This window comes from Flagellimonas abyssi (assembly GCF_019457905.1).
GTDB classification, from domain to species: Bacteria; Bacteroidota; Bacteroidia; order Flavobacteriales; family Flavobacteriaceae; genus Flagellimonas; species Flagellimonas abyssi.
The window spans coordinates 1-115,343 of record NZ_JAHZSV010000007.1 but is presented as its reverse complement, the minus strand read 5'-3'; the positions used below and the strand labels follow the sequence as shown (position 1 = coordinate 115,343).

The 115,343-nt window shown below is 42.8% G+C and carries 92 protein-coding genes and 1 tRNA gene (1 of these 93 running past the window's edge); 58 read left to right on the top strand and 35 right to left on the bottom strand.

What is annotated here, in order from left to right; genetic code table 11:
* From asnS to rplM, 8 genes are all read right to left on the bottom strand, one after another.
* On the bottom strand, nucleotides 1–629 hold the start of the coding sequence (gene asnS, locus K1F36_RS06925) for an asparagine--tRNA ligase (RefSeq protein WP_220113164.1). It extends 805 nt beyond the left edge of the window; only the first 629 of its 1,434 coding nucleotides appear in the window; it begins with the start codon at nucleotides 627–629; its stop codon lies beyond the left edge, outside the window.
* A 90-nt stretch (nucleotides 630–719) separates the two neighbouring features.
* The gene (locus K1F36_RS06920; protein WP_220113163.1) at nucleotides 720–3,119 is read right to left on the bottom strand and encodes an efflux RND transporter permease subunit; all 2,400 of its coding nucleotides are present in this window, start codon (nucleotides 3,117–3,119) and stop codon (nucleotides 720–722) included.
* A gap of 75 nt (nucleotides 3,120–3,194) precedes the next feature.
* Nucleotides 3,195–3,749, bottom strand: coding sequence for a ribosome recycling factor (gene frr, locus K1F36_RS06915; protein ID WP_220113162.1), 555 nt, complete (start codon nucleotides 3,747–3,749; stop codon nucleotides 3,195–3,197).
* 42 nt (nucleotides 3,750–3,791) lie between these two features.
* The gene (pyrH, locus tag K1F36_RS06910) at nucleotides 3,792–4,499 is read right to left on the bottom strand and encodes a UMP kinase (protein ID WP_207034683.1); all 708 of its coding nucleotides are present in this window, start codon (nucleotides 4,497–4,499) and stop codon (nucleotides 3,792–3,794) included.
* A 131-nt stretch (nucleotides 4,500–4,630) separates the two neighbouring features.
* Nucleotides 4,631–5,455 (bottom strand): translation elongation factor Ts, encoded by an 825-nt coding sequence (gene tsf / locus K1F36_RS06905; RefSeq protein WP_220113161.1) that lies wholly within the window; start codon nucleotides 5,453–5,455, stop codon nucleotides 4,631–4,633.
* A gap of 80 nt (nucleotides 5,456–5,535) precedes the next feature.
* Nucleotides 5,536–6,591, bottom strand: a complete 1,056-nt coding sequence (rpsB, locus tag K1F36_RS06900; protein WP_220113160.1) for a 30S ribosomal protein S2 — start codon at nucleotides 6,589–6,591, stop codon at nucleotides 5,536–5,538.
* 225 nt (nucleotides 6,592–6,816) lie between these two features.
* Nucleotides 6,817–7,203 carry a 30S ribosomal protein S9 gene (gene rpsI, locus K1F36_RS06895; protein WP_220113159.1) on the bottom strand — a complete coding sequence of 129 codons (387 nt, stop codon included), beginning with the start codon at nucleotides 7,201–7,203 and terminating at the stop codon, nucleotides 6,817–6,819.
* Nucleotides 7,203–7,658, bottom strand: a complete 456-nt coding sequence (gene rplM / locus K1F36_RS06890; protein ID WP_207034691.1) for a 50S ribosomal protein L13 — start codon at nucleotides 7,656–7,658, stop codon at nucleotides 7,203–7,205. Before rplM ends, rpsI begins: the two co-directional genes overlap by 1 nt.
* A 246-nt stretch (nucleotides 7,659–7,904) precedes the next feature.
* Here rplM and K1F36_RS06885 point away from each other — a divergent pair, with 246 nt between their 5' ends.
* On the top strand, nucleotides 7,905–10,556 hold the full coding sequence (locus K1F36_RS06885) for a DUF5916 domain-containing protein (protein WP_220113158.1): 2,652 nt from the start codon (nucleotides 7,905–7,907) through the stop codon (nucleotides 10,554–10,556).
* Nucleotides 10,557–10,601: 45 nt separating this feature from the next.
* Here K1F36_RS06885 and K1F36_RS06880 read toward each other — a convergent pair whose 3' ends face one another.
* The 5 genes from K1F36_RS06880 to hppD all read right to left on the bottom strand — a co-directional run bounded on the left by K1F36_RS06880 (nucleotide 10,602) and on the right by hppD (nucleotide 16,872).
* The gene (locus K1F36_RS06880; protein WP_220113157.1) at nucleotides 10,602–11,702 is read right to left on the bottom strand and encodes a pyridoxal phosphate-dependent aminotransferase; all 1,101 of its coding nucleotides are present in this window, start codon (nucleotides 11,700–11,702) and stop codon (nucleotides 10,602–10,604) included.
* 421 nt (nucleotides 11,703–12,123) lie between these two features.
* On the bottom strand, nucleotides 12,124–12,993 hold the full coding sequence (locus K1F36_RS06875) for a flavin reductase family protein (protein WP_220113156.1): 870 nt from the start codon (nucleotides 12,991–12,993) through the stop codon (nucleotides 12,124–12,126).
* A gap of 121 nt (nucleotides 12,994–13,114) precedes the next feature.
* Nucleotides 13,115–14,335, bottom strand: a complete 1,221-nt coding sequence (gene fahA / locus K1F36_RS06870; protein WP_220113155.1) for a fumarylacetoacetase — start codon at nucleotides 14,333–14,335, stop codon at nucleotides 13,115–13,117.
* Nucleotides 14,336–14,490: 155 nt separating this feature from the next.
* Nucleotides 14,491–15,648: a homogentisate 1,2-dioxygenase gene (locus tag K1F36_RS06865; protein WP_220113154.1), complete on the bottom strand. Its 1,158-nt coding sequence runs from the start codon at nucleotides 15,646–15,648 to the stop codon at nucleotides 14,491–14,493.
* 81 nt (nucleotides 15,649–15,729) lie between these two features.
* Nucleotides 15,730–16,872 (bottom strand): 4-hydroxyphenylpyruvate dioxygenase, encoded by a 1,143-nt coding sequence (gene hppD, locus K1F36_RS06860; RefSeq protein ID WP_417943849.1) that lies wholly within the window; start codon nucleotides 16,870–16,872, stop codon nucleotides 15,730–15,732.
* 167 nt (nucleotides 16,873–17,039) lie between these two features.
* On the opposite strand from hppD, the gene K1F36_RS06855 reads away from it, so the two are divergent.
* Nucleotides 17,040–17,486: a MarR family winged helix-turn-helix transcriptional regulator gene (locus K1F36_RS06855; protein ID WP_220113153.1), complete on the top strand. Its 447-nt coding sequence runs from the start codon at nucleotides 17,040–17,042 to the stop codon at nucleotides 17,484–17,486.
* Here K1F36_RS06855 and K1F36_RS06850 read toward each other — a convergent pair.
* The gene (locus tag K1F36_RS06850; protein ID WP_220113152.1) at nucleotides 17,483–18,220 is read right to left on the bottom strand and encodes a sulfite exporter TauE/SafE family protein; all 738 of its coding nucleotides are present in this window, start codon (nucleotides 18,218–18,220) and stop codon (nucleotides 17,483–17,485) included. The two genes, K1F36_RS06855 and K1F36_RS06850, sit on opposite strands and share 4 nt — an antisense overlap.
* 180 nt (nucleotides 18,221–18,400) lie before the next feature.
* On the opposite strand from K1F36_RS06850, the gene K1F36_RS06845 reads away from it, so the two are divergent.
* Entirely contained in the window at nucleotides 18,401–18,964 is a 564-nt protein-coding gene (locus tag K1F36_RS06845; protein ID WP_220113151.1) for a hypothetical protein, read from the top strand.
* Nucleotides 18,965–19,019: 55 nt separating this feature from the next.
* On the opposite strand, the gene K1F36_RS06840 is transcribed toward K1F36_RS06845, so the two are convergent.
* From K1F36_RS06840 to K1F36_RS06810, 7 genes are all read right to left on the bottom strand, one after another.
* On the bottom strand, nucleotides 19,020–19,634 hold the full coding sequence (locus tag K1F36_RS06840) for an SET domain-containing protein (protein ID WP_220113150.1): 615 nt from the start codon (nucleotides 19,632–19,634) through the stop codon (nucleotides 19,020–19,022).
* Between the two features lie 121 nt (nucleotides 19,635–19,755).
* Nucleotides 19,756–20,007, bottom strand: a complete 252-nt coding sequence (locus K1F36_RS06835; RefSeq protein WP_220113149.1) for a thioredoxin family protein — start codon at nucleotides 20,005–20,007, stop codon at nucleotides 19,756–19,758.
* Nucleotides 20,008–20,031: 24 nt separating this feature from the next.
* Nucleotides 20,032–20,850, bottom strand: coding sequence for an NIPSNAP family protein (locus K1F36_RS06830; RefSeq protein ID WP_220113148.1), 819 nt, complete (start codon nucleotides 20,848–20,850; stop codon nucleotides 20,032–20,034).
* 89 nt (nucleotides 20,851–20,939) lie between these two features.
* The gene (locus tag K1F36_RS06825; RefSeq protein WP_220113147.1) at nucleotides 20,940–22,124 is read right to left on the bottom strand and encodes an MFS transporter; all 1,185 of its coding nucleotides are present in this window, start codon (nucleotides 22,122–22,124) and stop codon (nucleotides 20,940–20,942) included.
* A 97-nt stretch (nucleotides 22,125–22,221) separates the two neighbouring features.
* A complete protein-coding gene (locus tag K1F36_RS06820) occupies nucleotides 22,222–22,782 on the bottom strand; it encodes a hypothetical protein (RefSeq protein ID WP_220113146.1) in 561 nt (186 codons plus the stop codon).
* Nucleotides 22,783–23,186: 404 nt separating this feature from the next.
* The gene (gene polA, locus K1F36_RS06815; RefSeq protein ID WP_220113145.1) at nucleotides 23,187–26,021 is read right to left on the bottom strand and encodes a DNA polymerase I; all 2,835 of its coding nucleotides are present in this window, start codon (nucleotides 26,019–26,021) and stop codon (nucleotides 23,187–23,189) included.
* Between the two features lie 199 nt (nucleotides 26,022–26,220).
* Complete coding sequence (locus K1F36_RS06810; RefSeq protein ID WP_220113144.1) at nucleotides 26,221–27,222, bottom strand: isoaspartyl peptidase/L-asparaginase family protein; 1,002 nt, start codon at nucleotides 27,220–27,222, stop codon at nucleotides 26,221–26,223.
* Between the two features lie 40 nt (nucleotides 27,223–27,262).
* Between K1F36_RS06810 and K1F36_RS06805 the strand changes: the two genes are divergently transcribed.
* Nucleotides 27,263–27,982 (top strand): copper homeostasis protein CutC, encoded by a 720-nt coding sequence (locus tag K1F36_RS06805; RefSeq protein WP_220113143.1) that lies wholly within the window; start codon nucleotides 27,263–27,265, stop codon nucleotides 27,980–27,982.
* A 54-nt stretch (nucleotides 27,983–28,036) separates the two neighbouring features.
* Nucleotides 28,037–29,269, top strand: coding sequence for a metallophosphoesterase (locus K1F36_RS06800; RefSeq protein ID WP_220113142.1), 1,233 nt, complete (start codon nucleotides 28,037–28,039; stop codon nucleotides 29,267–29,269).
* An 8-nt stretch (nucleotides 29,270–29,277) separates the two neighbouring features.
* Here the strand turns inward: K1F36_RS06800 and K1F36_RS06795 are convergent, their stop codons facing one another.
* Entirely contained in the window at nucleotides 29,278–30,582 is a 1,305-nt protein-coding gene (locus K1F36_RS06795) for a 3-keto-alpha-glucoside-1,2-lyase-like domain-containing protein (protein ID WP_220113141.1), read from the bottom strand.
* A 181-nt stretch (nucleotides 30,583–30,763) separates the two neighbouring features.
* On the opposite strand from K1F36_RS06795, the gene K1F36_RS06790 reads away from it, so the two are divergent.
* Together K1F36_RS06790 and K1F36_RS06785 are read left to right on the top strand one after the other, a co-directional pair.
* Nucleotides 30,764–31,996 carry a DUF1080 domain-containing protein gene (locus K1F36_RS06790; RefSeq protein WP_220113140.1) on the top strand — a complete coding sequence of 411 codons (1,233 nt, stop codon included), beginning with the start codon at nucleotides 30,764–30,766 and terminating at the stop codon, nucleotides 31,994–31,996.
* Nucleotides 31,997–32,107: 111 nt separating this feature from the next.
* Nucleotides 32,108–32,407: a thioredoxin family protein gene (locus K1F36_RS06785; protein WP_100817192.1), complete on the top strand. Its 300-nt coding sequence runs from the start codon at nucleotides 32,108–32,110 to the stop codon at nucleotides 32,405–32,407.
* Between the two features lie 32 nt (nucleotides 32,408–32,439).
* Here K1F36_RS06785 and K1F36_RS06780 read toward each other — a convergent pair whose 3' ends face one another.
* Nucleotides 32,440–35,778, bottom strand: a complete 3,339-nt coding sequence (locus tag K1F36_RS06780; protein ID WP_220113139.1) for a glycosyltransferase family 117 protein — start codon at nucleotides 35,776–35,778, stop codon at nucleotides 32,440–32,442.
* A gap of 194 nt (nucleotides 35,779–35,972) precedes the next feature.
* On the opposite strand from K1F36_RS06780, the gene K1F36_RS06775 reads away from it, so the two are divergent.
* A tRNA-Gln gene (locus K1F36_RS06775) sits at nucleotides 35,973–36,044 on the top strand.
* 57 nt (nucleotides 36,045–36,101) lie between these two features.
* Here the strand turns inward: K1F36_RS06775 and K1F36_RS06770 are convergent.
* Complete coding sequence (locus K1F36_RS06770; protein WP_220113138.1) at nucleotides 36,102–36,704, bottom strand: YkgJ family cysteine cluster protein; 603 nt, start codon at nucleotides 36,702–36,704, stop codon at nucleotides 36,102–36,104.
* Nucleotides 36,705–36,861: 157 nt separating this feature from the next.
* Here K1F36_RS06770 and K1F36_RS06765 point away from each other — a divergent pair, with 157 nt between their 5' ends.
* Nucleotides 36,862–37,701, top strand: a complete 840-nt coding sequence (locus tag K1F36_RS06765) for a YwqG family protein (protein WP_220113137.1) — start codon at nucleotides 36,862–36,864, stop codon at nucleotides 37,699–37,701.
* A gap of 78 nt (nucleotides 37,702–37,779) precedes the next feature.
* Here the strand turns inward: K1F36_RS06765 and K1F36_RS06760 are convergent, their stop codons facing one another.
* Complete coding sequence (locus K1F36_RS06760; protein ID WP_220113136.1) at nucleotides 37,780–41,148, bottom strand: PA14 domain-containing protein; 3,369 nt, start codon at nucleotides 41,146–41,148, stop codon at nucleotides 37,780–37,782.
* Between the two features lie 375 nt (nucleotides 41,149–41,523).
* Between K1F36_RS06760 and rimP the strand changes: the two genes are divergently transcribed.
* From rimP to infB, 3 genes are read left to right on the top strand one after another with little or no spacing between them, the layout of a single operon-like run.
* Entirely contained in the window at nucleotides 41,524–41,985 is a 462-nt protein-coding gene (rimP, locus tag K1F36_RS06755; RefSeq protein WP_207034742.1) for a ribosome assembly cofactor RimP, read from the top strand.
* Nucleotides 41,986–41,997: 12 nt separating this feature from the next.
* Nucleotides 41,998–43,230: a transcription termination factor NusA gene (gene nusA / locus K1F36_RS06750; RefSeq protein ID WP_176619732.1), complete on the top strand. Its 1,233-nt coding sequence runs from the start codon at nucleotides 41,998–42,000 to the stop codon at nucleotides 43,228–43,230.
* A gap of 41 nt (nucleotides 43,231–43,271) precedes the next feature.
* Nucleotides 43,272–46,031, top strand: a complete 2,760-nt coding sequence (infB, locus tag K1F36_RS06745; protein ID WP_220113135.1) for a translation initiation factor IF-2 — start codon at nucleotides 43,272–43,274, stop codon at nucleotides 46,029–46,031.
* Nucleotides 46,032–46,082: 51 nt separating this feature from the next.
* Here the strand turns inward: infB and K1F36_RS06740 are convergent, their stop codons facing one another.
* Nucleotides 46,083–46,454, bottom strand: coding sequence for an SPOR domain-containing protein (locus K1F36_RS06740; RefSeq protein WP_220113134.1), 372 nt, complete (start codon nucleotides 46,452–46,454; stop codon nucleotides 46,083–46,085).
* 235 nt (nucleotides 46,455–46,689) lie between these two features.
* Between K1F36_RS06740 and K1F36_RS06735 the strand changes: the two genes are divergently transcribed.
* From K1F36_RS06735 to K1F36_RS06695, 9 genes are all read left to right on the top strand, one after another.
* Entirely contained in the window at nucleotides 46,690–48,048 is a 1,359-nt protein-coding gene (locus K1F36_RS06735) for a c-type cytochrome (protein WP_220113133.1), read from the top strand.
* Between the two features lie 32 nt (nucleotides 48,049–48,080).
* A complete protein-coding gene (locus K1F36_RS06730) occupies nucleotides 48,081–51,215 on the top strand; it encodes a TAT-variant-translocated molybdopterin oxidoreductase (RefSeq protein WP_220113132.1) in 3,135 nt (1,044 codons plus the stop codon).
* Between the two features lie 30 nt (nucleotides 51,216–51,245).
* Nucleotides 51,246–52,997, top strand: coding sequence for an NrfD/PsrC family molybdoenzyme membrane anchor subunit (gene nrfD / locus K1F36_RS06725; protein ID WP_220113131.1), 1,752 nt, complete (start codon nucleotides 51,246–51,248; stop codon nucleotides 52,995–52,997).
* A 2-nt stretch (nucleotides 52,998–52,999) separates the two neighbouring features.
* Complete coding sequence (locus K1F36_RS06720; protein WP_207034750.1) at nucleotides 53,000–53,527, top strand: DUF3341 domain-containing protein; 528 nt, start codon at nucleotides 53,000–53,002, stop codon at nucleotides 53,525–53,527.
* 4 nt (nucleotides 53,528–53,531) lie between these two features.
* A complete protein-coding gene (locus K1F36_RS06715; RefSeq protein ID WP_220113130.1) occupies nucleotides 53,532–54,101 on the top strand; it encodes a c-type cytochrome in 570 nt (189 codons plus the stop codon).
* 17 nt (nucleotides 54,102–54,118) lie between these two features.
* The gene (locus tag K1F36_RS06710; RefSeq protein ID WP_220113129.1) at nucleotides 54,119–55,453 is read left to right on the top strand and encodes a quinol:cytochrome C oxidoreductase; all 1,335 of its coding nucleotides are present in this window, start codon (nucleotides 54,119–54,121) and stop codon (nucleotides 55,451–55,453) included.
* Between the two features lie 33 nt (nucleotides 55,454–55,486).
* Nucleotides 55,487–56,608: a cytochrome c oxidase subunit II gene (locus K1F36_RS06705; RefSeq protein ID WP_220113128.1), complete on the top strand. Its 1,122-nt coding sequence runs from the start codon at nucleotides 55,487–55,489 to the stop codon at nucleotides 56,606–56,608.
* A gap of 38 nt (nucleotides 56,609–56,646) precedes the next feature.
* Nucleotides 56,647–58,470: a cytochrome c oxidase subunit I gene (locus tag K1F36_RS06700; RefSeq protein ID WP_108246301.1), complete on the top strand. Its 1,824-nt coding sequence runs from the start codon at nucleotides 56,647–56,649 to the stop codon at nucleotides 58,468–58,470.
* Nucleotides 58,471–58,592: 122 nt separating this feature from the next.
* Nucleotides 58,593–59,417 carry a GIN domain-containing protein gene (locus K1F36_RS06695; RefSeq protein ID WP_220113127.1) on the top strand — a complete coding sequence of 275 codons (825 nt, stop codon included), beginning with the start codon at nucleotides 58,593–58,595 and terminating at the stop codon, nucleotides 59,415–59,417.
* A 3-nt stretch (nucleotides 59,418–59,420) separates the two neighbouring features.
* Here the strand turns inward: K1F36_RS06695 and K1F36_RS06690 are convergent, their stop codons facing one another.
* The gene (locus K1F36_RS06690) at nucleotides 59,421–61,673 is read right to left on the bottom strand and encodes an acyl-CoA dehydrogenase family protein (RefSeq protein WP_220113126.1); all 2,253 of its coding nucleotides are present in this window, start codon (nucleotides 61,671–61,673) and stop codon (nucleotides 59,421–59,423) included.
* A 129-nt stretch (nucleotides 61,674–61,802) separates the two neighbouring features.
* On the opposite strand from K1F36_RS06690, the gene ruvB reads away from it, so the two are divergent.
* Nucleotides 61,803–62,825, top strand: coding sequence for a Holliday junction branch migration DNA helicase RuvB (gene ruvB / locus K1F36_RS06685; protein WP_176619720.1), 1,023 nt, complete (start codon nucleotides 61,803–61,805; stop codon nucleotides 62,823–62,825).
* A 148-nt stretch (nucleotides 62,826–62,973) separates the two neighbouring features.
* A complete protein-coding gene (locus K1F36_RS06680; protein WP_258538966.1) occupies nucleotides 62,974–64,041 on the top strand; it encodes a c-type cytochrome in 1,068 nt (355 codons plus the stop codon).
* 43 nt (nucleotides 64,042–64,084) lie between these two features.
* On the opposite strand, the gene K1F36_RS06675 is transcribed toward K1F36_RS06680, so the two are convergent.
* Nucleotides 64,085–64,681, bottom strand: a complete 597-nt coding sequence (locus K1F36_RS06675) for a TetR/AcrR family transcriptional regulator (RefSeq protein ID WP_220113125.1) — start codon at nucleotides 64,679–64,681, stop codon at nucleotides 64,085–64,087.
* A gap of 73 nt (nucleotides 64,682–64,754) precedes the next feature.
* Here K1F36_RS06675 and K1F36_RS06670 point away from each other — a divergent pair, with 73 nt between their 5' ends.
* From K1F36_RS06670 to tsaB, 26 genes are all read left to right on the top strand, one after another.
* A complete protein-coding gene (locus K1F36_RS06670) occupies nucleotides 64,755–65,198 on the top strand; it encodes a cupin domain-containing protein (protein ID WP_220113124.1) in 444 nt (147 codons plus the stop codon).
* 81 nt (nucleotides 65,199–65,279) lie between these two features.
* Nucleotides 65,280–66,176: a tRNA epoxyqueuosine(34) reductase QueG gene (gene queG, locus K1F36_RS06665; protein ID WP_417943836.1), complete on the top strand. Its 897-nt coding sequence runs from the start codon at nucleotides 65,280–65,282 to the stop codon at nucleotides 66,174–66,176.
* A 123-nt stretch (nucleotides 66,177–66,299) separates the two neighbouring features.
* A complete protein-coding gene (locus tag K1F36_RS06660; RefSeq protein ID WP_258538965.1) occupies nucleotides 66,300–67,577 on the top strand; it encodes an MFS transporter in 1,278 nt (425 codons plus the stop codon).
* A gap of 124 nt (nucleotides 67,578–67,701) precedes the next feature.
* Nucleotides 67,702–69,999 carry an NADP-dependent malic enzyme gene (locus K1F36_RS06655; RefSeq protein ID WP_220113122.1) on the top strand — a complete coding sequence of 766 codons (2,298 nt, stop codon included), beginning with the start codon at nucleotides 67,702–67,704 and terminating at the stop codon, nucleotides 69,997–69,999.
* A gap of 20 nt (nucleotides 70,000–70,019) precedes the next feature.
* The gene (gene ruvA / locus K1F36_RS06650; protein WP_220113121.1) at nucleotides 70,020–70,601 is read left to right on the top strand and encodes a Holliday junction branch migration protein RuvA; all 582 of its coding nucleotides are present in this window, start codon (nucleotides 70,020–70,022) and stop codon (nucleotides 70,599–70,601) included.
* A 5-nt stretch (nucleotides 70,602–70,606) separates the two neighbouring features.
* On the top strand, nucleotides 70,607–77,710 hold the full coding sequence (gene sov / locus K1F36_RS06645; RefSeq protein WP_220113120.1) for a T9SS outer membrane translocon Sov/SprA: 7,104 nt from the start codon (nucleotides 70,607–70,609) through the stop codon (nucleotides 77,708–77,710).
* A 105-nt stretch (nucleotides 77,711–77,815) separates the two neighbouring features.
* Nucleotides 77,816–78,196, top strand: coding sequence for a glycine cleavage system protein GcvH (gcvH, locus tag K1F36_RS06640; RefSeq protein WP_220113119.1), 381 nt, complete (start codon nucleotides 77,816–77,818; stop codon nucleotides 78,194–78,196).
* Between the two features lie 49 nt (nucleotides 78,197–78,245).
* Nucleotides 78,246–78,596: a VanZ family protein gene (locus K1F36_RS06635; protein ID WP_220113118.1), complete on the top strand. Its 351-nt coding sequence runs from the start codon at nucleotides 78,246–78,248 to the stop codon at nucleotides 78,594–78,596.
* Between the two features lie 63 nt (nucleotides 78,597–78,659).
* Nucleotides 78,660–79,364, top strand: coding sequence for an energy transducer TonB (locus K1F36_RS06630; RefSeq protein ID WP_220113117.1), 705 nt, complete (start codon nucleotides 78,660–78,662; stop codon nucleotides 79,362–79,364).
* 155 nt (nucleotides 79,365–79,519) lie between these two features.
* A complete protein-coding gene (cyoE, locus tag K1F36_RS06625) occupies nucleotides 79,520–80,422 on the top strand; it encodes a heme o synthase (protein ID WP_220113116.1) in 903 nt (300 codons plus the stop codon).
* A 2-nt stretch (nucleotides 80,423–80,424) separates the two neighbouring features.
* Entirely contained in the window at nucleotides 80,425–81,006 is a 582-nt protein-coding gene (locus K1F36_RS06620) for a cytochrome c oxidase subunit 3 (RefSeq protein WP_176619714.1), read from the top strand.
* 92 nt (nucleotides 81,007–81,098) lie between these two features.
* On the top strand, nucleotides 81,099–82,073 hold the full coding sequence (locus K1F36_RS06615; protein WP_220113115.1) for a cytochrome c oxidase subunit 3: 975 nt from the start codon (nucleotides 81,099–81,101) through the stop codon (nucleotides 82,071–82,073).
* 16 nt (nucleotides 82,074–82,089) lie between these two features.
* Nucleotides 82,090–82,473 carry a cytochrome C oxidase subunit IV family protein gene (locus tag K1F36_RS06610; RefSeq protein ID WP_220113114.1) on the top strand — a complete coding sequence of 128 codons (384 nt, stop codon included), beginning with the start codon at nucleotides 82,090–82,092 and terminating at the stop codon, nucleotides 82,471–82,473.
* Nucleotides 82,474–82,547: 74 nt separating this feature from the next.
* Nucleotides 82,548–83,180, top strand: coding sequence for a hypothetical protein (locus K1F36_RS06605; RefSeq protein ID WP_220113113.1), 633 nt, complete (start codon nucleotides 82,548–82,550; stop codon nucleotides 83,178–83,180).
* Nucleotides 83,161–83,904: an SCO family protein gene (locus tag K1F36_RS06600; RefSeq protein WP_220113112.1), complete on the top strand. Its 744-nt coding sequence runs from the start codon at nucleotides 83,161–83,163 to the stop codon at nucleotides 83,902–83,904. Before K1F36_RS06605 ends, K1F36_RS06600 begins: the two co-directional genes overlap by 20 nt.
* Nucleotides 83,901–84,437: a DUF420 domain-containing protein gene (locus K1F36_RS06595; protein ID WP_220113111.1), complete on the top strand. Its 537-nt coding sequence runs from the start codon at nucleotides 83,901–83,903 to the stop codon at nucleotides 84,435–84,437. Before K1F36_RS06600 ends, K1F36_RS06595 begins: the two co-directional genes overlap by 4 nt.
* A 6-nt stretch (nucleotides 84,438–84,443) precedes the next feature.
* Complete coding sequence (locus K1F36_RS06590) at nucleotides 84,444–84,656, top strand: hypothetical protein (protein ID WP_220113110.1); 213 nt, start codon at nucleotides 84,444–84,446, stop codon at nucleotides 84,654–84,656.
* A gap of 106 nt (nucleotides 84,657–84,762) precedes the next feature.
* Complete coding sequence (locus tag K1F36_RS06585; RefSeq protein ID WP_220113109.1) at nucleotides 84,763–86,007, top strand: ABC transporter permease; 1,245 nt, start codon at nucleotides 84,763–84,765, stop codon at nucleotides 86,005–86,007.
* Nucleotides 86,008–86,019: 12 nt separating this feature from the next.
* Nucleotides 86,020–87,276 carry an ABC transporter permease gene (locus K1F36_RS06580; protein ID WP_220113108.1) on the top strand — a complete coding sequence of 419 codons (1,257 nt, stop codon included), beginning with the start codon at nucleotides 86,020–86,022 and terminating at the stop codon, nucleotides 87,274–87,276.
* Nucleotides 87,277–87,312: 36 nt separating this feature from the next.
* The gene (locus tag K1F36_RS06575; RefSeq protein WP_220113107.1) at nucleotides 87,313–88,413 is read left to right on the top strand and encodes an efflux RND transporter periplasmic adaptor subunit; all 1,101 of its coding nucleotides are present in this window, start codon (nucleotides 87,313–87,315) and stop codon (nucleotides 88,411–88,413) included.
* Nucleotides 88,414–88,521: 108 nt separating this feature from the next.
* A complete protein-coding gene (locus K1F36_RS06570) occupies nucleotides 88,522–89,223 on the top strand; it encodes an ABC transporter ATP-binding protein (protein WP_220113106.1) in 702 nt (233 codons plus the stop codon).
* On the top strand, nucleotides 89,216–90,445 hold the full coding sequence (locus K1F36_RS06565) for an ABC transporter permease (protein WP_220113105.1): 1,230 nt from the start codon (nucleotides 89,216–89,218) through the stop codon (nucleotides 90,443–90,445). Before K1F36_RS06570 ends, K1F36_RS06565 begins: the two co-directional genes overlap by 8 nt.
* 59 nt (nucleotides 90,446–90,504) lie before the next feature.
* A complete protein-coding gene (locus K1F36_RS06560) occupies nucleotides 90,505–91,704 on the top strand; it encodes an ABC transporter permease (RefSeq protein WP_258538964.1) in 1,200 nt (399 codons plus the stop codon).
* Between the two features lie 38 nt (nucleotides 91,705–91,742).
* Entirely contained in the window at nucleotides 91,743–92,861 is a 1,119-nt protein-coding gene (locus K1F36_RS06555) for an efflux RND transporter periplasmic adaptor subunit (protein WP_220113103.1), read from the top strand.
* Nucleotides 92,862–92,903: 42 nt separating this feature from the next.
* Nucleotides 92,904–94,253, top strand: a complete 1,350-nt coding sequence (locus K1F36_RS06550; RefSeq protein WP_220113102.1) for a TolC family protein — start codon at nucleotides 92,904–92,906, stop codon at nucleotides 94,251–94,253.
* Between the two features lie 16 nt (nucleotides 94,254–94,269).
* Nucleotides 94,270–94,950 (top strand): tRNA (adenosine(37)-N6)-threonylcarbamoyltransferase complex dimerization subunit type 1 TsaB, encoded by a 681-nt coding sequence (gene tsaB, locus K1F36_RS06545; protein ID WP_220113101.1) that lies wholly within the window; start codon nucleotides 94,270–94,272, stop codon nucleotides 94,948–94,950.
* Here the strand turns inward: tsaB and K1F36_RS06540 are convergent.
* The 4 genes from K1F36_RS06540 to K1F36_RS06525 all read right to left on the bottom strand — a co-directional run bounded on the left by K1F36_RS06540 (nucleotide 94,947) and on the right by K1F36_RS06525 (nucleotide 99,199).
* Complete coding sequence (locus tag K1F36_RS06540) at nucleotides 94,947–95,774, bottom strand: mechanosensitive ion channel family protein (protein ID WP_220113100.1); 828 nt, start codon at nucleotides 95,772–95,774, stop codon at nucleotides 94,947–94,949. The two genes, tsaB and K1F36_RS06540, sit on opposite strands and share 4 nt — an antisense overlap.
* 90 nt (nucleotides 95,775–95,864) lie before the next feature.
* Nucleotides 95,865–97,964, bottom strand: coding sequence for a thioredoxin domain-containing protein (locus K1F36_RS06535; protein WP_220113099.1), 2,100 nt, complete (start codon nucleotides 97,962–97,964; stop codon nucleotides 95,865–95,867).
* A gap of 67 nt (nucleotides 97,965–98,031) precedes the next feature.
* Entirely contained in the window at nucleotides 98,032–98,232 is a 201-nt protein-coding gene (locus K1F36_RS06530; RefSeq protein ID WP_108246270.1) for a dodecin family protein, read from the bottom strand.
* A 70-nt stretch (nucleotides 98,233–98,302) separates the two neighbouring features.
* Nucleotides 98,303–99,199, bottom strand: coding sequence for a NifU family protein (locus K1F36_RS06525; RefSeq protein ID WP_220113098.1), 897 nt, complete (start codon nucleotides 99,197–99,199; stop codon nucleotides 98,303–98,305).
* A gap of 124 nt (nucleotides 99,200–99,323) precedes the next feature.
* Here K1F36_RS06525 and K1F36_RS06520 point away from each other — a divergent pair, with 124 nt between their 5' ends.
* Entirely contained in the window at nucleotides 99,324–100,319 is a 996-nt protein-coding gene (locus K1F36_RS06520) for a PorP/SprF family type IX secretion system membrane protein (protein ID WP_220113097.1), read from the top strand.
* A gap of 52 nt (nucleotides 100,320–100,371) precedes the next feature.
* On the opposite strand, the gene K1F36_RS06515 is transcribed toward K1F36_RS06520, so the two are convergent.
* Complete coding sequence (locus tag K1F36_RS06515) at nucleotides 100,372–101,547, bottom strand: VWA domain-containing protein (protein WP_220113096.1); 1,176 nt, start codon at nucleotides 101,545–101,547, stop codon at nucleotides 100,372–100,374.
* A 197-nt stretch (nucleotides 101,548–101,744) separates the two neighbouring features.
* Here K1F36_RS06515 and K1F36_RS06510 point away from each other — a divergent pair, with 197 nt between their 5' ends.
* The 7 genes from K1F36_RS06510 to K1F36_RS06480 all read left to right on the top strand — a co-directional run bounded on the left by K1F36_RS06510 (nucleotide 101,745) and on the right by K1F36_RS06480 (nucleotide 111,259).
* A complete protein-coding gene (locus K1F36_RS06510) occupies nucleotides 101,745–103,958 on the top strand; it encodes a tetratricopeptide repeat-containing sensor histidine kinase (RefSeq protein ID WP_220113095.1) in 2,214 nt (737 codons plus the stop codon).
* Nucleotides 103,958–104,689: a LytR/AlgR family response regulator transcription factor gene (locus K1F36_RS06505; RefSeq protein WP_220113278.1), complete on the top strand. Its 732-nt coding sequence runs from the start codon at nucleotides 103,958–103,960 to the stop codon at nucleotides 104,687–104,689. Before K1F36_RS06510 ends, K1F36_RS06505 begins: the two co-directional genes overlap by 1 nt.
* Before the next feature lie 53 nt (nucleotides 104,690–104,742).
* A complete protein-coding gene (locus tag K1F36_RS06500) occupies nucleotides 104,743–105,258 on the top strand; it encodes a gamma carbonic anhydrase family protein (protein ID WP_220113094.1) in 516 nt (171 codons plus the stop codon).
* Between the two features lie 63 nt (nucleotides 105,259–105,321).
* A complete protein-coding gene (fabD, locus tag K1F36_RS06495) occupies nucleotides 105,322–106,206 on the top strand; it encodes an ACP S-malonyltransferase (protein ID WP_220113093.1) in 885 nt (294 codons plus the stop codon).
* A gap of 143 nt (nucleotides 106,207–106,349) precedes the next feature.
* The gene (locus K1F36_RS06490) at nucleotides 106,350–108,317 is read left to right on the top strand and encodes a T9SS type B sorting domain-containing protein (RefSeq protein WP_220113092.1); all 1,968 of its coding nucleotides are present in this window, start codon (nucleotides 106,350–106,352) and stop codon (nucleotides 108,315–108,317) included.
* Between the two features lies 1 nt (nucleotide 108,318).
* Complete coding sequence (locus K1F36_RS06485; RefSeq protein WP_220113091.1) at nucleotides 108,319–109,311, top strand: PorP/SprF family type IX secretion system membrane protein; 993 nt, start codon at nucleotides 108,319–108,321, stop codon at nucleotides 109,309–109,311.
* Nucleotide 109,312: 1 nt separating this feature from the next.
* Entirely contained in the window at nucleotides 109,313–111,259 is a 1,947-nt protein-coding gene (locus tag K1F36_RS06480) for an OmpA family protein (RefSeq protein ID WP_220113090.1), read from the top strand.
* Here the strand turns inward: K1F36_RS06480 and K1F36_RS06475 are convergent, their stop codons facing one another.
* A complete protein-coding gene (locus K1F36_RS06475) occupies nucleotides 111,260–112,504 on the bottom strand; it encodes an NRAMP family divalent metal transporter (protein WP_220113089.1) in 1,245 nt (414 codons plus the stop codon).
* Between the two features lie 78 nt (nucleotides 112,505–112,582).
* Nucleotides 112,583–114,958: a S9 family peptidase gene (locus K1F36_RS06470; RefSeq protein WP_220113088.1), complete on the bottom strand. Its 2,376-nt coding sequence runs from the start codon at nucleotides 114,956–114,958 to the stop codon at nucleotides 112,583–112,585.
* A gap of 209 nt (nucleotides 114,959–115,167) precedes the next feature.
* Here K1F36_RS06470 and K1F36_RS06465 point away from each other — a divergent pair.
* A partial coding sequence (locus K1F36_RS06465; protein WP_220113277.1) for an FAD-binding protein occupies nucleotides 115,168–115,343 on the top strand: 176 nt, incomplete at its 3' end.

Below are 115,343 nucleotides of genomic sequence, written 5' to 3'. Positions count from 1 at the left end.
TCGGCTTCCAATTGTCCCGATACGGTAAGGTTGGTCTCTTTTCCAAAAAAGTCCTCGGAGTAATCTACCTCACCGGATTCGTTCAATGGTGGTTTTTTGGCATCCAAGGTGGATACACGGAACATTTCACCAGCGCCTTCTGCATCCGAACCGGTAATGATAGGGGCATGCATATAGTAGAATCCATTTTGCTGAAAGTAGCTGTGAACAGCAAATGAAAGTACTGACCTCACACGCATTACGGCAGAAAAGGTATTGGTCCTTACCCGAAGATGAGCCTTCTCCCTTAAAAACTCCAACGAGTGTTTTTTGGGTTGGATAGGATAGGTCTCCGGGTCTGCCGTTCCGTGAACGAATATATCGGTTACTTGGATTTCTACACTCTGCCCACGGCCTTGACTTTCTTCCAAAGCCCCTGTTACTTTTAGGGCGGCCCCGGTCGAAATCTTTTTGAGCAATGCTTCGTCCAGATTTTCAAAATCGACTACACATTGGATATTATGTATGGTGGAACCATCGTTAAGGGCGATAAATCGGTTACTTCTAAATGTTTTTACCCATCCATTTACTTCAACGGAATCTCCTACGGGTTGCTTTTCTAGCAATTCTTTTATGGAATAAGACATCATTCTAAAACTATGGTGATTTAGTTGGTAAAGATAGGTTTTTGATAAAAAATGATGGCAATGGATTGGCCTAATTTATGTCTATTGTAAACACTATTTTTCCTTGGGGTTGTCCTCGTCCTGGGGCAATATGTCGATTTGAGGTTTTTTGAGCACTTGCTTGTTGGCAATGCTTCGTTCCAAAGACAATAACAAGGAAGGTAGCAGAATCAAATTGGAAAGCATGGCGAAGAGCAAGGTGGCCGATACCAGTCCTCCCAACGCTTTGGTGCCCCCAAAACTTGAGATGATAAATACAGAAAACCCAAAGAACAGCACAATGGAGGTGTAGAACATGCTCACTCCCGTCTCACGCAAGGCCGCATACACCGACCGTTTGATGTGCCAACGATTTGCGGTGAGTTCCTGCCGGTATTTTGCCAAAAAGTGGATCGTATCGTCAACGGATATCCCAAAAGCGATACTGAACACCAAGATGGTAGATGGTTTTATGGGTACTCCCAAATAACCCATGAGGCCGGCTGTTATGACCAGTGGCAATAGGTTGGGCACCAAGGATATGATCACCATTCTAAAAGACCGGAACAGGTAGGCCATAAAAAGGGAAATCAAGCCTATGGCCAGTGCAAGTGACAATAATAGGTTTTTTACCAGATATTTAGTCCCTTTTAGGAACAATAAAGCTTTACCCGTCATAAAAACGTTGTACCTCTCGTCTGGGAATTCCTTTGTGATGGCTTGTTGCACATCTTTTTCGATTTCCTCCATACGATCGATTTTTACATCGCGCATATAGGTGGTCAAACGGGCAGTTTGCCCTGTGCTGTCCACAAAGCTTTGCAAAAGGTCGGCCCCACCTGTAGATGACTTTTGAACAGCACTCATGATGAAGGTGTTCTCTTGGCTGGTAGGAAGTTGGTAGTATTTTGGAATACCGTTGTAGTATGCCTGCTTGGAATATTTTACCAGGTCAACTATAGAGATTGGTCTTGATAGTTCCGGTATTTCGTCTATAACGGTTCCCAAACGGTCCATGCGTTTTAAGGTCGCTGGCTTCACCACTCCATTTTTTCGTTTGGTATCCACTACAATTTCCATGGGCATGATGCCGTCAAACTCTGCTTCAAAAAATTGGATGTCCTTGTAGAAATGGCTGTTCTTGGGCAAATCCTCAATCCTACTTCCGGTGATGCGCATCTGGTAAATACCAATAATACTCAAGACTAAAACAGCAACGGTGGTGATATAAACTGCAATTCGATGGTTTCTAACAATGTTTTCCATCCAGTTCACAAAAAGGTCCATCCACTTTTTGTTCAGGTGCTTTAGGTGCTTGGTCTTGGGAAGCGACATAAAGCTGTATACGATTGGGATGATTAAAAGGGAAAGGATAAAAATCCCGATAATGTTGATCGAAGCAACAATACCAAATTCTTTGAGTAGATCGCTATCCAAAATAATGAAGGTGGCAAAACCTGATGCCGTGGTAATGTTTGTCATCAATGTGGCATTGCCAATTTTGGAAATCACCCGCTGAAGGGATAGTGCTTGATTACCATGTTTTTTGACTTCTTGCTGATATTTATTGATCAAGAAAATACAATTGGGAATACCGATTACAATGATCAAAGGGGGGATCAATGCCGTTAAGATGGTTATTTCATACCTTAAAAGGCCAAGTATTCCAAAGGCCCACATCACCCCGATAATGACCACGCACATGGAGATAAAGGTTGCCCTGAAACTCCTAAAGAAAAAGAAAAATATAAGGGATGTGACCAAAAGTGCACCTACGATGAACAGTCCGATCTCATCAATAATGGATTTGGTGTTCCAAGTACGGATATAGGGCATCCCGGAAATACGAACATCCATTTGGGTCTCTTGTTCAAAGTCTTCCACGAGTTCGGCAAGATCATTCAAGATAAACTCGTTCCTTACCGCAGTGTTCATAATGTCCTTGTCCAGATAAACTACCGTCTGTATAGTTCCGCTTTCAGGATTGTACACTAAGTTATCGTAAAATGGAAGTTCTTTGAACAGGTGGTTGGTAAGGGAGTCGATTTCCTGCTTGGTCTTTGGAGCATGGGAAATCAAAGGTTCCATGGAGAAGGTCTGGGTCTCATTATCTTTAATGAGTTCCTTTAAGTTCTCTAGGGAAATCACATAATCAACTTCTGGAAATGCATCAAGCTGTTTGCTCAATGTATTCCAACGGTTAAAGTTTTTTGGTGTGAATAGGGCGGAATCCCTAATGGCAAGAACAATAGCATTGCCTTCTTCACCAAAGATTTTGGTAAAAGCGTTGTATTGAATACTAGCTGGATGGTCGTCTGGCAGAATATTGGCTTCTGTATTGGAAAACTGCATGTTTTTCCATTGCATGGCCAAAAAAACGGTAATGCCGATAACCGTCAAAAGAATCAGGATTCTATTGCGGAGTATAATGCTAGCGACCTTGGGCCAAAATCCTTTAGTGAGCTTTGCTACCATTTGGGTTTTGTTGGCCGCAAAGGTAGAAAATGATATGCTGTGTTCCTAGGAAAGTAGCTGGTCAAAATCCAAGTTTTATACCTTCATGATCTCCGCTTCTTTGGCGGTGAGGATAGCGTCGACCCTGTCGATGTATTTGTTGGTTAGTTCCTGGACATCTACTTCGGCATTTCTCAAAAGGTCTTCGGAAATATCCAACTCTTTCAATTCTTTATTTGCCTCTTGTCTAGCGCTTCGTATACTTACTTTGGCATCCTCGGCCTCTCCTTTTGCCTGCTTTGCCAATTGTATCCTTCGCTCTTCCGTTAATGGTGGAACGTTAATGATTATGGTTTCCCCGTTGTTCATTGGGTTGAACCCCAAATTAGCATTCATGATGGCGGTCTCTATTTCACCCAACAGGTTTTTTTCCCATGGTTGAACCGATAGGGTACGTGCATCGGGAGTATTGATGTTGGATACTTGGGAAAGTGGTGTCTGCGAACCATAATAGTCTACCATTACCGTAGAAAGCATTATTGGGCTTGCTTTACCGGCCCTAATCTTGGTCAATGCCTTTTGCAAGTGTTCAATACTTGCTTCCATACTTTCTTTTGTGCTATCAAGAATAAATTTTACATCTTCGTCCATAACTTTCAAATTTATTAAATTGAAACCAAAGTTTATGTCAACTTATACGTTGACCACTGTTCCTATATTTTCTCCGGATACTATTTTCATTAAGTTGCCTTGAGTGTTCATGTCGAACACTACAATGGGCAGTTCGTTTTCCTGGCTTAGTGTAAATGCTGTGGTGTCCATAACCTTGAGTCCTTTGGAAAGCACTTCGTTGAAGGAAATGGAGTCAAACTTTGTTGCGTTCTTATCTTTTTCCGGGTCGGAGGTGTAAATGCCATCCACACGGGTTCCCTTTAAAATGACATCTGCCTTAATTTCGATGGCCCTTAAAACAGCGGCTGAGTCCGTGGTGAAGTAGGGGTTTCCGGTTCCGCCACCAAAAATGACGACCCTGCCTTTTTCTAGGTGACGAATAGCTCTTCTTCTAATAAAAGGTTCGGCCACCTCATTGATCTTGATGGCTGATTGTAATCTGGTCTGAACTCCCTTGAGTTCCAATGCGCTTTGTAGGGCCAGACCGTTGATCACCGTTGCCAGCATACCCATATGATCGCCCTGAACGCGGTCCATTCCTTGGCTTGCGCCGGCGAGACCCCTGAAAATATTACCACCACCTATAACTATGGCGACTTCAACGCCCTTTTCGATTACAGCTTGTATTTCTTCGGCATATTCGTCCAATCGCTTGGCGTCTATACCGTATTGTTGTTCGCCCATAAGGGCTTCCCCACTTAGTTTTAATAAAATTCTTTTGTAATGCATTGAGAGTTTCTTGAAGTCCGGACAAAAATAATCAAAAATATTTATGGCAAATGAAGAATTGTGGGTTAGATCTGGGCATAAAAAAACCGCTTCGAAAGGGAAGCGGTTTTTTATATTATTCTGTTGGCGAATTAGCCTAGTGCAACTCTTGTGAAACCTGTAACTTCCAAACTGGAATCCACAGATTTAACGTATTCTGCTACACTTTGCTTGCTGTCTTTAATGAAAGCTTGGTTCACCAAAGTGTTGTCTTTAAAGAAACGGTTCAATTTACCTTTTGCGATGTTGTCCAACATAGCTTCTGGTTTTCCTTCTTGACGTAATTGATCTTTAGCGATTTCAATTTCCTTGTCAATGATGGATTGATCTACACCTTCCTCGTTAAGGGCAACTGGATTCATTGCGGCAGCTTGCATGGCTACGTCCTTTGCAGCTTCAGCAGCACCATCAACATTGGCGGACAAACCTACCAATGTAGCAATTTTGTTTCCAGCGTGAATGTAGGAACCTACAAATGGGGCGCTCAATTTGTCAAAGCTTCCGATTTCTATTTTCTCACCGATTACACCAGTTTGCTCTGTCAATTTATCGGAAACTGTCATTCCCTCAAAAGAAGCAGCTAGGAAATCGTCTTTACTGTCAAAACCAAGTGCCAAATCTGCCAAATCGTTTGCAAGTTTTACAAAGCTATCGTTTTTGGCAACGAAGTCGGTCTCACAGTTAAGGGAGATTACTACTCCTTGTGTATTGTCATCGTTCACTTTTGCGATGGCAGCACCTTCGGAAGATTCTCTGTCAGCTCTTTTAGCAGCAACTTTTTGACCTTGTTTTCTTAGGATTTCAATTGCTTGGTCAAAATCACCATCTGCTTCGACCAAAGCTTTTTTACAATCCATCATACCAGCTCCAGTAGCCTTTCTTAAATTATTTACCTCTGCGGCAGTAATCTTTGCCATTTTTCTTTTCTTTTAAAATTTTATGTAAAGTAAAACACTAAAAAAGTGTTTTTGTTTAGGACAATGTTAAATCAATGGGTTTATTCAACTCCACCTTTTACGCTGTCTTGCCATTCTTTAAGTTCGTCCCACTCACCATCGGCAGCCATTTTTGCTTGTTTTGGCCAAGATGTTGGGTCTAGGTGAGCCAAAGTTGAGCTAGCTTCCGTCAAAGTTTCTTTGATGTCGTCAGCGTCAGCTTTTGCCAATTCAGCATAAGTTGTGATTCCGCTTTCTACCAAAGCCTCGGCAGCTTTAGGTCCTATGCCTTCAATTTTGGTAAGGTCGTCTGCTTTAACTTCTTTTTTAGGAGCGGCTTCAGCTTTTTTGGCTGATTTTTCTTCAGAAGATTTTTTCTCTTTTTTAGGAGCATCCTCTTCTTTGTCCTTACCACTGCCTTTTTCGCTCTTGCGCTCTTCCAATCCTTCGGCTACTGCACTAGTTACGGATTCCAAGATAGCTTCGATGGATTTACCTGCATCGTCGTTGGATGGAATTGCGTAATCAACATCACGAGGGTCGGAGTTGGTATCTACCATTGCAAAAATCGGGATGTTCAATTTTTGTGCCTCTTTTACCGCAATGTGCTCACGCATGGTATCCACGATAAAAAGTGCACCTGGCAAACGGGTCATGTCAGCAATCGAACCCAAGTTTTTGTCCAACTTCGCACGAAGACGATCAACTTGCAATCTTTCCTTTTTAGAAAGGGTGTTGAAAGTACCGTCCTTCTTCATGCGGTCGATAGAAGCCATTTTTTTAACGGCTTTACGAATGGTTACAAAGTTGGTCAACATACCACCTGGCCATCTTTCTGTGATGTAAGGCATGTTTACTTTGGATACTTTGTCCGCAACAATGTCTTTTGCTTGTTTTTTTGTGGCTACGAAAAGGATTTTTCTTCCTGATGCAGCGATTTTCTTAAGGGCCTCGTTGGCTTCCTCAAGTTTTGCAACCGTTTTGTAAAGGTTGATTACGTGGATCCCGTTACGCTCCATGTAGATGTAGGGCGCCATGTTCGGGTTCCACTTTCTAGTAAGGTGTCCAAAATGCACACCTGCTTCCAGTAAGTCTTTTACTTCAATTTTACTTGCCATTTTTTGTACTTAGTTTACGTTCCGTTGTAAGTAGCAATGTGCAGGTGGTCACAAATTTTGTTCGCCCTGCCCATTTAGATGCTAAACCAGTTTCCAAAAAGTCGATAATTTTATCCCTTTTGGAACAACGACAACTTTGGTTAAAAATTTAACCCTGAAATTTGGATGTTTTCAGGGTTTTCAATGAACTTATCTATAATTGAGTGTCGAAACACCCAATGTATATTAACGTTTGGAGAATTGGAATTTCTTACGGGCTTTCTTCTGACCGAATTTCTTTCTTTCCACCATTCTTGGATCCCTTGTCAACAAACCTTCTGGTTTAAGGATTCCCCTGTTTTCGATATCAATTTCGCACATTGCCCTGGACAAGGCCAAACGTACGGCTTCTGCTTGACCAGTGATACCGCCACCGTAAACATTTACTTTTACGTCGTAGTTTCCTTCGGTCTCGGTTAAAGTAAAAGGTTGTTTTACTTTATATTGCAATGTACCTGTGGTAAAATAATCGTTAAGATCTCTTTTGTTTACTGTAATGTTTCCAGAACCTTCGGAAACGTAAACTCTGGCCACAGCTGTTTTTCTTCTGCCTATCTTATGAACCACTTCCATTATTTGTAGTCGTTTAAGTTTATTGCTTTTGGTTTTTGCGCTTCTTGTCCGTGCTCTGCACCGGCATATACCTTAAGGTTTCTGAAAAGTTCAGCTCCAAGCTTGTTCTTTGGAAGCATTCCTTTTACAGAGTTCTCAATGATGCGCTCAGGATGCTTTTCCAATACTTCCTTCGCAGAAGCGGAACGTTGTCCACCTGGATAACCTGTGTATCTTTGATATTCCTTATCGTCCCACTTGTTTCCGGTCATGTCGATTTTCTCGGCATTGATGACAATTACATTGTCCCCACAATCAACATGAGGGGTAAAGTTGGTCTTATATTTCCCTCTAAGTATCTTGGCTACTTTAGACGCCAATCTTCCTAAGGTCTGTCCTTCAGCATCAACCAATAACCATTGCTTGTCAACAGTAGATTTATTGGCGGAAATAGTTTTATAACTTAATGTATCCACTTCTCGAATATTATTGATTTAAATAACCTATCCCGATTAACGGGCTGCAAATGTACAATTATTAGATTGAATTACAAACGGTTGATTGGGAATATTTTTTCACTTTTTTCAAATTCAATATTAAAGCATAAAAATCGGCCAAAAGATAGATCGGTAAAATGTTAAAAAGAGTTAAAAATAGTTTGAACTGTAACTCTACACAATTTCCTAGGTCTTTATCGTGTCAATCAATCAAAAAACGAACACGTGAGAAACGCAGCTCTGGTTTTCCTGACCCTATTCCTCATTTTTTCCGCACAAGCACAAGATTCCACCGAAGTCATCATCAAAAAGAAGTATACTACCCAATCTTTGGGCGAGTATGTGGCGCCCACTATTAATGGTATATTGGAAGACGAGGCGTGGAACCTAGTTGAATGGGGCGGGGACTATGTTGAGTGGCAGCCCGATGAGAATACACCTCCATCACATCAAACCCAATTCAAAATACTTTACGATAGCAAGAACTTATATATAGGTGTGCGGTGTTTTGATGACGAGCCTGATAAAATTGTGAAGCGTTTATCCCGAAGGGACGGATTTGATGGGGACTGGGTGGAGTTCAATATTGATAGCTATTTTGATAAACGTACCGCTTTCTCCTTTACCATTACGGCTGCAGGTGTGAAAGGAGATGAGTTTATATCAAACAATGGAAATAATTGGGACGAAAGTTGGAACCCTATTTGGTATGCCAAAACCAATGTTGATGATAAGGGATGGACGGCTGAGCTGCGCATCCCTTTGAGTCAGTTAAAATTTGGAAATGCAGAAGAGCAAGTTTGGGGACTCCAGTCCACACGTCGTTTTTTTAGAAGTGAGGAACGTTCGCTCTGGCAACGTAAACCTGTAGATCAGCCCGGTTGGGTGAGCGAGTTTGGAGAGCTGCATGGGTTAAAGAACATTGAACCTCAAAAGCAGTTGGAAATTCAGCCTTATACCGTCGCCAAAACCGAAACCTACGAAGCCGAGGAAGGAAATCCGTTCCGGGACGGTAGCGAGAGCAATATCACCGCTGGACTCGATGCTAAAATAGGAATCACCAATGACCTTACCTTGGATTTGACTGTAAACCCAGATTTTGGTCAGGTAGATGCAGACCCCTCCGCCATTGCGCTGGATGGTTTTCAGATATTTTTTCAAGAACGTCGTCCCTTTTTTGTGGAGAACAAGAATATTTTTGATTTTAGTGTCTCCCAATCCGAAGCGGGCAACACTTTTGGGTCGGACAATATTTTCTATTCCCGTAGGATAGGCAGAAGTCCGCAGGGATATCCAGACACCGCAGATGGCGAGTTCGTGGACCAACCCGACAATACCCCGATCATTGGTGCAGCCAAGTTTAGTGGAAAAACCAAAGATGGATGGGCCATAGGCGTTCTCGAAAGTGTGACCGCCCAACGGACCGCTACTATAATAAATGATGAAGGCGGGACTCGAAAAGAAATGGTAGAGCCCTTGACCAATTATTTTGTGGGAAGGTTGCAAAAGGATTTCAACGAGAGAAACTCCTATATCGGGGGCATTTTTACAGCGACCAACCGCGAACAAATCCCCGAACAGCTTAATTTTCTGCATGATGCCGCGTACACGGGCGGACTGGATTTTAAACATCAATGGGCCAATCGGGACTGGTATGTTGGTGGCAATATTACCATGAGCCATGTTCGAGGTAGTGAGGAAGCCATTACCAATACCCAACAATCCATTACGCACTTGTTCAATAGGGTGGGCGCGGACCATGTTGCCGTGGATACCACAAGGACATCGCTTACGGGTACGGGAGGAAATGTGCAAATAGGTAAGATAGGCAACGGACATTGGAAATTTGAATCCGGGGCCACATGGCGTTCCCCTGAACTGGAACTCAACGATATCGGGTTTCAGCGTCAGGCAGATGATGTGCGTCACTACACTTGGATTGGATATCAAACCCTAAAACCGGATAGTACCTTTAGGCGTGTGGGCATCAATTATAACCACTGGACAGCATGGGATTTTCAGGGGAATCACAATTATTTGCAGTTCAATACCAACAGTTGGCAAAACTGGAAAAACAACTACCAGACCAATATCGGGTTCAATTTTGCGCCGATTGAGTATTCCAACTTCGCATTACGGGGCGGTCCTAGATTGCGACAGTCTCCGTGGGTGAGCTTTTGGAATAATATCAGCACGGATTATCGAAAAAAATTACGGTTTTCTTTTTATCATAATGGGCGAAGAGCTTTGGACAACTCCATCAAGAACTATTATATGGAGGGAGGGTTTGCGTACCAACCGATAAATGCCTTGCGGGTTTCCGTATTCCCTTCTTTGGACATCAATCATGACAAACTTCAGTTCATTGATAATTTTGACGATATAAATGGTTCACCAAGATATCTGAATGGAAAAATAGATCAGCATACTTTGAGTATGTCCGTTCGGTTGAACTATACCATTAATCCCAACCTGACCATTCAGTATTGGGGGCAACCATTTATTTCCCGGGGACGCTATTCCAATTTTAAACATATTACCGACCCTGTCGCCAAGGTTTTCGAAGATAGATTTGTCCAATACACTTCGGAACAGACCAGTTTATCCGATGGCACTTATGCTATTGATGAGGATTTGGACGGGGTAGCCGATTTTAGTTTTGATAACCCCGATTTTTCCTTTGTGCAGTTTCGTTCCAACTTGGTTATTCGATGGGAGTACATCCCGGGCTCGGAAATATTCTTGGTATGGTCGCAAGACGTTTCAAGAGATGGAAATCCTACAAATGGTTTGTTGTCCAGTTTGGGCGACAATATCTTCGGACAAAAACCACAGAACATCTTCTTATTGAAGGCTACGTATCGGTTTGTATTGTAATTGTCACATCGAGCGCAGTCGAGATGTCTCATAAAGAAGTATCAATTATACTTCAATTATCTTTTTGAGTGCTGTCACCATAGCAGCATTCGCCTCTTTATTGCCTATGGTAATACGTACTTTTCCAGGGGCGCCAAATTGTGAAACAGGTCGTACCATAATACCCTGTTCCATCATTTTATCGGTGAACTCCATTTCGGGGAATGGCGGATCAATGATAAAAAAGTTGGCTTGGCTCGGCCAATATTTGATGCCGAGTTCATCAAAGGCTTTGGCTACAAAAGTTCTGCCTTCCAAAACCGTTTTTACGGTTGCCTCGATGAATTCGGTGTCGTTCAAAGCCCCAATGGCAGCCTCGATTGAAGTCAATGGTAATAAAAAAGGTTTGTGTATCAAACGTACATAATTGGCAATGGTTGTCGTGGTATACCCATATCCGATGCGTTGCCCAGCCAATCCGTAGGTTTTGGAAAAACTGTTGAGTCCAATCACATTGTGACCTTCCAATACATAGGGCAATGCGGTAACATAATCCTCAGCGTCCGCAAAATGGCGGTAGACTTCATCAAACACCACCACAATATTTTTGGGGACACGCGCCATAAAATCGTCCATTACGGATTTTGGAATGTAGGTTCCCGTAGGATTGTTGGGACTGGTCAAAAAAATGATCTTGGTCTTCTCCGTGATGGCATTCAAAATACCTTCCACATCCAAATCGTAGTTGGGAGATAGTAAAGGAACATCTACCTGATTGGCACCATACCATCTCGAAAAAACGGAGTAGGGCAAAAAGCACGGGTTAGAAAATATCACTTCGTCCCCTTCGTTGATGAAAGCCCGTAGTAGTATATCAATGACCTCAGAACCGCTATTTCCGCACAAAAATTGGTCTGCGCTCAACTGGCCATCAAAATCTTGGATCAAGGCTTCGCGTAAACGAATATCGGTCTGGTCGGGGTAGATATCGATATTGCCCAGTGCTGCTTTCATAGCAGCAACGGCCTTGGGCGATGCACCCAAAGGATTTTCGTTGGAGGATAGTTTATATATTTTTTTATCCGTCGGGGGAATGTTTTTTCCGCCTTTATAGACTTCTTTCGGCACCAAATGGGCCTTGAAAATGGATTTTATATTTTTTTTCATCTTTTGGTTTTGGTCTTTTATTTCCACCATGACAAATTATTTCTAACAGAATAGGCAGTTGCTATGGCTAAACCAATTGTTGTTATGATATAGAGAAGACAAATTGTGCTATGTGAACTTTTTTTAACGTGTTTACTTAAAATCTTTTGATACCTGCTAATAAAATATACATAGTTAATGATGATTAATGTTGTCAATACAATCGAGCTTCTATAATCTAAAAATTTAACGCTAATTCCTTTTATTTGAAATAAGTAAATATCTCTTAAGACAAGGAAATTAAGCCCTAATAAAACTGACATTACTAGAATGGTTGATAGGAAGGGGATTTTGGATTTGTCTCCTTTTTTTGTTTTATCATAGTAGTGATATAAAAAGCCAAAAAAGTAATGATACATTTTCTTCTATTTAGCCAAAAAAATCATAAACCCTCCGCAAACAACAAATACGCCATCGCCTTTTCCGTATCACCCTCTTCCAACAACTGTTTGGCCAAGGTATGCAATTCGGTTTTGGATTTATTTTGAACTCCATCAACCTCAATAACAGTTTTAATTGCTTCGGTAGTGGGCAATTGTTCCAAATTCCCCAATCGCCCTAAATTGTTTCCTGTGAGTATCTCGCTTTCACGAATCCCTTTCGGCAATGCATCTACCCCAATTCCATGAGTGCGGATGGGCTTTGGAATCTCAAACAAGGATTCTTTTATGGCTCGGATGTACCAGTTGCCTCCCATACGGCCCACCAAATCCAACTTTTCGGTGTCCAGAATATCATCGGTTAAGTACGCATCGTTGATGTGAATCATGTCCACTTGGGCAATGATCAAGTTTCCTGCTCCTGGGGTTTGGGCCAGTTCCACTACTTCCAAAACCGAACATTCAAAAGATACGGGTGCTTCGCCCACGCGTGGTGGTTTTACTTTTACGCTGGGAACTTCAGTAAAGCCCGCTTTTACAAATTCGTTGACCCCTTTGTCATAAGCAGTGCTCGAGAGCGACATCTGCTCCGCCATTTTGTGGTTCACCACATTGATGACCACTTCGGGCACTTCTACCACATTTTGATGCGTATGTTTTAAGGAATTGTCCCTGCCGCTTCGTGTTGGGGAAAACACCATCACGGGCGGATTGGAACTGAAGACGTTAAAAAAACTGTACGGGCTCAAATTTACTTTGCCCTCGGCATCCACGGTGCTTGCAAAGCAAATCGGCCTTGGAGCCACCGCAGTGGATAGAATAGTGTAAAGTTCGGGTTGAGGTATGGTGGTTGGGTCTAAGGTTTTTATCATTTAGATTGATTTTGTTTTATTGTTCCTGCGCCTCGGCAGTAATCGATATTGTTTTAAAGTGGGTGACTGAGCGGTGTCGAAGTCACCATTCAATAGTTTCGACTCCGCTCAGCTGCCAAAATTATTTAGCAGGCAACACTTTAGTGGTCACTTCGCCAAATCCGACTCTAATATCGTCTTTTTGTGCGTAACCTTTCATTGTTACCGTATCACCGTCTTCAATGAATTTGCGTTCGCTTCCATTTTTTAGTTTGACGGGTTTTGTACCGCCCCAGGACAATTCCAACATAGAACCAAAACTGTTTTCTTCCTTACCGGAAATGGTTCCGGAAGCCATCATATCCCCAATGTTGATGTTGCATCCATTTACCGTATGATGCGCCAATTGCTGGGCCATATTCCAGTACATATGTTTAAAGTTGCTCAGGCAAACGGTGGTTTCCTCACCTTTTTCTGGTTGGATGCGGACTTCTAAATTGATGTCATAATTTTTGTCGCCCTCAAATTGCAAATAAGGCAATACTTCAGGCTCTTGTTTGGGCCCTGTTAGTTTGAAGGGTTCCAAAGCCTCTAAGGTCACTACCCACGGAGAAATCGATGAGGCAAAATTCTTGGCCAGAAACGGGCCAAGCGGTACATATTCCCATTTTTGGATATCCCTGGCCGACCAATCGTTGAACAATACCAGCCCGAAGATGTAATCCTCAGCATTTTTGGTAGAGATGGATTCGCCCAATGGCGTCTCTTTTCCGCAAATGAATCCCATTTCCAATTCAAAATCCAAACGTTGCGTAGGACCAAAAACGGGAGCCTCTGCATCGTTGGGCTTTGTTTGACCTTTGGGACGATAAATGGGCTGTCCGCTCACGATAATGGAACTTGCCCTCCCGTGATAGCCGACTGGAATGTGCTTCCAATTGGGCAAGAGCGCATTTTCTGGGTCACGGAACATTTTCCCTACATTGGTGGCATGTTCCAAACTTGAATAAAAATCCGTGTAATCACCAATGGCAACGGGCATATGCATCTGGGCTTCGGATTGCTTCACAAAGAGCTCTGGCTTTCCGGCCAAGACTGACTCGCGATCCTTTAACCAATACTGAATCTTTTTGCGTACCCGTGTCGTGATTTCCTTCCCAAGGGAAATAAAATCGTTCAAGGTATCTTTTTCCAGTAGCGCCGTGTTGAAATCGAACACGTCCAATTCGGCCACGGCGGCCAAATCCAAAATATGTTCGCCTACGGCAACCCCTACCCTTGGACTTCTATCCTTGGTGGAAAAAATCCCGAAGGGAATATTGTGAATCGAAAAATCTGAGTTTTCAGGTATATCTATGATCATTGAATGGTATGTGTAATTCCTGCACTTCGGCTTTGCTCAGCATTAACTCTGGCAGTACTCTGTTTTTTTGTCATTTCGAAAGGATGTGAGAAATCTGAATTTTAGATTTCTCCATCGCTTGGCTCATTTCGAAATGACCCTCAATTCAATCAAATTTACTCCAACCACGATTTATAATACTTTCCATCATCAATTTTGAGGGCGTTCTCCGTAACCTGCAAGGGTTTGAAGGTATCGATCATCACGGCCAACTCCTCTGTGCCCTTTTTGCCTATACTCGCCTCGTACGTGCCAGGGTGTGGCCCGTGCGGAATCCCTGCTGGATGCAACGATATATAACCCGGCCCTATCCCTGTCCGGCTCATAAAATCCCCATCCACGTAGTACAATACTTCGTCCGAATCTATATTGGAATGGTTGTACGGCGCTGGAATAGATTTTGGGTGGTAATCATACAGCCTGGGGCAGAATGAACATATCACAAAAGCACCGGTCTCAAATGTTTGATGTACAGGTGGCGGTTGGTGCACGCGTCCCGTAATCGGTTCAAAATTATGGATGGAAAACCCGTAAGGGAAGTTGTAACCGTCCCAGCCTACTACATCAAAAGGATGTGTGGCATAAACGAGTTGATGCAACATGCCTTGCTTTTTGATTTTCATTAGAAACTCTCCTTTTTCATCAAAAGTTTCCAAGTCCTGAGGCAATTTGTAATCGCGCTCACAGAAAGGGGAGTGCTCCAAAAGTTGTCCGAACCAGTTCCGATACCGTTTTGGGGTATAAATTGGATGGAAGGACTCAGCGTATAAAATGCGGTTGTCCTCTGTATCAAACTCTATTTGATAGATCATCCCACGTGGAATGATGAGGTAATCCCCATACTCAAACGGAATATTGCCCAAAAAGGTTTTTAAGGTCCCCGCTCCTTTGTGGATAAAGAGCATCTCATCCGCATCGGCATTTTTATAAAAATAATCCGTCAGCGATTTTTTTGGAGCGGCCAAACCTACATGCACGTCGTTGTTCACCAAAAGGGGTTCGCGCGATTCCAAGAAATCATCTTTGGGAGCTACATCAAAACCGATGAACTTACGGCTAGTAATGTTCTTTTCCACCGCAATCTTTGGGCTCACGTCCAAGGCTTTTCCTATTTCCTTGACCTGCGTAGGCCGATGTACGTGATAGGAAAGCGAGGACATTCCATCAAATCCGATGGTACCGAAAAGCTGCTCGTAATAGAGTCCTCCACCAGGTTTTTCGAATTGGGTATGACGCTTGGGCGGAATTTTCCCGAGTTTATGATAAATAGGCATTTTTTTATCAGTTTTGAGTTTAAAGTTATGAGTTATGAGTCTGAAATTCAATAACCCATAACTCATCACTCTTAACTATGATTAATGCAATGTGCCACGAAGCTCTTGCTCACGCTCTATGGCTTCGAACAGTGCTTTAAAGTTACCTTTTCCAAACGACTGTGCACCCTTTCTTTGGATAATTTCAAAGAACATCGTTGGTCTGGGCTCTACCGGTTTGGTGAAGATTTGCAATAGGTACCCTTCGTCATCGCGGTCCACCAAGATGCCCAGTTCTTTCAACGGGGCAATATCCTCGTCAATTTCACCGACACGGTCGGAAACGGCATCGTAATAGGTTGCTGGAACCCGTAGGAATTCTACACCTCGGCTTCTAAGGTCGCGAACGGTCTGGATGATGTCATCCGTGGCAACAGCAATATGTTGAACGCCTTCATCCTCATAAAAGTCCAAATATTCTTCTACTTGGGATTTTTTCTGCCCTTCGGCAGGCTCGTTGATAGGAAATTTAATTCTTCCGTTTCCGTTGCTCATCACTTTGCTCATCAAAGCGGTGTATTCGGTAGAGATATCCTTGTCATCAAAAGAAAGGATGTTCTTGAACCCCAACACATCCTCGTAGAACTTCACCCAATGGTTCATTTTGTTCCATCCTACGTTGCCTACCATGTGATCCACAAATTTTAGACCGGTAGGCTCTGGATTGTAATCGGGTGTTTCCCATTTTTTAAACCCGGGAAGAAATGTTCCGTTGTAATCCTTGCGTTCCACAAAAATATGGATGGTCTCCCCGTAGGTATGGATTCCTGCGCGCACCACTTTTCCATTCTTATCCTCTTCAACTTTAGGCTCCATATAGGATTTGGCACCGCGTTGCATGGCATTGTTATAAGCTATGGTGGCATCATCTACCCAAAGGGCCACGACTTTTACACCATCACCATGTTTGTCGATATGTTTGCCTATTTCGGTTCCACTTTTCAGGGGAGAGGTAAGTACCAATCGAATTTTATCCTGCACCACTACGTAGCTCTCACGGTCTTGCAGACCAGTTTCCAAACCTGCCTGAGCGTACGATTGAAAACCGAAAGCCGTTTTGTAGAAATGTGCTGCTTGCTTGGAGTTGCCTACATATAGTTCGATGTAATCTGTCCCGTTTATGGGCATAAAATCTTCGGTAGTGTTTGCTCCTTGTGGAATAGTGGATGTTTCCATGGTGTCCATATTTTTTTGTTTAGTCCTTATTATTGTTGCATCAACAACAAAAATAATAATTTTGGGATACGAAAACGATTTTACCTACTCAATTTTGAGTTAAAATTTTTGATGCTCTTTGTCAATGGCACTTGTGAAAATAGGAATTCCTATTTTTGTGGCTATTCTTTTAAAAAATGCTCAGTCGTATCGATGAAATACAGGGAATGGGGTTCCATTTGGATTTGGTGCTCCGCAAGATTCAAAAGGCCTATTTGCGCAAATTTGATGAGCTTGGTGTGGACACGACCATTGAGCAATGGGTGATTCTTTATCAAATCCATCAATTGGGAGATGATGCGAGTCAACGGGACATTGTGAACGAGAACTTTCGGAACAGGGCCACGACCTCACGTGTCATTGCAGGTCTGGAGCGTAAAGGCTGGATTTCCAAGACTCGTTTTGAAGGTGATCAAAAGCGATTTAAATTAGAACTTACCCCCAAAGGACAGGAAATCTTGAATATTACTCTGCCCAGTGCCCTAGCTTTACGAAAACTTGCCGTTAAGGATGTGGACACATCGGAATTTGAAATCTTTTTAAAGGTTTTGGACAGAATCGGGGAGAATTACGAAGAAAACTAAACCCAATGGTCAAAAGCCAGCTTGGCGATGGTTACCAAGCCAATCAATAGTATTAAGATCAAGCTGATTTTTCTAAACTTTTCCTGTGGGATATACTTTAATATTCTTTTCCCCAAGTAAGTGCCTATCAATCCAATAGCGAATAAAAATGGAAGGTACATCAACTCTTGTTTACCAATATATCCATTGCCATAATAAACGAAGGTCCGTGAGAAATCGATCATAAAATCGATGAACGCCGAAGTAGCGATGAAAGCACTTTTTTCCAAATTAAAGGCGGCCATGGTAAGTCCGCGAATGGCCCCTCCAGTTCCCAAGAGGCCTGCTGAGAAGCCCGATAGTGCCCCTCCGATTATCGAGTTCTTTTTGTTGGGCAGCACAATGATTTCACTTTTAATCAAGAACAAAAGACTGAAAACCACAAGGAAAACCCCCAACACAATTTCCAGTGCATAACTGTTAGCTATTTTGGATAGAAAACCACCTATAATGACGAAGAGCACGGATGGAACCCCGATGTAAAGCAATAATTTTTTGTCCAGCCCTTTTTTGAACAGGAAAATCTTGCTGATGTTGCTGGACAAATGAAAAATGGCCGTCATTCCAAGTACGGAGTAGAAATCAAAATAAAAATTACCGATCGGTACAAAGAATACCGAAGAGCCAAAGCCCCCGATGGTCCCGATAATTTCGGCTACCAGGGCGAGCAGAAGAAAAATGTAGTCTACTTTCATTCGTTTGAAAGATAGTGTGGTTTGCTGAATGGTATTTAATTTTGTGTCATTTTAACCAAAAAAAATCTTAAAACCAGGTTTTTGTGTTAATTGAGCATATAAACTGGATAATCTATTAGACGTCAGGGTAGGAAAACTACCCCAACTTTGTACCTGTATAACTTTAGATATACAATTGCTATGAAAAAGAATAATTTTTATCCAACAATATGGTCGACAGCACCTTACACTCCGAGTGTCCTTACCGATTGGTATGGCTCGGAGAACAAAGGAGCAGAGTTGATTTTGTCCAATGAGGCCGCAACGGCTTATCATGTTTCAGAAATGACATTGAACATTACCAAGTTTTCAGCAATAGATGAACAAGGTAAAGAACATTTTATAATAGATTTTCCCGGTCAAAACCCGGTAACGTTCAAGGGTATCGGATCTGGCAACTTTATACGCTCCAAGAGCGTACTTTCCCTGCCCGAAGGTAAATACACTGCATTTCGCTTTTACATGGCGGGATGGGGCAACCAGTTTATTTACCACGATGGGGTGGAGGAAACCGCCAATTCGTTCGATCGTCTGGATTTTCGAATCGAGAACGGATTTAGGGTGGCTAAGGGCAATGCACCCGAAGTTAAATTGTGGTTTGACTTTGCTCCCTACCAGTGGAAGCGACACTTTAAACCGCTTACGGATTTGTTTATTGGGAGTAAAAGTCAAAAACCACGATTGGCCAATAGTTTTGGCAATTGATTGATTAAGCTATGAAAAGGAATGAAAAAGGCACCGTTTGGGTGCCTTTTTTATTTTAAACGGTCTGTTCCGAAATTTCTATCGGCACACCGTGGTAAAAGTTGTTGAGTATCGAGTCCATTTCTTCCCGACCCGCAACAATATTTTCGATTTTGTCCCAAAGTTCCTCTGGAAGGAGTCCGCGTAAAGGCTGTTGCTGTTTGGTAATGTTCCCAAAGACCTTTTTGATCTTGTTGTCCCAGACCTTATAGTATTTTAATAGGTCGTCGGGGTACACGATCTTTCGTCGGGTCCCTTCGTCGGCCGCCCGAAATGGCAAAGGAATGTTCAGGTAACCGTAATCATCGGTCAATTGTTCCCCTGGTTGAATGTCCCTGATGGCAATTTCAAAATCGTAGGCTGTAGTAAGGCAGTTGGAATTGAAACTATGGTTAACGTACCTTCCGTTGTCCCAACATAAAATGTAGTTGCCCTTGTTGTTTCGAAAAGTATAGGTGTCCAATATATTTTGATAGATCGGTGCCATCTGTTGTAATTCCAAGGGAGTGAATTCTCTGTCCAATTGGTCCAATACCCATGTAACGGTTCCCGCGGGAATAAACTTTGTAGCGACCACGCCGTACCCAATTTCGTTGCTGATAAAGCGCAGTTCTGTATCTGGATGAATCATTTTATATGTAATGAATTTTTGAATGAAGGTATAAAATTGTTCGATCCGTTGATTGAAAATTTACAGGGGTGCGCTACGTTTCAAATTAAATGCTAACTATATTGATTTTTAGTGAGTTGATTCATTTTTTTTTGAGTACTTCGTACACTGAAAAACTGCGGGCAAACTGATGCATTTCCTTGCCGTCCGCCTTGATGATGACCACAGGCAGCGTAAATACCATGGACTGTCCAGTAAATTCCGTTTCTTCCTCCACATCCACCACGCGAATGTTGACATCGGGAAAATTTTCCTGAACGGCTTCCAATAGTTTTGGTTTCAGTACCTTGCAGACACCACAGGTTTTACTCGTAAAATAGATAAGTTCCATCATCTATGTTGCAATGGGGTCTTATTCCTAATAATCCGAATATTCGGTGGGGTACAACAACCAGATATCCGCATGGGATACGTTGTTTTCATATTTGGATATGGCAATGAGTTCCTTCCACTCAGGAGAATCCACAAAAGCCTCCCAATTTTTATCTCTGGTGGCCATATCGGGATGGGTGGTCATATACATTAAATTGGGCATTTTGGGTCCTGAAAGTACTTCCCCATAGAACACAGCGTTGAAACCCAATCGGTCAAAAAGTTTGACTTCCCCACCTGCGTTGAACATATCCACTTTGTTGCGATAGTATTCTTCCGTGGGCGATTCATAGCTTCGCAGTTCGTAGATCCGTTCCGCGCGTGGACCGTCCAAGTTGGGAGTTTCCATCTGCGGCATATCGGAGAAAGCCTGCATTAGGATGGATTCTATATGATTATAGGGCGGATTATCGTAATTCGCATCGATGTAGGAACTTCCAGCAGCTAGGTAGGTGCTGTCCTCAAGAATTTTATTTTCCAATGCCCGAAAGTCATCCAAACTTTCAAAAGGCAATAAAACATAGGTTTTCTGCACAGTATCGGTTTCCGTGACCCTTGATTTGAATACCCCGACCTTGTCGATACCCTGTTTTTTTACGGCGGGCAAAAAGGCGTTTTTTAGATAGGCATCGGTAGCGTTGACCTGCTCTTCGGAACTGAAGTAGTAGATTTTTAGTTGATAAAACTCCCGTTCATCTTGTACGGTTTCGGGAGTCTCGGCAGTTGCTGTGGTTTCGGGCTTTGGATTGCCACAGCTTGCTATGGCCAGTACGACCAAAAGCATGGTTAGTTTGATAATTTTCATCTTAGTCCAGTTTAGTTTGATGTGATATGGTCTTTTGTTTTAAAAAAGACATTTCAAGATAGGGATTTATTTGATCACAGCGGGATTGATCATCGGCCGAAAGATGGTTTGCTTTTAAAGGCCAGCGCCATCAGACCAAGAAGCGGTCCCAACGCTAAAATCATGTACACTGAATTGGAACCTGTCCACGTTCGCATTTCATTCAGCAATTGAATACTGACAATGGTAATGGCAAAACCTACGCAGTTTACGATGGTGAGCGCTGTTCCTTTTATTTCCGTAGATGCATTTTGTGCCACCAAGGTGGAAAACAATGGTGAATCTGCAATGACCACCACCCCCCAAAAAATGAGAAAGGCCACAAAAAGTATTTCGGATTCTTGACTAAATAGGAAAGGGGAAACCAAACAGCAGAAGCACGAAAGCAATAGCGCCATAAATGCCACTTTCTTGGTCCCGATTGATTGGGCGAGATACCCGCCTAAAACACAGGCCAATCCTCCAACTCCTATGATCAGAAAGGACAGCAGCGGAATGTTGAACATGGTTTGTGGATGCAACAGGGCGTAGGTCTGCAACATGATCGGAACGAACGCCCAAAACGCGTAGAGTTCCCACATATGCCCAAAATACCCGAAGGCCGCCGAGCGGAAGCTTTTGTTCCGAAATACGGTTAAAAAAGCGGACAATTGTAATTGTTGACTTTGTTTACGGTAAGGTCCGTTGGGAACAAGCGTGACCATTAAAGTTCCGCCCAATAGGGATAGGGACGAGGTCGAAACTATAACGGCTTTCCAAGAAAAGGTATCGGTCATTTCTTTTAACAAATGTGGAAATGCAGTACCGACCACGAGCGCGCCAACCAAATATCCCAATGATTTACCGAGACCTTTTTCAAAATAGTCTGCGGCAATCTTCATGCCTACGGGATAGATGCCCGCGAGAAAAAATCCTGTAAAAAACCGAAAGGAGAGGAGACTACCTAAGCTGTTACCTTCCCAAACCACCCCCAAATTGAAAAGTGCCCCCAAAACAGCACAGGAAAAAAATACCTTGGATGGGGAAAACCTATCGGCAATGGACAAAACGGCAAAGACCAAGGTACCGACGATAAACCCAAACTGGACTGCAGAGGTCAGGTGGCCCACAGCATTGTCATTTAGCCCGAAGGTGGCCACCAAATCGCGCATAACCCCATTGCTCGCAAACCAAAGCGAAGTACAGCAAAACTGTGACAACACGATGATGGGGAGGATGTGTTTGGAGGGGTTCATTTAGAATTTTTCAAGGATGGGTATAACATACAAGATTGAAGGATGACATTTTGCAGTATTTTTGTTTGGGGAGGTTGGAGATGGTGGTTGTTTTTTATTATTTATCATTCAATGGATAAATTTTAGCCATCATTTTTTCGAATCCAATTATCACATCTTCTGCTAAGGAGACCCAATATTTGTATAAAAGCTTTTCTTTATCACTTATATTGAATGAAAGTAATTCCATATTATTAATTTCATCATCAGCTTTTTCTTTAGCAGCTCTTTCTCCACCTGCTTTTTCATTTGCAGTTCTCTTGTCCTTGTATTTTTTTTCCAGAAAGTTCTCAGTTCCATCCAAAAATGTTAAACAATCTTCAAATGATTTAGCTGAGGCATTGTGAACAAATTGATTACGTATATCAAAAAATGTTTTGATGTATTTCTTATACTCCTTGTCGAGTAATTTAGAGTCTAGCAGCAATATCAATTTTTGATTCATTGATAAAGCTTGACTTGTGTTTCCCGTTGATATTGCTGAATCTTCGAGTTTTAAAACTGTTCTCAAAAACATACTAGCCAAGTTTTCAAATCTTACCGAAGATGATAAAACCAATACTTTAATCCTAGCTTCATATTCAGAAAATCCAGTGCCTTTTGTTATTATATTTTCCATTTAAACTAAAGTTACTATTAATGATTTTATGTATGACGGCCTGCAAATAATAAAATTGGGTTTTGTTAAAAGTTTATTTGAATTCCACTTTCTTATATCCCCACCTAATAATCAAGATGAGGAGAAGATTGATAACAATATGTATCATCGGAAATAATATGATAAACCATAAACTTCTAATGCCATATTCGTCGTGACCGATAAAGGGAGGATTGCCATAAATCAAATACAAAGTATATATAATGAACAATAAAGTGTTTAACCCAAAAGATAATTTATTGTTCTTCCATTTTGATAGCATGGGAACATTGATAATCCATAGGATTCCAATGACGAGGACAATCAAAACAAAAAGGTATGCCAAAACCATCGTGTGAAAAGTAGTTTAACTTACTTCTTTTATGTCAATGCGCCTCCAACCAATTCTCACCAATACCCACTTCCACATCCAAAGGAACAGAAAGTTTGTAGGCATTTTCCATTTCGGACTTGATGAGCTTTTTCATTTCCTCCAGTTCGGGCTTGTAGCAATCGAACACCAATTCATCATGTACCTGCAACAACATTTTGGTCTTGTATTTGCCTTCGGAAAGCTTTTTATGGATGTTGATCATCGCAATCTTGATGATGTCCGCAGCACTCCCTTGAATGGGGGCGTTCACCGCGTTTCGTTCCGCAGCTCCGCGCACCACTTGGTTTCCCGCATTGATGTCCTTTAAATACCTGCGACGGCCCAACACTGTTTGCACGTAGCCATTATCACGGGCAAAATCCACAAGTTCGCTCATGTAATTGCGCAACTTCGGGTAGGTTTTGTAATAGGTGTCAATAAGTTCCTTCGCCTCCGAACGGCTCAAATCCGTTTGGTTGCTCAATCCAAAAGCAGACACCCCGTAAATGATCCCAAAGTTTACCGTTTTGGCATTGCTACGCTGTTCGCGGGTCACTTCGTCAATTGGCACGTTAAAAACCTTGGATGCAGTGGAAGCGTGAATATCCTCACCATTTTTAAAGGCAGAGATCATTGTGTCTTCTTCACTCAATGCCGCGATGATGCGCAACTCTATCTGTGAATAATCCGCAGCCAAGAGCACATAGTTTTCATCCCGTGGTATAAAGGCCTTTCGCACCTGTCTGCCACGTTCGGTTCGGATCGGTATGTTCTGAAGGTTCGGGTTGTTGCTGCTCAAACGGCCCGTAGCGGCAACGGTTTGCATATAATCGGTATGTACGCGACCTGTTTTTTCCTGAACCTCGTTCGGTAGGGCATCCACGTAGGTACTTTTTAGCTTGGCCAATCCACGGTAGTCCAACACGTTTTGGATGATCTTGTGGTCCTTGGCCAAGTAGGAGAGCACATCTTCCGAAGTGGAAAACTGGCCCGTTTTGGTCTTTTTGGGTTTGTCCACCAGCTTGAGCTTATCAAATAGGATGTCCCCTAATTGTTTAGGAGAAGCAATGTTGAATTCCTCGCCCGCTTCCTTATAAATACTTTGCTCCAGTTCCTTGATGTCCTTGTCCAACTGTTCCGAAAGGCCACCCAGATAATCCTTGTCCAGATTGATGCCTTCCAATTCCATATCCGCCAATACGCGAAGCAAAGGAATCTCAATATCAGAGAACAGCTTGTCAGTATGGGCATCTTTGAGCTCTGGCGTAAATTTTAGCCCCAATTGAAAGGTAACATCGGCATCTTCCACCGCATATTCCGTTTGCTTTTCCAAAGGAACGTCCCGCATATTGAGCTGATTTTTGCCTTTTTTGCCAATGAGTTCTGTGATGGAAATGGGGGTATAGTTGAGGTACGTTTCAGCCAATACATCCATATTATGGCGCATATCGGGGTTGATGAGGTAGTGGGCCAGCATGGTATCGAACAGTTTGCCCTTGACTTCCACACCATAGTTTTTCATCACTTTAATATCGTACTTGAGGTTTTGTCCTACCTTTTCGATGGCTTCGGATTCAAAAAACGGACGCAGTTTTTCAATCAAAGGTTTCGCATCGTTTTCATTGTCTGGGAAGGGCACATAAAACCCTTTGCCTGGCGACCAACTAAAGGCAATCCCGACCAATTCGGCTTCCAACGGATTGAGGGACGTGGTCTCCGTATCAAAACATACGGAAGGTTGTTTCATCAGCATGTCCATAAAAAGTTCCATGCCCAGACCATCTTGCACATTCTGATAAAAATGGGGCACATCACCGATGGTCATTCGGCTGTTCACATCTTTAATGGTGGCTGCAGCTTCGGATGGGTCACCGCCAAATAGGGTAAACTGACCGCTTCCCGCCACTTGTGCTTCCTTTTTTGCCGTTTGTGTACTGGTTACTTGGGTAGTTGCCTCGGCTTCTTCTGTAAATAATTTGATGAATTGGTCTTTCAGTCTACGGAATTCAAGCTCTTCAAATATTTCCTGGACTTTTTCGGCATCGGGTGGACACATTTCGTAATCCTCCGCATGGAATTGTACATCGCAATCCGTTTTGATCTCTGCCAATTTTCTGGACAATCGTCCCAACTCGGCATTCTCTTCCACCTTCTCTTTCATCTTTCCCTTGAGCTTGTCGGTATTGGCCAACAATCCTTCCATGGAATCGAACTGCTCAATAAATTTTTTGGCCGTTTTGTCGCCTACACCTGGGAGGCCTGGAATATTGTCACTGGCATCGCCCATCATCCCCAAATAATCGATTACCTGTTCGGGACGCTTAACACCGAAGCGTTTCTGTACTTCGGGGATGCCCCAGATTTCGATACCATTGCCCATTCGGGCGGGGCGGTACATAAAAATGTTTTCGCTCACCAACTGACCAAAATCCTTGTCGGGCGTGACCATAAATACCTTGTAATTTTCCTTTTCTGCCTGTTTGGCCACCGTTCCAATGAGGTCATCGGCTTCGTAGCCTTCCAATTCCACGATCGGAATTTTCATGGCCTCCAAAATTTGTTGGATGTAGGGCACGGCGATACGAATGGCATCGGGCGTTTCATCACGGTTTGCTTTATAGTCCTCGAACATTTCCACACGCTCTACGCTGCCTCCTTTATCAAAAGCAACCGCTAAATGGTCGGGCTGCTCGCGTTTGATCACATCAAAAAGGGAATTCATAAATCCCATAATGGCTGAGGTGTCCATGCCCTTGGAATTGATTCTTGGGTTTTTGATGAGGGCGTAGTAGCCACGAAAAATAAGCGCGTAGGCGTCTAGTAGGAATAGTCTTTTTTGGTCAGACATTTTATAATTTTTTTGAAGTACAAAGTTAGAAGTACGAATTTTTAAATGTACGAATTGCTGTTTAAAAGATGTGAGATTCTAGATGCGAGATTTGAGACGGTTTTTTAGAACCAAGAGCAAAGAGTCAAGAATCAAGATAATTGAGTGAAAAAGTCTTGATTCTTGTTTCCAAAAGCGCAGCGGTCTTGCGTCTGGCAATCTATTCATAAAAACTGGTCACTTCTCGGTTTTCGTGCCCGTTCTCGGAATACTCCCGATACGTAAACCCAGGGTGCACGCAGTAACCGCCCGTTTCCCCATTTTTGTTGATGGCCAAGAACCCGATTTGGAAATCTTTTCGGCCCTCATTTTTCTTCATGATGCGTTTTACACCTTCCTCACAGGCTTCTTGCGGGCTTTTTCCTTGACGCATGAGTTCCACGATCAAAAAACTGCCCACAGTACGGATGACTTCCTCACCAACTCCCGTGGCCGTGGCACCGCCCACTTCGTTATCAATGAAAAGTCCCGCGCCAATAATGGGGGAGTCCCCAACGCGCCCAGCCACTTTGTAGGCCATGCCGCTGGTGGTGCATGCTCCCGCAATGTCCCCATTGTCGTCAATGGCGAGCATACCAATGGTGTCGTGGTTTTCTATATTGATGGTGGTCTCGTATTTGGAGGTTTTCAGCCACTCTTCGTATTGTTTTCGTGTACTTTCGGTAAACAGGTCCTCCTTTTTAAAACCTTGTTCGTAGGCAAATTTTTCGGCACCCTTACCTGCTAAAATGATGTGAGGTGTTTCTTCCATCACCTTTCGGGCCACGGAAACGGGGTGCACAATGTTCTGCATGCAGACCACGGAACCGCAATTGCCATCTTTGTCCATTATGCAGGCATCCAAAGTCACGTTGCCATCACGATCGGGACGACCGCCTTTGCCCACGGTCTCATTGGTTTCGTCAGCTTCTTCGACCCTAACGCCCTGTTCCACGGCATCAAGTGCATTGCCGCCCGATTTTAAGACTTCCCAGGCCTTTTCTGTGGCGTTAAAAAAGTTCCAGGTGCAGACCACAATCGGTTTTACGGCGGTTTGTACAGGAATGGTGGAAGCTGGGGCAACTTCGGGCTTTGTGTCCGTTTTACAGGCGGCCAATGTGGAGGCGGAAACCAGTCCAGCAGCGGACAGACTGGAATTTTTGATGAATTTGCGTCGTTCCATGGGTTGGTATGTTTAATTTTAAGGGTTATAAAGATACAATATGATCGTAGAAGTGTGTGCCAATTCCTTGGAATCGGCAAGGAATGCCGAAAGGGCAGGAGCGAATCGAATTGAACTTTGTTCGGAGCTTGGTGTTGGCGGTGTCACCCCATCCGCAGGATTGATTCAATTGGTGAAAAGGGAGTTGTCGATTCCCGTTCATGTTCTAATTCGTCCTAGGGGCGGACATTTTACGTATTCCGATGCTGAATTTGAAGTGATGAAGGCCGATATCTTGGCATGTAAAGCCCTAGGGGTGCATGGTATTGTTTCGGGGATTCTGATGGATGATTTTTCGTTGGATGTTGGACGAACAAAAGTTTTGGTGGAATTGGCCAAGCCGATGCATTTTACCTTTCATCGTGCGTTTGATTGGGTGGCCGAACCTTTGGAAGCCATCCAACAGCTTGAAGCGATAGGGGTTCAGACCATTTTAACTTCTGGCGGAGAACCATGTGCAGAAAAGGGAATCAAAAGCTTGGAGTTTTGGCAACAAAAAACATCCATGACCATTATGGCAGGAGGGGGAGTATCACCAGGGAACGCATCAAAATTTAAAGATATTGGTCTGCATGCCATACATTGTTCGGGTACTTCCTTTGGAAATCTGATTGTGCTGAATGGGAAAATCAGTATGAACTCCGCCAAACATTTAGTGGAAGATGAGGTGGCCGTTTCGAATTTGGAAACACTGACCTCGATTGTTCGAGCCGTTAAATAATAGTAAAAAGCACTGCTAAAAAGCAGATTAGCCCTAATTTTGTAAAAAAATTGTATGTCCCGATTTATCATTTTGGCAATTCTTTACTTGGTGCTGGCCGTCTATGGTTTTCAAGCATTCCGTACGCTGTTCAAGAGTCCGTTGATGCATTGGGCCTACATTATACTGTTTTTGGGTGCCTTGATTTTTTTGACCATTAAGGTTATGACCTATGACGAGGGGGATGGATTTAAAGGAACTGCAGCCATTGCAGGCACCATTTTCGCTGCATTCTTTTTATTGGCACTGGTGTTGGGGTTCTTCCTTTTGTTGGAGGATATTGTACGGCTGTTGGGCTTTGGTTACAATAAAATTGTAGGTGTCTCCGATCCTGATGCAGGGTACTTTCCATCACGCAGAAAATTTATAAGTGGTATAGCGCTCGGTTTGGCGGCCTTGCCTTTTGGAGCGTTGTTGTATGGAATGTACCGTGGAAAATATAACTATCAGGTATTGAAGTATGAGCTGGAATTTGATGACTTGCCCGATGCTTTCCACAATTATCAGATTACCCAAATATCCGATGTGCACAGCGGTAGTTTTGACGATTACCAGAAAGTTGAATATGGTGTAAATCTGGTCAACGAACAGAAGAGCGACGTCATTTTCTTTACAGGTGATATCGTGAACCTAAAGTCCGATGAGCTGGAACCATGGAAAGAGGTTTTCTCCCGTCTGGATGCCAAGGATGGCGTATACTCCATTTTGGGCAACCACGATTATGGGGATTATGCCGTTTGGGATACGGAGGAAGATAAGGAAGAGAACTTGGAATATCTCAAGACCATGCAAAAGGAAATGGGTTTTGACCTGTTGCTGAACTCCAATCGGTTTTTGGAAAAGGATGGGGATAAGATTGCACTCGTAGGAGTGGAGAACTGGGGCCGCGGCGGATTTAAGAAAGCGGGCGACCTCCAAAAGGCCAAGGAAGGTATTTCTCCGGAAGATTTTAAAATATTATTAAGCCACGATCCATCACACTGGGAGGATGTGGTAATCCATGACGACTACCATTTTCATTTGACCTTGAGCGGACACACCCACGGCATGCAGTTTGGGGTGGAGATTCCAGGATGGGTGAAGTGGAGCCCCGTGAAGTGGCGCTACAAATATTGGGCGGGCATTTATAAAGAATTGGGACAGTTCATCAACGTGAACCGAGGTTTCGGATTTATTGGATACCCGGGCCGTTTTGGAATTTGGCCCGAGATATCCGTAATTACTTTGAAGAAGAAGGGATTGGCCTAAGTACAGGATTACTTCAACCAATTGAAGACATCTTGCATAAATTCTTGACATTGGTAATCGTCCACGCCTTCCCAACTGGTCATATAAAGTGAAACCATGGCTTCGCCCATGACCACTAGTTTTCCTCCTTTTTTGGTCTTTACGTAGGTAGCCGCGGGATAGGCTTTACCCAATTCATCTCCATAAACAAAAGGAGTTCCACCGATTACTTTTCTGGCTTCATGATAGGATATTTTTAATGGCTCATTGTGTATTTCCCCTTTTATAGTGTGGCCGCCCGGAAGTTTATCGGGGATGGCATCTCCATATTGGATGCCGTAGGGCGCTATGAGGTCGTTAACATTCGTGTCGCTCAAAGATGACCAATACTCACTGTCCATTATGATAAATAGACTTCCGCCCCCGTCAATAAACTTGTGGATGGCCTTGACCTCTTTTTCTGTGTACTGTTTTTTGGGAATGTGGATGTACAGAATGTCGATGTCCGACAACATCTTTGAATCTATTTCTGTTTTCGCATAATCCACTGTGGCGTTGATGGCTCTTGCTGTTTTGTAGAGTTCCTCCGTCATCATATAGACCCTACTGATTTTTTCATTCTCCAAATCCATGGATTTGGGGTCGTTCCAAAACACCTGATCATGCGCAACATCCATCAAAATATGGGTGTAATCATCCATTGTGTTCCGCTTTATGGAAATGTTTTTGAACCAGCCTTCGCTGCCTTCACCTACCCAAAGGCCAATTTTTCCGTGGCCACTGACATTGATCTGTTCTTCGACCGTAAAAGTGGGAGTGTTTGAACCATCCACATAAACATCCACTTTGGGATAATGGATTTCCAATTTTACATGGAACCAGTCATCGGGGGCAGGAGCGGGGTCGATATGGGTCTCATATTTTCCTGGGTGGTTTTCGCGCAAGGTTTTCCAATCCAAATGTGGCATGGCAATGTATTGTACCATATGCTCTTTTTTATTTGGATTCTGAAAGTTGAAGGGCCTAAAGTAAACGGCATCGAAAATGGAATTGTCTTTCCCGTTAAAGGCCACCCCAACGAAACTTGCACCGGTCTTATTCTTTCCTTTGATGTCGAGTTCAATGGTGCCGTTCTGAAAATCGGAGCCTTTCAGCCATAAAAGGCCGTCCCCGGGTTTACCGTTCAAATGAATGACCCCGTTGTCAAAATCGACCTCCCTATTGTGGACCTCCCAATTTTTAGGGTCATCAAGATTTTTGTTGGTTTGTCCTAGAACGGAAAAAGAAATGGTCAATAAGAAAATGGATAATAAACATGTTTTTAAGGATTTCATTGTGTTTGTTTTTTGATTGAAATCCAAAATTACCGCAGAACAAGGCTTGATGAGCAGGCAAAAGCCGACCAAATCGAGTTCAAAATTCGGTCATTTACCGAAAACCGAACAATTTTGGGCGAATATTAATATCTTCGAGTATGCTATGAAAAGCCCTGATAATTACCATATCGAATTGTGCATGAAATTGCTTGAAGAGAAATTTTCCTTCGGCAACGGACATGGATATACCCAGAAGGATTTGGAGCAGCTTTCCTCCTATATTGAGGAGCATACTGGGTACTACATCAGTTTGTCCACTTTAAAACGGGTGTGGAAGGGCACTTATAAAACACAGCCCCAAATCGCTACCTTGAATGCCCTTGTGGAAGTGCTTGGCTATAAAAACTGGCAGGATTTTAAGATTCAGCATCAAAAAGCCAAGCTTGAAGAAGAGAAGGGTTCAAAAAGAAGCAAATGGCCCTTTTATTTGGCAGCACCTATAGTGGCGATTATTTTGACGGTAATCGTGTTTTCTTTTGGAGAAAGTGGGGCATCAAACGTAAAAATTGAGGGTCCCGTAAGCTTTAGTGCGGACAAAACGGTTGCCAAAGGTGTTCCGAATACGTTTATTTTCGAGTATGACCTGAGCCATGTGGTAGCCGACAGTTTTTTTATCCAACAATCTTGGAATGCCTGGCGCAAGGAAAAAATCGACCCCAAAAAGGAGGTGTATGCTTCAACCTATTATGAAAGTGGTTTCCACCGAGCCAAATTGATTGCGAATGATGAGGTGGTCGCCACCCAAGCGGTCCATATTTTAAGCGATGGCTGGGAGCCACATGTATATTATTCTGAGGCCGACGACATATTTATCGATTTTAAGGGCGAGAGATTTGTTGCGGATGGAAGATTGCATCTGCCTATCGAGCTGCTTAAAAAACGAGGCTTGGATACTTCCCGCTACTTTATGTCTCGCATTTCGCATAGCGATGACTATGGGGTTTCTTCCAATAACTTTGGATTCAAAACAAAAATCAAAGTGGAAAAGGCGTTGGAATCCAACTGTCCGTGGGTAAATGTTTTATTGATTACCACCGAGCATGTATTTTCGGCTAAGCTTGTCCGCAACGGCTGTGAAACGGGGGCCAGCTATAAATTGGGTGAAATCTACAAGTCCGGGAAGGACAATAATCTCTCCAAATTGGGAACGGACCTTTATGAATGGAATGATTTGGAGATAAAGGTCGAGGGAAAGAAAGCCACCATATTGTTGAATGGGAAGGAAGCCTATTCTGAGAATTACCAAGAGGACCTTGGAAACATTGTAGGTCTTTCCTATGTATTCGAGGGAACCGGGTCCATTGATTTTGTTGAACTTACCGATGAGAAGGGAAAAGTAGTTTTCCAAGACGATTTTGAAGTTTATGAGTAATGGAATTGGGATGGCTCCCATCACAATTTAGAGTGAAGCAATGTTCAAAGCGTTGAAAGGCTGTAAAACATTCAACTTTTTTCTTATTTTTGACTGTAAACCTTAGAATACATGTCCAAATTCGGAGAACTTATAGATTTACAGGTCCCAGTTTTATTAGACTTTTATGCGGAATGGAACGAGCAGTCCACCTCTATGCATCCAGTGTTGAGCGATGTTGCCGCTGCTCTTGGCGATAAGGGAAAGGTGATAAAAATTGATGTGGACAAGAACAAGGAACTTTCACAGGCACTCCGTATCAAAGGGCTGCCCACTTTAATGATCTACAAAAAAGGTGAAATGGTCTGGCGCCAAAGCGGAGAGCAGGACGCCAATACCTTGATCGGTATCCTAAACGAATACATCCAATAAAAAAAGCGAGGTTTTTCCCCACTTTTTTTATGCTATTCTTCTTCTGGAATTATGGACTCTGGAATACTGTCGGGTGCATCGATTGGAACGGAACCTTCCATGTCCGGGTCTATCGGGGGGATTGATTCATCCATTACATCCTCCTCTTCATCCACAAATTGGGAGAATTTGTCAATGTACTCATTGAAGATAATGGTTTCCGACTCTGCCAATTCCTTGTCCCCATTTTCAATCAAAATGTCAATGTTTCTACGGTAGGCCTGCATATCGGATAGGATGTCGTCTATTTTATCGTATTGCTCATCCAAAGGAATGTTGGCGTAGTATTCCAAATGTTCTTGATAGACCTTTTTGAGCTTGCCGAAAAGCTCTCGGGCTTTTTGGGTTTCGCCCACTTTATAATAGCCATCTACAAATGGTTCAACAAAGGCATAGAAATAATAATGCTCCACGGGCATGTTTTCCATGGCAATATTGATGACGTCCTTGGCCTCATCAATCTTGTTTTCTGCAATCAAGGTTTCCATCAGGCGGGCCAAATTGCTTCTAAAAGAAAGTCCCTGTGAACGCGTTTGTGGATCGTGATAGATCTCATCGCTTCCTGCATTGCCCCATTCCCAATCCTTGACAATATCGTACATCAGATCGGTATCGATTCGGCCCATTTCAAAGGAATTTCTGTTTGGCGTTTTGATGGGGACCAATTTGTACACAAGTCCATCGAGTTGCAGGTAATCCTTCATCCAGATGTATTCTGCACTGTCAAAACTACCTCCGGAAAAATAGATGGGGCGCTTCCAATCGTTGTTGGCGATGAGGTCCAACATCAATATCCTGTTCTTGGGAAGTGCACCGGTTGGCAGGTCAATATCGATATAATCCACGATCAAGGCAGAATCCTTCTCTTTGACAAGGCCACTTTCCAATACATTTTGTTTGTTGACAGGAATCCTGATCTTATTGGTGGGGTAGTACACAATATCCAAGGTGCTTTCGGAGTAATTGCTTAAATCTGCTCCCTGATTGGTGAGTATATGCCTGAATTTAGTTTGTGGCTTATCACTATCCACCCAATTGATGAAGTCCTTAATGTCCCACCTGTTGTCGGTAATGCCTTGGTAATAGATGGCATCCCTAGTTCCGTACCTATACTTGTCATGCGTTAATTGCGATGGAATGGCATCGCTTTCGTACGCTTTTCGCTTCATCTGGTCAATGTACCAATCTGTTGCAAAAAGGCTGGTATTGACCACACGGACGTCTGTTCTATAATTCTCGATTTCTTGGGCGTACCATATTGGGAAGGTGTCATTGTCCCCGATTGTGAACAATATGGCTCCCGCATCTTCTTTCGTGGAATCTAGATAAGCTTTTGCCGTAGCTGGGGCCGTATATCGGTCAGATCTATCATGATCGTCCCAGTTTTGATAGCCCATCAGCAATGGTACCGCCAAAAGACATATAGTTGTGATTGCCGGAGCCGCTATTTTGGACGAAACCAATTTTTTAAATTCTTCAAACAGTCCGTATACACCGATACCTATCCATATACAGAATACATAGAAGGACCCTACCAAGGAGTAATCCCTTTCCCTAGGTTGAAAGATGTATGGGTTGGTATAAAACTGTATCGCAAGCCCCGTGAACATAAAGAACACGAAGAGCACCCAAAACTGTTTTGGGTTTCTGGAAACTTGGAAGACAATACCTAAAATTCCGAGCAATAGCGGTAGGAAGAAATAGGTATTTCGACCCTTGTTATTTTTCCAGTCACTGGGGAGGTTTTCTTGGCTGCCCAACCGAATACTGTCAATAAAATTGATGCCGCTGAGCCAGTTTCCGTTTTCATCGTACCTGCCCTGCATATCATTTTGTTTTCCAACGAAATTCCACATGAAATAACGCATGTACATATAGCTGAACTGGAAATCGAAAAGGTACTCTACGTTTTGCCAAAGGGTAGGGGGTTGCACCTCAATATATTCACCGAATTCCCTTAAAAAGCGGATATATTGTTCTGTATCCAGTTCTCCTTGCGAATAGGCTGTTTTGAATTGGTTTACCGCCTGTCGAAGATCGTTATTGGATATATATTCCGATTTTATCTTGAATTCCAGGGCGCCAAAATATTTCATATAGTTTTCGGCGTGTTGATCGCTCCACATTCTGGGCAAAAACCCTACGTGCTTTTCGTTGGGGCCTGGAATAGCTCCTTTGTAATGGTTTACGATAACATATTTGCCCGTTTCCAAGTCTTTTTCGTACTTCGGGCTATCATCCCTATCTTCTCCCGAAGTCGCAAAGGTGTCCGAGTAATAGGCTCCGTAAACAGGACTATCTACCCCTGGATATTGTTCCCTGTTATAGTAGGCCAGTAGCGCTCGGGCATCGGCCGGGTTGTTCTCATTGACAACGGTTTTTGCATTTGCTCTAATGGGAAGCATCAACCAAGAAGAGAATCCTAGGATAAGGAACATCAAACAAAGTACAACAATATTGGCATTGTAATAATTGTGTTTTCGGGTGTATCTCAAACCGAAATAGAAAGCGGCCACAAATAATAGCCCCATGATGATGGATCCCGAATTAAAGGGTAGCCCAATTTCGTTTATAAAGAATACCTCGCTCCAACCAAATAGTTCCAGAACGTAGGTCAAGGAGAATTTGTAGACCAAGATGAGTACCGCTACAACAATTATGTTGGCCAATAAGAAGTTTTTAACCGTGGTGGTCTTATATTTTTTGAAATAGTAGAGCAATCCTATGGAAGGAATCGCCAAGAAGCCCATGAACTGTATACCAAAGGTAAGACCTATTACAAAAGAGATGAGCATGAGCCATCGGTGACCTCTAGGGTCTCCCAAATTATCTGTCCATTTTAGGCCCAACCAGAGCAATAATGCCATCATAAAACTGGCCATGGCATACACCTCGGTCTCTACAGCGTTGAACCAAAAACTATCTGAAAATGTAAATGCAAGCGCTCCGACCAAACCACTGCCAAGTATGGCAATAGCCTTGCTATCGGTCATTTCATTCTTTTTGGCAACCAACTTTCCTGTTAAGTTGGTAATGGTCCAGAAAGTAAACAATACGGCAAAAGCACTGGATACAATGGATACAGCATTTACCATAAGAGCTATTTTCGTAGGGTCGCCAAAGGCGAACATGGCGAAGAAGGCACCAATCATTTGCAATAATGGAGCCCCGGGCGGGTGCCCTACTTGTAACTTTGCCGAAGTGGAAATGTATTCACCTGCATCCCAAAAACTTCCTGTGGGTTCAACGGTAAGGGCATATACTATAAACGCAATGGCGAAGGAAGTCCACCCAAGGATGGTATCCCATTTTTTGAAGTCTTTTGCAAACATAAGAGTTGGTTATTAACCGAATTGTGGCGAATTTAGTAAATATAGAACAGAAGCCTAGCCCTTTTTGGAAAACCTTTAACACCCATGTTCAAGAAAAATAGCGTGTATTCTTATCAAAAATATTTGTTGAAACCAAAGTTTGTTTTAAATTTGCACGCTCAAAAGCTGAATCAAATTTAGCTTTTATATGGTACTGGCCTATGGTGTAATTGGTAACACAGCTGATTTTGGTTCAGTCGTTCAAGGTTCGAGTCCTTGTAGGCCAACAAAAAGCCCCTTAAATCATCGGATTTGAGGGGCTTTTTTATTGTTATATTTTTTGTTTAAACGATTTGCTTATCCATGCTGGGCATTGGCCTGTAGGTGTAATATTGCAGTACCTCCTCCAATGCCATTATCAATGCTTTGTTGATGGGCATGATTTTGGAACCCATTTGATAATCGATTTGGTTCAGTTGCATGTAGTAATCCGTAAATACGGGGACATACATTCCCTTTGAAATTGCTTCGGAGGTGGCTTGATAATTTTCAGCCTGTTCCTCTTTGATTATTTTACAAGTGGCCAAGCGCAGATTCCCGTCCTTATCCTTGCTTGCGGCATAGCCAAAAAGCCTACAAATCAAACCTCTCTGACTATAACTGCCACAGTGGCCCTTGCTCACTATGGAGACCGGTGTCAACAAAAAACAAGTTCGATCGTGGGACGTGTTCAAAGACTCAAGGGCTTCTTCGGCCTTACCTGATAAAAATAACTGGAATGCCCATGGTAAAAATTCCAAGGGTGATGCATCAATGTTGGGATAGGTGCAACATTTTCCACAACCGGAAACACAACCAAGCTTCGATTTTTCCTGAAACTGTTGGGTTTCTTGCTCCAATTGACTGAATAACGCTTCAACCGATCGGACTTTCTGTTCTAGTGTCATTTATTGGAGGGCGAAGGTATATCTTATTTTGATCCATGGTGCAAATATTTTTTCAGAAAAAAGAGTGGTGCCTTCAAGGGTTGTGTCACTCAAAAAATAATTCCATATTTGAAACATCTACGTAGCATTTATCCCAAATCTTTTATTAACCTATTAAATGCGAAAGCGTATGAATGTATTGGAAAAAGCAAAGGCTGTGATAGATGGCTTTGACTTTAACGAAGAGCACATTGCCAAGTTCAACGAAAGTGCAGGAACTGAATTGAGTTCCGAAAGCCTAAAAAACTATCTTAAAAAATGGTTGCTGTACTATCTGATCCCAGAATTAACAGCGTATGATTCTGAAGAAGAGGTGCCATTGGGAACCACCAAACTGTACGGACTTCCTCATCTGCCGGACTCGTTGGAGTTTCCTGAGGATATGATATTTGCGGGCCAGTTCAATCTAGCCGAAATTAAGCCACACGACATTTTTAATGAGACTCCCAAAGACTCTGGTATTTATTATTTTTTCGTAGAGGTGGATGGTTTGGATTCGGAGGTGTTTTTTTATGATGGCCCTGTTGCTGATCTAAAAATAAGGGAATACCCCAATGGAGATGAATATGAACCGTCTGAAACATTAGATTTAGGGGGTAATAGTGAAGAACTTTACATGAGGTCCAGTATCATTGGATGGTGGATTGAAGCTAAAGAGAGATATGTAGGATATGATCTAGCGACCATAATTGGGGCGGATGTTTTGAAAAGGTTGGAAGGGCTTTTACAAAAAGAAGCAGGAAGCTTCACTCTATATGATCATCTTGGCAGTCTTCCAGATGAATACTTTTTCGGAAAACCAACGTATTATCAAGGAGAGGATGGGGATACCCCTGATTTTTATCCTGGCTTTTTTAGTTTTGAACCACCATGGCAGGAGGATTGTTTTATAAATCTTAGTGTTTGGCAGGACAAGGGGTCAAAAGGATATTATGGCGATATTGAAATAACCTGTTAGCATGTTGAAACATTAGGTAGCAATAAAAAACCCCGCAAAGTCAAATTTGCGGGGTTTGTTTTTTTAAATATTTTCTAATCAGTTTTTGTTCACCCGGTAAGTAATTCCCCTGTTGGTGATCACTCTTCCGTTCTTCACGGTCAATGTCGCTTGATCGGAGGCTAGGGGAGTGCAGCTTCCGGACGAATTGGAAACAAGCACACGATATATGTAACTGTCTTTTGCGGAATCCGGAGTTGTAAGGGTCAGGTTTGCGCTAGATGTTCCCGTGTATTCACTTCCGTCGGCAATAGGCACAAAATTACTTCCGCCATCGGTACTTACCTGCCATTGGTAGGTGTCCACATTGCTGGCCACAACCGAAAGGTAGCCATTGTTTCCCACAACCACGGTTTGGTCGGTTGGTTGTGTGGATACGCTAAATGGTGTTACGGTAATGGTTTGCTCCACGTCCAGGGTGTTTCCTGCCGCATCGGTAATGCGATAGGTACGTGTAATGGTTTCGGGGTCGCTTCCGCCATCACTTACATCGCTCACAAAGGTCACCGTTGGATTTGGATCACAATTGTCAGCTTCGTCGGTTATTACGGTTACATCTGGTGTTGGAATATCGGAAGCACAATTTACCGTTATTGGCGAAGGTGTACTGGAAGTTGGAGCTTCCGTTTCTACCGTTATTGTTGTTGTGGCAGCCAAATCAGGGTAAGGTGGGTCGCCTGGCATCCCCCCATACTCCACCAAATATCCTTTGGGCTGATAATCGCCGCTTGCGGCCCCCGTATTGGATAAGTCGTTCCATGAACCTGGTAGTCCTACTCCTGGAGCTGTTATATGTGCATAATCTTCATTTCCGGAATTGTTGGGTTCGCCGGAGTTCCAGAATTCATATCCAAATGCGGTTCCTCCGCCAGTGCCTCTCCAAAAGAGAGTTCCAGTTTCGGGTCCGGTTACCCAATACCAATCTCCTTCGGTCGTGGCATCACTTGCCCCTATCCATCCCGCTCCCGGTGCCTGCGAGCCCAAGAGGTCGGACTCGTCCTGAACAGAGATTGTGGCCAAATATCCCTGTAGTCCATAAAATGTTCTTAGCGCGGCCGCATCCCTGGCGGCTGTCCATGTGATTCCCTCTGCGGCCACGTATTCATAATAGTGTCCTGTCGATTCCAAATAGTTGGCCTCGTTCATTACAATGGAAAACGTCCGTGTATCCCCACCGTTTACAGTTGCGGTGGTTTGGAAAATCACACCAGCAATTGCGGCTTCAAATTCTGCCAAGGTCGCGGGTCCCTCCAAGAACAATCTTCCTTCTGAGGTGTCCCAACTAGCTGTTATGTTAGGGTGTGTTCCTGTTAAGCTCAATACATCGCCTGATACATCGTAGTTGGAAGTAATTTGAATATAAACAGCGTCCAAGGTACTACTGTCGGTATCGGTGATCTCTACGGTTTCCACCACGGGAATTGGGTCGCCTGGACAAAATGTTTGGTCTCCGGTTGCGGTTATGGATGGTGGGTCATTATCGTCAAAAGTATCGTCCCTAAAATCTAAATCCCCTCCCGAGGTAACATCACCATCAGAGTCGGGCAGCATCAAAGAGCCTCCGTTAGTGTTCAGTGGATTGTCTATGGTGCCTCCTGGGTCGGCGTATCCGGTTGTGGTGTCGATATTATTGTCCAAGCCATCATTATCGCTATCCGACCCTGAAAGTGTCAAGACTGCTTCGGTGGTGTCGGAGGTCCCATCATTGTCAGAATCCAAATCCATAAAATCAGGTGCTCCGTCCCCATCGGTATCTACGGGGGTGATTCCGCTGCTTTCGTAGGCGTCGTCTAGTCCGTTGTTATTGGCATCTATTCCCGAAGGTGCTATATAGTTTAAAGATGTTTGAGCCTCCACATTGTCCGGTATGCCATCTCCGTCACTGTCCAAATCCTGATAGTTTGGAATACCATCACCATCTGTGTCAACCGTTGTGCAATCAACCGCGCCACCGTAGCTTGCACCATGGACACGAGCTCTGGTTTGATAGGCTATTACCCTAAAGGATTGAAAATTACTTTGTGATACATTAAAAGTTATTTCGGTAATCGACCCAGAGGGAATTGCGGTGGCATCAGCTAAGTAAGTGCCATTGGAATATTGGATTTGCATATCCGAAGTGCCCGAGGCTGCCGATAAAAACACGCTAACAGTAGTCCCTATTGGAATTGGGTTGGCAAACTGAAATGATATAATGGATTGATCTTCATAGGTAGATGTGGAGTTATAGGCATATGAGGTGCCTGGGTTACCTTCCGCATTGGATGGGTCTCTAAAATATTGAACGTTGGTCGCTGTTTGCACAAAATTCCCTGAGACTCCTCCACATTCATCAACATCCAAAATACCGTCATTGTCGTCATCGACATCAGCTGTATCAGGTACACCATCACCATCAAGGTCGGCACTACTTGCGCTACATGTTGAATATAATTTGGAAAAAGGGATGTTCTGTTTTGAAATGGACGGACCTTGATATGCTACAGATAGATTTTCTCCTCCTCCATTTTCAAAGAATAGCACGGTGATATCGTGAAGTCCGGGTGATAAGGTTATGGTTCCCGAACGTTCTTGGGAGCCATGTGCGCCATCGTTGTTCACTACCTGGGCCCCGTCGATGTATAATTTGGAGCCATCATCTGAAGTCGTGTAAAATGTGTAGCTTCCCTGTGTATCTATTTGGATGAATCCCGTGTACCTAATGCTAAAGTTATCGGTATCTCCTGGGTCTTCTTGATTTTGAAGCGCATCTACATCAAAACTAGTATAAGTACCGGATCCGAGATATCCCGATATTGGGATGTTGTCCACAGTGCTTCCGGAAGGTGAACTGTCGTAAAATTCAAAGTCAACCTCACCATTACAAATGCCGGAGATTCCCTTCACAGCTGCATTATCTATAAAATATTGCTCGCTATTATTGTCGTTGTCCATTCTAACCCTAATCTCTAAGGTGGAGTTGGCAGTGCTGGAAAATCCAAACCCATATGAAGAGTTTAAAGGATCGGAATTTGAACCGGATGCATTTACAAATTGTTGCCAAGAACCTCCATCAACCCGGTATTCGCCAATCATATAATCACTTCCATTTTCCATATCATTTGGGTCATCCACCCAGGTGTCCATGCTAAAACCAATATAGTCGTATCCGGTAATGTCAATGGGGTTGACCTGCCAGGTCCGCCCTGCATCCAGATTTCTACCTCTTAACGAATTGTTTATTACCGACAACTTATTTCCTCCATTGGTAGTCCATGACGATAAAGAAGGTCCAGTAGCTGTTCCATTTTCTGTCCCATTTCCATATGTGAAGTTTTCGCTCCAAATAGTGGTCTGTGAAAATGAAAGAAAGGTTCCCAACAAGAAAAATGCCAATAGTAGCATCCATCCACTGGGAAAATGATTCATCTTTTTATTAAAGAACGAGGTTGTGCCCATGTATTTATTTCAATCTTGCACAAAATTAACTGGTGCACAGAGGCTTCAAAATATTTGTTGTGAACGGTTGTAAAAGGAGTGTTAACATGGTGATATATGGAGAATGGCATGTTTTGTGGTCAAACTATATGGTTCGTTTGAATGAGATGTACGGGTTCGCATGCACCTTTCTTTATGATTTGTATAAGTTAATACATTGAAAAATAGATAGGGACAACTTATTTTTGTTCGGGGAGGGGTTGCACATGCGATATTATTTGTTGTATATTTGCAAAACTGAACGGATATAAAAGTATTCATGAGGGGACCTTGAGTCCCCTCTTTTATTACTTATTTCTCATTTTTATGTTGAAGGATAAAGTGGAATCGTTGCTGGGCAAGGCGTTGGAAGAGCACTCTTCCTTGTTCTTGGTAGATTTTAAAATGGGCAGCGACAACAGTATCAAAGTGGTTTTGGATGGTGATGAAGGGGTGAGTCTGCAAGACTGTATGAACATTAGTAGGGCCATTGAACATAATTTGGATCGCGAGGAAGAGGATTTTTCCTTGGAGGTTACATCGGCCGGAGCTACTTCGCCGTTAAGGTTGCCCCGTCAGTACAATAAAAATGTTGGAAGAAAATTACAGGTCAAGACCACCTCTGGGCAATTGGAGGGTACATTGGTAGCGACCTCGACAGATAGCATTACCTTGGAGTGGAAGGCTCGTGAGCCCAAACCCGTGGGTAAAGGAAAAGTTACAGTACAGAAAAAGCAGGAAATCGCCTTTTCTGACATTCAAGAGGCAAAAGTTAAATTAAAATTTTAATTGTAGTAGAAAATGGAAAACCTAGCGCTCATCGAATCCTTTTCGGAGTTTAAGGACGATAAGTTTATTGACAGGGTGACCCTTATGGCGATTTTGGAAGAAGTATTCCGAAGTGCGTTAAAGAAAAAATTTGGTTCTGACGACAATTTTGATATCATTATCAACCCCGATAAAGGGGATTTGGAAATATGGAGAAACCGTGTGGTGGTTGAAGATGGGGAGGTTGAAGAGCCCAATGAGGAAATATCCTTGTCCGAAGCTAGAAAAATCGAGCCCGATTTTGAAGTTGGCGAGGATGTATCAGAAGAGGTAAAGCTTATCGATCTTGGGAGAAGAGCTATTCTGGCATTGCGCCAAAACTTGATATCCAAGATACATGAGCACGATAATACCACCATCTACAAGCAATTTAAAGACTTGGAAGGTGAGATATATACCGCTGAGGTGCATCATATCAGACATCGTGCAGTAATTTTGTTGGATGATGAAGGAAACGAAATCATCCTTCCAAAGGAAAAGCAGATACCTTCCGACTTTTTCCGAAAGGGAGATAATGTTCGAGGAATTATCGAAAGTGTGGAACTTAAAGGAAACAAGCCGGCCATTATCATGTCCAGAACATCACCGATTTTCTTGGAGCAATTGTTCTTTCAAGAGATTCCAGAGGTGTTCGATGGCTTGATCACCATTAAAAAAGCAGTTCGTATCCCAGGTGAAAAAGCGAAAGTTGCTGTTGACTCCTATGATGATAGAATTGATCCCGTGGGTGCCTGTGTGGGTATGAAGGGTTCAAGAATCCATGGTATCGTACGTGAGTTGGGCAACGAAAATATTGATGTGATCAATTGGACCAACAATCCGCAATTGATGGTGACTAGGGCTTTAAGTCCTGCAAGAGTATCATCCGTTAAACTAAACGATGAGAAAAAAACAGCACAAGTATACCTAAAGCCGGAGGAGGTTTCCAAAGCTATTGGTAGAGGTGGGCATAATATACGTTTGGCTGGTCAATTGACTGGTTATGAAATAGATGTGTTCCGTGAAGGCGTTGAGGAAGATGTGGAGTTGACCGAGTTTTCCGATGAAATCGAAGGCTGGGTAATCGAAGAGTTCAAGAAGATTGGATTGGATACCGCACGCAGCGTTCTGGAGCAAGATGTTAAAGACTTGGCGAAGCGAACCGATTTAGAAGAGGAAACAATTCAGGAAGTCGTTCGCATCCTCAAGGAAGAATTTGAAGATTAGGCTTATATTAGCAGCGAAAATTTAGGGAAGTAAAATTATTTATGGCAGAAAATCCAACAATACGACTTAACAAAGTTCTCAGAGAATTGAACATTTCACTGGATAGGGCAGTCGATTACCTAGCCTCGGAAGGGCATGAGGTAGAGGCGCGTCCTACCACTAAAATATCCAATGAGGTGTATCAAGTTCTGTTGGATGAGTTCCAAACGGATAAGAGTAAAAAGGTCGCTTCTAAGGAAGTTGGTGAAGAAAAGCGCAAGGAAAAAGAAGCTATCCGAATCCGTATGGAGAAGGAGCAGGAAGAGCGCAGGTTGGCCAAAGAGAAGAAAGAGGCTGAGCAGGAAGTAGTAAAGGCCAAAGCGGAGCTTGCTGGACCAAAGACAGTAGGCAAAATCGATTTGGATAAAAAGCCAGAGCAGCCAAAGAAAGAAGAGCCAAAACAGCAAGAAGAAGCGCCAGCTCAGAAAGAAGAAGCGCCAAAAGTTGAGCCAGAAAAAGCCAAAGAGACTGAAAAGCCTAAAGCTTCGGAGCCGGAAAAAGCCGTAGAGAAAGAAAGTAAAGAAACTGAAACCAAGGAGGAAAAGGTTGAGGCGGAAAAACCAAAAGAGGCTACGGAAAGCACTGAGTCTGGTACTTTAAAGACCAATTACCAGAAACTTTCCGGACCTAAAATCACAGGTGATAAAATTGACCTTTCGCAGTTCAAGAAACCGGTGAAAAAGAAAAAGGAAGACCCTCAAAAAGGAAACAAGGGAGGGGCTTCATCCGATGCCGGAGAGCGCAAAAAGCGTCGTAGAAGAATAGTAAAGAATGGCCCGCAAACTGGTGGGGGCAATAGAAATAGTAGGCCTGGAGTAGGTAGAAAGGGACAGCGTTCCAATGCACCTAAAGTTGAGCCTACAGAAGAAGAAGTACAAAAACAAGTAAGGGAGACCCTTGAAAAACTTCAGGGTAAATCCAGTAAAGGTCGAGGAGCCAAATATCGTAGGGAGAAAAGAGATCAGCACCGTCAACAAACGGAGAAAGACCTTGAACAACAGGAATTGGACAGCAAGATTTTGAAGGTGACGGAATTTGTTACCGTGAACGAGCTTGCTACCATGATGAACGTTTCTACCACCCAGATTATCTCGGCTTGTATGTCCCTTGGTATCATGGTGACGCTCAACCAACGTTTGGATGCAGAAACACTTTCCATTGTGGCCGATGAATTTGGTTACGAAGTGGAATTCGTTACTGCGGAAATCGAAGAAACCATTGAGGAGGTCGAGGATAGCCCAGAAGATTTGAAGGCCCGTGCACCAATTGTTACTGTAATGGGACACGTTGACCACGGTAAAACATCCTTGCTGGATTATGTTCGTCAAGAGAATGTGATAGCCGGGGAAAGTGGTGGAATAACACAGCACATTGGTGCCTATGGGGTTGCTTTGGAAGATGGACAAAAAATCACCTTCTTGGATACTCCCGGTCACGAAGCGTTTACCGCAATGAGGGCGCGTGGAGCTCAAGTAACCGATATTGCCATTATTGTAATCGCTGCAGATGATGATATCATGCCTCAAACAAAAGAAGCTATAAGTCATGCTCAGGCAGCCGGAGTGCCGATAGTGTTTGCTATCAACAAGGTTGATAAACCAACGGCGAACCCAGACAAGATTAAGGAAGGCTTGGCTCAAATGAACTTATTGGTAGAAGATTGGGGTGGTAAAGTACAGTCCCATGACATTTCAGCCAAAACAGGGCAGGGGGTCAAAGAGCTTTTGGAGAAAGTATTGTTGGAAGCCGAACTTTTGGAGTTGAAAGCAAATCCAGGCAGGTTGGCATCGGGAACGGTTGTTGAAGCTTTCTTGGACAAAGGTAGAGGTTATGTTGCCACTATTTTGGTTCAAACAGGTACCCTTAAAATAGGTGACTATGTACTCGCAGGTACATGTAGTGGCAAGGTAAAGGCCATGCATGATGAAAGAGGACACAATATTGATAGTGCTGGCCCATCCACACCAATTTCTATTTTGGGATTGGACGGGGCGCCACAAGCAGGTGATAGGTTCCATGTATTGGAAGATGAGCGTGAAGCAAAACAGATTGCGGCAAAACGTTCGCAATTGCAACGTGAACAGTCTGTAAGGACTCAACGTCATATTACGTTGGATGAAATTGGACGAAGAATCGCATTGGGCGACTTCCAAGAGCTTAACATTATCCTCAAGGGGGATGTGGACGGTTCCGTAGAAGCCTTGACGGATTCGTTCCAAAAACTATCTACCGACGAGATACAGGTAAACATCATACACAAAGGTGTAGGTGCCATTACCGAGTCGGATGTACTATTGGCAAGTGCCTCAGATGCAATTATTATCGGATTTAACGTAAGGCCAATGGGCAATGCCAGGTCTATCGCCGATAAAGAGGAAATCGATATCAGGATGTACTCGATTATCTATGATGCCATCAATGACCTTAAGGACGCGATGGAGGGCATGTTGTCTCCAGAGATGAAAGAGGAGGTTACAGGTAATGCGGAGATAAGGGAGACGTTCAAAATCTCTAAAATTGGAACCATTGCGGGTTGTATGGTGACCAGTGGAAAAATCTTTAGAAACTCGCGTATACGACTTATCCGTGATGGTGTTGTGGTCTATACAGGTGAATTGGCCTCGTTAAAACGATTCAAGGACGATGTCAAGGAAGTAGCCAAAGGTTACGACTGTGGATTGCAGATCAAGAACTACAATGATATTAGGGAAGGTGATATTGTAGAAGCCTTCCAGGAAGTTGCAGTGAAGAAAAAGCTGTAAATGATAATAATCATAAATAAAAAATCCCGCTCAATGGCGGGATTTTTTTAGTTAAGATTCTTTCTGCTCAGGTTTTAAGAGCATGGCATCCGGATATTTTTTCCGAACCTCTAAATATTTTCTTTCGGCCTCCAATTTGGTTTTGAAACGTCCCAATCTCACACGATAGGTCGGGGACTCAAACTCTATTTTGGAATACCAATCAGGAAAATCAATTTCAACCTGACTTAATAGGTCTTGTGCTTTCTGATAATTGCCAAAACCTACTTGGATTTGATAATATCCCGTGTTGGCATTTACCTTGGTGTACAATTTTACCAACTCATTTATTTTCGGGTCCTGGTGAATAGTTACCTGTCCGTCCTGGGCCAATACCTGAGTTGTAAAAGCAATTAGAATTGCGCTAAAAACAGCCGTTTTCATGTTATTTACTCGTTGTATGATTTATGCTTATTGCAAATGTAGATTATTAAAGGTTAACCAAGTCGAGCGCAAGTTATTTAGAATCTTTATAAATTAAGAGTTATGAATACCTTAAGATTTCAAAAAATGACTGTATGTCTTACTTTTGTTGCCATTCTTGGTAGGGTAAAAAGCTATTGCTCTCAAACTCAATAGAAAGAATCATGCCAAAGATTTCGATAGAAATTTCACGAATATGAAAAAGGTTTTATACCGCCATCTATTTTCTAAAGTTTTAGGTTTAACTCTCCTATTATTCTCATCATCTTTTTATGCGCAAGAAGAAGCAGAGGCTGCGAGCGATGCTACTGCGGAGGCTGTTGATGGTGATCCGGTAAAAGGAAAACAACTCTTTAATCAGAACTGTGCCGCATGTCACTCCTTGGATAGGAAAATGACAGGTCCCGCATTGGCAAATGTGGAGACCAGATTGGCCGATGATGAAGGGTTGGACAAAGAATGGATTTACGCATGGGTAAAAAACAGCCCTGCTGTAATCGCCTCTGGAGATTCTTACGCGAACAAAATCTACGCAGAGTACAATCAGGCGGCCATGACGCCGTTCCCAACATTGTCCAACGAGGATATTGACAATATTTTGGCCTATACCGCTGCTCCGCCAAAGGCGCCGGCTCAAGCTGCTGGTGCTGCTCAAGCTGCAGGTGAAGGTTCTGGTGGTTCAAGTTCCGGGATTTCCAATGAGATGATTCTTGGGGCCTTGGCCTTGGTTTTTGGTCTGTTGGTCATCATGTTGATTTTGGTCAACAAGACTTTGCGAAGAATTGCGGAGGCCAATGGTGTTGTTCTGGAAAAGGAGAAAGAAAAACGTTTGCCTATCTGGAAAGCATTTGTTCAAAACCAGTTCTTGGTTTTGGTGACAGTTGTTTTCTTATTGTTGGGCAGTGCTTATTTTGCTTACGGCTATTTAATGCAGGTTGGTGTGGATCAGGGTTATGCCCCGGTTCAGCCAATTCACTTCTCGCATAAGATTCATGCAGGAGATAACGGTGTTGACTGTAAATACTGTCATTCCTCCGCAAGGGTTTCAAAAACTTCGGGGATTCCTTCCTTGAACGTTTGTATGAACTGTCATAAATCCATCTACGAATACACTGGTACCGCAGAGGGTCCTTCAGCTGAAGATTTGGCTGCTGGTCATACCAATGAGTTCTACACTGGTGAGATTAAAAAATTATATAAGGCAGTTGGATGGGATGAAGAAAACCAAAGCTATACTGGCAATAGTCAGCCAGTGGAGTGGGTTAGGATCCATAATCTTCCCGATTTTGCCTACTTTAACCACTCACAGCACGTTTCCGTAGCGGGTGTTGACTGTCAGACATGTCACGGTCCGGTAGAGGAAATGGAAATTGTTGAGCAACATGCTCCATTAACAATGGGGTGGTGTATCAACTGTCACCGCGAAACCAATGTGAAGATTCAGGGTAACGCATACTACGAGGCAATCCACGAAGAGTTGGCCAAAAAGTATGGAGTTGAGGAAGTGACCGCTGCAATGATGGGTGGTCTAGAGTGTGGAAAGTGTCACTATTAAGAATTAAAAGAAGATAATCTCAGATATATCGTATGGCATCAAACAAAAAATATTGGAAAAGTGAAGCGGAGTTGAATCCGAACGATTCCATTGTTGAGGCGCTAAGAAACAACGAGTTTACCGAAGAGATTCCCGTTGATGAGTTTTTGGGGGACAAGGAGAATTTGTCCCAATCGAACACATCCCGTAGGGATTTCTTGAAATATGTAGGTTTCAGTACTGCTGCGGCAACTGTTGCGGCGTGCGAAGGCCCGGTTCATAAATCGATTCCTTATGTGGTGCAGCCGGACAATATTGTTCCCGGTGTTGCCAACTACTACGCAACCACTATCGCGGATGGTTTTGATTTCGCCAGCATCTTGGTAAAGACCAGGGAGGGAAGGCCTATCAAAATTGAAAACAATACCGATGCAAAAGTTAATGGCGGTGCCAATGCAAGAGTGCAGGCTTCTGTTTTGACTTTGTATGATAGCAAAAGGGTTCAAGGGCCAATGGCCAATGGTGAGCCAGTTGAGTGGAAGGTCTTGGATGCTACGGTTAAGGCTAAGTTGAATGCCTTGAAGGGTTCTAGCAAACAAGTGGTGCTGTTAACGCAGACCTATGCCAGTCCATCTACTACAAAATTGATTTCTGAGTTTAAGGAAGCATACGGGGAGAACGTGAACCATGTGGTTTACGACGCTATCTCCGAAGATGCCGCTCTGAACGCTTATAGTAAAGCTTACGGTGAAAGAGCCTTGGCAGACTACGACTTTGAAAAAGCTGATTTGATTGTTTCTTTCGGAGCTGATTTCCTTGGGGATTGGCAGGGTGGTGGATACGATTCAGGTTATGCCAAAGGACGTGTTCCAAAAAATGGTAAAATGTCCAGGCACGTGCAGTTGGAGGCTAATATGTCTTTGACCGGTGCGAATGCGGACAAGAGATACCCAATGACGCCGACCCAACAAAAAGTTGCCCTTGCCAAATTGTATGGCAAATTGAATGGCAGTAACGTTGGTGGTGGAACGTCTGATGTTGACGAAGCTGTTGATAAGGTTGCGGCCGAAATCAAAAAAGCGGGCAGCAAAGCAGTTGTTGTTAGTGGACTTAATGATGAGAATGCACAGACCGTTGTGTTGGCCATCAATAAATTGTTGGGCAGCGAAGCTTTCGATGCTAACAAGCCAAAATATGTGCGTCAAGGTGATGTTGCAAAAGTGAACAAGCTTATTGCGGACATGAACGCGGGTCGTGTTGGTGCATTGATTATGGATGGTGTTAACCCGGCCTACACGTTGCCGAATGCCGATGAGTTCCTCGCTGGACTTGGGCAGGTAGATGTATCGGTTGACTTTGCTTTTAATAATGATGAAACGGCTCAGGCTTCTACTTATGTTGCTGCAGCTTCGCATTATTTGGAATCTTGGGGTGATGCCGAATTCAAAAAAGGAGAATTTAGCTTAATGCAGCCAGCAATTCGAGAGTTGTTTGATACAAGACAGTTTCAATCGGCACTTTTGACCTGGATGGGCGTTGAGAAAACATATTACGAATACATTAAAGAGACTTGGAGTGCCGATGTGCTTCAGGGAGGTTCTTGGAACAAAGCGTTACAGGACGGTGTTTATGCTGCTTCGGCCAGTAGTGTGGCTGTAGCAGAAGATGTTAAACCACAAACAACTTCTCAGGGAGATGACGAAGAAGTTCAGCCAGAAATCGTTCCAATTGCTTCTGCAATTCGCTCTTTGGTGAATTCAACCAGTGCAGGAACCGAATTGGTGCTGTATTCCAAAACTGGAATGGGTGATGGTCGTCAGGCCAACAATCCTTGGTTGCAGGAGTTCCCTGATCCAATTTCAAGGGTTTCTTGGGATAACTACGTAACCGTTTCCAAGGCGGATGCAGAGTCTTGGGGTCTTGAAAACAGCATTGAAGCCGATGGAGGTGTCAATGGTAGCTACGTAAAATTGACCGTAGATGGTAAAGTGCTGGAAAATGTTCCGGTGATTATTCAGCCAGGTCAGGCCGTAGGAACTGTAGGTTTGGCTTTCGGATACGGAAAGAAAGCCGGAATGCAAGAGGAGATGGCTACAGGGGTCAATGCCTATACTTTGTATAGCAATTTCTCCGATGTGCAATCTGTAACAGTAGAGAGAACTGGTGGTGAGCACGAATTTGCTTGTATCCAGTCACATAAGACATTGATGGGTAGAGGGGATATTATCAAGGAAACTACCTTGGAAATCTTCAATACCAAAGACCACGCAGAGTGGAATCCGATGCCGCATGTAACGCTGAATCACAATGAAATACCTGTGACTTCACCGGATGCGGATCTTTGGGAAGAATTTGATAGAAGCGTTGGACATCACTTTAACTTGTCCATCGATTTGAACGCATGTACCGGTTGTGGTGCTTGTGTTATAGCATGTCATGCAGAGAATAACGTTCCTGTAGTTGGAAAACGCGAAATGCGTCGTTCCAGAGATATGCACTGGTTGCGTATTGATAGATACTATTCTTCTGAGGAGACTTTTGAGGAAGATAACGAGAAGAAGGAAAATATGGATGGCCTATGGGGAGATCAAGGTTCCCTTGGTGGTTTCAGGGAGATGGAAGATCCATCTGCCAACCCACAAGTGGCATTCCAACCTGTAATGTGTCAGCACTGTAACCACGCTCCTTGTGAAACGGTTTGTCCGGTTGCGGCAACATCTCACGGTAGACAAGGTCAAAACCATATGGCATATAACCGTTGTGTGGGTACAAGATATTGTGCCAACAACTGTCCGTATAAAGTTCGTAGGTTCAACTGGTTCTTGTACAACAACAATGACGAGTTCGACTTCAACATGAACAACGATTTGGGTAAAATGGTAATCAACCCGGATGTAAACGTACGTTCAAGAGGTGTAATGGAAAAATGCTCTATGTGTATCCAAATGACTCAAAAGACTATTTTGGATGCCAAGAGAGATGGAAGAGTCATCAAAGATGGAGAGTTCCAAACAGCATGTTCTGCGGCTTGTAGCAGTGGGGCCATGGTATTTGGAGATATCAATGACCACGACAGTAAAGTGGCGGAGTTGAAGAACGATGACAGAATGTACCATCTGTTGGAGCATGTAGGAACAAAACCAAATGTGTTCTACCATGTTAAAGTTAGAAACACCAACGAGGCTTAATCAATAAAAGAAGTAACTAGAAGATAAATTATGGCGTCGCATTACGAAGCACCTATTCGAAAGCCCTTAGTGGTCGGAGACAAAGGATACCACGATGTAACAGTGGACATTGCCCGTCCGGTTGAGGGAAAGGCCAATAAGCAATGGTGGATTGTATTTTCCATCGCATTAGTGGCATTCCTCTGGGGTCTAGGATGTATCATTTATACCGTTTCCACAGGTATTGGGGTTTGGGGACTTAACCGAACCGTTAACTGGGCCTGGGATATTACCAACTTTGTATGGTGGGTAGGTATTGGTCACGCAGGTACACTTATTTCAGCTGTACTCTTGCTTTTTCGTCAAAAGTGGAGAATGGCAATCAACCGTTCTGCTGAGGCGATGACCATTTTCTCGGTTGTTCAGGCAGGGTTGTTCCCGATTATCCACATGGGTCGTCCATGGTTGGGTTACTGGGTGCTTCCGATCCCTAACCAATTTGGTTCCTTGTGGGTGAACTTTAACTCACCTTTGCTTTGGGACGTATTTGCGATTTCAACGTATCTTTCTGTATCATTGGTTTTCTGGTGGACAGGTCTTTTGCCTGACTTCGCTATGATTCGTGATAGAGCGGTAAAACCGTTCCAAAAGAAAATATACAGCTTGTTGAGCTTCGGTTGGACAGGAAGAGCTAAAGACTGGCAGCGTTTTGAGGAAGTATCCTTGGTATTGGCAGGTTTGGCAACGCCACTTGTACTTTCCGTACACACGATTGTATCCTTTGACTTTGCTACTTCGGTAATTCCAGGATGGCACACCACCATCTTCCCACCGTACTTTGTTGCCGGTGCGATTTTCTCTGGATTTGCCATGGTAAACACGCTTTTGATCATTATGCGTAAAGTGTGTAGTCTTGAAGCTTATATTACAGTACAGCATATTGAGTTGATGAACATTGTAATCATGATTACAGGTTCCATTGTAGGATGTGCCTACATCACGGAGTTGTTCATTGCTTGGTACTCTGGGGTTGAGTACGAACAGTACGCCTTCTTGAACAGGGCTACGGGACCTTACTGGTGGGCTTACTGGTCCATGATGACCTGTAACGTGTTCTCGCCTCAGTTCATGTGGTTTAAAAAGCTACGTACCAGTATCATGTTCTCCTTCTTTATTTCTATTGTGGTAAACATAGGGATGTGGTTCGAGCGTTTCGTGATCATTGTTACCTCGTTGCATAGAGATTACTTGCCATCCTCATGGACCATGTTCTCCCCAACATTTGTGGATATAGGAATCTTTGTGGGAACCATCGGATTCTTCTTTGTATTGTTCCTGTTGTATTCCAGAACATTCCCTGTAATTGCTCAGGCAGAGGTAAAATCAATCTTGAAAGCATCCGGAGAAAAATATAAGACGCTTAGGGATTCAGGTAAACCGTTATATGTGATGCCACAAGGTGTGAGTAGAACAGTTACTTATAGCGAACCGATTACCGATGATGTTTTAATGGGCGAACCTGTACCAATGGTAGGAGATAAAGTAGGGGTTGATGAATTGCTTAGCGCAGTCGGAACGTTTGATTCCACCACCGAAACGCCGGACGACCTTAAAAAGATTAAAGGAGTAGGCCCAGAAATGGAGCGTACCTTAAACGAAATAGGCATATTTACCTATGCACAGGTCGCTCGAATGACCGAAAGAGAATATGATTTGCTAGACTCGATTACTGGGAGATTTCCAGGGCGTGCACAACGCGATGATTGGGCTGGTCAGGCAAAGTTGTTAAACGATAAAAAATAATTATGGCGTCAAAAGTTATACAGGCACTTTACAACGACGATGATGTGTTGATGCATGCCGTAAAAAAGGTTAGGGCAGAGCACCATCATATTGAAGAAGTGTACACTCCCTTCCCGGTTCACGGTTTGGACAAGGCTATGGGATTGGCGGACACACGAATCGCTATCACATCCTTTCTTTACGGATGTTTGGGGCTAACCGTCGCCGTAGTTATGATGAACTTTATCATGATCGAGGATTGGCCTCAGGATATTGGAGGTAAACCAAGTTTTAGCTACTTGGAAAACATGCCCGCCTTTGTTCCTATCATGTTCGAGCTTACGGTATTTTTTGCGGCTCACTTAATGGTGATCACTTTTTACCTAAGAAGTAGAATGTGGCCGTTCAAAAAGGCCGAGAACCCTGATAAGCGTACCACCGATGATCACTTTTTGATGGAAATCGGTTTGCACGATAACGAAAATGAACTTGCCGAATTGTTGTGGGAAACAGGAGCGGTAGAAGTAAAAGTTACAGAAAAGGAGTCTTAATAATATGAAGCAATTAGGTAAAATAAGTGTTGTTTTGGTACTAGTTATCTTCGCTGCATCTTGCGCGGACAAGAACAGTCCAAACTACCAATTCATGCCAAACATGTACGAACCTGTAGGATATGAGGCCTATCAAGGTGTGGACAACGGATTGTTCCCCGATGGGACCGAAGCCATGTTGCCACCGGAAGGGACCATTTCCAGAGGATACATGCCCTATGAGTTTGAAAACACTCCGGAAGGTAAAGAATTAGCAAGATTGAACACAAGTCCTTTGGATTCCTTGAAACAAGAGGAAAATTTGGTAAAAGGGGCGGAGCTTTATGCAATTTATTGTGCCGTTTGCCATGGACCAAAAGGAGATGGGCAAGGCAATCTTGTTAAGAACGAAAAAATATTGGGTGTTCCCAGCTACGATGATCCAGCTAGAAATATTACGGTAGGAACCACTTACCATACTATTTATTATGGATTGAACTCGATGGGCTCTTATGCCTCACAATTTGCCAACGAAGAAGAAATGTGGCAAGTGTCCGAGTACGTGATGAAGTTAAAGGAAGACCTAACAAAATAATAGGATAAGAAGAAACTATGTATACCTTTTCAAACAAACTTAGACTAGGATCTTTCATCGCCATGGGGCTAGGATTCATTTTCCTTGTAATTGGTTTTATGTCTGCCCCATCAACTGTGGAAGAAGCCAAGGCCATGGTAGCAGTTCACGATGATGGTCATGGAGGAGGGCATGCAGAAGCGGCCACCGAAAGCCATGGAGATCAGGGCCACGGAGTAGAGGCTTCTCATGGTGAGGAACACGATTCTTCCCACGACGAGCATTTGTTGAGCCAGTTGAAAAACAGGCCATGGTCCGCACTTTATGTAGCAGCCTTCTTTTTCTTTATGATATCATTGGGCGTATTGGCATTCTATGCCATACAACGTGCAGCCCAAGCAGGTTGGTCCCCATTGCTCTTTAGAGTTATGGAGGGAATAACGGCGTACTTGGTTCCAGGAGGAATCATAGTATTTGTGATTTTGTTGCTCTCTGCAATGCACATGAACCACCTTTTTGTGTGGATGGATTCAGAAGTAGTTGCACACGATGAATTGCTTCAAGGAAAGGCTGGATATTTGAACCCTACTTTCTTTTTGATCAGAGCCGCGATATTCTTGGGAGGATGGATTTTTTACCGTCAATATTCAAGAAAATTGTCTTTGGCTCAAGATGAATCGGATGACAATACCAACTTCGTAAAAAACTTTAGATGGTCTGCCGGTTTCTTGGTATTCTATCTTGTAACCGAGTCCATGATGTCTTGGGACTGGATCATGAGTGTTGATCCACACTGGTTCAGTACCTTGTTTGGATGGTATGTGTTCGCAAGTATGTTCGTGTCCGGTATCACCGTTATAGCTATGGTAACCGTTTACCTTAAATCAAAAGGATATTTAGAGGATGTGAACAACAGCCATATTCACGATTTGGCCAAGTTTATGTTCGGTATCAGTATTTTCTGGACGTATCTGTGGTTCGCCCAGTTCATGTTGATTTGGTATGCAAACATTCCTGAGGAGGTTACCTATTATGTAGCAAGGTTCCAAGATTATAAACTCCCATTCTTCGGAATGTTGGTACTTAACTTTGTGTTCCCATTATTGGTGCTTATGAACAGTGATTACAAGAGAATCAACTGGTTTGTGATCATGACCGGTATTGTGGTGCTTTTTGGCCATTATTTGGATATATTTAATATGATAATGCCTGCAACAGTTGGAGATCAATGGTTTATTGGTCTTCCTGAGATTGGTGGTATTTTGTTCTTCGGAGGTTTGTTTGTTTACTGGGTGTTTACCGCTTTGACAAAGGCGCCATTACAACCCAAACGAAACCCATTTATTGAGGAGAGTAGACATTTTCATTATTAATACATTACGATTTAAGTCTTAGATAGATATACGATGACTGCATTATTAACATTTACTGTTTTAGTATTGGTTGCGATTGCGATTTGGCAGATGACCAAAATTTTTGAACTATCGCAAACTAAAACAGAACGCTCTGAGATAGCCAACGATTCCGACAACAAAAACAACGGATATTTGTTGTTCGCGTTCCTGATCTTTATTTACGGAATCACAATTTTCAGTTTTGCCAAGTACTCCAAAATGCTTCTTCCAGAAGCTGCATCCGAACATGGTGGTGATTATGACCAGTTGATGTGGGTTTCATTCGCAATCATATTCTTTGTACAGACGATCACTCAGGCATTGTTGCACTACTTCGGGTATAAGTACAGGGGTGAAACAGGAAGAAAAGCACTTTTCTTTGCAGATAATGACAGATTGGAATTTATCTGGACCATTATTCCGGTAATAGTGTTGGCTGGTCTTATTCTTTGGGGATTATACACATGGACCAATATTATGGATGTCAACGAAGATGATGATCCATTGATCGTTGAGCTTTACGCCCAGCAATTCAACTGGACCGCTAGGTATGGCGGCGATGATAATGTACTTGGTGAAGCCAATGTTAGGTTGATAGATATCGCAAATGCCAACATTCTAGGTATTGATGAATCCGACCCTAATGCCGAGGATGATGTTATCGTAAAGGAGTTGCACTTGCCAGTAGGAAGAAAGGTAAACTTTAAAATGAGGTCGCAGGATGTATTGCACTCTGCTTACATGCCTCACTTTAGAGCTCAGATGAACTGTGTTCCCGGTATGATCACACAGTTTTCATTTACACCAACAGTGACAACAGAAGAAATGCGATTGAATCCCGATGTTGTGGATAAGGTAAAAAGAACCAATGTCATACGTGCTCAAAAAGGCGATGATCCATGGGAATTCGATTACATATTGTTGTGTAATAAAATATGCGGAAAATCTCACTATAACATGCAGATGAAGATTATAGTGGAGACCGAAGAGGAATTCAATGCTTGGATGGCCGAGCAGAAAACCTTTAAAGAATCTGTAATGGTTGATGAAGCAGAAACAGAAGCCGAAGAGCAAGTAGCCAGTACGGATGAAGAGGCAGATGTTGAATCAGAAGAATCCGCTTCGGAAGAGTAACAAACAACTTAAAAGAATAACGAAAAATTAATTGGAATATGTCTGAAGTAGCCCATGTAAGTCACGATGATCACCACGATGATCATGGACATCACCATAAGGAAACTTTCATCACAAAATACATTTTCAGTCAGGACCATAAGATGATATCCAAGCAATATCTGATTACCGGTCTAATCATGGGATTCATTGGTATTGCTATGTCATTGCTCTTTAGAATGCAGTTGGCATGGCCTGGCGAATCTTTTGGAATTTTTGAAGCTGTGCTTGGAAAATGGGCTCCAGACGGTGTTATGGATGCCGATATTTATTTGGCATTGGTTACCATCCACGGTACTTTGATGGTATTCTTCGTGTTGACACAGGGATTGAGTGGTACCTTCAGTAACCTTTTGATTCCATTGCAGATTGGTGCAAGGGATATGGCTTCCGGATTTATGAACATGATTTCTTATTGGATGTTCTTTATTTCATCCGTCATCATGATTATTTCATTGTTCGTAGAGGCAGGCCCCGCAGCAGCAGGTTGGACCATTTATCCACCATTGAGTGCGCTTCCAATGGCGCAGCCAGGTTCTGGTATGGGTATGACGCTTTGGTTGGTATCCATGGCCATCTTTATCGCTTCCTCGTTATTGGGATCATTGAACTACATCGTAACGGTCATCAACCTTAGAACAAAAGGTATGTCCATGACACGCTTGCCATTGACAATCTGGGCTTTCTTCGTAACAGCTATTATTGGTGTTATCTCTTTCCCGGTATTGTTGTCAGCGGCCTTGTTATTGATCATGGATAGAAGCTTTGGTACATCTTTCTTCCTGTCGGATATCTTTATCCAAGGAGAAGTATTGCACTATCAAGGTGGTTCCCCTGTACTGTACGAGCACTTGTTCTGGTTCTTGGGTCACCCTGAAGTATATATCGTATTGTTGCCGGCATTGGGTATTACATCCGAAGTAATGTCAACAAACGCAAGAAAACCGATTTTTGGATATAGAGCGATGGTTGCCTCGATTTTGGCAATTGCCTTCTTGTCCACAATTGTATGGGGTCACCACATGTTCGTATCTGGAATGAACCCGTTCTTGGGGTCTGTATTTACATTTACAACCCTTTTGATTGCGATACCATCAGCGGTAAAGGCATTTAACTATATCACCACATTGTGGAAAGGTAACCTGCAGTTGAACCCTGCCATGTTGTTCTCCATTGGTTTGGTGTCAACATTTATCACAGGAGGTCTAACAGGTATTATTTTGGGTGATAGTACGTTGGATATTAACGTACACGATACGTACTTCGTGGTAGCTCACTTCCACTTGGTAATGGGTATATCTGCACTGTACGGAATGTTCGCGGGTATCTATCACTGGTTTCCAAAAATGTTCCATGGCCGTATGATGAACAAAAACTTGGGTTATGTACACTTCTGGATTACCGCAGTCTGTGCCTACGGGGTATTCTTCCCGATGCACTTTGTGGGAATGGCCGGTGTGCCACGTCGTTACTATGAGAACACAGCGTTCCCTATGTTCGATGAATTGACCAACGTTCAGGTGTTAATGACCGTATTCGCAATTATTGCAGGTCTGGCCCAGTTGATATTCGTCTACAACTTTATCTCAAGTATATTCTACGGTAAAAAAGGACCTGTTAACCCATGGGGTTCAAATACATTGGAATGGACAACACCAAGGGAGCATATCCACGGTAACTGGCCTGGTGAGATTCCACACGTATACCGTTGGGCATACGATTATAGTAAAACATACGAGAATGGAGAGTACATTATTGCTGGGCAGGATTTTGTCCCGCAAAACGTTCCACTTCAAGAGAACGAAGAAGAACTCAACCACTAAAAAAATAGTTATATTAGTGAAAAGGCCCGTCCAATTTGGATGGGCTTTTTTTATTGGAACATATTTTGATGTGAATTGTATATCTTTAAAAGGCATTTCCCCTTTCACAAAAAACAACCAATATGAATAAGATTGTTATCCTACTTTTAGTGCTGTTTCCTATAGTGACCACTGCCCAGCGTAAGCCCAAAATAAAAGGAAGCCGCATTGTAACACAGGTGAGCGAGGAACTTCCGCCTTTTAATGCCATTATTTTGAATGATGACCTTGAAATCAATTTAAAGAAATCTTTAGGCCCTGGCTACCACCTTATAGCTGACGATAACTTGGTGGACATTCTAAAATTCGAGGTCAATGATGGTACATTGGTGATAAGTTCCTACTACAACATCACAGCAAAAAAGGAGTTGGAAATCACGGTGAATTACACCCAACTCAATGCAATTACTGTCAAGAACGGGACCATGGTCTCCCAAGACGTTATCCAATCCGAGGAGCTGTTCGTGGATGGTTTCAACAATACCAAATTGGACATTAAGGCGAATGCAGATGTAATGGACATAAATTTAGAAGACACCAGTAGGGGCGATTTTCATGTAGAGGTAGACTCGTTGAACATAAACCTGAATAAAAGGGCGCAGGCTTATGTATACGCGCAGATAAATTCCGGTGTTTTGGATTTGGAGGGAAACTCTTCGTTGGCCATGGAAGGCACTTCGGATAGATTCCATGCCAATCTAATGGAAGATGCCAACTATAAAGGGGAGGCCATGCAAATCAATTCAGTGCAACTGGAAATCACAGGGACCGCCAACGCAAGGGTATATTCATTTGGTGACATATCCATAAAATCCTCTGGAAATGCGGGTATTTACCTCTATGGCACACCAAAGATTACCATTGAAGAATTTTTGGGAACCTCCCAGCTCATCAAAAAAGAGGATTGACCATTACTTGGAGATAGGAGCGCTCATACAATGCCCGGGTATACCAAAACCATCTACCAATACTTCAATATGTGGCCTTAGTTCTGTGGATAAGCGTTCTACCCGCTGACGGATAGCCTTAGATTTGGTATTGCCAATATATCCTTGTTCCAAAAACCACCTCGCATCCGAATTGATTTGATCCAAAGCGTAAAGGCATCCCACTTTTTCCATTAAGGCCCTGTATTTAAGGTCCGCTATCTGCTCGCAATGGTCACAAAAAATAGTATACGCAAATTCTGTGCTGTAAGCTTTTCCCAATGCCAGTAAATGGGTCTGGACCTTAAGAAAAGCCTGGTACGAAGGAATTCCCTTTTTGATGTAGTTCCGAATCCGCATGGCTAGGGTGTAGGTAAGCCTGCGCGTGCGATAATCAAAAGCATGCTTATGGAACTTTGGATTGTACAGATGCTCAGCATCAACCTTGTTGGAATACATGGGATTTATCGCCGTAAGCTTATCCGAAAGCTGCGATTGGAGAAGTTTTAAAACTGATGCAAAGCCAGCACTATTGAATTCAGCCTGAAAATCGGATAGCACACCTTTTGCTGCTAATTGTAGCAACACTGTGTTATCTCCTTCAAAAGTGGTGAAAATGTCCACATCTCCCTTAAGGTCGGCAATCCGGTTCTCCAATAGATATCCTTTTCCCCCGCAGGCTTCACGACATTCTTGAATCGTGTCGTTGGCAAACCAGGTGATAATGGACTTCAGCCCTGCTACTTGTGTCTCGATCTTTCGTTTGTCAGGTTGCGAATCGTCACTGTAACGGTTCATCATATCTTCCAAAGTGAAATGATATACATAGGCTCCGGCAATTTTGGGGGTAAGCCTAAGCTGATGGGTGGGATAATCCATAATCAAGTCTTCCTGCACCTTTACATTATCATTGAACTGCCTACGGTTAAGTGCATATTTTACCGCAATGGACAAGGCCATTTTGCTGCCCCCCAAAGCGCCGCGGGCCACACAAATGCGTCCGCCCACCAAAGTTCCCAACATAGTGAAAAATCGCTTATTGGGATTTTTGATGGAGGAAAAGTATAAGCCATTATCTTTGATTTCCCCGTATTTGTTCAGCAAGTTTTGCCTGGGGACCTTTACATTGTTGAACCAGATTTTTCCATTGTCCACTCCGTTCAGTCCCAATTTATATCCATTGTCCTCGATGGTGATGCCCTCCAATGTCTCATGATTTTCGTTCCTCAGCGGAACTAGAATCGCATGCACCCCTTCATTTTTGCCATCGACGATCAGCTGTGCAAATACAGATGCCATTTTTGAATGCAAGGCGTTGCCAATGTATTCCTTATTGTCGTTCTTTCCTGGGGTATGTATAATGATGGAGTCCGATGCTTTATCGTAAGTAGCCGTTGTTTTGATGCCACGAACATTGGAACCGTGCCCGGTTTCTGTCATTGCAAAACAGCCCAGTAATTTGGTTTCCCCTGCGTCGGTCAAATATTGGTCGTGGTGCTTTTTTGTTCCTAATTTTTGGATGCTTCCACCAAAAAGCCCGAACTGGACACCAAATTTTATGGCCAAACTGCCGTCCACGAACATCAAATGTTCAAAAATAGCTGCATAAGCGGGCATATTGTCAGTTCCTCCATATGCATCAGGATAAGCCATTGCACCGTATCCGGCCTCGCCTAAAAGCTGAACCTGTTTCAAAACCCTATTCCGGAATTCGTCTTTATCCCGTAAAATTTCCCAAGCAAAATCAGGTTTCTCCAAAAACTTCCGGAACCCGTCAACCTCTTTGGCATGTTCACCTTTTAAAATAGTGTCCAGAACATCGGCATCGTATTCGTCCGAAGTTTTCTCATGTACCACTTCTACATCAAAGAGATGGTTGTAATGGTTGGGCTGTATGCCCAAATGAATTTCGATATGCTTTAATTGCTCGTTCAACTCCTCGTTTTTTACCAATCTTTGGCTGAGTGAGGTTAGAGGGTAGGTGTCGCTCTCAATCAGTTTTACTTTGGAAGTGGCAATGGTCTGCTTCCAGTTTTTGATTTCATCATCATGCGGAGGACGGTCTTTGTGCAACCAATTGCCTAATTGTTTTTTCTCTTCACTCGTCAGTGTTTCATCCAGCGCTATTACCTTTTGAACAACGGATATTTCGGAAGCGGAGAGCAGGTCATCGGACCATATCACATAGAAAAAAGGGATGTATTGTAGAATTCCAGTGGAATAATCTGTGGTAACCATAAAGGGATAAATTGACGAATTTTAAACTTATCTAAGGTAAGGTTTAGATTTTTAAGAAGTGAGTTCAAAACGGTATTTTAGTGCTTATGACTTTAGGTGGATTCCGTTTTCAACTATATTTGTTTAACCATGAATGAAAATTTAGATCCAACAGGCGAAAATCTTTCCCCGGAAGAGTTTGATATAGAAAGGGCTTTACGGCCCATAAGTTTTGATGACTTTACTGGGCAGGCCCAAGTATTGGAAAACCTGAAGGTTTTTGTGCAGGCCGCCAATCTTCGGGGCGAGGCCTTGGACCATACTCTTTTTCATGGGCCTCCGGGTCTTGGTAAAACAACGTTGGCGCACATTCTTGCCAATGAGCTTGGTGTGGGAATAAAGGTTACCTCTGGGCCCGTACTCGATAAACCTGGTGATTTGGCAGGCTTGTTGACCAATTTGGATGAACGGGATGTCCTTTTTATTGATGAGATCCATAGATTGAGCCCCATCGTGGAAGAATATCTGTATTCTGCCATGGAGGATTATAAAATTGATATCATGATAGAGACAGGGCCCAACGCCCGTACCGTGCAGATTAATTTGAGTCCGTTTACCTTGATCGGTGCCACTACACGGTCAGGTTTGTTGACGGCTCCCATGCGTGCAAGGTTTGGGATCCAGAGCCGTTTGCAATATTACAATACAGAATTATTGTCTACTATTGTGGAGCGTAGTGCGGAAATTTTAAACGTGCCGATAACCAATGATGCGGCGATAGAGATTGCCGGTCGGAGCAGGGGAACACCTAGAATTTGCAATGCACTTTTGCGAAGGGTCCGGGATTTTGCCCAAATAAAGGGTAACGGGAAAATTGACCTCGAAATCTCCCAGTTTGGTCTTAAGGCCCTAAATGTGGATGCCCATGGACTGGATGAAATGGACAACAAAATCTTGACCACCATCATAGATAAGTTCAAGGGAGGGCCGGTTGGAATCACCACCTTGGCAACGGCAGTGTCCGAAAGTGCCGAAACTTTGGAAGAAGTTTACGAGCCGTTTCTGATTCAGCAAGGCTTTATAATGCGAACCCCTCGAGGACGTGAAGTCACGGAACTTGCGTACAAACATTTGGGCAAGGTAAAGGGCGGTACGCAGGGTGGATTGTTTTGATGTTTTGTTGCTTTCCAGTTTTAAATCTTTTTGTAATTTACTAGCTTGTTTGATTGTCTTCTTGGATTAGAAATTCATTTTATGAGAATCAAGGAAAGTGCCCCTATCTTATCAATTCGTAATTGCTTTGCATGGTTAAAGAAGAATCATGGGAGAACCAATACATCCTGAAGAGCGGAGTTCCAATAAAAACATGGCCATTGCTTCACAAATAAAAAAACTGTGCGTGCAATTGGGTATTTGTGTAGTCTTGATGCTGGGGTTGGCCTTTACAGTGGTTTTGGTCGCATTTGGCGACTTCGGTTCCAAAGAATATACAGCATTTCCAGATGATGTCTATTACTTGGATTACAATGTGTACAATCTCTCCAATTCTGCTAAAAATCAAAAAGTAAAGGAAGGTTTTGAAGTTTTTAGGAACACCCCACAACATTTGGGTCCCAAACAAGCAGATTCAACACAGATGTACGCAGGGAACAATTTGGCTTGTGCCAGTTGTCATTTAAATGGAGGGACAAAGCCTTATGCTGCTCCGCTGATAGGTGTGGTCAAGCGATTTCCACAGTATCGTGGTCGAGAGGATAAAATGGGAACCATCGAGGAGCGAATCAATGGTTGCATGGAGCGCAGCATGAACGGTAAGGTTATACCGGAAGACAGTGAAAAAATGAAATCTTTGCTCGCCTACATGGAATGGTTGGGAAGGGCTGCCCCATCAAACGGAAAAATAGAAGGACAAGGTTTTTTGACCATTGAAATCCCTGATAGGGCTGTAGATTTACAGCATGGAGAACAGGTTTTTGTCAAAAATTGTGTTGAATGTCATGGTGCGGATGGGCAAGGAGAGTCCCAAGCAGATGGCACTTATCTCTACCCGCCATTGTGGGGAAACGATTCTTACAATAATGGCGCCGGCATGACACGTGTGATTACCGCCGCACAGTTTATAAAAGGGAACATGCCGTACGGAACCACATTCGATAACCCTGTACTTACCGATGAGGAAGCATATGATGTGGCGGGGTATATCAACCAAAAACTTAGGCCGACAAAGCCGAATCGGGAGGTTGATTTCCCTGATTTGGTCAAGAAACCTGTTTCTACCCCTTACGGACCATATTCTGATAACTTTAGTGAAGAGCAACATCAATTGGGACCGTTCCAACCCATAATGAAATATTATAAAGATGAATTTGATATGGTCAAAACCAAGTAGTTCTTGGTTTTGATGATTCGGGGTTGAATTGTAGGACGACCGATCACTTATCTACCCCGCACCCTTTCAAAATCATTTGTAACCCCCATGTTAAGGTATTCGTGGCGGTTTGATTGTCCAGTCCACAGACATCTTTTGCGGTAATTATAGATTCTATCCCCATCAAAAGTACGGACAGGTGAATCAACTTTTCTTTATCCTCTTTACTCAAATCTACCTCATTGGATTTGAAGTGCTCCTTCAAGGTATTGATGCGGTTTTTTCCCCTGCGCATATTTGGGTTCGATGATGCCAACACTGCTGCCAAGAACTGTCTGGAAGTTTGCTCGTTTCGAAGACTGAAATCAAGATAGGCTTTTTGGATGCCTAGAATAGTATCCTTATGTGATGCTCCTTCGTTGTTGCTAAGAATGGTTTCTGGGTTGGGTACATCGAGTTGAAGGATCAAATCCATCGATAAGGAATCGATATTGGTGTAGTACCTATAGACCGTTGCCCTGGAAATACCGGCTTTTTCCGCTACATTTTCCATGGTCAACGTCACTTTCTTCTCCAATAATTGCTGAGATGCCTCAAGGATTTTATCCCTAGTATTCTGCTTCTGTTTTTTACGCCCAGACGTAATATGCTTCTCTTTCATGAGACAAATATCTCATAAAATTTTGAACTGTAAAAATTAATATATATGTTTGTGAGACAAAAATCTCATGAAAATGGAAAACAATACTTCAAAATGGGTCTTGGGCCAAAAGGTAACATTGCACCCGACTACAGGTGATTATGATTTGGTTGTTTGTGAAACGCCAGCTGGTGCACAAGGTCCACCACCACATATACATAGCGAGTACAAGGAAGCTTTTATGGTAATCCAGGGCGAGCTTGAGTTTTTTGTGAACGGGAAAACATTCATTTGTAAACAGGGAGAGTCTGTGGATGTGCCACCGGGAACTCTGCATACGTTCAGTAATAAAACGGATTCACCTTGTACCTGGGTCAACATTCACAGTCCCAAAGGATTCTCTAAGTTTTTTGAAACTTTTGGTGTTCCCGAAACCGAAGACAATGCCGTAATGAAATCGGTTGAACCAGAAATCATTCAAAAAGTATTGGCCACGGCATCCGATTTTGATATGGCTATTCCTCCCCCTCCCCAATAAAATTGAGCATGTCTTTTGTATATTGGTGCTTCAAAACATAAGCAGTCGCCAATATTGAATTCGATCACAAAACATACTTCCATGATCAAGACCGAAGCCAAGCGCCTCGGTTTTTTGTCGTGTGGCATATCAGAGGCGGGGTTTTTGGAAGAAGAAGCGCCCCGTTTGGAGAAATGGCTCAACCAGAACATGCATGGCGAAATGCAGTACATGGAGAACCATTTTGATAAGCGTTTGGATCCTACAAAATTGGTTGAAGGCTCCAAGTCGGTCATATCACTCTTGTTGAATTACTTTCCTTCCGAAGATCAAAACCCCGATTCCTATAAAATTTCCAAATATGCCTATGGGATGGATTATCACTTTGTGATAAAGGACAAGCTCAAAAGCCTGCTTCAGTTTATTCAAGAAGAAATAGGGGATGTCCACGGACGTGCATTTGTGGATTCTGCTCCGGTTCTGGATAAGGCATGGGCAGCCAAAAGCGGTTTGGGTTGGATAGGTAAAAACAGTAATTTGCTTACCCAACAAGTGGGCTCATTTTATTTTATTGCCGAACTGATTGTGGATCTGGAGTTGGCGTACGATACACCGGTCACCGACCATTGTGGAACCTGCACCGCTTGTATTGATGCCTGTCCCACCGAAGCGATTGTACAGCCCTACGTGGTCGATGGCAGTAAATGTATTTCCTATCTCACCATCGAATTGAAGAACGAAATTCCTTCCGAATTCGATGGTAAATTGGACGAATGGATGTTCGGCTGTGATGTGTGCCAAGATGTTTGTCCATGGAACCGATTTTCAAAACCGCATAGCGAACCCCTTTTTAATCCTAATCCCGACTTGTTGTCCTTCACCAAAAAAGATTGGGAAGAGATAACAGAGGATGTCTTCAAAAAAATCTTCAAAAAGTCAGCGGTAAAGAGAACAAAATTATCCGGTCTACAGCGGAACATTAATTTTTTGAAGAAATAGCATTATATTGAGCTATATTCTTAAAATATCCATGTCTTTTGTTGAGATATGGTAAAGACTAGCTAAACAAACAGGATGATTACGATTAAAAAACCAAAATTAAGCTTTTGGCAAATTTTTAATATGAATGTTGGGTTCCTTGGAATCCAATACAGTTTTGGGTTGCAGCAGAGCGCCATTAACCCAATATTTCTTTTTTTGGGCGCTTCGGAAGAAATGCTCCCCATTCTAAATATTGCGGGGCCGGTAACGGGCTTGATCGTTCAACCCCTCATTGGGGCCGTATCCGATAAAACATGGTCGCCACGATGGGGCAGGCGTAAACCTTTCTTCTTGATAGGTGCCATAATGGGCAGTATCTGTTTGTTTGCCTTTCCATTGAGTCCCGCCTTATGGTTTGCTGTGGGATTGTTGTGGATTTTGGACGTGGGAAACAACATGGCCATGGAGCCATATCGGGCGTTTGTTGGGGATAAATTGCCGGAATCACAATTCAGTATGGGCTATCAAATGCAGAGCCTTTTTGTGGGTGCGGGTATTCTTTTGGCCAATGCTTCCATCTTTTTGTTCCAGGATTGGTTTGGTGGTGGTCAAGAAATAGAAGGGACGGTGCCCAAATGGTTGTACTATTCTTTTTTTATAGGATCGTTCTTATCGATAGCCACCATCTTATGGTCTGTTTTAAAAACTCCCGAGATTCCTCCTACGGATGAAGAGCTTTCAGAAATCAATAAACATAAAGCGCTACCCTTTATGGAACGCGTCAAGGTTCCATTTGTGGAAATTGCCAAAGCGGTCAAGGATATGCCCAAATTTATGTGGAAACTTTCGGCCGTATATCTATTTCAATGGTATGCCCTTTTTGTGTATTGGCAGTTCATAACACCATTGTTCAGGGTCTCATTGGGGTACAATACTTCAGAGGCTGCTGCGCAAGCTGCCAAAATGAGCACAACCTACAATGTTGTCACGGCTGTTGTTGCATTGGTGTTGGTACCGTTGACCTTGCGTTTTGGCGGTAAAAAAGTGTATGCTTTGAGTTTATTGGGCACGGCCATTGCGCTGTTTGCCATACCATATATTCAAGATCCGGTTTATGTACTGTTTCCTATGGTGCTGTTCGGAATTGGTTGGGCGGCCATGATGGGAATCCCGTACAGTATGGTTTCCAAAGTAGTTCCTCAGGAACGAAGAGGGGTGTACATGGGTATACTAAATATGATGATCGTAATTCCAATGGGCATTGAAACACTTTCTTTTGGCCCTATTTTTAAAAACCTTTTGGGGGGCAATTCAGTCAATGCGATGCTTTTTGCAGGCTCGTTTTTTGTTATAGCAAGCATTTTGGCCATGCGACTCAATGTTAAAAAGGCTAAAAAGGAGTATCCCTTGGATTCCTAAATCGAACTGAGGCAGTAGGTTATAAAATTACGTTTTTAATTTTTCGGTCAACTTGAAATTGATTATCAAGATTTTAAGATAAAAGCAACGAATGCCCTAACTTTACCACTTCATTTTTTACAATATGAGCAAGGAAAAGCAAAGAAGGGAAGCGTTACTGTATCACGCAAAACCACAGCCGGGAAAAATCAAGATTGTACCAACAAAACCATATTCCACCCAAAGGGACTTGGCATTGGCCTACTCACCAGGGGTGGCCGAACCTTGTTTGGAAATTGAAAAGAACAAGGATGATGTTTACAAGTACACTGCCAAAGGGAACATCGTTGCCATAATTTCCAATGGAACGGCTGTATTGGGTCTGGGGGATATTGGACCGGAAGCTTCCAAGCCTGTAATGGAAGGAAAGAGTTTGCTTTTTAAGATTTTTGCTGATATAGATGGAATCGACATCGAATTGGATACCAAGGATGTGGATCGTTTTATCGAAACGGTAAAGACAATTGCTCCCACATTCGGAGGTATTAATTTAGAGGATATTAAAGCTCCAGAAGCCTTTGAGATAGAACGAAGATTGAAGGAAGAGTTGGATATCCCAGTAATGCATGATGATCAACACGGTACTGCCATAATTTCTGCTGCCGCTTTGTTGAATGCCCTCGAAATTGCGGAGAAGAAAATTGGAGATGTTAGAATCGTGGTAAGCGGGGCTGGTGCAGCGGCCGTTTCTTGTACCAAGTTGTACAAGGCATTTGGAGCAAAAGCGGAGAATATCGTAATGCTCGATAGTAAAGGGGTAATACGAAGCGATCGAGAAAACTTAAGTGTGGAGAAAGCGGAGTTTGCTACCGATAGAAAAATTGATACTTTGGAAGATGCCATGGTCAATGCTGATGTCTTCATTGGACTTTCCATAGCTGATATTGTTTCTCCGGAAATGTTGAGTTCCATGGCTGAAAACCCGATTGTTTTTGCCATGGCCAATCCTAATCCCGAAATCGAGTACGATTTGGCCTGTAAAACAAGAAAGGATATCATTATGGCGACGGGGCGTTCCGACCATCCTAACCAAGTGAACAATGTACTTGGGTTCCCTTTCATTTTTAGAGGAGCTTTGGATGTGCGTGCCACTAAGATTAACGAAGAAATGAAGATGGCCGCCGTTAGGGCCTTGGCCGATTTGACCAGGGAACCCGTTCCAGAGCAAGTCAATATAGCTTACGATGCCACTAGGTTGACTTTTGGTAGAAATTATATAATTCCAAAGCCATTCGACCCACGTTTGATAACCAAAATTCCTCCTGCAGTTGCCAAAGCCGCTATGGATAGTGGGGTCGCCAAATTTCCGATTCAAGATTGGGATAAGTACGAAGAAGAATTGTACCAAAGGTCGGGCAACGATAATAAAGTAGTAAGGTTATTGCACAATAGGGCCAAGGTAAATCCAAAGCGTATTGTTTTTGCAGAGGCGGAATTGTTGGATGTGATGAAGGCAGCTCAGATTGTTTATGAGGAAGGAATAGCAACACCTATTTTGCTCGGAAACAAGGAAATCATAGAGCATCTAAAGAAAGAACTTGAGTTTGATGCAGAAGTGCCGATTATAGATCCTCGTTCCGATGAGTTCAGTGAAATGCGTTCCAGATATGCACTAAAGCTCTGGGAATTAAGAAAAAGAAAAGGAGAGACCAAGTACAGTGCGCGTGTCAACATGGGCAAACGTAACTATTTTGGTGCCATGATGTTGAGGGAAGGCGACGCTGACGGCATGATTTCCGGTTATTCCAGGGCATACCCTAAAGTTTTACGTCCTGTTTTTGAAGTGTTGGGAAGAGCCAAGAACGTACAGAATGCCAGTACCGTGAATATTATGATTACGGATAGAGGACCACTATTTTTAGCGGATACCTCCATCAATATAAATCCGAACGCGGAAGAGCTTGCCGAGATTGCCCAAATGACGGCCAATGTGGCCAAAACCTTTGGTTTTAATCCAATTATGGCACTGCTATCTTATGCGAATTTTGGTTCATCAAACCATCCGCACGCCAAAAAAGTGCGTGAGGCCGTTAGAATTTTACATGAGAGAAATCCTGATTTAGTGGTCGATGGTGAAATTCAAACCGATTTTGCACTAGATCCGGAAATGAGCGATAAAAACTTCCCTTTCTCCAAAATATCAGGAAAAAAGGTGAACACCTTTGTGTTTCCGAACTTGGAATCTGCCAACATTACCTATAAGCTGCTCAAAGGCCTGAACAATGCCGATTCTATTGGTCCGATAATGGTCGGGTTGACCAAAGCCGCCCACATATTACAATTGGGAGCAAGCGTGGATGAAATGGTAAATATGGCCGCAGTTGCCGTTATCGATGCGCAAGAAAGGGAGAAAAGACGAAAAGCTAGAATGCAAGGAGAATAGTCTCCAATAAAACAGATAGCATGATTACCCATTTAAGAGGAAAACTGGTCGAAAAAAATCCAACCTACGCCATAGTGGAATGTAATGGTGTTGGCTATTTTTTGAATATTTCGTTGCATACCTTTTCCTTGCTTACCGATGAGGAAAATATATTTATCTACACGGATTTATTGGTAAAGGAAGACTCGCATACGCTCTTCGGTTTTGCGGAGCGTGCAGAGCGCGAAGTGTTCCGTTTATTGATATCCGTTTCGGGGGTCGGGGCCAGCACCGCACGTACCATGTTATCCTCGTTGTCTCCGGCCGATGTAAGGGATGCCATAGCGAATGGCGATGTGCCCACAATCCAGTCTGTAAAAGGGATTGGGGCGAAAACGGCCCAACGCGTTATCTTGGATTTAAAGGACAAGATTTTAAAAGTCTACGACATAGGCGAAGTTTCACAACAATCAAACAATACAAATAAAGAAGAAGCGTTATCTGCATTAGAGGTTCTTGGTTTTACCAGAAAGCAATCTGAAAAGGTGGTCGACAAGGTACTTTCCCAAGACACTTCGTTAAGCGTAGAGAACATTATAAAACAGGCGCTGAAAAATTTGTAACTAGTTTGAAAAAAGGGGCAAAACCAATACTTAAACCACTGAGTTTTAAGTACACCTTCTTTATTGTTTGTTTGCTGTCCATATCCAACCTATTGGCGCAGGAAACTAACGAGCAGGCTCAGGATTCCGTGCAAACAGGAGTTGAGCTTGGTCGCCTTATTATGCAAAATCCCGACAGCATTGTTGCAAAATATACCTACGACCCCAAAACAAACACTTACGTATATACCGAGAGCATTGGCGATTTCAATGTTAATTACCCAATAATCCTTACGCCTGAACAATACTACGATCTTGTAGAAAAGGAGCAGATGAAGCTCTATTTTAAACAAAAGGGAGATGCGTATGCCGGAAAAAAGACTGGAAGCGAAGAGGCGAGACGAAATCTTTTGCCCAATTTTTATGTGAACAGTAACTTTTTTGAGACCATTTTTGGGGGAAATACCATTGAGGTAATACCACAAGGGTCGGTAGCCATGGATTTGGGCGTATTGTGGCAGAAGAATGACAACCCTGCATTATCGCCTAGAAACCGTACCAATCTTTCTTTTGATTTTGACCAGCGTATCAGTTTGAGTTTGTTGGGAAAAGTTGGCGAGCGTCTTCAGGTGACAGCAAACTACGATACAGAGGCCACTTTCGATTTCCAGAATTTGGTCAAGTTGGATTATACCCCTACCGAGGACGATATTCTTCAAAAAATTGAAGTAGGTAACGTAAGTATGCCGCTCAACAGTTCTTTGATTACCGGTGCGCAGAGTTTATTTGGTGTAAAAACACAACTTCAATTCGGAAAAACCACGGTTACGGCTGTTTTCTCTGAACAGCGTTCGCAAAACAATACCGTAGTTGCCCAAGGTGGTGGAACAGTAAATGAATTTTCACTGACGGCTTTGGATTATGATGAGGACAGGCACTTTTTCTTGGCACATTATTTCCGTGACAATTACGACCGTGCTTTGCAATTTTACCCATTCATACAGACCCAAGTGCAGATTACCCGTTTGGAGGTGTGGGTGACCAACAGAAACCAACAAACACAAAACGTAAGGAACGTGGTGGCCATCCAGGATTTAGGAGAAGCCATTTCAGATAATACCCGCATTGGTGTGAACAATGGTGATCCCGCAGGATTTTTTAATCCTCAGGCAGTGGCAACAGGACTTCCACAGAACGGGGCTAACGACTATGATCCCAATCAAATTGGGAGTGGGGCACTAACACCGGCTATTCGTGATATTGCAACGGTGGAATCCGGATTTAATATCCCAGGATATACCGTAAACCAAGGATTTGATTATGCGATTTTGGAAAACGCTAGAAAACTGGAGCCTGGCAGGGATTACGAGTTCGATTCTCAATTGGGTTATATTTCTTTGAGCCAGAGTTTGAGCAATGATGAGGTGCTAGGGGTTGCTTTCCAGTATACCTTTAATGGGCAGGTCTATCAAGTTGGGGAATTTGCCAACGGAGGTGTGGATGCGACCACGGTTCCACCAAATTCTAACTTGATTGAGAACAACTCATTGGTCTTGAAACTATTGAAAAGTAACATCACCAATGTTCAGGATCCTATTTGGGATTTGATGATGAAAAACATCTATTCTACAGGGGCCTATCAATTGAGTCAAGAAGATTTTAAACTCAATATCCTCTATTCCGACCCCACACCCAGAAACTATATTACCCCGGTCGATCCGAACGCAGGTTGGCCCACTGGTCTACAGGATCAAGTGCTATTAAATGTATTTAATCTGGACCGATTGAATACCTATAATGATGTGCAACCGGGCGGAGATGGCTTTTTTGATTATGTCGAAGGTATAACGGTCGATTCGCAATCTGGACGGATTATTTTTACAAAGGTCGAGCCATTCGGGGAATACCTTTTCGAATTACTAGGGGGAGGCGTCTATGATGTGGACAACGATCAGGGCTATAATCCCAACCAACAGCGTTACGTGTTCCGAAACATGTACGCCAAGACCAAGGCAGCTTCCTTACAGGATGCCGAAAAAAACAGATTTCAAATAAAAGGAAAATATACTTCGCAATCCAATAACGGTATTCCAATTGGAGCTTTCAATGTGCCTCAAGGTTCGGTTACCGTAACTGCAGGAGGTCGCCAGTTGCAAGAAGGGATTGATTATACTGTAAACTATCAAGCCGGTACGGTGCAGCTTCTCGACCCAAGTTTGGAAGCCTCCAATACGCCTATCAATATTTCGGTGGAGAACAACGCGGTGTTTGGTCAGCAGACCAGACGTTTTGCAGGGGTGAACGTGGAACATAAATTCAACGAAAAGTTTCTTTTGGGGGGAACCTTTCTCAACTTGAACGAGCGTCCCTTGACCCAAAAATCAAACTACGGAATCGAGCCCGTGAACAATACCATTTTTGGACTGAACGGAAATTTCAGTACCGAAATTCCGTTCCTGACGAGATTGGCCAATAAGTTGCCAAATATTGATACGGATGTGCCTTCCAATCTTTCTGTAAGGGGAGAGGTGGCATTTTTAAGGCCCAATTCGCCAAAAAATGCCGATTTTCAAGGTGAGACAACTACCTATTTGGATGATTTTGAAGGAGCACAGGCCTTGATTGATATTCGCTCATCGCTGGGGTGGACATTGGCGAGCCCGCCAGTAGAGTTCTTGAATGATAGAACAGGAATAGATGTAGGTTACGAACGTGCTAAAATGGCATGGTACACCATAGATCCTATTTTTTACACCAACCAAAGACCATCTGGATTATCGGACAACGATATTTCGTTGAACTCTACCCGTAGGGTTTTTATTGATGAGGTATTTACCGAAACGGATATTGCGCAAGGGCAGACCCAAGTACAAAGTACTTTGGACATTGTTTACTATCCCAATCAAAAAGGGCCATACAATGCCAATCCAAGTTTTGAAACCGAAACCCCGGATGCCAAATGGGGTGGAATCATGAGACCGTTGAGCAGTACCAATTTTGAACAATCCAATGTGGAATTTGTCCAATTTTGGGTGTTGGATCCTTATGTTGATGGAGAAACCGTTGATGTCAATGCAGGGGAACTGGTGCTCAACCTAGGAAATATTTCCGAAGATATTTTAAAGGATGGTCGAAAGCAATACGAAAACGGATTGCCTGCCAGCACCAATAATGAAATTCCGAGAGAGACCATTTGGGGCCAAGTACCTTCCACGCAGTCGTTGGTTTATGCATTTGATGCCGATGAGGCCAATAGGTCGGCACAAGACCTTGGTTTGGATGGTTACGACGATGCGGAAGAAGCTACAATCTATAATGGTCCTGCGGAAGACCCCGCCTTAGATAACTATCAGTATTATTTGAACCGCGAAGGAGGAATCTTGGAGCGCTATTTGGATTTTAACAATACACAAGGGAACTCCCCGGTAACCGTTACAAACACCAATAGGGGCTCCACCACTTTGCCCGATGTGGAGGATATCGATAGGGATTTGACCATGAATACGGTGAACAGCTATTACGAATACCGCATCCAGATAAAGCCAAATACAACTATCGATGACCAATATGTGACCGACATTCGAGAAGGGCAAACACCCACGTTGCCCAATGGTACGCAGTTGAACCGTAGGTGGATTCAGTATAAAATACCATTAAGCGATTTTACCGATGCCGTTGGTGGAATCTCTGATTTTAGATCCATCAGTTTCATGAGGATGTATTTGACCGGGTTCTCGGATGATGTGGTTCTTCGTTTTGCTACCTTGGATTTGGTACGCGGTGATTGGAGGACCTATACCAATTCGCTACAGCCCACTGTGGACAATGATCCTTCTGATGATGCTACCGTTACCGATGTAAATACCGTAAATATTGAAGAAAACTACGGAAGACAGCCCATACCATATGTGTTGCCACCGGGAGTTTTTAGGGAGCAGTTGAACAATAACAATACGATAATTCGCCAGAATGAGCAGTCATTGTCCTTTGTGGTGGAAAACCTGGAGTCTCAAGATTCCCGTGGAGTGTTCAAAAATGTGAATGTGGATGTGCGTCAGTACGAACGTTTGAAGATGTTCATGCACGCCGAAAAAATATTCAATGCCGATTATTCAGACAGTGATACGCCTCTGGTCGGTTTCTTGAGAATCGGCACGGATTTCTCCGAAAACTTTTACCAAATAGAATTGCCACTTCAATTTACTTCTTTTGGAGCTTCATCTGCGGAAGAGATTTGGCCAGATGTCAACGAAATAGATGTAGCGTTGAGGGATCTGAACAAGGTAAAATCAAAAGGAATATCCGATCAGACCCTTGACGAGATCAACTACTACGAAATAGTGGATGGCGAGGCTGTTTTGGTCGATGAGTTCGCTCCAAGAACTTTGGGAAGGGTCCGTATTGGAATCAGGGGTAACCCATCCTTGGGTAGTATCCGTGGTATGATGGTAGGTATCAAGAATATCGATGATATTCCTGCACGGGGAGAAGTTTGGTTCAATGAGCTTCGTTTGGCAGGATTGGAAAATAATGGGGGTTGGGCCGCCACGGCAGCTTTGGATGCCAATATGGCGGATTTTGCGAACGTGACCGCAACAGGAAGCAGAAGTACATCTGGTTTTGGATCTATAGATCAGACCCCGACCGAGCGTGCTTTGGAAGATGCCATTTCCTATGATGTAGTGACCAATGTAAATGTGGGCCAATTGTTTCCCAAGAAATGGAATCTGCAACTACCTTTCAATTATGGTATTTCTGAAACATTGATTACCCCAGAGTTCGATCCAGTGTATGATGATTTGAGATTGGATGACAGGATTGCGGCAGCCTCGACACAAGAAGAAGCGGAAACCATTCAGGAGCAGGCTGAGGATTATACCAAACGTACCAGTATAAATTTGATCGGGGTCAGAAAAAATAGGGGAGAGGAAGCTGAGGAAAATTTCTTCGATGTAGAAAACTTCACCTTTAATTATTCTTACAATGAAACCGACCATAGGGATTTCGAAGTGGCCGAGCTTCGCGACCAAAACGTTTCTACTGGATTTGTCTACAATCATAATTTTAAACCGGCTCCCGTGGCGCCGTTTGCCAAAAAGGATTCCATGCTCACAGGTAAATATTGGCAATGGCTCAAGGATTTGAACTTTAATGCCCTGCCCACAAGCTTGTCGGTTAATGCCAACTATAACCGTTCCTTTAATCAACAAAGGTATCGTGATGTGTTAGAACCCGGAGTGGATGCGCTCCAGTTGCCATTGCTTCAACAGCGTAACTACCTGTTCAATTGGCAATATGCTCTCAACTATAGTTTGTCAAAATCATTACGGTTAAATCTTACTGCTTCCAACAACAATATTGTCCGTAATTATTTTAATGTGGATGATGATCGGGATTCGGGAATCAATCAGGCACTTGATTTATGGGACGGCTTCTTTGATATAGGAGAGCCCAACAGGCATGCACAGCAAATGCAATTGAACTATGAGCTGCCGCTTAACAAGATTCCATTTCTGAATTTTATAAATGCCCAGTACACTTATACCAGTAATTTTGATTGGCAGCGTGGAGGCGATGCGCTTATAGACGTTGCCGGGGAAAACATCAACACCGTTCAAAATGCCAGCACCCATAATTTGACGGCCAATATGAGCATGCAACGTTTTTATGACTTTTTGGGTCTGAGGAAACGTGACGGAAAAGTAACAGCGAACCAAGCGACGATAAGAAGGGACAAAGCAGGTAACCCTGCTAATGGTGAAGAAGCAGAAGGTCCACGAAAAACCAGTAAGGGCTTCAATACCTTGGTAGATATTGTAACCATGGTGAAACGGGTGAACGTGAATTATAGCGAGAACCGAGGAACGGTGTTGCCGGGTTATACACAATCCATTGGATTTATCGGAACTTCTCGGCCAACATTGGGCTTTGTTTTTGGTAGTCAGGCAGATGTAAGGTTCGAAGCGGCCCGTAGAGGTTGGTTGACGGATTATCCAGAGTACAGCAACCAGTTTATGCAGAACACCAATAGGCAATTGAATGTTACCGCTACGGCCCAGCCTACTCAGGATTTGACAATTGACCTAACGGCAGATAGAAATTTTATGAGTTCCTCTCAAGAGACCTACAGTCCTGAGGATTGGGCAAACGGACAGCCAGGTTTGATCAACGAGATGGGGAACTTTAGTATTTCTACCGTAATGATCGGAACCGTGTTCAGTAAAAGTGACGAGTTTGATTCCGAAACGTTCGAGCAGTTCAAGCAAAACCGTATTACCGTTGCCAATAGGTTGGTTTCCGACAGAGGGGAGAATCCTGGGCAGTTGGATGAGGATGGATTCCCAGAGCGCTACGGCAAAACACAGCAAGAGGTATTGCTTCCAGCATTCTTTGCCGCATATACTGGGCAGGATGCTGAAAGTGTAAATTTGGATGCTTTCAGGGAAATCCCGATTCCGAACTGGAACATTAAGTATACAGGTTTGATGAAAAACCGATGGTTCAAGAAGAAATTCAAACGATTCTCATTGAGCCATGGCTATCGTGCTGCCTATAGTGTGAATTCTTTCCAAACCAATTTGGAGCGTCAGAACACTTCTATCGACTCAGAGACGGGTGATTGGCTTCCCAAAACATTGATCAATAATGTGGTGCTTACCGACGAGTTCAATCCTTTGATGCGTGTGGATTTTGAAATGCAAAATTCGTTCAGCTTCTTGGCCGAGATGAGGACCAGTAGGACTTTGTCGCTAAGTTTTGATAATAATCTTTTGACGGAAATCAATGGAAACGAATACACACTTGGTCTTGGTTACCGCTTCAAGGATGTAAAGTTTGTGACCAACATAGGAGGCGAGAAAACACGTTTAAAAGGAGATCTGAACCTAAAGGCAGACCTTTCACTACGTGATAACATTACCATAATCCGTAACTTGGATATCAACAACAATCAAATTACCTCAGGTCAGCGATTGATGTCCATAAAATTTACAGCGGATTACGCTTTGAGCAAGAGTTTGAACGCTTTGTTCTTTTACGACCATTCCTTCTCTGAGTTTGCGGTTTCCACTGCATTTCCACAAACTACCATCAATACCGGCTTTACGTTGCGATACAACTTCGGAAACTAGAAAACACCCTATATTTATTTATGCATCATTTTGTCACAAAGTTTCTTTGAAAAGCTTTCCGCAATCTGTTACATTTGTCCATCGACTAATTCAAATACATTAGCAATGAACATACCATCAGAATTAAAGTACACAAAGGACCATGAGTGGGTCAAGATAGATGGAGATATCGCAACTGTGGGAATCACGGATTTTGCCCAGAGTGAGCTAGGGGATATCGTTTACGTGGAAGTGGAAACTTTGGATGAGACCTTGGACAAAGAAGAGGTTTTTGGAACAGTTGAAGCGGTAAAGACCGTTTCGGATTTGTTTTTGCCATTAAGTGGTGAGATCATCGAGTTCAATGAAGCATTGGAAGACGAGCCCGAAAAAGTGAATTCCGACCCTTATGGCGATGGCTGGATGGTGAAAATAAAAATTAGCGAGCCTTCCGAGGTAGAAGAATTAATGAGTGCCGATGATTACAAGGCATTGATAGGTGCTTAAAAAAAGCATATATACTATATTATTTATAAGCTGGGTAGTGGTCATCACAATGCTCAGCTTATTTTCTTTCTCTCAAATGGATTTGGATACAGGAGGTCTGAATATTCCATATGCCGATAAAATCGTTCATTTTACATTTTATTTGGTGTTCGCTTTTGTGGGAAGTTTAAGTTTACGGGAAAGAACCTCTGGAAGCTTGGGATTGAGAAAAACCTTGATTATTGGTTTAATTTTCGCTATATTATATGGAATGCTGATTGAGGTGCTGCAATACACCCTAACAACGGACCGTATGGCCGAATTTGCCGATGTTTTGGCAAATACACTGGGAGCATTTGCAGGAATTGGATTGATTCGGTGGTTTTTTTCTAAGAAAAACCCGTTAAAATGGAAATTTTAATTGTTTATTTAACCAATTAATAATTAAATTAGCAAACACTAAATTTAGAAAAGGAGAAAAAGGATGGAACCAAAAAAGAACCCGAAAGCAGACGTAGGAAGAAACAGTGCCCTATATTTCGTTATAGGATTGGCCGCTGTTTTGGCATTGGTATACGGAGCCATGGAGTGGAAAAAATATGACAAGGTCAATGATTACGACATTTCTATGAATGTTGAAGATCAATTGGACGAAGAAGTGCCAATGACCGAGCAAATCAAGACTCCACCGCCACCACCGCCACCTGCAGCCCCCGAAGTTATCGAGGTTGTAGAAGATGAGGAAGAAGTTGAGGAAACAGTAATCGAATCTACTGAAACCAGCCAAGAAGAAGAGGTAATCGAAATCGAGGAAGTTGAAGTGGAAGAAGTTGAAGAAGATATTTCTGTTCCTTTTGCAGTTATCGAGGACGTGCCAGTATTCCCTGGGTGTGAAAACGCTAAGGATAAAAAGGCTTGTTTTCAAGAACAAATGCAAGCTCACATTCGTAAAAACTTCCGTTACCCAGAAATTGCCCAAGAAATGGGAGTTCAAGGTAGGGTAAGTGTAATTTTCGTTATCCAGAAAGATGGAAGTATCGGAAACATTAGAATGCGTGGACCGGACAAAAACTTGGAAGCAGAGGCGATGAGAATTATTCAAAAACTGCCTAAAATGACGCCTGGAAAACAAAGAGGTAGGCCAGTAAAGGTTCCTTTCAGTATTCCAATTACATTTAAGCTTCAGTAAAATTTATATAATTCTTGCCGAGGTAGGAATAGAAAAAGCCCTGATGGAAACGTCAAGGCTTTTTTTATTCATTTAATTACAAGAATCATAAAACTTTAGCTTTGGTTGCAAAAGATATACACTGGCGTTATCTTTGCCAGCCAATAATGTAGTGGATGAAATCTGCCGTAGGTTCAGTAAAAAGCAATACCCTTTCCATAGTATTTTCCGACTTTAAGGAGATTACCAAGGCCAAGTTGGCCGTAAGTGTGGTCTTCTCTTCGATTGCAGGGTATTTTCTGGGCGCCTATCAGGTGGATTTGATTTCCTTGTTGTTATTGATGTTTGGGGGGTACTGCATGGTCGGGGCCTCAAATGCCTATAATCAAATTATAGAAAAGGATCTCGACGCTCTGATGAAGCGTACAAGAAACCGGCCTATTCCATCAGGTAGAATGAGTGTTAGGACTGCCCTGATTATTGCAGTCACTTTAACAGTGCTGGGTGTTTTGGCTTTGTTGGCACTAAGCCCTAAAACGGCGATGTTCGGTGCTATATCCATTTTTTTGTATACCAGTGTTTATACACCGCTAAAAACAAAGTCACCACTTTCGGTATTTGTTGGTGCTTTTCCTGGTGCCATACCATTTATGTTGGGATGGGTTGCCGCGACCGATGATTTTGGGATTGAACCCGGCACATTATTTATGATACAATTCTTCTGGCAGTTCCCACACTTCTGGGCACTGGGTTGGATGTTGGACGACGACTACAAACAAGCAGGCTTCAAGATGTTGCCTACAGGAAATAGGGATAAGGGAACGGCACTTCAGATCATACTTTACACCATCTGGATGATTGTAATCTCCATTGTCCCGGTTTTTGGTTTCACGGGTAGGCTTAACCTTTCCATTACTGCAGCAATCATCGTATTTTTGTCAGGATTGGTCATGTTGTTTTTTGCTTTCAAACTTTATGAAAATAGGGACAATGCATCAGCCAGAAAATTGATGTTGGCCAGTGTTACCTACATATCATTGATTCAGATAGTATACGTATTAGATAAGTTTATAAGCTAAAAATGGATTTAACCCAAGGAACAGCGGAGGAAAAGAACAAAAGGGCAAAAAAAATGATGCTTTGGTTCGGTATTGTGAGTTTGATCATGGGCTTTGCTGGTTGGACGAGCGCCTATATTGTAAGTAGTAAACGAGAGGATTGGGTAAGTGATTTAGAGCTCCCAAGTGCATTCTTTGTCAGCACGGCCATGATTATCTTGAGCAGTATTACCTATTTTATCGCGAGAAAATCTGTAAGCAACAATAATCAAAAGGCGGGCACTATATGTTTGCTCATCACTTTGGCACTGGGAATCACATTTATATCATTACAATTTGTGGGGTTTTCACAGATGCTGGAAAACGGTTATTATTTTACCGGTCCCACCAGTAATATAAAAATGTCCTACGTATTTTTGATAGCTGCCGTACATATTGCCCACGTAGTGGCAGGATTGATTTCACTTTTAGTGGTTATTGTACAGCAAATAAGACATAAGTATACCCCCGATAATATGTTGGGAATGGAGTTGGGTGCCACATTTTGGCATTTTTTGGATTTTATTTGGGTATATCTAATTCTATTTATGTATTTCGTGAAATAAAACAAGATTGACGCAGTTTTCAATCAAGTTTGTCTTTTACAATACATCAAAAAATGTAAATTTGTGAAAGTTTTAATAAAACGACCTTTTATATGGATGCAACGGTAAGTACCGGTACAGAAGACAGCGTTTGGGGAGGCGGAAATAAGCCTCTTGGCGCTAGCTATGGAAAAATGATGATGTGGTTTTTTATCATGTCGGATGCCTTGACCTTTTCTGGGTTCTTGGTAGCCTATGGTTTCTCAAGATTTAAGTTTATAGAGCTATGGCCTATAGCCGATGAGGTATTTACCCACGTGCCCTTTTTCCATGGGAACTATCCTATGTATTATGTGGCTTTCATGACCTTTGTTTTGATTATGTCCTCTGTGACCATGGTGCTCGCAGTGGATGCAGGTCACAAAATGAAGCAAAAAAGCGTTATCCTATATATGTTCCTAACCATCATCGGTGGTGCCATCTTCGTTGGCTCACAGGCATGGGAGTGGGCAACATTCATTAAAGGTGATTACGGAGCTCTAGAAACCAACTCAGGTAGAATCCTTCAGTTTGTTGATGCGGAAACAGGGGAAAGAGCTGCCTTGGCTGACTTTGCAAAAACAATACCTGATGAAAGGGAAAGACATGTAGAGAGCGAAGGTATATGGTTTTATGGTGAAAGGTCGATGCCTTCTTACTCTTTGAACGAAGTTGTTGAAGGTTTCAAAGCAACACCAAATATCCTTATCAGAACGGAACAACTGAATGAAGAAGGTGAAAAAACCCTTTTGGACAGAAAAGAATCGCTTTCAAAAATACTGGAAGCTAACCAAGTGGTAGAAGGTGCAAACCTTATTCACAACGAATATGGACATAGATTGTTCGCCGATTTCTTTTTCTTTATCACAGGATTTCACGGATTCCACGTATTCTCTGGAGTAGTGATCAATGTCATCATTTTCTTTAATGTGATATTGGGTACCTACGAGCGAAGAGGTCACTATGAAATGGTAGAAAAGGTTGGACTGTACTGGCACTTTGTGGATTTGGTATGGGTATTCGTATTTACATTCTTTTATTTGGTATAAAAAACACAGATTATAAATGGCACACGATCATAAACTCGAGATTTTCAGAGGACTTGTAAAATTTAAGTCGAACACCCAAAAAATTTGGGGAGTACTTATTTTCCTTTCGATAGTAACAACAGTGGAAGTTGCATTGGGTATCATAAAACCACGGTTCTTGACCCACAGTCATTTTTTGGGAATGAAACTCCTTAACTGGATTTTCATCATACTTACCCTGGTTAAAGCCTATTACATAGCATGGGACTTTATGCACTTAAGGGACGAGAAAACTCCATTGCGAAGGGTAATTGTATGGACCCCGATTTTCCTAGTATGTTATTTGATATTCATCTTGCTTTTTGAAGCCGACTACATTTATAATGTGTACAGTGATGGATTCATTACTTGGAACTTCTAAGAAAAGCATTTAACAGATTTAAAAGACGGTTTTCCAACCGTCTTTTTTTATTTTTGTACGGTTTTATAAACACTATGAAGAAGAAAATTGTATTAGCCGTTCTTTTTATACTCCCTGTGGTCGTGTATTTATTTTTCGCATCGGGAGTGAACAATTTTGGACGCCTCCCCATTCTCACGGAAAAGGTGGCAGATGTAGCTCGGATAGACCCCAATGTTCAACTAAAGGATAAGATTACCATTTTAGGCTTTTTGGGCAATGATGTAGCGTCCAAACAAGGGAATGCGTTCAATTTGAACCAAAAAATCTATAAAAGATTTGGGGAGTTCAACGATTTTCAGATGGTGATGTTGGTGACGGAAGACCAAATGGGCAAGGTCGAAGATTTGAAGAGTGAATTGGGAAAACTTTCCGACATAGATAAATGGCACTTTGCATTTGGCAACCCAGATGAAATCGAAACAATTTTTGAATCATTGGAGACCAATATTGATTTGGACGATAGTTATTCCACGCCCAATGTATTTATAGTTGACAAGGATTTAAAACTTCGCGGACGAACCGATGATGAGGACGAAGGAACCAAGTATGGATTCGATACCTCTTTAGTAGCAGAATTGAACAATAAAATGGTGGACGACATTAAGATTATATTGGCCGAATACCGTTTAGCTTTAAAAAAGAACAATGCCGACAGGAGCAAATAACAAACGAAAGCATACCTATATCTGGGTCTCAGCGATCATATTGATTTTTGGGATTTTTGCGGTGTATGAAATCACCAAACGCATAAAAGGGGGCACGGTCGTAGAAAACGACCGGATGAGCAATGGCTCCAAAGAAATAGAGGTAGGTTTTGTGGTCAACCAAGGTGAAAAGCGCCGCGTGCCAGACTTCGAGTTTTATAATCAAGATAGTACATTGGTGACCAACAAGGACTATTTGGGCAAAGTATATGTAGTTGAGTTCTTCTTTACCACTTGTCCCACTATTTGTCCCATAATGACAAAAAATCTGGTGGAATTGCAGGATGCCTTCAAAGAAGATGAAGATTTTGGAGTGGCATCCTTTACCATCAACCCACGATATGATACACCGTCTGTGCTAACAGCCTATGCCGAAAAGTATGGTATCACGGATAAGGATTGGCATTTGATGACAGGCGATCAAGAGAAAATATATGAATTGGCAAGGCAAGGATTTTACATTTTTGCCAACGAAGACCAAAATGCGCCAGGAGGATTCGAGCATTCCGGTATGTTCGCATTGGTAGACAAAAATGGGTATATTCGTTCCCGTGAAGATGAATTCGGTAACCCATTGATCTATTATCGTGGAACCATTACCGAGGAACAAAAAGTAAATTCAGACGGGGAAACCCAACAGATTACCATATTAAAAGAGGACATTAAAAAATTATTGGCAGAATGACCGAGGAAATTACTCTAAAGGAAAAGCGGTACAATAGGTTGATTACCGTAATTTCCATCGCTATACCTTTAGTGGTGGCACTTTTGTTTGGTTATAAAATTCCGAATGCAAAACCATTGTCGTTTCTCCCCCCGATTTATGCGGGCATAAACGGTCTTACAGCTATTCTATTGATTGCTGCCATTATAGCCATCAAGAATGGACGTCAATTGATACATAGAAGGTTGATGTTGACCAATATAGTCTTGTCCGCTTTGTTTTTGGTCATGTATGTGGCCTATCACATGACTTCCGAAACCACTGTCTTTGGAGGGGAGGGGCCAATCAAGTTTATCTATTACTTTATATTGATGACCCACATTGTGTTGTCCATATCCGTAATACCATTGGTGTTGATTACCTATTCAAAAGTCTATCTAGACGATTTTGAGAGCCACAGACAATGGGCCAAGTACACCTTTCCCATTTGGCTTTACGTTGCGGTTACCGGTGTTTTGGTTTATGTTATGATCTCACCTTATTACCCCTATTAATTTTTCATGAAGACTAGATTTCTCATCATATTGTTCATAATGTTGATTATTCCAACGATGTCGGAGGCACAATGTGCTATGTGCCGAGCGGTAGTAGAGAGCGAGTCTGATGGAAAAACCGCCGAAGCAATCAATAATGGAATCGTTTATCTTATGGCCGTTCCTTATGTCTTGGTTGCGGGCCTCTTCTACTTTATTTATCGCAAGATGAGAGGTTAAAAGATCCTTTCAATAGGGATTTTAACTCTAACTGTAACAATTTAAGATTTTGATAGTCTAATTGATATACGCTTTTGCGTATTTCATCAATCAAAATCACTAACCTATGTTCGACCTTGAGCGGTGGCAAGAAATATTTGACACCATACGAAAGAACAAACTCAGGACCTTTTTGACCGGCCTTTCCGTGGCATCCGGCATATTTATATTGGTCATTCTTCTTGGATTTGGACAGGGAATGCGCAACGGTATCGAAAATGAGTTCAAGCAAGATGCCTCCACCAGTGTTTGGGTGTGGCCTGGTGTAACTTCCAAGGAATATAAAGGTCTTAACCCGGGAAGGCGGATTCAGCTCGTAAACGAAAATTTTGATAAGGCAAGTACGATGTTCAAAGAGGGTATTGACCGTGGTTCCGCCAGAATATTTGTTCGTGGAGTCAATGTCAATTATGGAAAGGAAGCGCTCATCTACGGCGTTCAGGGCGTAGCCTCCGATTTTCAATTTATAGAGAATGCCCAAATCTCCGAAGGGAGGTTCATCAATTATCAAGATGAAATTTCCAATGGCAAAGTGGCCATTATAGGGGACAAAATTAAAAAGGATGTTTTTGGAGAGGTGGAAACGCCCATCGGTGAATTTATCGATATTTCAGGAATACCCTTTAGGGTAGTAGGAGTATATAAAGAAATGGAGGACCGGGAAGAAGAACGTATCTATATTCCCATAACTACGGCACAGCGAACATTTAATGGCGGCAACCGGGTCAACAATATGACCTTTACCCTGCCACCCGTGGAAAATTTTGATAAGGCCGTTGCCCAAGCGGTAGATTTTAAAAATGGCCTCCGACAGTATTTACAGCAGACCCATACCATAGCTCCGGACGATACAGGTGCGATTGAGGTGTGGAGCGCCATGGAAGAGGCCAAACGCTATTATGGGCTCACCAATAACATAAAACTATTCTTCTGGTTTGTGGGCGTATGTACCATTATCGCAGGAGTAGTGGGCGTGAGCAATATTATGATGATCGTAGTAAAGGAACGTACCCGCGAAATTGGTATACGAAAAGCACTTGGGGCCAAACCTTGGTCCATTATCGCAATGATACTTCATGAGGCCATTTTCGTGACCGCCATTTCAGGTTTCGGCGGACTGATTTTTAGTATGGCCCTTTTGGAAATTGTAGGGCCCAATATAGAGGTGGATTATATTATGAATCCCTCGGTCAATTTTAACGTGGCCTTTTCCACTGTAATCGTTTTAATAGTGGCCGGGACCCTCGCAGGTTTTGTTCCTGCCTACAAAGCGGCAAAAGTAAAAGTAATCGAATCCTTAAGAGACGAATAACCAAAAACAGCTATGTTCAATAAAGATAGATGGCGGGAAATAATCGAGGTGCTCACTACCAATGTGTGGCGTACCATCTTTACCGCTTTTGGGGTATGTTGGGGCATTTTTATCCTTATTGTGCTTTTGGCGGCAGGCAAAGGTTTGGAAAATGGCATTAAACAGGATTTTGGGGATACGGCCACCAATACCATGTTTATGTGGACCAGGGCCACAACTAGGTCCTACGAAGGTTTACCAAAAGGGAGAAGCTTTGAATTTAAAATTGATGATGTGCAGGCCTTAAGGGACAATGTACCCAATTTAAGGTTTATCTCGCCTCGCAACCAATTGGGTGGTTTTGGGGGCAACAACAATGTGGTGCATGGTCTGCGCAGCGGGGCGTACAATGTATATGGGGACTACCCGGAAATTATCAATCAAGATCCAATGTCAGTGACCTCTGGCCGTTTTTTGAACTATAACGATATCCGTGAGAAAAGAAAAGTGGCCATAATCGGCAACGGAGTAAAAAATGACCTTTATGATAAGGATGAGGAAGCTCTGGGAACTTATATCAAAATTCAGGGCGTAAACTTTATGGTCATAGGCACCTATAAGAAGAACAATAGTGGTGGGGGCGAAGAGGGCCAAAAGGAAATATTTGTCCCGTTCACATCATTTTCCCAAGCGTTTAACCGGGGGGAAGATGTTGGTTGGATGGCCATAACCGCAAACGACGGCAGTTCCATATCCCAGCTCAAGGACAACATTGTGGATGTGATGAAAAAACGTCACAAAGTCCACCCGGAAGACACACGGGCCGTAGGTTATTTTGACCTTTTTGAACAATACAACCGTGTAGAAAGCCTGTTTGGAGCATTAAAGGCCGTGGCCTATATCGTGGGAATCATGGTTCTGCTCTCCGGTATTATAGGGGTAAGCAACATTATGCTCATTGTGGTGAAGGAACGCACCAAGGAAATAGGCATACGCAGAGCACTGGGCGAACAACCATGGTCCATAAAAAAGCAAATCTTGATGGAGTCCATTTTCCTCACTTTGATATCGGGTATGGTAGGTATCATATTCGGTTCCTTGGTCATTTTTGGCATCAACTCGTTGCTGGACAGTGTGGGCCCTGTGGATATGTTTATGAGCCCAAGCGTTAGTGTGGGGGTGGTAACCGGCGCCTTGACCATATTAATGGTATCCGGGCTTTTGGCGGGCTTCATTCCTGCACAGAGCGCGATCAGGGTACGGCCCATCGAAGCATTGCGAAATGAATAATATTTAAAAGAATCAATCAATTAACAATTATAAAAAATGAAAAAATCGGTAACCATTGTCATCTTGCTGCTCATCGTAATAGTGTTCGGTGGCTCCATGTACTACCTGTATCAGAAAAACGCCGAAGACCCAGTGGTCTATCAAACGGAGACACCATCCAAGCAAACCATTGTGAAAAAGGCGGTGGCCACAGGGAGCATTCTTCCTTTGGAAGAAGTATTGATCAAACCCAATATCTCGGGCGTGATCGAGGAAATATATGTGGAAGGGGGCGATTACGTGAAATCGGGAGATCTTTTGGCAAAAATCAAGGTCGTGCCCAATCTTTCAGCACTTAACGATACGAAAAATGCAATCGATGAGGCCAAGATCAGTTTAGATGATCAAAAACGCAATTACGAACGCCAGTCCACGCTATATGGGAAGGGTGTCATATCCAAAACAGATCTGGAGCGTGCCGAAGTTTCCTATGATCAGGCAAAACAGGCATATGCAGCGGCCAATAAGCGTTACGATATTGTAAAAACCGGAACTACGAGCGGATTGAGCAGTTCGGCCAATACCATGATAAGGGCCACCGTAAGCGGAATGGTGCTTGAGGTGCCTGTGGAGGTGGGCAATCAGGTAATCGAAAGCAATACCTTTAACGAGGGTACTACCATTGCCGCCATTGCCGATGTCGACAAAATGATATTCGAAGGAAAGGTGGATGAATCCGAAGTGGGAAGGATTAAAGAAGACCTTCCTTTGGAAATAACCGTTGGTGCCATAGAGAATCGGGTTTTTGATGCCGTATTGGATTATATCGCCCCCAAGGGTAAAGAAGAGAACGGGGCCATTCAATTTGAGATCAAGGGAACCCTAAAAAAGAACGATACGGTCTTTATCAGGGCAGGTCTCAGTGCCAATGCATCCATTATTTTAGCAAGGGCCGATAGCGTTTTGGCAGTAAAGGAAGCATTGGTCCAGTTTGATGATGATAGCAAAAAACCGTTTGTAGAAGTGGAAACCGCTGATCAAAAGTTTGAAAGAAAGGATGTTGAATTAGGGGTGAGCGACGGCATTTTTGTAGAGGTAAAGTCAGGCATAGCGGCAACTGACAAGATAAAGGTGTGGAACGCCCTGGCCGAAGAATAGTGCACAAAAAACACTGTTTGAAAAAAAAAGTAAAAAATCTTGTAACATTTTAACAACATCTATGTCTTACTAGCAGAAGTAAAAGTAAGATAGCTAACATCATCAATCATGATAGAAATCAAAGACCTTCATAAATCCTATAGAATGGGGACCAACTCCCTTCATGTTTTAAAGGGAATAAATTTTAAAGTAGAGGATGGCGAGCTTGTTGCCATAATGGGATCTTCCGGGTCTGGTAAATCCACCTTATTGAATATTTTGGGAATGTTGGACGGTGCTGATTCGGGTGAGTATACCCTGGATGGCGTTCCGATCAAAAATTTGAGCGAAACCAAAGCTGCCCAATACCGAAATAAATTCTTGGGGTTCATCTTCCAATCCTTCAACTTGATCAACTACAAAAGTGCAGCAGAAAATGTGGCACTACCATTATATTACCAAAAAGTACCAAGAAAGGAGCGCCAAGAAAAGGCCATGAAATATTTGGAAAGAGTGGGTCTAAAACCATGGGCCGATCACCTACCAAGTGAGCTTTCGGGTGGGCAAAAACAAAGGGTTGCCATAGCGCGGGCCATGGCAGCGGAACCCAAGGTGCTTTTGGCGGATGAGCCAACCGGTGCACTGGACAGTAAAACGTCCTATGAAGTAATGGACTTGATCCAAAAAATCAACGATGAAGGAAACACCATTTTGGTCGTGACCCACGAAGAGGACATTGCTCACATGTGCAAACGAATCGTGCACCTAAAAGATGGTGTTATCGTAGAGGATAAAAAAGTGGAACAAGTAAGAGCGGAACAATATGTTTGATCGGGACGTTTGGCAAGAAATATTCAACACGCTTAAGACCAATAAACTGAGAACCTTTTTAACGGGGTTTTCCGTGGGGTGGGCCATCTTCATTTTGGTGATGCTTTTAGCTTCGGTTAATGGAATGCAAAATGGTTTTGTCGGCCAGTTCAACGATGATGCCACCAATTCCATTTTCGTTCGTACGGGAACCACGGCCAAAGCCTATGGTGGTTTTGAGGCGGGCAGACGCGTTCAGTTAAAGAACGATGATCTCGAATATATCAAGCAAAGTTTTCCGAAAGACATCGAATATATAAGTGCCAGGTACTACTCCAATACAATAGCGAGGTACAAAGAGGAAACAGGGTCTTATTCCGTTCAGGCCACCCATCCGGACCATCAGGCCATAGAGAAAACCCTAGTGGTCGCCGGAAGGTATATCAACGAAGCGGACATTGTCAACAAGGCAAAGGTGGCGGTAATCGGAAGAAAGGTAGCAGAAGACCTCTTCAAAAACGAGGATGCACTGGGGAAATTTGTGGAATTCAACGGCTTGCCTTTTCGGGTGATCGGAATCTTTACCGATGATGGTGACGATAACGCAGAAAGAAGAATTTATGCCCCCATAAGCACCTACCAGCGCATTTATGGGAACACCAACGAAATTGCCAGTATCGCATTGACCTACAATCCCAATTATGATTTGACCGAGGCTTTGGAATTTTCCGAGCGATTGGAAATTTTGATGAAGCGAAGGCACAAAATAGCTCCCGATGACCAAGCTGGACTAAATGTATGGAACTATGCCGAAGCGTTCAATGATATCAGCAGTTTTACCGCAGTATTGAAAGGAATTGGTATCGGAGTCGGCTTTTTGATATTGATAGCTGGAATCGTGGGTATCGGAAACATTATGGTGTTCACCATTAAAGAGCGAACCAAGGAAATTGGGGTGCGGAAGGCATTGGGTGCTAGACCAATACAGATTGTGAACCTAGTGCTGTTGGAATCCGTGTTCATAACGGCCATTTCTGGTTTTGTTGGATTATTGTTCGCTTGGATGATATTGGCCGCCATTGGCCCCATGATCGAGACACCGGCGTTCAGTAATCCTTCGGTAAGCCTTTCCGTAGTGGTCACGGCCACTATAATATTGATTATTGCAGGCGTGTTGGCAGGTTTGTTGCCGGCCATGAAAGCTGCAAATGTAAAACCCATTGTAGCACTAAGCGATAAATAGTTATGTGGTTATTTGATAGAGATTTGTGGATAGAAATTTTTCATACCCTGGGCAAGAACATGTTCAGGACTTTCCTGACCATGCTTGGGGTAATCTTTGCCATGATTATTTTGGTGCTGTTGCTTGGGTCTGCCAACGGTATGAGCAACGGGTTCAATAAAATATTTGCGGGAACAGCTTCCAATAGCCTGTTCGTTTGGGGACAATCAACATCGGAACCTTATAAAGGTTTTGAACGGGGAAGAAGAATCAATTACAAACTGGAAGATGCGGAAATCCTAAAAAGACAAATTCCAGAAATTGAAGTGCTTGCTCCACGAATTGAGCTTGCAAACCATAGAGGTACAGTAAGCGTGTACAGAAACGGACAGACGAGTGGTTCTGCCGTCTATGGGGATTTTCCCGAAATAGATAATATCACCAAAAAGAAATTGGTGGAAGGTAGGTTCCTGAACCAAACCGATATTGATGACTCCAAAAAAGTTTGCGTAATCGGTGAGGAGACGTATAAGCTTCTATTTGAAAAAGGTGAGAAGGCCATGGGGCAGGAAATCCGTATCAACGGAGTGTATTTTACCGTTGTGGGAATATACAAGCCCAACAACAATATCAACATTGATGGAGAGAATGCAGTATTCATTCCGTTCAGTACTTTTCAAAAAGCGTTCAATTCAGGTGATAGAATGGGGTGGATGGCCATTGCAGTGGAAGAGAACACACCCGTACCTTTCGTGGAAAGCCAGATCAAGAGTATCCTAAAGACCAAATACGATATCCATCCGGATGATGAACGTGCCATCGGCAGTTTTGATATGTCGGAGATATTCAACAACATTACGGCATTTACCACGGTGCTGCAAGGATTCTCCTTCTTTGTGGGGATCTTTACCCTGCTGGCCGGTGTCATCGCAATTAGTAATATCCTTTTGATCACCGTAAAGGAACGTACGCAGGAAATCGGGGTGCGACGCGCACTTGGGGCAACCCCCGTAATCGTAAAACGACAAATCGTGGTCGAGGCCATAGTATTGACCGCTTTTGCCGGATTGGTAGGATTTGCAGTTGCAGTGGGGATATTATCCATTATGAATGCCATGTGGGGCAGTGGGGATAATTTCCCATTTGTGAAGCCCATGATCAGTATTCCACAGTTTGTCGTATCCTTTATTTTAATGGTGGGACTAAGCGTGTTAATTGGTTTATTGCCCGCAAACCGTGCCGTTAGGATCAAACCTATCGACGCATTAAGAGAAGAATAATCATCAATACAATTAAATAACGAATCAAATAAGCAAGAATGAACAAGTATGTAAAATACGGATTGATAGGGGTAGTGGTCATTGGTATTTTGGCCGCTGTAGTCTACTTTTTAAAGCAGAACAGTACTCCTGTAGAGCTGTATAAAACCGAAACAGCAGAACGAAAGGACATCGTAAATAAAGTAATCGTTACCGGAAAGGTGATACCTGAGGACGAGATCAACATCAAGCCTCAAATTTCCGGGATCATTGATAAGATCATGCTCGAAGAAGGGGTCCGTGTAGAGTCTGGAGACCTTATTGCAGTGATCAAGGTGGTTCCGAACGAGCAATCCTTGAACCAGGCAGCTGGCCGTGTACGCAATGCCGAGCTGGCGCTGAGCAATGCCAAATTGGAATATGATAGGAACAAGACCTTGTTCGATAAGGGGGTAATCTCCAATCAGGACTATAACAACCTTAAGTTGACCTACGAACAGGCAATGCAAGAATTGAAAAATGCCCAGGCCGATTATCAGATTATTAGAAAAGGATCGGCAGGAGGTTCATCCAGTGCCAATACCAATATTAGGGCAACGGTATCGGGGACCATTCTTGAAATTCCCGTAAAAGAAGGTGATCAGGTTATCCAGAGTAACAACTTTAACGAAGGTACCACCATCGCCACGATTGCGGATATGTCCAAAATGATCTTCGAAGGTGAAGTGGACGAGGCGGAAGTTGGAAAACTGAGCGTGGGTATGCCTTTGGAAATAAGTCTTGGGGCCTTGGAAGAGCAAAGGTTTGATGCCAAACTAAAGTTCATCGCACCAAAAGGTGTTGAGGAAGAAGGTGCCGTGCAGTTTAAGATCGAAGGTGACTTGGATGTAAAAGCGAGCGACAGTACTTCGTACGTTAGGGCAGGGTACAGTGCCAACGCTTCCATTGTATTGGAAGAAAAGAAAGATGTTTTGGCAATCAAAGAAGCGTTGCTTCAGTTTGACAAGGACACGGAAAAGCCATATGTGGAAGTGCAGACAGGTGAAAATGAATTCGAGCGCAGAGATCTTGAATTGGGTGTTAGCGACGGTATAGACGTGGAGATTGTTTCGGGTATTGATGAAGATGATAAAATCAAGGTTTGGAACAAGTTGGAAAAAAGATCTGACGAAAACTAATCCGTACTAAACCATCATTAATAAATCAAAATCGAAAAACGAATGAAAAATAGCATAACCATATTACTTGCGTTGTTCGCTGTCACCTTGTCGAGTGCACAGGTGCGACAATGGACGCTCCAGGAATGTGTGGAATACGCAGTAGAAAACAACTTGACCGTAGAACAATTTGAACTGGATCTTGAAAACGCAAAAATCGATAAGTCCGATGCTGTTGGAAACATGCTTCCAAGTTTAAACGGAACAATGTCAGCTTCGAGCAACACGGGTTTTTCCATTAATCCAACAAATAACTTGCCGACCAACAGTACGGCCAATAACGTGAACATTAGTGCTACATCCAGCATTACACTTTTTGATGGGTTAAGGAACATCAACCAATTGCATAGGGCCAAAATGAACGCGATTGCGAACCAATATCGTTTGGATAATTTAAAGGATGATATCCGTTTGAATGTTGCCAACGCTTATTTACAAGTGGTGTCCAATAAGGAACAGCTTAAAACCTTCAGGGCGCAATATACTGTTACCGAACAGGATTTGAAGCGTACTAAGGAATTGGTGGAATCCGGTGTGGTTCCCAGAGGGGACCTGTTGGAAATCGAGGCCACGGCCGCCAATCAAGAACAACAAATCGTGAATGGCGAGAGCAATGTTCTGATTTCTCGTATCAATCTAGCACAATTGCTTCAAATTACCGATTATGAGAACTTTGATATAGCGGAAGAGGAGTTTGATATTCCTCCATCCGATATTCTGGATAATTCACCTAAGGTGATTTTTGATAAGGCGATGACCTTTAGAAACGACATCAAATTTTCCGAATCCAATGTGGAGTTGGCCGAACAAGATGTTAAAATTACAAAAGGGGCCTATTTGCCAACGTTGTCTGCCTTCTTCCAGTACGGAACAAGATATTCTGATGTAACTCAAATCCCTGATGGAAATGGAGTACCCTATACGCCTAGTTTAACAGATCAGTTATGGATTTTTGATGGTATCAGTTATGGGGCACAGTTGAACATCCCTATTTTTAATGGATGGAGCACACGCAACAATGTTACGCGTTCACAAATCAGCCTGGAAAAGGCCAAACTTCAACTGGAGCAGGATAAATTGGATTTGGAAAATACCATTCAGCAGGCCTATGTAGATGTAAATACGTTTGAAAAGGCCTATGCAGCGGCCGAAAAAACATTGGAGGCCAGGACTTTGGCTTATGACTATGCCAAGGAACGTTACGATGTTGGTTTGATGAACGCTTTTGATTTTAGCCAGGCGCAAGCCAGGGTGGAGAATGCACAGGCAGATGTGATCCGTACCAAATATGATTATATCTTCCGATTGAAAATATTGGAGTTCTACTTTGGTATACCCATTTCATTAAACTAGTATCTTTGTGGCCGCTATGGCCACAATACTACATTTAGAAACAGCTACGACCAATTGCTCCGTGAGCATTGCAAAGGACGGCGAGATGCTTGTCCTAAAAGAGAACAACGCCGCGAACTATTCGCATTCGGAACAATTGCACATATTTATAAAAGAAGTCTTGGAAGAGGCTTCTTTGTCGTTTTCGGACCTTGATGCCGTTGCCATCAGCAAGGGACCGGGTTCATATACAGGGCTCCGTATCGGGGTGTCTTCTGCAAAAGGGTTATGTTTTTCACTCGAAATTCCTTTGATATCGGTGCCTACTTTGCAGAGCATGGCGTATCAAGTGGATGTAAAACCGGGGGAGTTAGTGATTCCAGTGTTGGATGCAAGACGCATGGAAGTGTATTCCTGTGTCTACGATGCTTCTTATAAAGAGGTTCGTGAGACCCGGGCTGAAATCATCGAGGAAGCCTCTTTCGCTGAATATGTATCAGATAGTAAGGTATATGTTATTGGTAGTGGGGCTGAAAAAATTAGGGGTGCCCTAGGGCACCCCAACTTTATTTTTGATGAATCATTGGTTCCTTCAGCAAAGGATATGATTCGTATTGCTTTTGAAAAATATCAATCCAACGAATTTGAGGATGTGGCCTATTTTGAGCCTTATTACCTCAAGGACTTTGTGCTCCAGCAAAAAAAGAAGAAAAATTAATCTTCCAATACTTTGTGCATAACCCTTTGTGGGAACGGAATCTCGATTCCTGCGTCATCAAAGCGTAATTTGGTCTGTTCTATTACATAAAAGTGTGCGGGCCAAAATACATCGTTGTTCGCCCAAAAGCGCAATGTAAGGTTCACCGAGCTATCTGCCAAGGCCCCAACGTATACTTCCGGAGCTGGTTCAGTGTTTATATTTGGATTATCGGCACAGATCTGTAGAAGAATCTCCTTGGCCTCTTTAATGTTTGAACCATATCCAATGCCGACATCAATCTTATCCCGGCGGGTATTTTCCATATTGTAGTTGATGATATTTCCATTGGACAATTGTCCATTGGGTATAATGGCGATTTGATTACCAAAAGTGCTCAATTTTGTATTGAAGATTGAAATTTCTTTTACCGAACCATCAACCCCTTGAGCAGAAATCCAGTCCCCGACTTTAAAGGGTTTAAAAATTAAGATAAGGACACCGCCAGCAAAATTGGCAAGAGACCCTTGAAGTGCCAAACCAATGGCCAAACCAGCGGCACCTATTATGGCTACCAAAGATGAGGTTTTGACTCCCAATTGGGTGACCACAAGCACAAAGAGCATAATCTTGAGTGCAATGCTTATGAAACTTTGCATAAAAGACTCCAAAGTTTCATCGTATTCCTTTTTGGCAAAAAACTTTCTCACCATTTTATTGAACAGCTTAATAATCCAAAGCCCAACAAAAAATATGACAATGGCCAAAAGTATATTGGGTATAACTCCAAAAGCCCATTCAATGGCCTGATCAACGTATTCTTGGTAATTTTCTAGTTCCTTCATAATAGCTTTTTAGTTTAATTGGCAACGTAGTTAATATTCAAATAATAAAAAAGAAAAGGTTTTTAAACAAATGTTAATGTTAAGGGATGTTTACAATTGTTCCAAGGCTTCCTTAGCTGTACTGACAGGGAGTTTGCAAGCTCCTTCTTGACATATATATACTAAGGTTTTACCCGGTACTTTCCTGTTTTTCAACAAATCAAGATTACCATTTTTTTTGGAACCAGCTAAAATACTATTGGGCAGGTACACTTTGCTAATTTGTTGTGCCATGTCCCTATAGTCATCACCTATTATGGCGACCTCATAGAAATTTTTGTTGTTGAACAGTACCAAATGCAACCAATTGGAAAAACCTTGTGCTCTTCTATCAAAATCCTTTTGAACGTTTTTGAGCATTTGGTTTGATGTTTCCCCATAACCTTCACTTGGAAACAGCTTGTCGAATTTATATAGATTGATGGCCATCATGGAATTGGAGGAGGAGATCACGTTGTCATCCACTTCTATGGTCCTCCGTATCAAGGATTGGTCTTGGTCCGAAGTATAAAAGAACATTCCTGATGCATCATCAAAAAAGTGTTTTTGGGCATAATCTAGTAGGTTTTTGGCGCTGTTGAGCCATTTTTTATCAAAAGTTACTTCGTAAAGTGCAAAATAAGCATCGATTACAGTGGCATAATCATCCAAAAACGCATTGATGGTACTTTTACCATTTTTGTGGTTTCGGTAGAGTGAACCATCATTTTTTATAAGTTCCTGTTCAATGAATTCAGCATTTTTTAGAGCAAGGTCCAAGTATGCATCATTTTCCAGATAACGATAGGCATCTACCAGTCCTTTCAGCATTAGCCCGTTCCAAGAAGTCAGGATTTTATCGTCCAAACGTGGGCGTGGACGCTTGCTTCTTTCATTTTTAAGTTTGCTTAAGCTTTTTCTTATGGTTTTCCTTAGCGTTTCAATATCAATGTCAAAGCTCTTGGCTATCTCTTCATCACTCTTGTCTCGGATGAGTACATAATTCTCTTCTTCCCAATGTCCGTAAGAATTAATGTTGAAATATTCTTGGAATATCTTATAATCATCTTCTAATAAATTGATAAGTTGTTCCTCTGTCCAAATGTAATAGGCGCCTTCCTCCAAGTTTCCATGTTCATCTAAGCTGTCCGCATCCAAAGAGGAATAGAACCCTCCACTCTTGTCCAAAAGTTCATCTTTCACAAAAGCAATTGTTTCAGCAATAACATCTTTGTACAGGTCATTTTTTGTAACGGCATAGGCTTTGGCATATAGACTTGTCAATTGACCATTATCGTACAACATTTTCTCAAAGTGGGGAACATGCCATTTCACATCAACGGCATATCGCGAAAATCCTCCGCCCACATGGTCATAAACGCCTCCGTAGGCCATTCTGGTAAGTGTAGTGTCCACAAACTCCATGATCTCCGGTTTGTCCATTGTAGTGGCATAGTGTAACAAAAAGTCCCAATTGTTGGGCATCATAAACTTTGGGGCACGCTTATGTCCACCCAAAAAAGTGTCGAAGTACTGCGTCCAGTTTTGAACGGCACTATCCAGCTGCTCCAAGGAATAGAGTTCACTGTCCACATTGTTTTCTACCAAGTTGATGGTCTGTAGTCCATTCGCTAGGTCCTTGGCATAGTCCGTTACCCGTTGCTTATCGTTTTTATAAAGTTCGGCCAGTTGTTCCAGAGACTTTATCCAATTGTCTTTTGGGACGTAGGTTGCTCCCCAAAAAGGCCGGCCATCGGGCAAGGCAACAATATTGAGCGGCCACCCTCCTTGTCCTGATATCATCTGGATGGCATCCATGTAAATCTGGTCCACATCGGGCCGTTCTTCCCTGTCAATCTTTATATTGATGAAATTCTCGTTCATCACTTGGGCCACTTCTTCGTCCTCAAAACACTCTTTTTCCATCACATGGCACCAATGGCAGGCGGCATATCCGATACTGATGAGCAGAAGTTTATCTTCCTTTTTTGCCTTGTTGAGCACATCGGGGCTCCAAGCTTCCCAATTTACCGGGTTGTGGGCGTGTTGTAATAAATAGGGACTGGTCTCTTTTATAAGTGCATTGGTATGTTTATGGCTCACTTTGTCTGAATTTTTTTTGCAGCCCAAGGCTGAGGTTACAACTAGTATGAAGAAAAGCACTTTTTTCATCAAACGGCAGATTTGTGCATAAAAAAATGCGTCCGTTTCGGGACGCATCTTGTTTTCTTCATTTTTGTTATTGTACTTCAAAGGTAATCTTAACGTTTACCCTGTAGTTGTCAATTTTTCCATCTTTTACGGTAGCGCTCTGCTCGTTGATGTAGATGGAACGAATATTCTTAACTGATTTTGAGGCCTGCTCCAACGCGTTGTTGGTCGCATCTTCCCAACTTTTGCTGGAATTGGCCAATACTTCGATAACTTTTAAAACTGCCATGGTCAATGTATTTTTTAGATTCCCTTTAAGATAACAAATTTTGATGGGAATCTGGCAGTAACCTAGTTAATTATCCGTTAAGGGCCACCACTTCCTTGATTTTATCGCCCATCATGTTCTTAAGCATCGTTTCGATACCGTTCTTTAAGGTGAATGTGGAAGATGGACAACCACTACATGCTCCTTGGAGAATAACGCTAACAGTACCGCTTTGCTCTTCATAGGATTGAAAAAGGATATTTCCGCCATCACCGGCAACGGCTGGCTTTACATATTCTTCCAAAATATCTATGATCTGTAATGATGTGTCATCGTAATCTGTTCCAGATTTTTTCTGCTCAATAGTCTCCTTGCCCTTTTGGATAGCTTCTGCAGTTACCACTTCCTTGCCATCGGCAAGGTAATCGCGGATAAATTCGCGCAATTGCATATTGATTTCTTCCCAATCGGCCACTTCGTATTTGGTAACGGAAACGTAGTTTTCATCCATAAAAACCTCTTTTACAAAAGGCAAATGGAATAGTTCCTTCGCCAATGGGGAATCCTTGGCCTCGTCAATGTTTTTAAACTCATAGGTAGAGGGAACAATCCTTTTGTTGGAAACAAATTTCATTACGGCCGGGTTGGGTGTTACCTCAGCATATACTGTAATCGGCTCTTTTTTGGTAACCGCCTCCTCGTTTACGACCGGCTCACCAGCGTTTAGGTACTCGACCAACTGCTGGGCCACATCATCCTTTACATCATCCCACTCCACAATGTCAAAACGTTCCAATGCCACAAAGTTACTGGCAATGTAGACGGTCTTGATAAACGGAAGGTAAAAAAGTTGCTGGGCCAACGGGGAATTTTTGGCCTCGTCAATATTTTTAAATTCGTAATTGCCCTTTACCAAAAAATGATTGGCCTCCAATTTTATTATCTTGGGGTTGTTGGTGGTAACAACCGTGATATTGAACTCTTTCATCTTGAATATTTGTTGCAAAAATACCAATAGTTGCGATGCGCAGCAAAATATTATAATAATGTGACAAGCTTATCGTTATTTAAGTGTTTTACAGTATTCGATAATCACTAGCCCCAACCGTCAGATGAGACGAATCTTAACCTCAATGTTTATAGCCTTGTTTTTTGGCTCCTTTGCCAAGGCCCAAGAAGGTATTCCCGTGTATTTCGATTACTTGGCGGACAATTACTATTTGGTGTATCCGTCCATGGCAGGTATTTCGGAAGGCACCAAAATTCGTCTTACGGCACGAAAGCAGTGGTTCAATGTGGACGAGGCGCCCAGTCTGCAAACACTGAACATTAATTCCCGAGTAGGGGAGCGCAGTGGAATAGGGGGCATACTCTTTAACGATTCCAATGGATATCATTCGCAGACTGGTTTTAAGGCAACTTATGCCCATCATTTACAATTGGCAGGTGATTTTAGGACACTCAACCAATTATCCTTTGGATTGAGTGCCGGTGTGATTCTCAGTAGTTTGGACGAAACTGAATTCAGGTCCGTAATTCCTGACCCAGTGGTTACTGGGGTAAAAAATACTACCAGTTATTTTAATGTCGACTTAGGGGCATCCTATAATTTGTTCGAGTTTTACGCACATGTCGCTGTCTTGAACCTTTTGGGAAGTGGGCGAGACCTCTACACTGCCGCGGAGTTTGATAACTTACGACGGTATTTGTTCTCTGTTGGTTATGTATTTGGAAGGACTACCCGAATAGAGCCTTCCATTTTGTTCCAAATGACGGATTTTACCAAAGAGAAGACCGTGGATTTGAACGCAAAGGTATATCGAGATGTGAGTTTTGGAACCGTTTGGGCCGGATTGTCCTACCGTCGTAGTTTTGATGGGGCACAATTTCAATCCAACGGGAATTTTGGGGAGCAGCGCCTGCAATTGTTCACTCCGATCATCGGGGTCAATGTGAACAAGTTTATGTTTTCCTACAACTATTCCTATCAGTCAGGGGACATTCGTTTTGATAATGGTGGCTTTCATCAAATCACTTTGGGATACGACTTTGGACAAAGCGATCAAGGCAAGCGCTACGACTGTTATTGTCCTGCGGCCAACAATTAAAAATGGCCCATCTTTTTGTGAAGGGCCATTTAAAACTCAAAAAGCGTCAATGTTATTTCTTGTCCCAAGTATAGTTTTTCTTGGAGGCTTGAGCCTTTATGGCGGATAGCATGGCATTCTCCAACTCTCCGGTTTCTTCCTTTTGATGCTCGGCAATGTAAACCTCACGTTTGGCATTGAGTTCCTGTATCTGTTTTTGGATTTCTTCCCGTTCCGCTTTCTTTTGCTTTACATAAGCCTTGATTTCACTTTCGGATTTTCCTCGAAGTTCTTCGGGCAGATCTTTTTGTGGCAGCTCCGCAATCAAGGATTCATCATCTTCGGCGGCATCTACAAGGTCCCATGTCGAGTTTTTGTACAATCTGGAACTTTTGCTTACTGCTCTTTTCACGGCGACCACCTCTTCCAGTTCGGCAGCATTGGCATCTTGTGCGTATTGAAGCTCCTTTTTTTGCCTGCCAACGGAACCGTAGGAAATATAGGTGCCGTTCAATTTGGAGTTCAATTTGATGATAACATCATCGTAGGGTGTGTTAATATGAACGACTTGCCTGTTATGGTCAATGGCCATGTATTCTCCACCGGTACGTGTGGCACCGTTCTTCCACATCGTGGAAATACCTTGCTCGTAATTGCCGCAAAAAATCGTATTTACGATAACATCCTTTTCCTTGGCATGGGTTGTAGCTTCTTTATAATCCAGTTTTCCTTGGGTAAAGGGTTCGTTCCCCGCGATAAATATCATTTTAAGGTCATCAGCATTCTTGCCCCAATCCAATTGTTTTAATGACGTATTGATAACCTGTCCGCAATATTCTTCGCCACCATTGGTGGTCAACGAAAAAAGTTTTTCTGAAATTTCGTCCAAATCATTACTAAAGCCTAGAACCTGACGTATGTACCCTTCCTGGAAAATAAGATTGTCATTCCCATATTCGTAAAGGGCAATTTGAAGGGATGGTCGCACATTGGTGCCACATTTGGCATGGGTAAACTCGTTGACAATGTCCCACAATTGTGCCTTTGCCTGATTGATAAGACCGTCCATACTGTTACTGGTATCCAACAATAGAGCAATTTTAACGTATTGCTCCGAAGGCTTTTCAGCAGTGGATTGCGTGACCAAAGTTGTTTTCTCTTTCGTGTGTGCATTAAGGTTGCAACCGTAACTTGTACCTGTCATAAATAACAGAAAAGCAGAGCCTAAAAAGTAATTCATATGTTTCATGATGCAATAATTTTAAAGTTGAGGTAAATGTATCGGCAACTTTGTTCAATTAAAATCGGGAATGAGTGACATGGCATTTCAAATGAGTGAAAGGAACCAATAACTTCGTAAGGTGGTAAAATAGAGGTGTTTTTTAGTGGATTTCGGTAGGTGGCCATTTTTTAAAATGCTTGGGAAGCAGTATGTTTACCTAACATATGACTCGCAATATTTACATATTACTATTGATTCTTTTCACCTCGTTGGGTTCTCTGGCGCAAGTGGGAAATGCACAGGGTCAAATGCAAATCAAAGGCTCTGTAAAGGGCAAGGAAAACTATGCCCCAATTTCTGGAGTTCGCGTATCCACCGATAAAGGAGCCTTTACCACTACAAATGCCTTGGGGGAGTTTATTATCAGGGCTTCCATAGGAGATATATTGATGGTTGAAAGCCCGGAACTGGAAACAGTGCGTTACCGTATCAAATCGGGTGAGGATGTGGATGTGTTGGTGGAAGGTTATTACGGTGGGGTTTCGAAAAAGCAAAAACGGGAGTCCATAAGTTCAAGGAGTTCCCTTGCAGACCATCAACGGTTTTTGGATTCTGCCAACGCTTACAAGAAAACCGATTTGGAAAAGAGCATCGATTTTATCGCACGCTCAATGGAATCTTTGGGCAGCTCAGGGAATAAAAATGAATTTTCCGCTTCGTTACGTACTTTGGGCGAAATCTATATGTTCCACGAACAGTACGATTTGGCCATCACCAATTTTAAGGATGCCTTGGCCGCACAGGAATCGAACAAGACCAAAATACTGTTGGGACGAGCTTATGTTCTAAATAAAAACTATGAAAGCGCCATCTCCATTCTAGAACCTCTGGTAACGGTAAGGAACATGGTGCCCTACCAGCGAATCGAACTTTTTGAAGCTTTAGGCGATGCCAATAAGGAATTGGGTAAATTGAAAGATGCCCAAGGGTATTATCAACAGGGTCTAGTTATCGCAGAAAAAAACCAAATCTCTCCCAAGGAAATCGACCTCAACTCTAAAATTGCGGATGTTTTTGCCAGTGAGGACAGAGTGATAGAGGCCGAAGGATTTTATCAAAATTCATTAAGCCTTTCAAAAGAAGTAGCGCCCGAACGCTTGATACAGGAAAGTGAAAAAGTAGCCGATTTCTACAATCAGAAAAGCCGATATGATGATGAGATCCAGTTGAGAAAAAGAAATCTGGATGAATTAAAGCAGATGCCAAGGTCCAGTGTGGCCTCAAGGGCACAGGGAATCAATACCCGGGATACCATAACCTCTCAGCGCATCAATTATAAAATTGCCAATGCCTATATCGCCCAGGACAAATTGGAGGAAGCAATTCCATATCTGGAAAAAAGTATCGTGGAAGCGGACAAGGATGATGACCTTGTGGTACAAAAGGACGCTACGCGAAAACTTTCTGAAGTCTACGGCTATAAAGGTGATTATGGCAAGGCCTTGGAGTCCTACCAAGATTATGTGGCCGTGGTGGATAGCCTTTACGTGCGCAAGGAACAGGAGATTTCGAGGGCGGCACGGTTTAATCGTGAGATTGCCAACACGCAAAACCGAATTTCCAGTTTGGAACAGGAAAGGGAGCTCAGTCAAAGCAAATATAGCCTTGCCGTAACGGAGCAACAATTGTACGAAGAGACCAGCAAGCGTCAAAAATGGATCATCTATTCCCTGATATTCGGAATTGCTCTGATGGCACTCACCGCATTCTTGTATTACAGGAGCAATAGACAGCAAAAATTGGCCAACAACCTTTTAGCGTTAAAGTCGCTTAGAACCCAAATGAACCCGCATTTTATTTTTAATGCGCTCAATTCGGTGAACAATTATATAGCCAAGAGCGATGAGCGGAGCGCCAACCGATTTTTAAGCGAGTTCTCCGTATTGATGCGTAGTGTACTCGAAAATTCTGAAGAAGATTTTATTCCATTGGCCAAGGAACTGGAGCTGTTGGAACTTTACATAAAATTGGAACATTCAAGGTTTTCCGACAAGTTTGATTACGAAATAGACGTGGATAAAAAAATAGATGTGGATGCCTTTCAAATCCCGCCCATGTTGCTTCAACCCTATATTGAAAATGCCATCTGGCATGGGTTGCGTTACAAGGAAGAAAAGGGTTCCCTCAAAATCAAAGTGCGACAAATCACGGAAGATATGCTCGAAATCTGTATCGAGGACGACGGTATTGGAAGAAAAATGTCCGCTGAATTGAAGACGGCCAATCAAAAGAAACAGAAATCAAAAGGCATGGGCAACATCAAAAAACGCATCCAGATTTTGAACGATATGTACAAAAACAAGGTTGATGTGTCCATTGCTGATTTGAACAGTGACCAAACGGGTACAAGGGTATCCCTAAAACTTAAAAAACAATGATGGAACTAAAGGCGGTCATTGTAGAAGATGAGGCGAACAGCCGCGAAATTCTTCGAAACTATTTGTCCAAATATTGTGAGAACATCACCTTGCTAGGGGAAGGCGCCACGATAGAGGAAGGATTGCAGCAAATTAAAAAGCACAATCCAGATTTGGTCTTTTTGGATGTGGAAATGCCCTTTGGCAATGCCTTCGACCTATTGGACCAAATCCCGGAACGTACTTTTGAGACCATTTTTGTGACGGCCTATAACCAGTACGCCATGGATGCACTCAATCATCATGCGGCCTATTATTTGATGAAGCCCATCAATATTGATGAGTTGATAAAGGCTGTCGAGTATGTGCGGGGCATCAAAGAAAAGGAAAATGCATTGGAGGGACAGGTACTGCAGGCCCGTTCTGTAAAGGCCGAGGGAAAAATAACACTGCCCCAGCAAGATGGTTTCCAAGTGCTTGATGTTGCCGATATCTATTTTTGCAAAGCAGATGATAACTATACAGAAATATATCTTGAGAAAAAGAAAATTGTAGTAAGCAAAACCCTCAAATATTTTGAAGAAGCCCTGCAATCCTATTCATTTGCTAGAATCCATAAATCCTATTTGGTGAATGTTGCCGAAGTGATGAAATATAAAAAGGGCAAAGGTGGCAGTGTGGTACTGTCAAATGGTAAGGAACTCTCCGTTTCGGCATCCAAAAAGGCAGACCTATTATCGTATTTTCAATAAATTGTCATATCGGCCCAAGTCAAGGACGATAAATAATATCAAAATATATCAACATGATCATAAAACCAGTAAGGGGTAAATCCCCAGTAATTGGAAAGGATTGCTTTATTGCAGAAAACGCAACCATTGTAGGCGAAGTAAGCATGGGCGACCAGTGCAGTGTTTGGTTCAATGCTGTAATCCGGGGCGATGTCCATTTTATAAAAATGGGAGATAAGGTGAATGTGCAGGACGGTGCGGTTATCCATTGTACCTACGAAAAATCCCCGACCACTATTGGGAATAATGTCTCTATAGGCCATAATGCTTTAGTACATGGTTGTACGATCAAGGACAATGTGCTGGTGGGTATGGGAAGCATTATTATGGATGACTGTGTGGTGGAGAGCAATTCCATTATTGCTGCAGGAGCGGTAGTTACCAAAGGGACACATGTGGAAGCGGGAAGTATTTATGCTGGAATGCCCGCCAAAAAGATAAAGGATATCAGCCCTGAACTGTCCAAAGGCGAGATAGACCGAATTGCCAACAACTATGTGAAATACTCCAGTTGGTTCAAAGAAGAATAGCAATCGAGCAAACGATAATTCGAATATTCCCTATTTTTGTCCCACTCAAAAGAATAGACAACTATGAACGCATATATTTTTCCAGGACAAGGTGCACAATTTGTAGGTATGGGCTTGGATCTTTACGAAAATCACTCCGAGGCACAGGAGCTGTTTGAAAAAGCCAATGAAATTCTTGGTTTTTCCATTACGGACATTATGTTCGAAGGTACTGCGGAAGACCTAAAACAGACCAAAGTGACCCAACCTGCCATTTTTTTGCACTCCGTAATCTTGAGCAAGGTGTTGGGCGATAGCTTTAAACCGGATATGGTGGCCGGGCACTCCTTGGGAGAATTCTCCGCCTTGGTGGCCAATGGCACCTTGAATTTTGAGGATGGTCTAAAATTGGTGTCGCAACGAGCCCTTGCCATGCAAAAAGCCTGTGAGATCCAGCCAAGTACCATGGCAGCCGTTTTGGGATTGGAAGATGAGGTAGTGGAGAAAATCTGCTCGGAAGTAGAAGGTATCGTGGTGCCTGCGAACTACAATTGCCCCGGACAATTGGTAATTTCCGGTGAGGTAGATGCGGTTAACGTAGCCTGTGAAAAAATGAAAGAAGCCGGGGCACGAAGAGCTTTGTTGTTGCCCGTTGGTGGCGCTTTCCATTCCCCATTGATGGAGCCTGCAAGAGAAGAATTGGCCGCTGCCATCGAAGCCACCGAGTTTAAGACGCCGAGCTGCCCTATTTATCAAAATGTGACCACGACGGCAGTATCCGACCCCATTGAAATTCAAAGGAATCTAATACTGCAATTGACAGCTCCCGTAAAATGGACGCAAAGCGTTCAGCAAATGGTAAAAGGAGGAGCTACATCCTTCGTGGAAGTAGGGCCGGGCAAGGTGTTGCAAGGATTGGTGAAAAAAATTCATGGAGATGCCGAAACCAGTTCGGCTGTGGTTTCTTAACTACGGAAAACAGTTCATCCGAATAAATTGAGATTTAAACTAATAGGCAAGGATGTTCCTTGCCTTTTTCGTAATATTGGTTCACCCAACTTACCAACTACACGCAGGCAAAAAGAACGTAACTGAAACGCACGCAATAAATAATGCAAGCTCGGCTAAAAACAACCTCATCAACACCATGTGCCGCTATGGGTCGTGGTCGTATTTTGATTATTCTTTTTCTACTATTGGGTATCGGTGTTGGCTTTGGGCAAACCGTTTCCATAACCGCAAGCGAACCTAATGCCAGCGAGGCAGGCCTTACTTCTGGTGAGTTTACTATTTCTGTAACAGGAGGTACAGCTTTAACAACTGTAGAAGTTTTCTTCGAAGTCGATGCTAGCAGCACGTCCACACCAGGAGTTGATTATACAACATTGTCATCGCCAGTGAGTGTTTTTATTCCCTTGTTGGGTGGAGGTAATGGTTCAGAGACATTGGACGTCGATGTATTGCAAGATGCTCTGGTGGAGTTTGATGAAACAGTGATTGTTAATCTACTGGAAGATGATGATTATGATTTGGCTCCTAATCCTGCAAACAGAACAGCTACGGTTACCATTGTAAGTGATGATGTCCCCGATGGTACCTGTACCAATTTGGCAGCCCCTAACTTAGATGCTACAGAGCCCACAGTGTTCTGCGAGGCCATATTTGTGGATTTGGACAATTATGTGAACAATGTGAACGGACCCGGGGGCACACAACTGGTGTGGTCCAGAAACCCTTCCCCGGATAACGTTGATGATCAAATTGACAGTAACATAGAAGATGGCTCCGGTGTATACTATGGATTCTATTACGATAATGCCAATGACTGCTACGGTGCCAGTTTAGAGCTGGAACTGGAAAGAAATTTTACCCCTACCATTATAGAGACCACTGCAGAACAGATTTGTGGCTCGGGAACATCTGTATTAACGGTTACAGCTGAGGTAGAGGACTTGAGCGCCATAACCTATAGCTGGTTCGATAGTTTGGATACAAATGCAAGTCCAATCGCAACAGGAAACACCTTTGAGACCGGAGAGTTAACGGAAACAACCTCTTTTTATGTTTCCGCAGCGTCCAATGAATGTGCTTCCGAAAGAGAAGAAGTTGTGGTTACCGTGAACAATGAACCTTTGGCCGGAGCTCCGATAGATGGATTGCCACTATGCAATATTTCCAGCGATGAAGGACTAAATAGTTTAGACTTAGATGACAGGCTTATAGGTCAAGACCCTGGGACTTGGACTATTATAACTGACCCCTCTAATGGGAATGTGACGATTGGTGCCGAAAATGTGGTAGATTTTACTGGTCTTCCCAGTGGCGATTATGTTTTTGAATATACCACGAATACCGTTGGAAATTGCACAGAAACAGCTTCGGCACAGATTACCATAACCGTACAAGATTGTATTTCCAATGAAGCGATTGATTTGGCCATAACAAAAACAGTAGAAGGCAGGTCTGCTTATTTGTTGGGAGAAGAAATAGTTTTTGTCATAAATGTGGAAAATGTAGATGAAAGTTTGGTGATGGATATTGTGGTCACTGATATGCTTGATGAAAATTTTGAATTTTTGAATGCGGAAGCAACCTTAGGGAACTATGATTCAGGTACTGGAGAATGGACCATCCCGGAAATGACCCCGACCGATTTAAATGAAACTCTGACCATAACAGTAAGGGCTATAGGTGCAGGGGATATTCCGAATACGGCAGCATTGGTATCCTCGGTGCCCGTGGATGGAAATACAGAGAACAACTCGGGGACTATTTCCGTGAACGTAAATCGAAGCCAATGTGTTTATCCAGGCACTATATGTAATATTTTTTCGCCCAATGGGGACGGGTACAATGATACCCTTACCTTGGTTGGCGACCACCTATTCCCCAATAATGCATTTGAAGTGTTCGACCGCTACGGCAATAGCGTTTTCCAAATGGATGGATATGATAGTTCTTGGGACGGAACAGGCAAGAATGGCGATTTGCCCAAGGGTACCTATTTCTATGTTCTGGACTTGAATGGAGACGGAACGGATGTGTTAAAAGGATGGATACAAATTGTAAGAGACAACTAAAATGCCAGATATAAAAAGTTTGTTGAAATACCGAATATCGTTGCTCACACTTTGCATGGCCCTTGGCTCCATATACGGGCAAAAGGAGCCGCAGTACACCCAGTACATGTACAATATAGGTAGTTTTAACCCTGCGTACGTAGGTACTGTGGAAAGCCCTGAAATAATCGGGTTGTACCGTTCGCAATGGATGGATATCGATGGAGCCCCTACAACCATTCGTGCAGGTGCCAATATCCCTTTTAAAAATGAGAAAATGGGATTGGGAGTCAATGTGGTGAACGATGTTCTAGGGCCATCCACACAAACATATTTTGATATTGCCTATTCCTATCAAATTCAATTATCTCAAGAAACCAAGCTCTCTTTTGGACTAAATGCAGGTGGGTCAATGCTAGATATAGATTATTCCAAAGGTAATTTTGAAAACCCATCGGACCCGTCAATATTAGGAGGTAAATACAATAGTTTTTATCCCACTGTGGGGGCAGGTCTTTTTATGTACCATGAAGAAGATTGGTACCTTGGGGTCTCAGTGCCCAACTTTTTGACCAATGCACTGTACAACAACGAAGTGGCCACCATTGTAGAAGATAATATGCAATTCAATGCCATTGGAGGATATGTGTTCAAATTGGGAGAACAGACCAAATTTAAGCCTGCATTTTTGGTAAATTACTTAGAAGGTTCCCCAGTGACGGTAAACTTATCGGCGAATTTTCAGTTTTTGGATGCTCTCACTATTGGAGGGTCGTATCGATTGGACAATGCCGTAAGCGGGTTGGCGGGACTTCAGATTTCAAATGCGATGTTCATAGGGTACGCGTACGATTATGCTACCAATGGTCTGGGTGAATACAGCGGTGGTTCCCATGAAGCAATCATCAAATTTTATATAGGCCGGGGCGGTTTTGGCTCCGGAAGCAATAGGTCCAAGGATAAAAAATCGAACGACAATAAAGGAAAGCAAATAGATTCCCCTAGATTTTTCTAACATGAGCCATGTAAAAAACATACAATTGACACTTTGGGCATGCCTACTGGGCACAGTGCTCAGTTTTGCTCAAAAAAGAAGTTCCCCAGGAGATGTTTTCTTTTTTCAGTACGAATATCAAAAGGCGGTCGATGCTTACGAGAAGCAACTTTCAAAAGGAGTTCTTACCAAGCAGCAGTTCCTTAATCTGGCTGATGCCTATTTTGAAACCGATAATTTTGATAAAGCATCCAAGACCTACATGGAAATCTTTGGAAAGGATTCTTTGATGGATGCCCACCATTACAACAAGATGCTTAGAAGCCTATCCCAGAATTCCAATACAGATGGAACGACTGAATTTTTAGCTAAAGTTTCGTCAAGTTTTCCTAAAGAATTGATGGAGAACATGGAGTTCAATAAGCAACTTTTGGAAAATGGTTCACAAGAAAATCAGTTGGAGTATGATATCTTCAATTTGAACGGAAATAGTCCCCAAACCGATTTTGCTCCAAGCTTTTATGACAACAAGCTTTTGTTTTCCAGTGGCCGCCAAGTCAATAAAAAATTGCGATATGAGCCAGGCAATGAGGGGTACTTTCATATTTACGAATCAAATATTCAGCCTACTGGCCTAGTTACCTCCGTACAGTTGTTCAAATCGTTGAAGGATACGGATTACCACGAAGCAACACCATTCTATTCATCAAAATTGAACAGTGTTTTTTATGTGCTGTCCAACACCGAGAATGGGGAACTTGCCTTTGATTCCAACGGAAAAAATGCCTTGGCAATTGCCAAACAGGCCATTGGGGGGTCATATCAGTTGCTGTTAAAAGATTTGAGTACTTCTTTCTATTATCCTTTTTATGATGATGCTAGCGGTAAGCTTTATTTTTCGGCTGATTTTGAAGATAGTTATGGCGGTACGGATATCTATTATGTGTACACCAATAATGGGCAAGTAATGTCGGCTCCAATCAATTTGGGACCGCGAATCAATTCACCCGGAAACGAGGTTGCCCCGTACATATTTGAGAACAGTCTTTATTTCGCGTCCGATGTGTTTTATGGTCTTGGTGGTATGGATATCTATAAATCCAACATAGAGGATGATGGTTTTGGGATTCCCATCAATTTGGGAGAACCCATCAACACCGAATTCGATGATTTTGGAATGATAATCCGTAACGAAGGGGATGGCTTGTTGGGCTATTTTGCATCCAACCGTAAGGGAGGTAAAGGAAAGGATGATATATACGGGTTTAAGGTGGATGAAAAACCAGGTCTCAAGACTATCACATTTAAAGGTGCTGTGGTAAACCAAAGCGGTTCATCCAAAACAGTTCCCAATGTAGAAATTGGTCTTTGGGACATGAACGGGGCTGTGTTGGCAAAAACTACTTCGGATGAAAATGGGGAATACCGTTTGGAAATTCCATACGAGAGCGAGTTGGTATTGGATGCATCCAAAGAGCGATATTCAAGATATATCAAGAAATTTGTCCAGGATGAATTAGATGCTTTACAGAATACCACTTTCGATATTCCCGTTTCACTTTATGATGATCTAGTGGAAGAAAGGGAAGGTCAAAAAGTAGTAAAATTGGATGACTTTTATTTTAATACCGGGTCCACACAACTGAATGACGGTATCAAACAGGAGCTTACCAAAGTTGTTGACTTTGTCAAAGCATTCCCAGATGCGCAACTACGAATTGAAACCTATACTGACAGTCGAGGAGGAAGCAGCACCAATTTTAAGCTTACACAAGCACGTTCCGATGCCATTAAAAAATATTTAGTGGAAAGTGGTGTGCCGGCCACAACTATTTTATATTCAATTGGCTATGGAGAAGATAAAATCTTGAATAATTGTACCAATGGAGTGTTCTGTTTGGAAACATTGCACAAAAAGAACCAACGTTCCTTGGTGGTGGTTCTCAACGATAATGTCCTGTTCGATTAATTAAATCAACAGTATCCAGCAATAGTACAAAGCGAACAGTGATAAAAAAAGCATTCCGCAGTACGTTAATATCCTGATTCCTATTTTTGGTTTGTGCTCTTCCGGCATATCCTTGCCTGTTACTGTTTTAAGATTCATCCATCCCAGTAATGGTGCAAAAACAAAGGATACAAATGTGGCCAAGGCCACGAGGTTTCCCATGTTGGCACTGAATAGACTTATCACGATCCAGTTGATCCAAGCCATGGCAACCACCATCAAAGCGAAGGTATGTTTGCCATTGTAGATGTTTTTTTTAGGATATAATTTTTGAAGAACATCGAGACTGACCCTGGAAATGGCATCATGGGCCGTCATACAGGTGCTGAACATGGTGGCGAATGCCGCAACGGCAATAAAAAAATAGGCCCACCTTCCGATATGGGTTGTAAAGAGACTTACCAGTTGGTCTGCAAAGATGACGGAGTTATTGCTGAGTTCCGTTCCGGTACCATACAGGGTCATCCAGCCAATGATCATAAAAAACAGGGCCAGAACCGCAGTCAAAATATATCCAACATTGAATTCTTGTAGTGCAAGTTTAAGAGATGGCTTGTTCTTCATGGTTTTTAAATTTTCCATGCCCCATAAACTTACCCATCCAGATGCTTCTACGGCTGTTGGCATCCATCCAACTAGCCCGATCAAAAATAAAATTCCGACCTCGTTGAAAATCTCAGGTCTTTGGTAAGATGCAGCATTAGGTACCGGACCTTTTTGTAACACCATAACAGTTGTTATCAAAAGAGCGATAAAGAGAATGGTTATTACAGCTTTTAAGGAGTTTTCCAGAAATCTATATTTCCCGATGATTAACAAAAGACTTATAAATACAAAAAGTCCAAATGCAATCGCCCCCGCTCCCAAGGAAGTTACCTCGAACAAGTTCATGAACAATCCAGCGGTCACAACATACAATGCCGCCAAAATGGTAAAGGTGGAAATCAACGTGACAAAGGCGTATATATACAAGTAGGTCTTTCCTAGATTGGTATACCCCTCTATCAAGCTTTTTTCCGTTACCGTGGTGTAGCGTATCCCAAATTCAAAAAAAGGATACTTGAGCAAATTGGCCAAAATAATGGGAATCACCATTACCCATCCATATTGGGCTCCCGCTTTGGTGGACAATACCAAATGTGAGGTGCCAATGGCCATGCTGGCGAACAATAGGCCAGGGCCAAGTGCTTTCAACAGTGCCTTCATGCAGCTTGTTTGTTAATTTTCAGGCAGGAAGATATGTTTTTTTGTTGAAATTTTTCAGTTTCCTGTGTTGACAGTCTTTTATTCTTTTCCTAAAAGTGATTTCTGGAACAGTTTAAAAATGCGGGTGTATTCATCCGTCCAACTACTAGGTTCCACAAAACCATGTCGCTCCACGGGGTAAACCGCCATTTCCCAGTTTTCCTTGCCAAGTTCAATCAATTTTTGTGAAAGGCGCACCATATCCTGAAAATGCACATTATCGTCCACCATACCGTGAAGAATCAAAAGATCACCCTGTAATCCATCGGCAAAATAGATAGGGGAGCTTCGTTTATAGGCCAAACTGTCGGTAGCCGGCGTGTTCAATATTCGAGCCGTGTAGCCATGGTTGTAAGCTGCCCAATCGCCCACGGAACGTATTGCCCCTCCGGCACTAAATGTTTCCGGCGCGTTGAACATTCCCATTAATGTGATAAACCCGCCATAGGAACCACCGTAGATTCCGATTTTGTCTGAATCAATACCGTATTTCTCCTTTAGCATATTGGCGCCGTCCACTTGGTCAGAAAGGTCCTTGCCACCCATGTGACGGTAAATTCCAGTCCGCCAATCTCTACCATATCCAGCGCTACCTCGGTAATCAATATCGAGTACGGTATAGCCATTGTCAACCAAAAGATTGTGGAACATATATTCCCTAAAATAAGAGCTCCACCATTTATGTGCATTTTGAAGATAGCCCGCACCATGTACAAAAATTACGGCTGCTTTGTTTTTTACAGATGCATCTGGTTGGTAGAGTCTGGCATGTACTTCCGCGCCATCGGATGCCTTAAAAGTTATGATTTCAGGGTCCTTCCAATCATAGGACTTAAATTCATCGGTATTGGAGTAAGTGATTTGTTCTGCTTCTGGATTTCCACCGACCTCCGCCGGGTTATCTTTGATAAACAATTCGGTAGGTTTATTGGAATAGGAATATAGAATCGCCATTTTTTTCTCATCGGGGGAAAGTGTAACATCATTTCCACCCGTCATGTTGGTCAATTGCTCCCATTTACCTCCGTTAAGTTTCATGGTGTAAAACTGTCTATCTCCAGGATGTGTTTTATTGGATGTAAAATACCATCTGTCCTTGTTTTTTGATAGAAAAGCATCGTAGATTTCAAAATCCCCAGAAGTAAGGGCATCCGTTTTTTTATTGTTGATGTTCACTGTGTATAAATGGGAGTAGCCAGTTTTTTCGGACATGAACCAGACCTTGTCCCCGCTGGGCATCCAGCCAAGTGAACCGCCGCGCCATCCGCCAATTCCTGGTCCTGCTATCCAAGCTTCATCATGCTGACGGTCCAGCTGCTCCACTTTTCCTGTTTTTGGGTCCAGCAATACAATCCAACGGTCTTTGTAATCATTGGCTTGGATATCCAATACAGCTTTTGTTCCGTTTGAATTCCATGTGGGGCCATTTATAGACCCAATACGGTTTTCATTTTTATATGTCTTGTCGGGATAATCTTTGGTGTATTCAGGAACATAGTCCAAACCTTCCAAATTGTCCAGGACCACGGGGTAGCTTTTACGATTTTTGATGTCATACACGAACATTTCAAATTCCGTAGGTTCGTCACCCACCTTGGAACGGGTGTTCTGGTCTTCTGTGTAACCTGATTCTGTTACAAAATGAGGCACAATGGTGCCTTTGGAATCAGATCTGTCCATCAATACATAAGTGATAAAGCTACCAGAAGGGTCAATTTCCAGATTGATTACCGGCTTGCCCTTGGTTTCAATTTCTAGGGGCTCCAAGGCTTCCAACTGACTGCTTATCTCTTCCCCTCTGTCATTTTTTGCCTTACGCTCCTGTAAAACATCGAATATTTCCAGTTGGTCCTGGTAAAGCCATTCATCTTTGGAATCACGTTGCGGTTCTTTGCTTTTGGATTTTACAAATCTGGTTTTTTGCTCAAGAAGACCGGAGGCAATGCTCCAAGTAAATAGCTCGTCATTTTTCTCAAAAGCGATGCTCTTGCCATTATCCGTAAAATGCGGACCACTTTCCCTAGCTTGTGTTTTGGTAATTGGTTTGGATTGATAGGTATTGAGGTCCAACAAGAAAATATCGCCGTTTTTTGAATAGACCGCTTGTGTTTTGTCTTGATTATAGGTCAATCGGGATGAGGGGAGTGAGTTGGCCGTTAAAAAATCAATTTTTTTGGTATCCTTGGTAGAAACGGAATAGGCATATAATGAATCGCTAAGGGCGCCGTCTGGATTCCAATCAAAATACAATATTTTGCTATCAGTGGCCCAATAAGCATTGGACGGTCTAGGGCCTACGAAGGCGTCACCTTGCATTATATCCTTGATCTGTAAAGAAGAAATGTTGCCCTTTTGTGCGGTTAATGAACCTAGGCCAATAAGAAGGAATACAAGGAAAGTAGAGGTTCTTAGCATGGTGGTAGAATTTTTTTTGATAAAGTTAGTTTGTCAAATATCGGTTATTTTGATGAGTTTATTGAACAGGAAACTCAAAGGAAAACTAGAAAACTCCTCGGTTTTATTCGTAGAAAAAGTATCTTTAAAACGAACAAAAGGTAACTAAGATTAAATCATTTCATTTAATTTTTTGAATTTCAATCAATTAAATTAAACCAAACCAACAAATGCAGATAATAGAGAATTCTACGGTGTACGATGCGATCATCGTGGGCTCTGGGGCCGGGGGCGGCATGTCGGCGAAGGTACTGTCGGAGGCCGGTCTAAAGGTGGCCGTCGTTGAGGCTGGCCCGTTCTTCGATCCAGCTAAGCCGGAGCACCAGACCCAGCTGAAGTGGTCGTA

Coding starts and splice junctions, on each gene's coding strand:
- K1F36_RS06920 (WP_220113163.1), bottom strand. CDS start 3,119: ATGGTAGCAAAGCTCACTAAAGGATTTTGGCCCAAGGTCGCTAGCATT.
- frr (WP_220113162.1), bottom strand. CDS start 3,749: ATGGACGAAGATGTAAAATTTATTCTTGATAGCACAAAAGAAAGTATG.
- pyrH (WP_207034683.1), bottom strand. CDS start 4,499: ATGCATTACAAAAGAATTTTATTAAAACTAAGTGGGGAAGCCCTTATG.
- tsf (WP_220113161.1), bottom strand. CDS start 5,455: ATGGCAAAGATTACTGCCGCAGAGGTAAATAATTTAAGAAAGGCTACT.
- rpsB (WP_220113160.1), bottom strand. CDS start 6,591: ATGGCAAGTAAAATTGAAGTAAAAGACTTACTGGAAGCAGGTGTGCAT.
- rpsI (WP_220113159.1), bottom strand. CDS start 7,203: ATGGAAGTGGTTCATAAGATAGGCAGAAGAAAAACAGCTGTGGCCAGA.
- K1F36_RS06880 (WP_220113157.1), bottom strand. CDS start 11,702: ATGAAAAAAAATATAAAATCCATTTTCAAGGCCCATTTGGTGCCGAAA.
- K1F36_RS06875 (WP_220113156.1), bottom strand. CDS start 12,993: ATGATAAAAACCTTAGACCCAACCACCATACCTCAACCCGAACTTTAC.
- fahA (WP_220113155.1), bottom strand. CDS start 14,335: ATGATCATAGATATACCTGAAAACTCAGATTTTTCGATTCACAATATT.
- K1F36_RS06865 (WP_220113154.1), bottom strand. CDS start 15,648: ATGCCTATTTATCATAAACTCGGGAAAATTCCGCCCAAGCGTCATACC.
- hppD (WP_417943849.1), bottom strand. CDS start 16,872: ATGGACACCATGGAAACATCCACTATTCCACAAGGAGCAAACACTACC.
- K1F36_RS06855 (WP_220113153.1), top strand. CDS start 17,040: ATGCTCAGTCGTATCGATGAAATACAGGGAATGGGGTTCCATTTGGAT.
- K1F36_RS06850 (WP_220113152.1), bottom strand. CDS start 18,220: ATGAAAGTAGACTACATTTTTCTTCTGCTCGCCCTGGTAGCCGAAATT.
- K1F36_RS06845 (WP_220113151.1), top strand. CDS start 18,401: ATGAAAAAGAATAATTTTTATCCAACAATATGGTCGACAGCACCTTAC.
- K1F36_RS06840 (WP_220113150.1), bottom strand. CDS start 19,634: ATGATTCATCCAGATACAGAACTGCGCTTTATCAGCAACGAAATTGGG.
- K1F36_RS06835 (WP_220113149.1), bottom strand. CDS start 20,007: ATGATGGAACTTATCTATTTTACGAGTAAAACCTGTGGTGTCTGCAAG.
- K1F36_RS06830 (WP_220113148.1), bottom strand. CDS start 20,850: ATGAAAATTATCAAACTAACCATGCTTTTGGTCGTACTGGCCATAGCA.
- K1F36_RS06825 (WP_220113147.1), bottom strand. CDS start 22,124: ATGAACCCCTCCAAACACATCCTCCCCATCATCGTGTTGTCACAGTTT.
- K1F36_RS06820 (WP_220113146.1), bottom strand. CDS start 22,782: ATGGAAAATATAATAACAAAAGGCACTGGATTTTCTGAATATGAAGCT.
- polA (WP_220113145.1), bottom strand. CDS start 26,021: ATGTCTGACCAAAAAAGACTATTCCTACTAGACGCCTACGCGCTTATT.
- K1F36_RS06810 (WP_220113144.1), bottom strand. CDS start 27,222: ATGGAACGACGCAAATTCATCAAAAATTCCAGTCTGTCCGCTGCTGGA.
- K1F36_RS06805 (WP_220113143.1), top strand. CDS start 27,263: ATGATCGTAGAAGTGTGTGCCAATTCCTTGGAATCGGCAAGGAATGCC.
- K1F36_RS06800 (WP_220113142.1), top strand. CDS start 28,037: ATGTCCCGATTTATCATTTTGGCAATTCTTTACTTGGTGCTGGCCGTC.
- K1F36_RS06795 (WP_220113141.1), bottom strand. CDS start 30,582: ATGAAATCCTTAAAAACATGTTTATTATCCATTTTCTTATTGACCATT.
- K1F36_RS06790 (WP_220113140.1), top strand. CDS start 30,764: ATGAAATTGCTTGAAGAGAAATTTTCCTTCGGCAACGGACATGGATAT.
- K1F36_RS06785 (WP_100817192.1), top strand. CDS start 32,108: ATGTCCAAATTCGGAGAACTTATAGATTTACAGGTCCCAGTTTTATTA.
- K1F36_RS06780 (WP_220113139.1), bottom strand. CDS start 35,778: ATGTTTGCAAAAGACTTCAAAAAATGGGATACCATCCTTGGGTGGACT.
- K1F36_RS06770 (WP_220113138.1), bottom strand. CDS start 36,704: ATGACACTAGAACAGAAAGTCCGATCGGTTGAAGCGTTATTCAGTCAA.
- K1F36_RS06765 (WP_220113137.1), top strand. CDS start 36,862: ATGCGAAAGCGTATGAATGTATTGGAAAAAGCAAAGGCTGTGATAGAT.
- K1F36_RS06760 (WP_220113136.1), bottom strand. CDS start 41,148: ATGAATCATTTTCCCAGTGGATGGATGCTACTATTGGCATTTTTCTTG.
- rimP (WP_207034742.1), top strand. CDS start 41,524: ATGTTGAAGGATAAAGTGGAATCGTTGCTGGGCAAGGCGTTGGAAGAG.
- nusA (WP_176619732.1), top strand. CDS start 41,998: ATGGAAAACCTAGCGCTCATCGAATCCTTTTCGGAGTTTAAGGACGAT.
- infB (WP_220113135.1), top strand. CDS start 43,272: ATGGCAGAAAATCCAACAATACGACTTAACAAAGTTCTCAGAGAATTG.
- K1F36_RS06740 (WP_220113134.1), bottom strand. CDS start 46,454: ATGAAAACGGCTGTTTTTAGCGCAATTCTAATTGCTTTTACAACTCAG.
- K1F36_RS06735 (WP_220113133.1), top strand. CDS start 46,690: ATGAAAAAGGTTTTATACCGCCATCTATTTTCTAAAGTTTTAGGTTTA.
- K1F36_RS06730 (WP_220113132.1), top strand. CDS start 48,081: ATGGCATCAAACAAAAAATATTGGAAAAGTGAAGCGGAGTTGAATCCG.
- nrfD (WP_220113131.1), top strand. CDS start 51,246: ATGGCGTCGCATTACGAAGCACCTATTCGAAAGCCCTTAGTGGTCGGA.
- K1F36_RS06720 (WP_207034750.1), top strand. CDS start 53,000: ATGGCGTCAAAAGTTATACAGGCACTTTACAACGACGATGATGTGTTG.
- K1F36_RS06715 (WP_220113130.1), top strand. CDS start 53,532: ATGAAGCAATTAGGTAAAATAAGTGTTGTTTTGGTACTAGTTATCTTC.
- K1F36_RS06710 (WP_220113129.1), top strand. CDS start 54,119: ATGTATACCTTTTCAAACAAACTTAGACTAGGATCTTTCATCGCCATG.
- K1F36_RS06705 (WP_220113128.1), top strand. CDS start 55,487: ATGACTGCATTATTAACATTTACTGTTTTAGTATTGGTTGCGATTGCG.
- K1F36_RS06700 (WP_108246301.1), top strand. CDS start 56,647: ATGTCTGAAGTAGCCCATGTAAGTCACGATGATCACCACGATGATCAT.
- K1F36_RS06695 (WP_220113127.1), top strand. CDS start 58,593: ATGAATAAGATTGTTATCCTACTTTTAGTGCTGTTTCCTATAGTGACC.
- K1F36_RS06690 (WP_220113126.1), bottom strand. CDS start 61,673: ATGGTTACCACAGATTATTCCACTGGAATTCTACAATACATCCCTTTT.
- ruvB (WP_176619720.1), top strand. CDS start 61,803: ATGAATGAAAATTTAGATCCAACAGGCGAAAATCTTTCCCCGGAAGAG.
- K1F36_RS06680 (WP_258538966.1), top strand. CDS start 62,974: ATGGGAGAACCAATACATCCTGAAGAGCGGAGTTCCAATAAAAACATG.
- K1F36_RS06675 (WP_220113125.1), bottom strand. CDS start 64,681: ATGAAAGAGAAGCATATTACGTCTGGGCGTAAAAAACAGAAGCAGAAT.
- K1F36_RS06670 (WP_220113124.1), top strand. CDS start 64,755: ATGGAAAACAATACTTCAAAATGGGTCTTGGGCCAAAAGGTAACATTG.
- queG (WP_417943836.1), top strand. CDS start 65,280: ATGATCAAGACCGAAGCCAAGCGCCTCGGTTTTTTGTCGTGTGGCATA.
- K1F36_RS06660 (WP_258538965.1), top strand. CDS start 66,300: ATGAATGTTGGGTTCCTTGGAATCCAATACAGTTTTGGGTTGCAGCAG.
- K1F36_RS06655 (WP_220113122.1), top strand. CDS start 67,702: ATGAGCAAGGAAAAGCAAAGAAGGGAAGCGTTACTGTATCACGCAAAA.
- ruvA (WP_220113121.1), top strand. CDS start 70,020: ATGATTACCCATTTAAGAGGAAAACTGGTCGAAAAAAATCCAACCTAC.
- gcvH (WP_220113119.1), top strand. CDS start 77,816: ATGAACATACCATCAGAATTAAAGTACACAAAGGACCATGAGTGGGTC.
- K1F36_RS06635 (WP_220113118.1), top strand. CDS start 78,246: ATGCTCAGCTTATTTTCTTTCTCTCAAATGGATTTGGATACAGGAGGT.
- K1F36_RS06630 (WP_220113117.1), top strand. CDS start 78,660: ATGGAACCAAAAAAGAACCCGAAAGCAGACGTAGGAAGAAACAGTGCC.
- cyoE (WP_220113116.1), top strand. CDS start 79,520: ATGAAATCTGCCGTAGGTTCAGTAAAAAGCAATACCCTTTCCATAGTA.
- K1F36_RS06620 (WP_176619714.1), top strand. CDS start 80,425: ATGGATTTAACCCAAGGAACAGCGGAGGAAAAGAACAAAAGGGCAAAA.
- K1F36_RS06615 (WP_220113115.1), top strand. CDS start 81,099: ATGGATGCAACGGTAAGTACCGGTACAGAAGACAGCGTTTGGGGAGGC.
- K1F36_RS06610 (WP_220113114.1), top strand. CDS start 82,090: ATGGCACACGATCATAAACTCGAGATTTTCAGAGGACTTGTAAAATTT.
- K1F36_RS06605 (WP_220113113.1), top strand. CDS start 82,548: ATGAAGAAGAAAATTGTATTAGCCGTTCTTTTTATACTCCCTGTGGTC.
- K1F36_RS06600 (WP_220113112.1), top strand. CDS start 83,161: ATGCCGACAGGAGCAAATAACAAACGAAAGCATACCTATATCTGGGTC.
- K1F36_RS06595 (WP_220113111.1), top strand. CDS start 83,901: ATGACCGAGGAAATTACTCTAAAGGAAAAGCGGTACAATAGGTTGATT.
- K1F36_RS06590 (WP_220113110.1), top strand. CDS start 84,444: ATGAAGACTAGATTTCTCATCATATTGTTCATAATGTTGATTATTCCA.
- K1F36_RS06585 (WP_220113109.1), top strand. CDS start 84,763: ATGTTCGACCTTGAGCGGTGGCAAGAAATATTTGACACCATACGAAAG.
- K1F36_RS06580 (WP_220113108.1), top strand. CDS start 86,020: ATGTTCAATAAAGATAGATGGCGGGAAATAATCGAGGTGCTCACTACC.
- K1F36_RS06575 (WP_220113107.1), top strand. CDS start 87,313: ATGAAAAAATCGGTAACCATTGTCATCTTGCTGCTCATCGTAATAGTG.
- K1F36_RS06570 (WP_220113106.1), top strand. CDS start 88,522: ATGATAGAAATCAAAGACCTTCATAAATCCTATAGAATGGGGACCAAC.
- K1F36_RS06565 (WP_220113105.1), top strand. CDS start 89,216: ATGTTTGATCGGGACGTTTGGCAAGAAATATTCAACACGCTTAAGACC.
- K1F36_RS06560 (WP_258538964.1), top strand. CDS start 90,505: ATGTTCAGGACTTTCCTGACCATGCTTGGGGTAATCTTTGCCATGATT.
- K1F36_RS06555 (WP_220113103.1), top strand. CDS start 91,743: ATGAACAAGTATGTAAAATACGGATTGATAGGGGTAGTGGTCATTGGT.
- K1F36_RS06550 (WP_220113102.1), top strand. CDS start 92,904: ATGAAAAATAGCATAACCATATTACTTGCGTTGTTCGCTGTCACCTTG.
- tsaB (WP_220113101.1), top strand. CDS start 94,270: ATGGCCACAATACTACATTTAGAAACAGCTACGACCAATTGCTCCGTG.
- K1F36_RS06540 (WP_220113100.1), bottom strand. CDS start 95,774: ATGAAGGAACTAGAAAATTACCAAGAATACGTTGATCAGGCCATTGAA.
- K1F36_RS06535 (WP_220113099.1), bottom strand. CDS start 97,964: ATGAAAAAAGTGCTTTTCTTCATACTAGTTGTAACCTCAGCCTTGGGC.
- K1F36_RS06530 (WP_108246270.1), bottom strand. CDS start 98,232: ATGGCAGTTTTAAAAGTTATCGAAGTATTGGCCAATTCCAGCAAAAGT.
- K1F36_RS06525 (WP_220113098.1), bottom strand. CDS start 99,199: ATGAAAGAGTTCAATATCACGGTTGTTACCACCAACAACCCCAAGATA.
- K1F36_RS06520 (WP_220113097.1), top strand. CDS start 99,324: ATGAGACGAATCTTAACCTCAATGTTTATAGCCTTGTTTTTTGGCTCC.
- K1F36_RS06515 (WP_220113096.1), bottom strand. CDS start 101,547: ATGAAACATATGAATTACTTTTTAGGCTCTGCTTTTCTGTTATTTATG.
- K1F36_RS06510 (WP_220113095.1), top strand. CDS start 101,745: ATGACTCGCAATATTTACATATTACTATTGATTCTTTTCACCTCGTTG.
- K1F36_RS06505 (WP_220113278.1), top strand. CDS start 103,958: ATGGAACTAAAGGCGGTCATTGTAGAAGATGAGGCGAACAGCCGCGAA.
- K1F36_RS06500 (WP_220113094.1), top strand. CDS start 104,743: ATGATCATAAAACCAGTAAGGGGTAAATCCCCAGTAATTGGAAAGGAT.
- fabD (WP_220113093.1), top strand. CDS start 105,322: ATGAACGCATATATTTTTCCAGGACAAGGTGCACAATTTGTAGGTATG.
- K1F36_RS06490 (WP_220113092.1), top strand. CDS start 106,350: ATGCAAGCTCGGCTAAAAACAACCTCATCAACACCATGTGCCGCTATG.
- K1F36_RS06485 (WP_220113091.1), top strand. CDS start 108,319: ATGCCAGATATAAAAAGTTTGTTGAAATACCGAATATCGTTGCTCACA.
- K1F36_RS06480 (WP_220113090.1), top strand. CDS start 109,313: ATGAGCCATGTAAAAAACATACAATTGACACTTTGGGCATGCCTACTG.
- K1F36_RS06475 (WP_220113089.1), bottom strand. CDS start 112,504: ATGAAGGCACTGTTGAAAGCACTTGGCCCTGGCCTATTGTTCGCCAGC.
- K1F36_RS06470 (WP_220113088.1), bottom strand. CDS start 114,958: ATGCTAAGAACCTCTACTTTCCTTGTATTCCTTCTTATTGGCCTAGGT.